Below are 113,875 nucleotides of genomic sequence, written 5' to 3'. Positions count from 1 at the left end.
CAGCGCAGGTCGAAGAGCTGGCCGATCGTGGCCGCGCTCATCGCCATGCGCAGCTGGATCGAATCGGTGAGCACATCGGTCACCAGCAGGCTGGCGGTGCGTTTGTCCCACAGCGGATGCGCGTGAACGAAACGCAGGAATTCGGCGCGGATCGGCTCGACTTCGGCGGCCGGATCGACATTCAGGAACACCGGGCCGGTCAGCATTTCGTTGCGGCGCGACCAGTTTTCAAACGGCTGATCGAGAAACAGGTTGGTGGGTACGATAATCGCCCGCTCGTCCCAGGTGCGCACGATGACATAGCTCATGCGGATTTCCTCCACGCGGCCGGTATGTCCCTGCACCACCACCAGATCGCCGATGCGTAAGGGTTCGGTAATCGCCATTTGCAGCCCCGCGATCAGCGAGCGCAAGGCCGGCTGCGCGGCGGCACCCACAGCCAGCGCGGCCAACCCGGCAGAGGCAAGCAGCGTGGTGCCGATATCGCGCACGCCGGGTATGCCCATCAGCATCAGACCCACGGTGATGAAGATGATGACGAAGGTGGCCGTGCGCGACAGGATCGACAGCCGCGTCCGGCGGCTGCGCACCGCGACAGGATCGTCGCTGATCTCCAGCCGGTATTCAAGCGCGGCGGTGAGCGCCTTTACCAGCGTGTAGACGATCCAGCCGAGTAAAGCGGGCCGCACGAACCGGGCAATCGGTTCCCATATCAGCGCCAGATCCTTGTCCGCCTGCGCCGCCAGCGTCACCGCGATGGCCAGCATGGCCCAGCGCACCGGCCGTTCGACATGGGCGAGCACCAGATCGTCCACCTGCGTATCCGACAGGCGCGCGATCTTGCCGACAATGGCAAAAATGATCCAATGCAGCAGGAGCGCGCCGCCAATCGCCACAATCAGCAGCAGCCCGGCCTCGGCCAGCGCGGCCCATTCAATGCGCCAGTTGGCGGGGTTGAAACGCTCCATGGTCACGCTCTCAATGCGCCTCGTCCCAGCTGGTTCCGGTGCCGGTTTCCACGCCCAGCGGCACATCGAGCTTGACCGAAGGCAGCGCCGCCTCGGCCATCACGCGTTCGATCACCGGCTTTGCGGCGGCGACATCGCCTTGCGGCAATTCAAACACCAGTTCGTCATGCACCTGCAGCAGCATCCGGACATCCTTCAGCCCCGCATCGCGCAGCGCGGGCAGCATCCGGGCCATCGCCCGCTTGATGATGTCGGCGCTGGTGCCCTGAATAGGGGCGTTGATCGCGGCGCGTTCGCTGCCCTGCCGCTCGGTCTGGTTGGCGCTGGCGATGCGCGGGAACCAGGTCTTGCGGCCGAACAGCGTTTCGGAATAGCCGCGCTCCCGCACGCTTTCGAGCGTGGTGGCGATATAGCGCTGGATGCCGGGGAAGCGCTGGAAATAACGGTCGATCATGGCCTGCGCCTCGTCCGCCTCCACGCCCAGACGCCCCGCCAGCCCCCAGCGCGAAATGCCGTAGAGGATGGCGAAGTTGATCGTCTTGGCGGCGGCGCGCGTGTCGCGCGTCACTTCGCCATACATTTCGCGCGCGGTGGCGGCGTGAATATCCTCGCCCTTGGCAAAAGCCTGCTTCAGCGTATCGACATCGGCCATATGCGCGGCGAGGCGCAATTCGATCTGCGAATAATCCGCCGCCAGCAGCACGCAGCCGTCCTCCGCCACGAAAGCCTTGCGGATTTCGCGGCCGATTTCGGTGCGGATGGGGATGTTCTGCAAATTGGGATCGGTCGACGAAAGGCGGCCCGTCTGCGCGCCGACCAGCGAATAGGAAGTGTGCACGCGCCCCGTCAGCGGATTGATCGCGGCCTGCAGCGCATCGGTGTAGGTGCTCTTGAGCTTGGCAAGCTGCCGGTATTCGAGCACCTTGTTGGCGATAGGGGCACCTTGCGCGGCCAGTCCTTCGAGCACCGCCTGATCGGTGGAATATTGCCCGCTCTTGCCCTTGCGCCCACCCTTGTAGCCCAGTTTCTCGAACAGCACCTCGCCCAATTGCTTGGGGCTGCCGATGGTAAAGGGTGCACCTGCGATTTCGTGAATCTCGCTTTCGACTGCGGCCATGCGGGTGGCGAACTGTTCGGACAGGCGGGCCAGCGCGGCGCGGTCCACCTTGATGCCTTCGCGTTCCATCGCGGCCACGACCGGCACCAGCGGGCGGTCGACCTGCTCATACACGCGGGTGCCGCCCTCGATCGCAAGCCTGGGCTTGAGCAGCTTCCACAGCCGCCAGGTGACTTCGGCATCCTCCGCCGCATAGGCGGTGGCGCGGTCGAGCGGGACTTCGGCAAAGGAAATCTGCTTTTGCCCGGTGCCGCACACATCCTTGAAGGCAATACATTCGTGGCCGAGATGCCGCCGGGCCAGCTCGTCCATGCCGTGCCCGCCGCCAATCCCTTCCTCGCCCCGCCCGGCATCAAGCGCGAAGCTGATGACCATCGTGTCGTCAATCGGCGCGACGGTAATGCCGTGCCGGGCCAGCACGTTGATATCGTATTTGATATTCTGCCCGATTTTCAGCACCGCATCGTTTTCGAGCAGCGGCTTGAGCGCGGCCAAGGCGACATCCATCGGCACCATGGCGGGTTTTTCGGCAAACATATCCGTCCCGCCATGGGCCAGCGGGATATAGCACGCCTCGCCCGGTCCGACGCACAGGCTGACCCCCACCAGATCGCCGGTGACGGCATCGAGTGTGCGCGTCTCGGTATCCACCGCCACCACGCGCGCGGCCAGGGCACGCGCGATCCACGCGTCGAGCTGCTCCGCGCTCTGCACGCATTCGTAAGCCGCATGGTCGATGGCGGGCCATTCGGGCATGGGCTGGCGGTTGCCTTCGCTGCCCTGCGCGGCGGGTGCGCCGGCGGTATCCTGCTTGGCAGGGTTGAGATCGGTTGTGCGCGACGGGCTGCCCGCACCTGCATCCAGCCGCCGCAGCAGGCTGGTGAAGCCGTGCTTTTCGAGGAAGGCGGCCAGCGGCTCTTTCGGCACACCGTCGAGTTTGAATTCGTCGAGCGGCTGGGGCAGCGGGGCATCCTCCTTCAGCGTCACCAGCACGCGGCTGATCGCGGCGGCCTCGCGCCCTTCCAGCAGGCGGTCGCGCAGCTTGGAGGGCTTCATGCCTTCTGCCGCATCAAGCGCGGCATCGAGCGAGCCGTAATCCTGGATCAGCTTGGTCGCGGTCTTGGGGCCGATGCCGAAAATGCCCGGCACATTGTCGACCGAATCGCCCATCAGCGCCAGCACATCGCCCACCAGTTCGGGCGGGACGCCGAATTTCTCGACGACTTCGGGGATGCCGATGCGCTGGTTCTTCATGGTGTCGAGCATGTCGATCGAGCCGACCCCCTCGCTGCCCTCGGATACGAGCTGCATCAGGTCCTTGTCGGACGAGACAATGGTCACGTCCCACCCCTGGCGCGCGGCGGCGCGGGCGTAGGAGGCGATCAGGTCGTCGGCTTCCAGCCCCTGCTCCTCGATACAGGGCAGCGAGAAGGCGCGCGTCGCATCGCGGATCAGCGGGAATTGCGGCACCAGATCTTCGGGCGGGGGCGGGCGGTTGGCCTTGTACTGGTCGTAGATTTCGTTGCGGAACGATGTCCCGTCCTTGTCGAGGATCACCGCCAGATGCGTGGGACCTGTCGCCTTGTCGAGATCCTCGGCCAGCTTCCACAGCATCGTGGTGTAGCCATAGACCGCGCCCACGGGCGTGCCTTCCGGATTGGTCAGCGGCGGCAGACGGTGATAGGCGCGGAAGATATAGGACGACCCGTCGACGAGATAGAGATGCTGCTTTGCGCTCATGCCGGCAGTTGCTAGCAGCCTTCGGCGCGGCGGTCATGGGGCAAACTGCCCAAAGAGGCTTGCCGCATTCTCGCCACATTTTGCTTGCGCGGCCGCAATTGTGGCTATATTTGGGCAGCAGGCGGGCCGAGTGGCCTGCTTTGGATCGGCGGATTTTGATGTCCGTTGGTTCCATCACTTTGATGTGTAAGGATATTCTCATGCGCAAGATCGTTCTCGCTGCTGCTGCCGCTCTGACCCTCGCTGCTTGCTCGCAGGGCACCGAAGAAGCCGCCACCGAAACCGCCGAAGGCGCGATGGTTGACGCCGAAGCCAATGCTGACGCTGCTGTCGACGCTGCCGTCGAAGGCGCCGAAGCTGCTGCTGACGCCGCGACCGACGCTGCTGACGCTGCTGGCGAAGCTGCCGACGCCGCTGTGGAATCGGCTGACGCCGCCGTGGAAGCTGCTGCTCAGTAAGCTTCTTCGCGCAAGCGAAAATGAAAGGGCGTGGCCGCAGGGCCGCGCCCTTTTCTTATGCGCTGGGCAGTAATGCCAGGCCGCACCTGCCGGCTGGTCTCAGGATTCGGGCGCCGGCTCAGCTTGCGGATATTGGGCAGAGGCATAGACCCGGCCAGAGGAATTGCCCGCCGCCGAAAAGCCATCCACGACCGCGCGCGCAATCGCTGCGATTCGCCGGTCGCGCGTCGGGCCATCACCTTGCCCCGTCACATAAACCGCCAGCGCGATCGTCCGTCCATCGGGAAGGGTGAGCAGGCCGACATCGCTCGACGTGTTGTGCAGCGTTCCGGTCTTGTGCATCACCAGCACATCGGAAGGCATCTGCCCGCGGATGCGGTTGGCACCCGTGCGGGTGCGTTCCATCGTGCGGATGATCAGGTCGGAACTCGCCTGGCTGAGGTAGCGGCCCTGGTATATCCCTGCCAGAAAGCGAGCCATGGCGAGCGGCGATACGCTGTCGCGCGTGTCGATATAGGTTGCCGGGTTGAATTCGCGGTTGTCGCGCACAAGCGTGGCGATGTTGCGGGTCAGCTCGAAATCGGTGATTCCTGTGCGCTCGCGCACCCAGGCGGTCACGGCTTGCGGCCCGCCGACCACTTCCAGCAGCGCATCGGTGGCGGGGTTGGAACTGCGCGTGATCATGATGTCGATCAGGTCCGCCGCGCTCATCAATTCGCCCCGGCGGGTCGGCGCAGTGGGGGAGGAGAGGGCAGGAGAGCTTACGGGCAGGATCAGCGGATAGCGGTCGGTCAGGCTCCAGCGGCCGCGATCCACCCCGTCGAGGAACATGGCGGCAATCGCGATCTTGCTGGTGCTCGCCATGGGGAAACGCTGGTCGCCCAGAATGGCGACTTCGCGGCCTGTGGCCAGATCAATTGCGGCCACGCCAATGCGTCCCTGCGTCCCGTCGGCCAGCATCGCCACCTGCCGCACGAGCGGATCGGTATAACCGGAATAGTAATCGCGCGGTTGGCGGACCTGTGTGCCGAAAACCGAATCAAAGGCGATTTCCAGCTGGTCATCATTCGCCAGAGCCGGGCTGGCGACCCCCGCCAGCGGGCTTGCGAGCAGCGCGGCGGCCAGCGCCAGCGTCTTGAACAGTCCCGTCTTCATGACCCCCGATTACCTATCTTATGGTTGTGGAAAACTTAACGGACGACCTGTTGCAGGCAAATCCCTGCGCGGTGAACGGACTCCGTGGGGCGATGGCCTGAGCAGTTGCGCGTATCATTGCGCGCTCTCCGGCTTGCGCAAGCGCCAGGCGAACTGGTCTGTCCGCCCGCGAATCGCCGCATCAAAGACATTGGCGCTGCGCGGGTCGTCGGGCCGCGCGTAGAGATCGCTTTCGGCTTCCAGCACGAGGCCCGCCCTTTCCAGCGCGGCGCGGGCGAGCGCCTCATCCATGCGGTGCAGGCTGTCGGCTGCTGCCGCGCCGCTCCCAGGCACAGCGCGGTGATCGACCACGATCAGCCGCCCGCCGGGCTTGAGTGCAGCATAGAGCGCAGCCAGCGCGGCATCGGCGGTGCCTTCGGGCATAGCAGGCAGATACAGATCGTGCAGGTTCATTACCGAGATGATCGCGTCAAGCGGTTCGGGAAAGGCGGGGGCGGCGATTGGCCCGCGCAAGGGAAAGACGCGCACCGGATTGCCCTCGTTATCGGCATAAGGGGCGATTGCCGCATCCTGCTCCGCCGCATATTCGGGGCGGAAGGCGATGAATTCGTCCGGCTGGAAGGCATATACGCGCCCGCTTGCCCCGGTGGCCTGCGCCAGCAACCGCGTCATATAGCCGCCGCCCATGATGTAATCGCCCACCACTTCGCCGCTGCGAATCTGCGCAAAGGCGAGGAGTTCCCCCGGCTTGCGCAGCGCATCGGCTTCCTTGTCGGCGGCGGGCCGCGCAATGTCATTGATCGCGGCGGCATAGCGCGATGGGGAAAATGCCTCCTCCTGCGCGGGTGCCGTATCCCCCCCGCTGCTGCAGCCAGCCAGCAGGCCCAGGGCCAGAGTGCCCGCCAGCGCCAGTCCCAAACCCTTGCGCATCATTCTCTCCCTCTCCGCCGGCTATTCTTTTCCCGCAATGTGGCCGGAATGCGGCACAAGTCGTGGCGCGCGTGTCCGGGCCTTTGGGCGGGGCTTGACCGCAGGAGCGCGGCGGGGAATGGTCCCGGCTGAAACCAGTTTTGCCGGAGATTTGCATGACCCCCGCCGCTTCCTTTCGCCGCCTCTCCGGCATGGCTCTGCTGCTTGCAGGCGCAGCCCTGCTGCCGGGCGGGGCGCTGGCGCAGGTCGTCATCGTGCAGCCGGGTGCGCCGGGGCAGCCGGTGCGCATTCTGAGCGAGGCCGAGGCGGTGGCGCTGGCGCGCAGTTCCTATGCGCCCGCCGATGTCACCTTCATGCAGGAGATGATCGTCCACCACGCGCAGGCGGTGGAAATGGCCGCGCTGGTGGAGGCGCGTACCAATAACGAGGCAATCATCGCCATTGCCGGGCGCATCACCGCTTCGCAGGCGGACGAGATGAACCAGATGCGCGAATGGCTGGCCGAGCGCGGCGAGCCGGTGGAAATGGCGGGCATGGGCCATGCGCATCATGCGGGCATGGCGGGCATGGCGACACCAGACCAGATGGCGCAGCTGGCCGCCGCACGCGCAACCGCCTTTGACCGGCTGTTCCTTGAACTGATGATCGCGCACCACCGGGGCGCGGTGAAGATGGTGGAGGATCTGCTAAATCTGCCCGGCACGGCGGCCGACCCTGCGCTGTATGCCTTCACCACCGATGTCACGAACGACCAGCAGACCGAGATCGAGCGGATGAACGCAGTGCTGGCGCGTCTGTCAGACGATCCGCGCGCCGGCCTTGCCGCAGGCTTCCTCGATGCGGGCGAGGCGATCCGGAACCTGCGCCATGTGGCGTTTCTGCCCAAGCCGGCAGGATTCTTCGATCCGGAAAACCCGGCGGAATTGCTGCCGGAAATCCCGGCCGAGGAGCCGGCGGAGGTTGCGGAAGGGGCTGCCGATCATGCCGACTATGCGCACCACGCCGCGCATATGGCCGCAGCCGGTCCTGCCGCGCCGGAGACGGCGGAGGACGCGCCCGAACCCCGCTTTGCCGAACGCAGCGGTCTGCTCTCCTTCGCCAACACCGATATGGCCTTTGCGGGCGACCTGATGGTGGCAGGCAGCTATCACGGCTTCAACGCCTACCGCCTTGGCACCGATGGCGTGCCTCAATTGATATCGTCCGTCGTGTGTCCCGGCGGGCAGGGCGACGTGTCGATTGCGGGCAATCTCCTCATCATGAGTGTCGAGGAGACGCGCGGCCGCGTCGATTGCGGGCTGCAAGGCGTGCGCGAGCGGGTGAGTGCCGAGCGGTTCCGGGGCCTGCGCATCTTCGACATTTCGGACATCACCCGGCCCGTGCAGGTGGGGCAGGTGCAGACCTGCCGCGGATCGCACACGCATTCGGTGGTGACGCAGACGCCCACCAGCCTCATCGTCTACAATTCGGGCACTGCGCGCGTGCGGCGCGAGGAGGAGTTGCCGGGCTGCGTGGGCGATGTGCCGGGCGACAGCCGCACCGCGCTGTTCCGCATCGATGTGGTGGAAATCCCCCTCGCCAATCCGGCGGCGGCGCGCATCGTATCCAGCCCGGCCGTTTTTGCCGATCCCGAAACCGGCCAGCTTGCGGGCCTGTGGCGCGGCGGCGATCACGGCGAGGATACGCAGGACACCAACCGCACCGACCAGTGCCACGATATTACCGTGTTCCCCTCGCTCAATATCGCGGCGGGTGCCTGTTCGGGCAATGGCATCCTGTTCGACATTTCCGATCCGCTCAATCCGGTGCGGATGGATGCGGTGATCGATACCGGCTTTGCCTATTGGCATTCGGCCACCTTCACCAACGAAGGCACGCGCGTGCTGTTCACCGATGAGTGGGGTGGCGGGGTGCGGCCGCGCTGCCAGGCGAGCGATCCCAGAACATGGGGCGCCAATGCGATCTATGACATCGTCGAGGGCAAGTTGGTGTTCCGTGGCTATTACAAGCTGCCCGCGCCGCAGAGCCAGTGGGAGAATTGCGTCGCGCATAACGGCTCGATCATTCCGGTGCCGGGGCGCGATATCTTCGTGCAGGCATGGTATCAGGGCGGCGTGTCGGTGATCGACTTCACCGATCCCGCCAATCCGTTCGAGATCGCCTATTTCGACCGCGGCCCGATTGACGAGCGGCAGATCGTGGTCGGCGGTTACTGGTCGGCCTATTGGTATAACGGACGCATCTACGCGACCGAGATCACGCGCGGGATCGACGTCTTCGCGCTGGAGCCGAGCGAGTTCCTTTCGGCCGAGGAAATCGCTGCTGCTGAGGCCGCCGACATGGGTGCGGTCTTCAATCCGCAGACGCAGCTTCCCGTCACATGGAGCCCGGATGTGCTGCGCCGTCTGGAGGTGTCGCGCCAGGGAGGCTGATCCTCCCGGCGCGCCGCGAGGCGTTTCCCTGCCTCGCCTTACTGGCCCTGCCCCAGCGAGTAGCCCGGCGCGCCGTCAAAGGCGATCAGGTGTTCGGTCTTCACAAAGTCGATGCCAGCCGCCGCCAGCCGCCGTTGCAGTTCCACCAGCATCGCCTTGTTCACCGCCTGGTTGGCTTTTGCTTCGAAGCGGCAGCGCCAGTGATCGGTGCAGAAGGTCGCTTCATGCCCGCCCGGCCACACCTTTACGCCGCGATTGGTGAGCATCTGCAGCGGCAGCAGGCCGTCTGCGGCTTCCGCCAGCCGCGCCGCCAGCGCGTCGGCGCTTTCGCGGGAGCAGACAAACACGTCGATCCCGCGCAGTTCGCGCGCAGGGGCATTGCGAGGGCTGGTCGCCGCACGACCTTCGTCCGCAGCCGGCGCGGCGCTGGCGATGCTGCCCTCCGCTGCATAGCTGATCGGGGCGAGCGTCTGCGGCAATTGCCCCAGCCGCGCGATCACGGCATCGGCAAATCCTTCCGTGCCCAGACGCGCGGCGGACTGGCCTTCGCGGTAGATGTCAGCGGTATGTTGCCCGTCCTCGATCGCGCGCAGCCATGCGTTGTGGATGCGTGCGGCTGCCTCGCTTTGCCCCAGATGCACCAGCATCATCACGCCTGCGAGCAGCAAGCCTGAAGGGTTGGCGATGCCCTGCCCGGCAATATCGGGGGCAGAGCCGTGGATCGCCTCGAACATCGCGTGATCGCGGCCGATATTGGCCGAGGCGCCAAGGCCGACCGAGCCCGTCAATTCGGCGGCAATGTCCGAGATGATGTCGCCATACAGATTGCCGGTGACGATCACGTCGAAATCCTGCGGACGGCAGGCAAGGCGCGCCGCGCCGATATCGATGATCATGTGCTGCTGCGCAATATCGGGATATTCCGCGCCGATTTCGGCAAAGACGCGCTGGAACAGCCCGTCGGTCAACTTCATGATGTTGCTTTTGGTGAGGCAGGTCACCTTCTTGCGGCCATTGGTGCGGGCATATGCGAAAGCGTGGCGCACGATCCGCTCGCAACCGGGCCGGCTGACCAGCTTGAGGCACTGGTAAACATCCTCTGTCTGCCGGTGTTCGATCCCGGCATAAAGGTCCTCCTCGTTCTCGCGCACCACCACCACGTCCATCGCCGGGTGCAGCGTGGGGACAAAGGGCGCATAGGCGCGCGAGGGGCGGATATTGGCATAAAGGCCCAGCGTCTTGCGCAGGGTAACATTGAGGCTCTTGTATCCACCGCCCAGCGGGGTGGTGATGGGTGCCTTCAGGATGGCTTGCGCTTTTTCGATCGTGTCCCAGCCTTCTGCCGTGATCCCGGCGCTGTGCCCGGCCAGATAGACCGCCTCGCCCAGTTCCAGCGGCAGGCAGTGCAGGCGTGCGCCCGCCGCCTCCATCACGCGCAAGGTGGCGTCCATGATTTCGGGGCCGATGCCGTCGCCGTGCGCCACGGCGATGGTGGCGGGTGCCGGCGCAGTGCCGGGGGTAAGCGGCTTGGGGGAGGGGGCGGTGGTGGCCATCGGGTCAATCTCCTGCGTGGGTTCGGGGCGCAGGTGACGCTTCACAATGAATTGTGCAAATTGATTACTGGCGTATCTAACATTAAGAAAGTCAATAATGCAAGACAATCTCGACCCCGCCTGCTTGCGCGCCTTCCTGACCGTGGCGGAAACCGGCAGCTTTACCGTGGCCGCGCGCCGCCTGCTGCGCGGCCAGTCGGCCGTTTCGTTGCAGGTGCAGCGGCTGGAGGAGCAAGTGGGCCTGCGGCTGCTTGATCGTTCGCCCCGGCGGGTAATGCTGACCCCGGCGGGGGAAAGGTTGCTCGAACCCGCTCGGCGGTTGCTTGCGCTGAATGACGCCCTGCTGGCGGAAGTGCGCCAGCCAGGCCTGAGCGGCCCCGTCCGGCTGGGTGTGCCGGAAGATTTCGCCACCACGCATTTGCCCGGCATCCTTGCCCATTTCGTGCGCCAGCATCCGCGCGTCTCGCTGGAGGTAACGTGCGAATTGACCCTGCCGTTGATGGATCGCTTTGCTGCAGGAGCGTTTGATCTGGTGCTGGTCAAGCATGGGGACACCGCGCCGATTGAAGGCGAAACCATCCTGCGCGAGCGGCTGGTCTGGGCCGGTGCCCCGACGCACACCGGCGCCTTGGACCCGGCCCGCACGGTGGCGCTTGTGTGTTCCCCGCGCCCCTGCGTGCTGCGCGAGATTGCCACGCGTGCGCTGGATGCCGCGGGCCTTGACTGGCGCGTTGCGTACAGCTGCGGGTCGCTGGCGGGCAATCTGGCGGCCGTGCGCGCCGGCCTTGGGATTGCGCCCCTGCCGCTTGAGATGGTGCCGGATGATCTGGCGGTGCTGACCGATGCAGGCCTGCCGCAGCTCCCGGAAATTGCCACCGTCCTGCTCAGTTCGCCCACATTGGCGCCGGCGGCAGAGGAATTGCGCGATGTGCTGCGCGGCGCGCGGCTGCCCTCATTGCGCCCGCGTTGAGCGGGGCGGAACTCCTCTTTTGCGGCAAGGAAAACCCCGGCGGATTGCTCCGCCGGGGTTTCCCATTTCGGTTCGTTTGGCTCGACTGTATCGGGCCAAGCCCGACTGACCTTTCGCAGCGATACTGCGTTGGACAGTCCCTTTCGGGATCAGAAGTCCATGCCGCCCATGCCGCCCGGCATTGCCGGGGCCGGCTTGTCTTCGGGCAGCTCGCAGATAGCCGCTTCGGTGGTGATCAGCAGGCCGGCAACCGATGCCGCATCCTGCAGCGCGGTGCGCACCACCTTGGTCGGGTCGATCACGCCGGCCGCCACCAGGTTTTCATAGGTATCGGTCGCGGCGTTGAAGCCCTGGTTCTCGTCATTCTCGCGCAGCAGGTTGCCGGCAACCACCGCGCCATCATGGCCGGCATTGGTGGCAATCTGCTTGATCGGGGCGGTGATTGCCCGACGGATGATGTCGATGCCCTTGGTCTGGTCGTCGTTCGCGCCCTTGAGGCCTTCAAGCGCCTTGGTGGCATAGAGCAGCGCGGTGCCGCCGCCCGGAACGATGCCTTCTTCCACGGCAGCGCGGGTGGCGTGCAGCGCATCGTCCACGCGGTCCTTGCGCTCCTTCACTTCGACTTCCGACGCGCCGCCGACCTTGATCACGGCCACGCCGCCAGCGAGCTTGGCCAGCCGCTCCTGCAGCTTCTCGCGGTCGTAGTCGGACGTGGTGGTTTCGATCTGCGCGCGGATCTGTTCGACGCGGGCCTTGATGTCCTCGGCATTGCCGGCGCCATCGACAATCGTGGTGTTGTCCTTGTCGATGGTGACCTTCTTGGCCTGACCGAGCATCGAGATCGTCACGTTTTCCAGCTTGATGCCCAGATCTTCGCTGATCATCTCGCCCTTGGTCAGGATGGCGATATCCTGCAGCATGGCCTTGCGGCGATCGCCAAAACCAGGTGCCTTGACAGCAGCCACCTTCAGGCCGCCGCGCAGCTTGTTGACCACCAGCGTTGCCAGCGCTTCGCCTTCGATGTCCTCGGCAATGATCAGCAGCGGACGGCCCGACTGCACCACGGCTTCGAGGATCGGCAGCATGGCCTGCAGCGAAGACAGCTTCTTCTCGTGGATCAGGATATAGGGGTTATCCAGTTCCACCGTCATCTTTTCGGGATTGGTGATGAAGTAGGGCGACAGATAGCCGCGGTCGAACTGCATGCCTTCCACGACATCGAGTTCGAATTCGAGGCCCTTGGCCTCTTCCACGGTGATCACGCCTTCCTTGCCGACCTTTTCCATGGCTTCGGCAATCTTCTCGCCCACTTCACGGTCGCCATTGGCCGAGATGATGCCGACCTGCGCGATTTCGGCCGAGCCAGCAACGGGCTTGGAGCGGGCCTTGAGGTTTTCGACAACCTTCGAGACGGCCAGATCGATGCCACGCTTCAGGTCCATCGGGTTCATGCCCGCGGCAACCGCGGTCATGCCTTCGCGCACGATCGCCTGCGCCAGCACGGTGGCGGTGGTGGTGCCGTCACCGGCGGCATCGTTCGCCTTGGAAGCCACTTCGCGCAGCATCTGCGCGCCCATGTTCTCGAACTTGTCCTTCAGTTCGATTTCCTTGGCAACGGTCACGCCGTCCTTGGTGATGCGGGGCGCGCCGAAGCTCTTGTCGATCACCACGTTGCGGCCCTTGGGGCCCAGCGTCACCTTCACGGCGTTGGCGAGGGTGTCCACGCCCTTGAGGATGCGTTCACGCGCATCGCGCGAAAACTTCACGTCCTTGGCAGCCATTGTTCAATTCCTCTTTGCGAAAATGCGAATTGGTTATCGGGTCAGCGTTGTCATCAACGGGTGGCGGGCAATCAGCCCAGCACGCCCATGATGTCGCTTTCCTTCATGATGATCAGGTCTTCGCCGTTGATCTTCACCTCGGTGCCGGACCACTTGCCGAACAGCACGCGGTCACCCACCTTGACGTCGAGCGGGATGCGGTCGCCGTCATCGTCGCGGGCGCCATCGCCCACGGCGATCACTTCGCCTTCGCTGGGCTTTTCCTTGGCGCTGTCGGGGATGATGATGCCGCCGGCGGTCTTTTCCTCGGCTTCGATGCGACGGACCAGAACGCGGTCGTGCAGCGGACGGAATGCCATGATAATGACCTCTTCCTGATTGATGTGATATGTTCTGGCACTCCCCCCATGAGAGTGCCAACGCGGCGGCATATGGTTGGGGGGCGCGGCGGCGTCAAGGATTCCTGCAACAAAATTTTTCAGGGCCGGATTGCGGGCTCGGATAGGAGGCGGGCCTAGCCCTGAAAGGTGGTAAGTCCCAGCCGTTCGCGCGCGTGCCAGCGCCACAGAAGCAGGCTTGCGGCGATCACGAGCCCCGCGGCAAGGCCAAGCCACACGCCAAGCCCCCCCATGTCCACGCCGAACACCAGCCCCAGTCCCAAGGTGGAGGCGAGGCCAAAGCCCGGCACCCAATAGGCGAACACCGCGATCCACATCGGCACGCGCGTATCCTGCAAGCCGCGCAGAGCCCCCGCCGCCACCACCTGCGCCCCGTCAAACAATTGGAACGCGGCGGCGACCAGCAGGAAGCTCGTGGCAAGGCTGGCAAGCGCCACATTGCCTGCGGCGAAGGGATCAATATAAATCGCCAGCAGCCATTCGGGCACCACCAGCATGGCAATGCCGGTCAGCGCGGTGAAGCCCACGCCCATCATCAGCCCGCACCAGCCCGCACGGGCAATGCCCACCCGCTCGCCCGCGCCAAAGTAATAGCCGACCCGGATCGAGGTTGCCTGCGCCACGCCGTAAGGCACCTGAAAGGCCATGCTGGCAATGTTGAGCGCCAGCGTGTGCGCTGCCAGTTCCGCCGCGCCGATCCGCCCCATCAGGAAGGCGGCAGCCCCAAACACGCCCGCTTCGGCCAGAATGGTGAGCGAGATGGGCAGGCCCACCCGCAGCAACTGCACCAGCCGCGCCCAATCGGGGCGCCAGAACCGCCCGAACACGCGGTAACGGTGGAGCCGTTTGTCGAGCCGGATCGCCACAATATACGCGGTCATCACGAACAGCGAGGAGATGATCGTGGCATAGGCGGCGCCTTGCAGGCCCAGTTCGGGCGCGCCCCAATTGCCGAAGATCAGCATGTAATTGCCCGCCGCATTCACACCGATGGCGAGCGCGGTGATGACGGTGGCGAAGATTGGCCGGCCCAGCGCCGAGACAAAATTGCGCAGCACGCTCGCCATCACCATCGGGATCGCGCACCACAGCAGGATCGCCATATAGGTATCGGCCAAGGCGGCAATTGCCGGGTCCTGCCCGGTGATGCGCATGATCCACGGCGTCTGCGCGCATACCAGCATGGCGAGCAGTCCGCTGCCCACCGCGATCCAAAGGGCCATGCGCACCGATCGGCGCACCGCGCGCAAGGCCGGGCCGCGTGCGCCCAGTTCGGCGGCGATAATCGGCCCCACCGCTCCGGCAAGGCCGAACAGCGCCCACACCAGCATCCCGAACAGCGATATCGCCAGCGAGGAGGCGGCCAGTTCCTGCGTGCCAAGCCGCGCAATAAAGATCACGTCGATCGCATAGGTCAGCATCTGGAGCAGATTGGCGAGCGCCAGCGGCCCCGCCAGCCGCAGGGTTTCCAGGCTTTCGGCTTTCCAGCCGAGCGGTTGAGGGTGGGCAACAGGTTGCATGGGAAACAACAGGGCAGGATGCGCCCCTAGCGGGCCGGTCGCCATACGCCAAGCACCGCATGCGCATTGCGGCGATTTGGTCACATGGTTGCGGCGCAAGGGTGACAGGGCCACGCCTTGGCTCTTTCCCTTGTGCGGCGGGAAAGCTAGGAACGCAGCCGCACTTCACGCTTGCCGGAGAGATTCAAGCATCATGCGCCACACCCTTTCATTTGCCACCGCTTCCGCCCTTGCCCTCGCTTTGACCGCTTGCGGCCCGGCGGAGGAGCCCGCTGTTGACGAGAGCGCCGCCGTGCCTGAAGCGCCGGCTGATGTTGCGCCGGTGGAGGGCGAAGCGGCTGCGCCAGAAGCGGGTGAAACCCCCGCAGCGGAGGAATCGGCCGCCCCCGCCGCCTCGCCCACGCCTGCCGCATCGGCCAGCGCGGCCGCGGTTCCGTCTCCTGCTGCTACGCCTACCGCGCAGCCGACCGCCGCGCCGGTGGCCATGGCGCCTCCCGCAGCCTTCACCCAGTGCCGGGTGTGCCACTCGGTCGAGCCGGGGCAGAACGGCATCGGTCCCTCGCTCGCCGGCATTCATGGCAACCGCGCCGGGCAGGTGGCCGGTTTCAGCTATACGCCGGGAATGCGGTCTTCGGGCCTGACTTGGAACGATGCGACGCTGAACCGGTACCTCACCGATCCGCAGGGCACGGTGCCGGGCACCACCATGGCGATCGGCCCTCTCGACGCCGCACAGCGCGCCGCAATCATCGCCTATCTCAAAACGATCTGAGCGGACTTTCGAACCGCCGGACAGAAAAAGGGCGGCGCCTCGGTGGAGGTGCCGCCCTTTTGCTTTGCCGCGAACGCAGCGAACCGAATTACTTCAGTTCGACGGTGCCGCCGGCTTCTTCGATCTTCTTCTTGATTTCTTCGGCTTCGGCCTTGTTCACGCCTTCCTTCAGCGCCTTGGGAGCCGATTCCACCAGGGTCTTGGCTTCGGTCAGGCCCAGGCCGGTGATGGCGCGGACTTCCTTGATGACCTGGATCTTCTTGCCGCCGTCGCCGGTCAGGATGACGTCGAATTCGGTCTTTTCTTCGGCAGCGGCGCCGGCGTCACCGCCACCGGCAGCCGGAGCAGCCACGGCAACAGCAGCAGCGGCGGACACGCCCCATGCTTCTTCCAGAGCCTTGGCGAGGTCGGCGGCTTCGAGGACGGTCAGCTTCGAAAGTTCTTCAACGAGCTTGGCAATATCGGCCATGATAATTCACTCCATTCAATATGTGGGCACCCGTTGCGGCATCTGCGCGCATCCGGGCCGGAACGATAAACAGTCTTACGCGGCTTCCTTGGCGTAGGCGCCAAAGACGCGGGCCAGCTTCCCCGCCGGGGCGACAACCACCTGCGCGACCTTGGTCGCCGGGGCCTGCACCAGGCCGATAAGCTTGGCGCGCAGTTCGTCGAGCGAAGGCATCGAGGCGAGCGCCTTGATCCCGTTGGCGTCGAGCACCTGCGAACCCATCGCGCCGCCGACCACTTCGAGCTTGTCGTTGGTCTTGGCGAATTCGATGATCACCTTGGCTGCGGCCACCGGATCAACCGATGTGCCCAGCGCGACCGGACCGGTGAGCATGTCACCGATCGCGGCATAGTCGGTGCCCGCGATGGCCAGCTTGGCAAGGCTGTTCTTGGAAACCTTGAACGAGGCCCCTGCTTCCCGCATCTTCGTGCGCAAGGCAGTGGACTGCTCCACGCTCATGCCGAGGTTGCGGGTGACAACCACCACGCCCACCTCTTTGAAGGTTGCGTTCAGAGCGGCGACGGCATCGGCTTTCTGCGAACGATCCATGCGTACTCCTTACTTCTATGTCCGCGGCGAAAAACTCGCTGCGAACGGCTGCGTTGTCCGCATCCCGGCAGGGACACGGGCGAGTCCGTTGTGACAAGGGAAGGAGGTGCGCCCACATGATCGGGAGCGCCACGGCCCCCACGCCTTGAGCATGAAAGAGGCCGAAATCTCTGTTTCCCCGCCTAGGCTGCAAATTAAGGGGTTGCCCCCGGCAGCTGTCTCGGACGGATGATCCCTAGGGATCGGGTTGCGCCATTAGCGGATCGGGTGCGTGAGTCAAGCAAAGGCGGGGTTGCGGTAGTGGTCCTGGCAAGGCAGGACAGAGCCAATGCCGCGTCCACCCCAATATTCCGGCCACCCCTTTGGTGCGATTCTGGCGCTGTGGGCGGCGGCCTTGATGCTGGCGGGATGCGCAAGCCATCCGCGGCTTGATCCGCCACCTTTGCCCGCCGCATTTTCCCTGCCGGTGGATCATGATCCCGTCACGGGGCAGCCTTTCCTCCACCTCTCGGTGCTCAGTTACAATGTCGCGGGCCTGCCGTGGCCGCGCCGCGCCAATGCGGGCGAGGCGATGGCGCGGATCGCCGCTGCGTGGCCGGAGGAATTTGCCTATGGCTCGCCCGATGTGGTGGTGCTTCAGGAAGCCTTCGTCCCCAGTGCTACGCGGATGATGGGCGAAGTGGGCTATACCAATCTGGTGCGCGGGCCGCAGCGCGGCACCCGCGCCGATCCGCTGGTCGGCCCGGCTGACCGCGCATTTCGCAAGGGCCGCCGTCTGCTGCGCGGTGAAAGGCTGGGGCGGCGCGCCAATTCGGGCTTGCTGGCGGCAACCGATCTTGCCGTGGCGAATGTGCGCGTCCATCCCTTTGGTGGGCACAGCTGTGCGGGGTATGACTGTCTGGCGAACAAGGGAGTGCAATTGGTGGAGATTGATCTGCCCGGCATGCCCGAACCGCTCTTCATCCTGAACACGCATCTCAACAGCCGCGATTCCTCGGGCGCGAGTGAGGAACGTTCGCTCTATGCCTATCGCCGCCAGCTTACCCAGATCGAGGCATTTCTCGACCGGGCCTGGCGCGGACGCGGCCCGCTTATCTGGACGGGCGATTTCAACGCCCGGCACGATCCGGACCGCTTTGCCGCCAAGGAAGAGCATATTCGTGGCGAACTGGCGCACCGCCACTGCATCAGGCACCCCGATCTGTGCGTGGTGACGGCCAGCTGGGACAATGACGAGCCGTGGATGGACACACAGGATCTGCAGGGCTTCGTGCAGGGACAGCGCGTCAATATCGAGCCGGTGGCCATACGCGCGCGGTTCGATGCGCCGATAAACGGGCGAATGCTGTCCGATCACGACGGGCTGGAGGTGGTCTGGCGGCTGTACTGGAGCGAAGGGGAGGCGGAATCGCACGCGGGTCTTTGACTTTGCCGGCGACCCTGCCTATATCGCGCCTCAGCCGATTGCTTCGAGCAAGGCACGCCTTATCGCGGGGGCGGGCCACAGGATGGAAGCACGGTTTGCCGTGAGATGTGGGATAAGGCTACGGTCCGGTGCCTATGCGCCGAGACATCCGTGGCCTTTTGCGCGTCTCCACCGGCCCTATCCGCCAGCACATTTTTCCGCCTGCCGCGGCCGATTGCGAATCGGATGCGGCCGGCCCAGGCAAGAGGCACACGACCTTCTCATGGCGACCAAATATCAGGCTCCCGAAACCGTCGGCACCAAGAGCAAGCGCATCCGCAAGATCTTCGGCGACATCCACGAAGTGGTGCAGATGCCGAACCTGATCGAGGTTCAGCGCGAAAGCTATGAGCAGTTCCTGCGGTCCGACAAGGCAACCGGTTATGTTTCGGGCCTCGAAAAGACGCTGCGCAGCGTGTTCCCGATCCGCGATTTCGCCGGCACGGCGGAGCTCGATTTCGTCCATTACGAGCTGGAAGACCCGAAATACGACGTGACCGAATGCCGCCAGCGCGGAATCACCTATGCCGCCCCGATGAAGGTGACGCTGCGCCTGATCGTGTTCGAAGTGGACAGCGAGACCGAAACCCGTTCCGTGCTCGATATCAAGGAGCAGGACGTCTATATGGGCGATATGCCCCTGATGACGGAGAACGGCACCTTCATCATCAACGGCACCGAGCGCGTGATCGTGTCGCAGATGCACCGCTCGCCCGGCGTATTGTTCGACCATGACCGCGGCAAGACCCATTCCAGCGGCAAGTTCCTGTTTGCCGCGCGCGTCATTCCCTATCGCGGCAGCTGGCTGGATTTCGAATTCGACGCCAAGGACATCGTGAACGTCCGCATCGACCGCAAGCGCAAGCTGCCGGTGACTGCGCTGCTGTTCGCGCTCGGCCTCAATGCCGAAGATATCCTGCACCACTTCTATGAAACGGTGACATGGAAGCGCGCGCCGGGCGGCTGGCAGATCCCCTATCAGGCCGAATCCTGGCGCGGTGCCAAGCCCAGCTTCGCGCTGGTGAACGCTGAAACCGGTGAGGAAGTGTTCCCCGCCGGGCAGAAGGTCAGCCCCCGCGCCGCCAACAAGGCGGAAAAGGACGGCCTCAAGACGCTGCTGATCCCGACCGAGGAAATCTTTGGCCGCTATGCCGCCAATGACCTGATCGACGAGGCGACCGGCCGCATCTACATCGAAGCGGGCGATGAAGTGTCGCCCGACAATCTCGAAAAGCTCGACGCCGCCGGGATCGATCAGCTCGACCTGCTCGATATCGACCACGTCAACACCGGTCCCTGGATCCGCAACACGCTGGAAGCCGACAAGGCCGAAAACCGTGACGAGGGTCTGGAAGCGATCTACAAGGTCATGCGTCCGGGCGAACCGCCGACCAAGGAAACCGCCGAAGCGCTGTTCGAAGGCCTGTTCTTCGATCCGGAACGCTATGACCTGTCCGCCGTGGGCCGCGTAAAGCTCAACATGCGCCTCGGCCTCGATGCCGAGGACACCGTCACCACGCTGCGCAAGGAAGATATCCTCGCCGTGGTGAAGGAACTGGTGAACCTGAAGGACGGCAAGGGCGAGGTCGACGATATCGACAACCTCGGCAACCGCCGCGTGCGTTCGGTGGGCGAGCTGCTGGAAAACCAGTACCGCGTCGGCCTGCTGCGCATGGAGCGCGCGGTGAAGGAGCGGATGTCGTCGGTGGATGTGTCCACTGTGATGCCGAACGACCTGATCAACGCCAAGCCGGCCGTGGCCGCGGTGCGCGAATTCTTCGGCTCGTCGCAGCTCTCGCAGTTCATGGACCAGACCAACCCGCTCTCTGAAGTGACGCACAAGCGCCGCGTCTCGGCGCTGGGGCCGGGCGGTCTGACGCGTGAGCGCGCGGGCTTTGAAGTGCGCGACGTTCACCCCACGCATTACGGCCGCATCTGCCCGATTGAAACGCCTGAAGGTCCGAACATCGGCCTGATCAACTCGCTGAGCACCTTCGCCCGCGTCAACAAATACGGCTTCATCGAAACGCCATACCGCAAGGTGATCGACGGCAAGGTGACCGGCGAGGTGCAGTATCTTTCCGCCATGGAGGAGCAGAAGCACACCGTGGCGCAGGCGTCGGCCGAACTCGACGCCGATGGCCGTTTTGTGGAAGATCTGATCTCGGCCCGCCAGAACGGCGAATTCGTGATGGCCCCGCGCGACCAGATCACGCTGATGAATGTCAGCCCCAAGCAGCTTGTTTCGGTTGCCGCCTCGCTCATTCCGTTCCTGGAAAACGACGACGCCAACCGCGCGCTGATGGGCTCGAACATGCAGCGCCAGGCCGTGCCGCTGGTGAAGGCGGAAGCGCCGTTTGTCGGCACCGGCATGGAAGAAACCGTGGCGCGCGATTCGGGCGCCGCGATCGGCGCGACCCGCGCCGGCGTGGTCGACCAGGTGGACGCCACCCGTATCGTGATCCGCGCCAGCGGCGATATCGAGCCGGGCCAGTCGGGCGTCGACATCTACACGCTGCAGAAGTTCCAGCGGTCGAACCAGAACACCTGCATCAACCAGCGCCCGCTGGTAAAGGTGGGCGATGTGGTGGAAGCCGGCGATATCATTGCCGACGGCCCCTCCACTGACCTTGGCGAACTGGCGCTGGGCAAGAACAGCCTCGTCGCCTTCATGCCGTGGAACGGCTACAACTACGAAGACTCGATCCTGATCTCCGAGCGCATCGTGAAGGACGATGTGTTCACCTCGATCCATATCGAGGAATTCGAAGTGATGGCCCGCGACACCAAGCTGGGGCCGGAAGACATCACCCGCGACATTCCCAATGTGGGCGAGGAAGCGCTGCGCAACCTCGACGAGGCGGGCATCGTCTATATCGGCGCCGAAGTGCACCCCGGCGACATTCTGGTGGGCAAGATCACGCCGAAGGGCGAAAGCCCGATGACGCCGGAAGAAAAGCTGCTGCGCGCGATCTTCGGCGAAAAGGCGTCCGATGTGCGCGACACCTCGCTGCGCCTGCCGCCGGGCGTGGCCGGCACGGTGGTGGAAGTGCGCGTGTTCAACCGCCACGGTATCGAGATCGATGACCGCACCCGCGCGATCCAGAACGAGGAAATCGAACGCCTCAAGAAGGACAGCGAGGACGAGCGCAACATCCTCAACCGCGCCACCTATAACCGCTTGCGCGACATGCTGGTGGGCCAGACTGCTTCGGCCGCTCCCAAGGGCGTGAAGAAGGGCGAGGTCATCACCGAAGCCATGCTGGAGGAAGTGGACCGCCACGAATGGTTCAAGTTCGCCGTGGCGGATGACCGGATGCAGGCGCAGCTGGAAGCCGTGAAGGCCCAGTATGACGAAGCGATCAAGGCCATCAAGGACAAGTTCGAGGACCGCAAGGAAAAGCTCGAACGCGGGGATGAACTCGCCCCCGGCGTGCTCAAGATGGTCAAGGTCTTCGTCGCGGTGAAGCGCAAGCTGCAGCCGGGCGACAAGATGGCCGGCCGCCACGGCAACAAGGGCGTGATTTCGCGCATCCTGCCGATCGAGGACATGCCGTTCCTGGAAGATGGCACGCCGGTCGATCTGGTGCTCAACCCGCTGGGCGTGCCTTCGCGCATGAATGTGGGCCAGATCTTCGAAACGCATCTGGGCTTTGCCGCCCGTGCGCTGGGCCATCAGGTTGCCGCCGCGCTGGACGAATGGCGCGCCGCCAACCCCAACCCCGAAGCCGGCCCGCCGCCGGCCGCTGTGGTGGAGAAGCTGAAGGATATCTATGGCGAGCAATACCACGCCGATATCGACAGCCGCTCGACCGAGGAAGTGGTGGAACTGGCCGAGAACCTGCGCGCGGGCGTCCCGATGGGCACGCCGGTGTTCGACGGGGCGCGCGAGGCGGACGTGTCGAACATGCTGGTGAAGGCCGGGCTCGATCCCTCCGGCCAGAGCGTCCTTTATGACGGCCGCACGGGCGAAGCGTTCGACCGCAAGGTGACCGTGGGCATTATCTACATGCTCAAGCTGCACCACCTGGTGGACGACAAGATCCACGCGCGTTCGATCGGCCCCTACAGCCTCGTCACCCAGCAGCCGCTGGGCGGCAAGGCGCAGTTTGGCGGCCAGCGCTTCGGCGAAATGGAAGTGTGGGCGCTGCAGGCCTACGGCGCGGCCTATACCTTGCAGGAAATGCTGACGGTGAAGTCCGACGACGTGGTCGGCCGCACCAAGGTCTACGAAGCGATCGTCAAGGGTGACGACACCTTCGAAGCCGGCATTCCCGAAAGCTTCAATGTGCTGGTCAAGGAAATGCGTTCGCTCGGCCTCAATGTCGACCTGTCCTCGCTGGGCGATGACGATGCAGACGGCGACGGCCTGCAGATCGCTGCCGAATAACAGGGGCGCGGGCGGCGCTGCGGTGCCGCCCTCACCCCCGCCCCCCTGTTGAACCCTACCCAAGGGACCTGAAAAATGAACGAACTTTCGAAATTCACCAACCAGATCGCGAAGCCGGAAACCTTCGACCAGATCCAGATCGGCATCGCCAGCCCGGAGCGTATCCGTTCGTGGTCGTTCGGCGAGATCAAGAAGCCCGAAACGATCAATTACCGCACCTTCAAGCCGGAGCGTGACGGGCTGTTCTGCGCGCGCATCTTCGGCCCGGTGAAGGATTACGAGTGCCTGTGCGGCAAGTACAAGCGCATGAAGTACAAGGGCGTCGTGTGCGAAAAGTGCGGCGTCGAAGTGACCGTGACCAAGGTCCGCCGCGAACGCATGGGTCATATCGAACTGGCCGCGCCGGTCGCGCATATCTGGTTCCTGAAGTCGCTGCCGAGCCGCATCGGCCTGCTGCTCGACATGCAATTGAAGCAGCTCGAGCGCATCCTGTATTTCGAAAGCTACGTAGTGATCGAGCCGGGCCTGACCCCGCTTGAGAAATATCAGCTGCTGAGCGAGGACGAGCTGCTCGATTACCAGGACGAGTATGGCGAAGACGCGTTCAGCGCCGGGATCGGTGCCGAAGCCGTCAAGCAGATGCTGATGGACCTCGATCTGGAGCAGGAGCGCCAGGACCTGATGGAGGAACTGGCGACGACCAAGTCGGCGCTCAAGCCCAAGAAGATCATCAAGCGCCTGAAGGTGGTCGAAAGCTTCATCGAAAGCGGCAACAGGCCTGAATGGATGATCCTTGATGTCGTGCCAGTCATTCCGCCCGAACTGCGCCCGCTGGTGCCGCTCGATGGCGGCCGCTTTGCGACTTCGGATCTTAACGACCTGTATCGCCGCGTGATCAACCGCAACAACCGCCTGAAGCGGCTGATGGAACTGCGCGCGCCCGATATCATCGTGCGCAACGAGAAGCGCATGCTGCAGGAAGCGGTGGACGCATTGTTCGACAACGGCCGCCGCGGCCGCGTGATCACGGGTGCCAACAAGCGCCCGCTCAAATCGCTGTCCGACATGCTCAAGGGCAAGCAGGGGCGCTTCCGTCAGAACCTGCTCGGCAAGCGTGTCGACTATTCGGGCCGTTCGGTGATCGTGACCGGTCCGGAATTGAAGCTGCACCAGTGCGGCCTGCCCAAGAAGATGGCGCTCGAACTGTTCAAGCCGTTCATCTATGCGCGCCTCGACGCCAAGGGTCTGTCGATGACCCTGAAGCAGGCGAAGAAGTGGGTCGAGAAGGAGCGCAAGGAAGTCTGGGACATCCTGGACGAGGTGATCCGCGAACACCCCGTGCTGCTCAACCGCGCGCCCACGCTGCACCGCCTTGGCATTCAGGCGTTCGAGCCTGTGCTGATCGAAGGCAAGGCGATCCAGCTGCACCCGCTGGTCTGCTCGGCCTTCAACGCCGACTTCGACGGGGACCAGATGGCCGTGCACGTGCCGCTTTCGCTGGAAGCCCAGCTCGAAGCGCGCGTGCTGATGATGTCGACCAACAACATCCTCAGCCCCGCCAACGGCAAGCCGATCATCGTGCCTTCGCAGGATATGGTGCTGGGCCTCTATTACCTGTCGATGGACCGCGAGGGTGAGCCGGGCGAAGGCAAGATCCTGGCCGATATCAACGAAGTGCATCAGGCGCTGCATGTCGGCGCGGTGACGCTGCATTCGAAGATCACCACCCGCGTTCCGCAGACCGACGAGGCCGGCAACACCTATATGAAGCGGGTGGAAACCACGCCGGGCCGGATGCTGATCGGCGAATGCCTGCCCAAGAACTTCAAGGTGCCGTTCGAAACGATCAACCGCCTTTTGACCAAGAAGGACATCGGCGATGTGATCGACGAGGTCTACCGCCACACCGGCCAGAAGGACACCGTGCTGTTTGCCGACGCCATCATGGCGCTGGGCTTCCGCCATGCGTTCAAGGCGGGCATTTCCTTCGGCAAGGATGACATGATCATCCCGGAAGAGAAGGATGCGCTGATTGCCGAAACGAAGGCGCTGGTTGCCGATTACGAGCAGCAGTACCAGGACGGCTTCATCACCCAGCAGGAAAAGTACAACAAGGTTATCGACGCGTGGAGCCGTTGCGGCGACCAGGTGGCGAACGCCATGATGGACAAGATCCGCGCCACGCCCAAGGATGAGAACGGACGGCAGAAGCCGATCAATTCGATCTACATGATGTCCCACTCAGGGGCCCGTGGTTCGCCGGCACAGATGAAGCAGTTGGCGGGGATGCGCGGCCTGATGGCCAAGCCGAGCGGCGAGATCATCGAAACGCCGATCATCTCGAACTTCAAGGAAGGTCTGACCGTTCTTGAATACTTCAACTCCACCCACGGCGCGCGCAAGGGTCTGGCCGATACCGCGCTCAAGACGGCGAATTCGGGCTACCTGACCCGCCGCCTTGTCGACGTGTCGCAGGATTGCGTCGTGATCGAGGAGGATTGCGGCACCCAGCGGGCGCTCGAAATGCGCGCCATCGTGCAGGGCGGCAGCGTGATTGCCTCGCTGGGCGAGCGTATTCTGGGCCGCACCGTGGCCGAGGATATCCTCAATGCCTCCACGGGCGAAGTGATCGTGAAGGCCGGCACCATGGTTGACGAAAACATGGTCAAGGCGATCGAAGAGGCCGAAGTCGTGGTCGCCAAGATCCGTTCGCCGCTCGTCTGCGAAGCCGAACAGGGCGTGTGCGCGACCTGCTATGGCCGCGACCTGGCGCGCGGCACGCCGGTGAATATCGGCGAGGCCGTGGGCGTCATCGCGGCACAGTCGATCGGTGAACCGGGCACGCAGCTGACCATGCGCACCTTCCACATCGGCGGGGCGGCGCAGGTCAACGAAACCAGCCATCTCGAAGCGATTTCGGATGGCAAGGTGGTTTACCGCGACATGCCCACCATCGTGGACAAGCGCGGCCGGCGCCTGTCGCTCGCCCGCACGGGCGAAATGGTGCTGGTGGATGCCGAGGGCCGCGAACGCGCGATCCACCGCGTGCCTTACGGCACCATGCTGATGTTCGAGGATGGCGCATCGGTGAAGGAAGGTGATCGCCTGGCCGAATGGGACCCGTTCACCCTGCCAATCATCACCGAAACCGCCGGCATCGTGCGGTATCAGGACCTGGTCGAAGGCAAGACGCTGGAAGAGCGGGTGGATGATGCCACCGGTATCGCCCAGCGCGTGGTGATCGAATACCGCGCCGCAGGCCGTTCCAAGAAGGAAGACCTGCGTCCGCGGCTAACCTTGCTGGGTGAAGCGGGCGGCGAGACCGAGGCGGCGCGCTACATGCTCGCCCCCGGCACCACGCTGTCGGTCGAGGACGGGCAGGAAGTGGCCGCGGGCGACATCCTCGCCCGTGCCAGCCGCGAAGCTGCCAAGACGCGCGACATCACCGGCGGTCTGCCGCGTGTGGCCGAACTGTTCGAAGCCCGCGTGCCCAAGGACAATGCGGTGATCGCCAAGATCAGCGGCCGCATCGAATTTGTCCGCGACTACAAGGCCAAGCGCAAGATCGCGATCATCCCGGAAGAGGGGGATCCGGTGGAATATCTGGTTCCCAAGACCAAGGTGATCGACGTGCAGGAAGGCGACTTCGTGAAGAAGGGGGACACCCTGATTTCCGGTTCGCCCAACCCGCACGACATCCTCGACGTGCTGGGCGTGGAAGCGCTGGCCGAATATCTCGTGTCGGAAATCCAGGAAGTCTATCGCCTGCAGGGCGTGAAGATCAACGACAAGCACATCGAGGTGATCGTTCGCCAGATGCTGCAAAAGGTCGAGATCACCGACGGTGGTGACACCACACTGCTGCCGGGCGAGCAGGTCGATCGCCAGGAAATGGACGAAATGAATGCCAAGGTGCCCAAGGGTGGCCGCCATGCTACGGGCACTCCGGTGCTGCTGGGCATCACCAAGGCGAGCCTGCAAACGCGCAGCTTTATTTCGGCCGCGTCCTTCCAGGAAACCACCCGCGTGCTCACGCAGGCGGCGGTTGAAGGCAAGAAGGACTCGCTGACCGGCCTGAAGGAAAACGTCATCGTGGGCCGCCTGATCCCGGCGGGCACGGGTGCGGCCATGAACCGGCTGCGCGTGGCGGCGAACAGCCGCGATGCAGCGCTGCGTGCGCAGTATCGCAAGATGGCGGAAGCCTCGCTGCCGGTGGTGGAAGCGGAGGAACCCGCCGACGCTGTGCCGAGCGAGGAAGCGATGAAGGCCGCAATGGCCGCCATGGGCGGTGCCGCGGTGGCAGAAGCCGATGTGGATACCGCTGCCGAGGATGTGGGCGAGGAGTAAGTTTCTCTCCCCGTGCCAAGGGCCAGCCAGAACAGGCCCCGCCGGAGCGATCTGGCGGGGCTTTTTCATGTCCGCTCTTGCGGAACCGAAAGTGGTATGCCGAGTATGATGACCATGCCTGCACGCCCCGCCTTCGCCGCCCTCCTCTTTCTTCTGACCGCCTGTTCGCAGGATGCGCCTCCCGCGCCGCTTGCTAGTGAGAGCACAGAAAGGCCCACGGCCGCGCCGCTTGCCGAAATCGCCTCGCTCGAAGGCGAATGGCGCGTGGCAGGGATTGATGGCGAGCCGCTCAACGAAACCTATGGCATCGCGCTCAGCGCCAGCATGGCGGAAATTTGGGCGGAGCCGCGCTGCGCCGGGATGGTGCTTGGCTACCGCATCGATGGCCAATGGTTCACCAGCGCGCCGCCCATGCCCGAAAATCCGCAGCCTGTCCCAGACGCACCAACCCCACCCGTCTGCGCAGGTGCCGTGCCGCCCCGCATGGCAGACGTGTTCACGGCGCTCCGCCATGCAGACACGATCGGCCGCACGCCCGCGAACGGGGTCGAACTTTCAGGTGGCGGATACAGCGTGCTGCTGTTCAGCCAATAGGCTTTCTTTCCCTTGCAAAAGCCTCCTTGAGCGCGCGCTGCCAGTTCCCACATGCGCGTGGCAATTCACAACGAAAGCATCGCCCCGATGACCGACACCTCCATCCTGTTCCAACCTTTCACTTCGCCCAAACTGGCCCTCAAGAACCGCATCGTCATGGCGCCGATGACGCGCAATATGGCGCCCGATGGCGTGCCGGGGCCGGCCAATGCGGCCTATTACCGCCGCCGGGCCGAGGGCGAAGTGGGCCTGATCCTGTCCGAAGGGACGGTGGTGGATCGTCCGGCCAGCCGCAATCTGCCGCATATCCCCTTTTTCCATGGCGATGCCGCGCTGGCCGGATGGAAGGGCGTGATCGATGCGGTGCACGAAGCAGGCGGCAAGATGGGCCCGCAGATCTGGCACACAGGGGGCACTACGGCTGATCCGTCCTTTGCGCGCCCGCCGCTCGATACGCCGAGTGGGCTGAACAAGCCCGATGAAAAGGTGGGCGAACCGATGAGCGAGGAGGCGATTGCCGATACCGTCCACGCCTTTGCCAAATCGGCCAAGGCGGCGCAGGCGCTTGGGTTCGACACGGTCGAGATTCACGGGGCGCACGGTTACCTGATCGACCAGTTCTTCTGGGCGGGCACCAACCAGCGCAGTGACCGCTGGGGCGGGGCGGGCATTGGCGAACGCAGCCGCTTTGCCGCCGAAATTGTCGCCGCGATTCGCGGCGAAGTGGGCGCGGTTTACCCGATCATCCTGCGTCTCAGTCAATGGAAGCAGCAGGATTACACCGCGCGGCTGGCCCGGACGCCTGCGGAAATGGAACAATGGCTGGCTCCGCTTGCCGCTGCCGGGGTGGACATCTTCCATTGCTCGCAGCGCCGATTCTGGGAGCCGGAGTTTCCGGAGGTCGATGGCGAGAACGGCCTGAACTTTGCAGGCTGGGCCAAGACAATCACCGGCCTGCCCACGATCAGCGTGGGTTCGGTGGGCCTTTCGAGCGACTTTTTCGGCGCCTTTGCCGGGGAAACCTCCGCCGCGTCAGGGCTCGACCCGCTGATCGCGCGGATGGAACGCGGCGAGTTTGACCTGATCGCGGTGGGCCGCGCGCTGCTGTCCGATGCGTATTGGGCGCGCAAGGTGCGCGAGGGGCGTATTGGCGAGCTGGAGGACTTCAATCCGGCGGCGATGGCGGAACTGGCATAGCCCATAAACGCTATTGCGAATTATTCGCATTGTAATCCGGGTGAGCGGCGGTAATATTTCTGCGAATCATTCGCAAGAAAGGTCTGCCATGCCCGCTCCCCGCCCGTGCCGCCCGTCATCCGCAGCTAGCCAACCGGCGCGCAGCGCGCTGGTGGAACGGTTGGCGCAGCCGCCGCGTCTGGAGGATTGCGGGCCGCTGGGGCGCGACACGGTGCGGGCTATTCGCATGCTTGCTGCACATAGCAGCCGGGGCAGCGATCCCCTGCCCGATCTGCTGCGGCATTTGCACGGCGTCGATGCGGTGCGTTGCCTGATCGGGTTTGCCGATGCCGTTGGCAATGCCTGGCCCGAACGGGTGCAGGTGCTCCGCCCGTGTTGCGGCCTTGCCTCTCCGGACGAGGTGACGCTTGCGGCCATGGTTTCAGCGGCGGCCAAGGGCGATCGGCGTGATTTCGGCCACCAGATCGCCGGCTTCGTCTCGTCTGCGCATCACGATGTGCTGTTCGATCTGGCAGTGCGGCTGGCGGCAAGCTGGCGCGGCTCGCCGGGCTGAGCGCGTTGAGCCACGGGTATTGAGATACTGGTATTGGATAGGCGCTGCGCTATAGCGGCGCGACCATGAACACCGTCACCCGATTTGCCCCTTCGCCCACCGGCACGCTGCATGTCGGCAATATCCGCACGGCCGTGCACAATTGGCTGCTGGCACAGAAGAACGGCGGGCGGTTCCTGCTGCGCATTGACGATACCGATTCGGCGCGCAGCCGCGAGGAATATGTCGAGGCCATTCGCGCCGATCTCGCCTGGCTGGGCCTTCATCCCGATGGCGAGGAGCGGCAATCCGCCCGGCTGGCGCTGTATGAGGAGGCGTTTGAACGCCTGCGCGCCGCAGGGCGGGTTTACCGCTGCTATGAAACCGCGCAGGAACTCGATCTGAAGCGCAAGGTCGCATTGGGGCGCGGCCTGCCGCCGGTTTACGACCGCGCCGCGCTGAAGCTGACCGAGGCCGATCACGCCGCCAAGGCCGCAGCGGGCGAGGCGCCGCACTGGCGTTTCCTGCTCGATCATGATGAGCCGATCCGCTGGGACGATGGCGTGCGGGGGCCGCAAAAGTTTGACCCGGCGCAGATGTCCGATCCGGTGATCCGCCGCGCCGATGGCAGCTGGCTTTATATGCTGCCTTCGGTGATCGACGATATCGCGATGGGCGTCACCGATGTGCTGCGCGGCGAAGATCATGTGTCGAACACCGCCACGCAGATCCAGATGTTCACCGCGCTGGATACCGCGCCGCCGCATTTTGCGCATGAGGCGCTGCTGGTGGGGAGTGAAGGGAAGCTGTCCAAGCGGCTCGGCTCTCTGGGCGTTGCCGCCTTTCGGGAACGCGGAATCGAGCCGCAGGCGCTGGTTGCTCTGCTGGCGCGGCTGGGCACATCGCAGCCGGTCGAAGCAATTGCTGACCGCGCGGTCCTGGCGGAGACATTCAACCTGTCCACCTTTGGCCGCGCTCCCGCCCGATTTGACGAGGAGGAGCTGGCGCGCCTCAACACCGCGTTGATCCACGCCATGCCCTATGCCGATGTGGCCGGACGCCTGCCACCGGGCATGGACGAGGCCGCATGGCTGACGATCCGCCCCAATGTGGCGGTGCTGGCCGATGCGGCGGATTGGTGGCGCATTGTCACCGGCCCTGTTGCCGCACCGGTTCTGGGTGAGGACGACCGCGCCTTTCTGGCGCAGGCGGCCGCGACGCTTTCCGATAGCGGGGCAGACTGGGCGGCGCTGACCGGCGCGCTGAAAGAGGCGACAGGCCGCAAGGGCAAGGCGCTGTTCCTGCCGCTGCGTCTGGCGCTGACCGGCCGCGATCACGGGCCGGACATGGCAAGCCTGCTGCCGCTCATCGGTGCGGATGAGGCGCGAGCAAGGCTGGAACAGGCGGCGCGCGCGGGCTGAACGGGCAGCGTCGCCCGCATGCCAATGGTGCATTGCAAAAAGGGACTTGGCATCGCGGCCGCTTCGTGCAAATGGGCATGATATACCATTACATGACCGCAATGCGAGTTTGTCCTATCATGATGTCGTTTTCCCGTTCGCTTGCCCTGTCCGCATCACTGCTGGCCATGACCGCGCCTCTCAGCCTGATGGCGCAGGATGTGCAGTTTCCCTCACCGCACACACACGATCCGCACGGGGGCGATGTGCAGGATACCATTGTGGTGACGGCAGGCGGGCTGGAGCGGCTCGACATGCTCGCGGGCACATCGGTGGTGAGCGAGGCCGAATTGCAGCGCAACATGGCGGGGCAATTGGGCGATGTGCTGGCGCAGTTGCCCGGCGTGTCCGCCACCGGTTTTGCACCGGGTTCCAGCCGCCCGGTTCTGCGCGGTTTCCAGGGCGAACGAGTGCGCGTTCTGGTGGACGGGATCGGCAATATCGATGCCTCGAACACCAGCGTCGATCACGCCGTATCGATCGACCCGCTGACCGCCGAATCGATCGAGGTGCTGCGCGGCCCTGCCGTGCTGATTTACGGTTCCTCCGCGATTGGCGGCGCGGTGAATGTGATCGACCGGCGCATCCCGCATGAAAAGCCCGATGGCGGCTACCGCTTCGACGGGGTGCTTTCGGCCGACACCGCCAGCAATCTGCGTGAAGCGGGCGCTTCGCTCGATCTGGCGCTGGGCGATTATGTCGTGTGGCACGCCGATGGCTCCTACCGCGAGACAGATGACCTCCGCATTGCGGGCTTTGCCCTGTCGCCGCGCCTGCGCGCCGAAGTGCTGGAGGAAGCCGAGGAGGAGGCCGAGGAGGGCCATCTCGAAGAAGCTGAAGAACTGATCGAAGCGGCCAATATACGCGGCCGCCTGCCCAGCAGCGCCACGCGCACCTATTCGCTTGGCACGGGCCTCACGTGGTTTTCGGGCCTTAACAGTTTCGGCATGTCGGTTGGCTATTACAACAGCCTCTACGGCGTGCCGCTCGCCCCCGGCGCGCACCACCATCATGAAGACGAGCATGAAGACGATCACGATCATGACGACGATCACGATCATGACGACGACCACGATCATGGCGATGAACACGAGCACGGCGACGAGGCAGTATCTATCTCGCTGAAACAGTTTCGTGCCGATTTGCGCGGGCAATTCCACCTCAGCGACGGGTTCTTCCACGATCTGGTCACCCGCGTGGGCTATTCCAATTACACGCATACCGAGCTGGAAGGCGACGAAGTGGGCACCGTGTTCGATGTTCAAGGCATCGAGGGCCGGATCGAGATGATCCAGGGCGAACAGAATCTGGGCGGCAATGCCACCTTGCGCGGATCGGTGGGGTTGCAGTTCTTCCACCGCGATTTCCAGGCGATCGGGGCTGAGGCTTTCGTGCAGCCCAACACAACCGACCAGTTCGCGCTGTTCACCCTGCAAGAGGTGCGCAGCGGGCCGTTCGAGGTGGAAATGGGCGCGCGGTACGAAAACACGCACCAGGCGCTTTCGTCCACCAATACAAGGCGCCGGTTCGACACGGTGTCGGGCGCGGTGGGCCTGTCGTGGACCTTCGATTCCGGCATTCGTACCGGTCTCAATATCAGCCGCTCGGAACGCGCGCCTTCTGCCGAGGAGCTGTTTGCCGATGGCCCGCATATCGCCACCAGCCAGTACGAACTGGGCGATCCGAACCTCTCCAAGGAAACCGCGTGGGGGCTGGAAGCCTATGCCCGCGCCACGCTGGGCGGCGCGGATCTGAGCCTGGCGGTGTATCGCAACTGGTTCGGCAACTTCATCTACCTGTCCGATACCGGCTTTGAGGAAGACGAACTGCCGCTGTTCCAGTTCCTGCAACAGGATGCCACATGGTTCGGCGTGGAAGGCGAGGCGAGCTTCCCGCTGGCGCGTCTGGGTGGCGGCACTCTGGTGTCCGATCTGCGCGGCAGCTATATCCGCGCCACGCTCGACGACGGGTCACCCGTGCCGCGCATCCCGCCGCTCAGCCTGATGGGCGCGCTGGAATGGCAGGGCAGCGCGGTCGATCTGCGCGGCGAAGTCGAATGGAACGATGCGCAGAACCGCGTCTCGCCCGAAGAAAGCGCTACCGACAGCTTTGCCCATGTAAACCTGTCCGCCGCGATCCGTCCCTTTGCCGATCAGCGCATCACCGTGCTGCTGCAGGCGAACAACATTTTCGACACCGAAGGCCGCCGCCACGCCAGCTACACCAAGGAATTCGTGCCGCTGGCGGGGCGCAATTTCCGCATCAGCCTGCGCACGCGGCTGTAAGCGCGATTGTTTGGAGGCGGCGGCCGTTATGGCCCCGCTGCCGCCTCCATCACACCTCCCCTTACACCTCGTCGTAATGGAACGGGGCGATCACCGGTTCGGGATAGGCTTCGTAGTCGATCGTCGGCGGCAGGTCGGGCGCCAGCCCGCTGATCGAGCGCAGCAGCTTCACTCCGCCGCGGTGCCAGCCCTCGTCATACTCGCAATAGAAATTGATGATTCCGTGCAGCGAAGCGATGCGCCACTTGCCATTCTCGCGCTTGTAACTGTTTTCGTAGGTCGCCTCGCCCCAGCGGCCTTCCTTGCCCAGCCAGCCCACCATCATCAGCGTGCGCCAGCGGCCCTTGGCGGTGCCCGCCGCGCTGTCGATATGAATTACCGGCTGCAATTGCATATGGTTGTAGAGCGTGCCGTGTTCGTAAGGCGGCAAATGGTGCAGATAGGCGCGCACCCGCTCGCGCCCCACAAACACCCCGCGCCCGGCGATTTCCAGTGTGCCATCGGCGGCGAAAAGATCGGCCGCCTTGTCCCACAGCCCCTTGTCGACATAATAGCCATAGGCCGCCTGCAGGTTCAGCAGGTCGCGGTAATCCTCTGCCGCCTGCGCGCGGGCTTCCAGCGCCTCGATCCGGGCCAAAAGCGCGGAAACGAGCAATTCGTCCGTTGTTGGCATGGTCCTTCCTCTCCCGTCAGACCGTCATAATCAGAGCCGGGGCAGCGTGACCCCCTGCTGGCCCATATATTTGCCCGCCCGGTCGGCATAGCTGACCTCGCACGGCTCGTTCCCTTGCAGGAACAGGAACTGGCACGCGCCTTCATTGGCGTAGATCTTGGCGGGCAGCGGCGTGGTGTTGGAAAATTCCAGCGTCACATGCCCTTCCCAGCCGGGTTCCAGCGGGGTGACATTCACGATGATGCCGCAGCGGGCATAGGTGCTCTTGCCAAGGCAGATCACCAGCACATCGCGCGGCACGCGGAAATATTCGACCGTGCGCGCAAGCGCGAAGGAATTGGGCGGGATGATGCAGACATCGGTTTCCCGGTCGACAAAACTCTTGGGATCGAACTGCTTGGGATCGACCACGCTGGAATCGACATTGGTGAAGATCTTGAATTCGGGCGCTACCCGCGCGTCATAGCCATAGCTGGAGAGGCCATAGGAAATGCAGCCATCGCGCCGCTGCGCCTCCACAAACGGCTCGATCATGCCGTGGGTGAGTGCTTGCTCGCGAATCCATTTGTCGGAAAGAATTGCCATGCGCGATGGATTCCCGACGCAGGGGCGCGGCGCAAGGGCAGGGGGCGGGGCGCGCGGGGTTTTATCCCCTATTCCGGCACCCATTCGTAGCGGTAGGCATCGCCATCCACCTTCACCCGGCCCGCGCTGGTCTTGCGGAAATGCGCGGGGAAGCACAGCAGGTCCTCCTCGGCCGCCTTGGCCATCACCCGCTGACGGGTGCGGCCGGCCTGCGGGGCGTCGGCATCAAACGCGAATGGCAGATCAAACCGGATCATCTGCAAGGGGTGGTGGATCACATCGCCCCAGAAGATCGCCGCCTCCCCGCCCGCCTGCGCGTGCACGGTGCAGCAGCCGGGCGAATGGCCAAAGGCAGGTTCCAGCCACACGCCATCGCCAATCTCGCGGTGGGCGACATGATCCTCGTCCACCAGAATGCCTTGTCCTGCCTCCATCACCGGCAGGATCGAATCGCGGAAGGCTTCGTAATGCAGCGCCTCGCCTTTGGGGTTCTCCACGAAATAGGCGTAATCGCGCCGCCCGAACAGGTAACGCGCATTGGGGAAGGTCGGCACCCATTTGCCGCCATCAAGGCGCGTGTTCCACCCGACGTGATCGAAATGCAGATGGGTGCACATGACAAGATCGATATCTTCGGGCGCAAAGCCTGCACGGGCCAGATTGCCGAGGTAATCGGTGTTGAGCTGGTGGACTTCGGGCAGGCTGCGGTCCTTGTGGTTGCCGCAGCAGGTGTCGATCAGGATGGTCTGCCCGTCCACCTCGATCACGAAGCTGTGCACGCCGAATGTCATGCGGCTGGTTTCGGGATCGTCGGTCAATTCACCGTCGCCGGGATCGTACCAGCGCTTGAGCCGCGCCAGATCGGCCGCCGTCACCCCCGGCAGCTGCATCAGCAGCGGCGTGGGCGAATCCATTTCGTGCACCTTGTGGACGGTGATCCGCCCCAGTTTGATTGGCTGCATGTGTCTCTCCCGCCGGTGATCCTAGTGCGCGGAGTGGTTAAGCGCTAGAGCGGGCGGCGATGAAGATCGTGCTGAGCCGCAAGGGTTTTGATTCCACCGCTGGCGGCGGGCCTTCGCCTATTGTGGCAGGCGTGCCGGTCAGCCTGCCGATCCCGGCGGGGAAGGGGCGGCCGGGCATAAGCTATGCCGCGCTGGGCCTTGCCGGCCATGCGGCACGCGCCAGCCGGGGCCGGGTGAGCGGCGAGGATCTGGCGCATCACGATCCGCTGTTCACGCCCGATGGGCGCTGCGCGCTGGGCCAATGCGGCGCGGCGCAGGCGCATCTGGAAAATTGCGGCGTGGGGCCGGGCGACCTGTTCCTGTTCTTTGGCCTGTTCTGCGAGGATGGTGCATCACCGCATCACCGCATTTTCGGCTGGATGTTTGTCGAGGAGGTGGCGCGGGTGGGCGATCCGGCAATGCGCAGGCTGGCGGCGCTGGGCCATCCGCATGCGCTGGCCGCGCATGGCACCAATGACGCCATCTGGTGCGGGCCGGGCGGGCGGGCAACATCGGCACATCCCGAATTGCAATTGTCCATCAGCGACAGCCGCCCCAGCCTGTGGCGCGTGCCCGGATGGATAGAACGGGCGGGGCTGACCTATCACCCACCGGGCGGCCGCTGGCAGGGCGGCGGTGTGCTGCAAAGCGCGTCGCGAGGGCAGGAATTCGTTGCCGTGGCTGGCGATGATGCCGACGCGCACGAATGGGCGCACCGGATGCTGGCGCTGATGGCCTAGGCGAGAGGCGGGGCGGGCGCGTTGAGCTGGTTGATCGCATCGAGCACCAGCGCTTCGGCCTCCTCGCGCGGCAGGCCTGCGGGGATCGGCTGGCCGATGCGATAGGTGATCGTGCCGGGCACTTTCCAGCGCCGGTGATAGAGCGGCCCGCTGTTCACCGCCACCGGCACCACCGGAACGCCCAGCATCTTGTACAGCGCGGCAAAGCCCGATTTCAGCGGCGGGCGCGTGCCGTGGGGAACACGCGTGCCTTCGGGGAACAGCACCATGGGGCGCCCTTCCGCAATCCGTTCCCGCGCCTGTTTCAACATCTTGCGCAAGGTTTTGGCGCCTTCGTCGCGCGCCACTTCAATCCCGCCATAGATCTCTGCCGCGCGGCCCCATCCGGGGATGGCGAACAGCTCCTTCTTGCCGAAAGGGGCAGGGAAATCGAACAGATGCGGCATATCGATCGCTTCGAAAAAACTTTCGTGCTTCATCACATAGAGCGCCGCGCCGGGCAGCATCTGGCCTTCGACCGCCACGCGGATGCCCAGCAGGCGGCCCGCGCAGCGCCGGTGCCAGCGCGACCACGCATCGCACGTCCGGCGCAGCCGAGCGCGGTTGTGCTGGCTGAGCACGGCCTTGATGACGAAAAAGACCGATCCGCCGTAAAATGCGATGTAGAACAGGATGTTGCGAATGACGAGCACGGGAGGGTTTTGTCCTGTCTTGCGCTATATCATGGCCAGAAACCACGCGGCCAGAAACTTGTGATATTCACGAAACAGCGTGGCAAAGCTGGGGCGCGTGGGTACCCCGTCGCGCAGCACGCTGACGCCCGGCGGCAACCGCTCGCCCAGTTCGATCGCGGCGCGGCGCATATGCCAATCCGCCGTCACCAGCCGCAGCGAAGTGACCTTGCGCGCCGCCACCCACTCGGCCGCCTCGCGCGCATTGCCGCGCGTGTCCAGCGCGGAAAAGCCCAGCGTGATGCAGCATTCCATCAGCGCCGGTTCCACCCGGTATTCGGCCATGAATTCGGCCGGGCGGACATCGGGATCGACGCCGGTGACGAGCATTTGCGGGGATGCATCCTGCCGCAGCAGGGCAAGGCCGCGCTCGATCCGCCCGCCGCTGCCGGTGGGCACCACGATTGCCGCCGTGCGCTCATCCCCCGCAGGGCGGGGCAGCGCCACGCCGAACCAGACGAAACCCAGCGCCCACACAAGTACAGCAAAGGCCAGAATGCGCCCGATCACAGGCTGCGCCTCAAGGCGGCGAGCACGGTCAACCGCGCCGTCAGCATGGCCAGCGCCACGCCTGCCAGCGGGACGCAGGCGATCAGCACCCAATCGACCGGGCCAAGGCCGCCCCCCGCGACCAGACCTGAGCCGAGGCCGGCAAACTGCTCGCCCAGCAGCAGGATCGCGCCCAGCGCCAGCAGCAAGCCCGCCGCGCCGCCCGCCACGGCATCAAGGCCTATGGCGCGCTGAAAGATGGCGGCGATCTGGCTGTCGGTCCCGCCCAGGTGATGGATCACCTCGATCGTGTCGCGGTTGGTGCCCAGCGCGCTGCGCGCGGCCAGCCAGACCGCCGCGGCGCTGGTGGCGGCGAGCAGCAGGACAAGGCCCAGCGCCAGATATTGCAGCGACGCGATCGCACCAAAGACCGGCCGGAGCCATTCGGCCTGTGCGTCCACCCGTGCGGCGGGCGCCTGGGTGGCCAGCGTGCTGCGCAGATCGATCAGCCGGGCATCGGTCACCGCGCCGCGCAGCCGCACATCGATGAGGGCGGGCGTGGGGATTGCCGCCGCGCTGCCGCCCGCCGCCGCACCGCCCAGCCAGGGTTCGATCAGTTTCGCCAGTTCCTCCTCGGTCACGCGGCGCACGCTGGCCACATCGTCACGCGCGGACAGGATGGCGATGGCGGTTTCGGCCTGCCGGTCACGCTCGGCCCTATTGGCCTCCACCACCTGCACCGTCAGGCCGCCCGCGATCTCGCTGCGCGCCTGCTCCGCCAGGTTTGCCAGCGCGAGCCCGCCTGCCAGTGCGATCACGGTAAGCGATGTCATGATCGCGATCACCCAGGGCATCGGCCCGGCCAGCCGCGCCTGCGGCAATATGCGCGCGGCATCCCCGCCCAGCCGATCGGCATGGCGCCGCCAGCTCATGCCTCGAAACTCCCCCTGCGCGGCGGATAGCGCAGCGCGCCGGTAGGATCGGAGAGCCGCCCCTTGTCCAGCCGCATGATGAGCGATTCCGGCACCTTGCGCAGCAAATGCACATCGTGCGTGGCGACCACCACGGTGGTGCCGAGGCGATTGAGCGAATCGAATAGGCGCAGCAATTTCAGCGCCATGTCGGGGTCCACATTGCCGGTCGGCTCGTCCGCCACCAGCAATTGCGGGCGTGTGATCACGGCGCGGGCAATCGCCACGCGCTGTTGCTCCCCGCCCGAAAGCGTTTCGGGCCGGGCTTCGGCGCGGTGATCCAGGCCCACCCATTCGAGCATGTCGGCCACGGGCTTGCGCACGGATGCCTCGTCCATGCCCGCAATGCGCAGCGGCAAAGCCACATTGTCGAAAGCGGAGAGGTGCGGCACCAGCCGGAAATCCTGGAACACCGTGCCGATGCGGCGGCGAAAGGCGGGCAGGCGGCTGCGCGGCAGGGTAATGACATCCTGCCCGAACATCCGGATCATGCCCCGCCCCGGCCTTTGCGCCAGATAGAGCAGCTTGAGCAGGCTGGTTTTCCCTGCCCCGCTGGCCCCGGTAAGGAAATAGAAGCAGCCCGGAAACAGCGTGAAGGACACATCGCTGAGCACTTCGCGATCCGCGCCGTAGCGCAGCCCGACATTGTCGAACTGGACAATGCCCGCCTCACCCGCGGTCATGCGCGGGTGTTCCGGAATGGGGGCAGGGCGGCAGGCAATCGCATTTGGGCGGGCTATAGCCGCTGTTCGATGTGGAAAAAAGCCACGGCATGCCGCAACAAAATTGCTCCACAGCTTGTTGCACCCGTTCCCGCTCTCTAGGGTCGTGCGTTACGATGCAAATCCAGTGTCCTGCCTGCGCCACACGCTATTTTGTCCCCGACAGCGCCATCGGGCACGAGGGGCGCCGGGTGCGCTGCGCGAAATGCCGGCATAACTGGTTCCAGGAAGGGCTTCCTGCACCCTCCGAAGGGCAGGATGTGCCTGCTGCCCTGCCAGCCAATGCCGATCTTGCGCAAGCGCGCGAAGCGGCCGTGCCAGTTTCGCCGCCGCCGCCGGCACCGCCGCCGCCCCCTCCTGCAAGCGTCGCGCCCGATCCCGATCTGCCGCCGGCGCTCCCGGTGATCGAGCGCATTCGCCCGGCCGAACCGCAATTGCCCGATGCCTCGCCATTCGATGCCGGGCCACCGTTCCGCCCCCGGCGCAACTGGTTGAAGATCTGGACATGGGCAGCCGGCATCTTCGCGCTGTTTGCCGTCGGCATCATCTTCGCGGTCAGCTATTGGGGATTGCCCGATTGGGTGCCGGTGACACGGCCCGATTTCGCCGCAGCGCAGCCGGACTTGCAGCTCGATTTCCCGATCGACCAGCAGGAAAAGCGCGAAATGCCCGGCGGGCAGGAATATTTCGCAATCAACGGCACGATCACCAATGTGGGCAGCACCACGCGCAAGGTGCCATCGATCCTGGTGATCCTGCGCGATGCGCGCGAACGCAAGGTGTTCGAACGCGAGATCGTGCCTGAAAAGACCACGCTGGCGCCGGGCGAAAGCGTGAATGTGACGCGCGCCGTGCTCGATGTGCCGCTTTCGGCGCGCTTCGCGGAAATCGGCTGGAAGGCGCAATAGCCCGCCCGCCGGGGCTTGCCCTCACAAAAAGAACGATCAGCGCGCTTGCAGCACCCCGGACCCTTTGCTAATGGCGCGCTCCTACCTGCCGGGGCCGTGCCATGTGCCGCCCTTGCGATGTGCGGTCGTGGCGGAACTGGTAGACGCGCAACGTTGAGGTCGTTGTGGGCGAAAGCCCGTGGAAGTTCGAGTCTTCTCGACCGCACCAATCCCACCTGTAGCAGGACGGCAATCCCCATACCTTCGGCCTGCGCCGAAGGCCGGCAATGCTGTCTTTCGTCCTAGGCTATCTGGCCAAGGCCGGATGCGGATTTGCGGGCGGCGCGGCAGTTCGGTTTTAGCATGGCACCTTGCCAAGGAGCCATGCCATGATCTTTCCGCGCCTTTTTCCTTCTGCTTTCGCCTTTGTGTTGCTGCTTGCCCCGCATCAGGCGCTGGCGAGTGACGAGGCGTTCGAATTCTGGCTCAATCCTTCCTTCAGCGCAGATCTGGACAGCGATACCGGGCTGGAACTGGAAACCGCGCAGCGGTTCCGATCGGCCAGTGACGGGCGGCCCGACACCTATTTCTTCCGCCTGTGGGTGAACCAGGATCTGGCCGACAATGTCACCTTGTCGGGCGCGGTGGAGCAGCGCTTCAACAACGGCGATGACGATGAACGGCGGCTGATCCAGCAATTGTCCACCCGCCACGGCGTCCTGCGCACCCGCCTGCGGCTGGAACAGCGTTTCGAGGGAGGGCAAGGAGGGCGCATGGGCCTGCGCCTGCGCCCGCGGCTGGGCGTGAATGTGCCGCTGGATGACGAAGGCAAGTGGGCGGCGAAAGGCGACGCGGAGCTGTTCTGGACGCTGCGTTCCACGGGCGCGGGCGGGGATACCGGCATAACCGGGCTGCGCACGCAGGTGGGTCTGGGCTATGATGTAAGCGACAATCTTTCGCTCAGCCTTATTTACCTGCGGCAGCAGGATTTCCGCGATGGCCGGCCTGACCGGATTGGCCATGCCCCGCTGATCGGGATCGAGTTCAGCCTCTAGGTCCGCCCGGCTGCGTCCGGCCAATTCAGACTGGGCAGAGCAGTGGCAAGCCCGTAAGGAGCGCCCATCCGGTCGCAGGGATAAAGGGGGACTAACCGATGGACCAGATTGCCGCATCCTTGATGTCGCCGCCGGTCCTGTTTTTCGTGCTGGGCGCACTGGCGGCGGCGGCGCGGTCCGACCTTGCCGTGCCTGAAACCGTTGCCAAGGGCCTGTCGCTTTACCTCATGGCCGCGATCGGCCTCAAAGGCGGGGTGGAAGTCTCGCGTGCCGGCATCGACGGGCAATTGGGCCTGGCGCTGCTGGCGGGCGTGGTGCTCAGCTTCTCCATTCCCTTCCTCGTGGCCCCCGTCCTGCGCCGCTTTGGCCGGCTTGACAGGGTGAATGCGGGCGCGGTGGCGGCGCATTACGGATCGGTCAGCGTGGTGACCTTCGTGACCGCGAACCAGATCTACGCCGGCTCCGGTTTTCTGGCAGCCGGCTTCATGGTGGCGGTGCTGGCAGCGATGGAAACGCCGGCGATCTTGTCCGGCCTGATCATCGCCCGGCGCGAAGGGGGCGGCCGCCTGTTCGAGCCGCGCTTGCTGCACGAAGTGGCGTTCAACGGGTCGGTGGTGCTGCTGCTGGGCAGCTTTGCCATCGGGATGTTGCTGGGAGAGGATGGCTATCAGCCGATCCTGCCGCTGTTCACCACCGGCTTTACCGGCGTTTTGTGCCTGTTCCTGCTCGACATGGGGCTGATCGCCATGCGCCGCCTGATGCAGACCCGTGCACTGACGGTGCGGCTGGCCATGCTGGGCGTGGTGTTTCCGCTGGTCAACGGCACGCTGGGCGTGGTGGCGGGCGTGCTGGTGGGGCTGGACGCGCCTTCGGTTGCGGTGCTGGGCGTGCTGGCGGCCAGCGCTTCCTATATCGCGGTGCCCGCGGCCATGCGCCTGTCATTGCCGCAGGCCGATGCCGGCCTGTATCTGGCGATGTCGCTGGGCGTGACCTTTCCGTTCAATATCGTGCTGGGCATCCCGCTGTTCCGCGGGTTGGCCGAGGCACTTACCCCCCTGATGGGAGCTGCGTGATGACCGAGATGACCCGCCGTGAACGCATAGAAGTGCTGGTGGATGCGCCGCTGGTGCGCAAGCTGGCAGAGCTGGCGCAGGAGGCGGGGATCACCGGCCACACGCTGTGGCGCGTGACCGGCGGATCGGGCACGGGCGGGGTGTGGAGCGAGGATCTGCTGTCCGGCGCCACCGCCAAATGCCTGTTCCTTGTCATCGCCAATGCGGAACGTGCTGATGCCTTCATGGCCGCACTCGAACCGCTGCTCGACAGCCACCAGTTGATCGTCATGCGCTCTGCCGTTGATGTGGTGCGCGCGGCGCGTTTCTGATCAGCCGCGCTTCTTCTTCTGCTCCACCGGGAAAGGCGGGATCGGCTGGAGCACGCCGAATTGCTCGGTCAGCGGGGGATGGCCCAGATCGGGCCAATCAATCGCCTCTTCCGGCACGACGGTATCGGGCAGCCGGTCGAGCAGATTGCGGATCAGCGTCAGCCGCCCCAGCTTCTGGTCGTTGAAATCCACGATTGTCCACGGCGCAAACGGCGTGTGCGTCGCCGCCAGCATCTCCTCGCGCGCGGCGGTGTAATCGGCATAGAGCGTGCGTGCCTTCGCATCGATGGGCGAGAGTTTCCAGCGCTTGAGCGGATCGGCCACGCGTTCGGCAAAACGCGCCTCCTGCTCTGCCTGGTCGCAGGACAGCCAGTATTTGAACAGGCGGATGCCGCTGTCCACCAGCAGTTTTTCGAACACCGGCGCATCGCGCAGGAAAGCGGCCACCTGTTCGGGCGTGGCAAAGCCCATCACCTTTTCCACGCCCGCGCGGTTATACCAGCTGCGGTCGAACAGCACGATTTCGCCGGCGGCGGGAAGGTGGGGGACATAGCGCTGGAAATACCACTGCGTCGCCTCTGTCTCGCTTGGCTTGGGCAGGGCGACCACGCGGCACTGGCGCGGATTGATCCGTTCGTGCACCGCGTGGATGACCCCGCTTTTGCCTGAGGTGTCGCGTCCTTCGAGGATGATGAGGATTTTCTCGCCCTTCGCCTTGGCCCAGCGCGCCATCGCCACCAGTTCCAGCTCCAGCGGCTCCAGCGCCTCTTCGTAATCACCGTTTTTCATGGGCCGCACTGTTTCACCGCCGGGGCTGGCGGGCAAGCGGCAATCACGCCCCTAGGCAGGCCTGCGCAAAGGCTTTATGGCGCAGGCCATGGACAAATCGAGCGATCCCCAGATGCTGGCCAAGGCGCAAACGCTGATCGAGGCCCTGCCCTATTTCCAGCGTTATGCGGGGCGCAGTTTCGTGGTGAAATATGGCGGCCACGCCATGGGCGATCCCGAAGCGGCACAGGATTTTGCCGAGGATATCGTGCTGCTCAAGGCCGTGGGCATCAATCCGGTGGTGGTGCATGGCGGCGGCCCGCAGATTGGCGCCATGCTGAAGAAGCTGGGCGTCGAATCGCAATTCGTCGATGGGTTGCGGGTGACCGACAAGGCCACGGCGGAAGTCGCCGAAATGGTGCTGTCGGGCGCGATCAACAAGGAACTGGTCGGCTGGATCAACGCCGCGGGCGGCAAGGCCATTGGCCTGTCGGGCAAGGATGCGCGCATGGTTACCGCCACCAAGGTGGCGCGCACGGTGAAAGACCCGGAAAGCAATATCGAACAGGCGGTGGATCTGGGTTTCGTGGGCGAACCCACTTCGGTCGATACCAGCGTGCTCAACACGATCAGCGCGGCGGGCATGATCCCCATCGTTGCCCCGATTGCCAGCGGCGAAGACGGGCAGACATATAATATCAACGCCGATACGATGGCCGGCGCGATTGCGGCGGCGCTGGGCGCGGCGCGGCTGTTTCTGCTGACCGATGTGCCGGGCGTGCTCGACAAAGAGGGCCATCTTCTGACCAACCTCAAGCCTGCCGATATTGCGGCCCTGCGCGAAGATGGCACCATTCGCGGCGGGATGATCCCCAAACTGGAAACCTGCGTCCACGCGGTGGAAGGCGGGTGCGAGGCGGCGGTGGTGCTGGACGGGCGCGTGCCGCATGCCATGCTGCTGGAGTTTTTTACCAGCCAGGGCGCGGGCACGCTTGTTTCCGCCTAAGGCGTTGCCGCCGGTATGGCGTATTAGCCGGTTGATACACTCACGCCATCTCGGCTAGGATGCCGGTGTGGGGACACAAGACGAACGAAAGGCTTTACTCGCGTGCTGCTCATCACCCTGTCCCAGATCATCGGCTATTTGATTTCCATCGTCATCGTGCTGGTGATCGCGCAATTCGTGCTCAGCCTTTTGATCAGCTTCAACGTGGTCAATATGCAGAACGATTTCGTCGCCGCCATCTGGCGCGCGGTGAACGCCCTGCTTGATCCGATCCTGAACCCGGTGCGCAAGATCATGCCCAATACGGGGGCGATCGATTTTTCGCCGCTGGTGCTGATCATCGGCCTCAACATCATTGATATCGTGGTGCGCAACCTCGCTTATTCAGCGATGTGACAGGCGCGGTGGGCCAGCGGATGCAGCCTATGGCCACGCGCAATGTCTCTCTCTTCGCTACAGGCTGCGCTCTGCTCGCCCTGTCCGCCTGCGCCAGCAACCCGAACCGCCCGCCGCCATCGCGCGTGCCGGGTGGCGAGGCCGCACAGGCCATGCTCGAACGCGCGCCAGTACGCCGCCCGGCACTTGGCCAGCGGGGGGAGCCGGGGATTGTCGCCACGGCGGACCGCGCCTTTGCCCGCGCCGCGCAGGAGATCGGGCTGTGGAGCGCATATCGCAGTTTTGCTGCCAGTGATGCGCAGCTGCATCTGCCCGATGGCGTCACTCCCGCCGCCGCGTGGCTGGCAGGCCGCACCGATCCGGAAACAGCGCCGCAATGGTCACCCACCGCGGTGTGGAGCAGCTGCGACGGCTCGCTCGCGGTCAGTTTTGGCCGCTATACCGATCCCGATGGCACGGTGGGCAGCTATGCCGCCACCTGGGCGCGGCAGGATCTGGGCCGGAATGCGCTCGATGCCATGCCCAGCGATTCCTATCGCTTCACCTACAAGCTGCGCGGGCCGGACAATCCGCAGCCCCCGCCGCCTGCGCCGCGTGTGGATGCGCAAGCGGCTGGCCCGGATGCCATCGTGGTGGCCGCCATCGGTGTGATCGATGGGAAAGTGGCGGATTGCGCGCGCGGCGCGATGCCTGCACCCCCCGGCGCGGAAGCTGGCGGCACCACCGGCCCGATGACCCTGTCGGATGACCGCACCTTGCAATGGCACTGGGTGCAGGACGCGGATGGCACAAGGCGTTTGCTGGTCGATTACTTCCGCGAAGGACGCTGGCAGCGCGCGCTCGATTTCGTCATGCCGCCAGGTGGTGCAAGGCGGTAAACGCGCTGCTATGGCCGGGGGATGGTTGAACTCTTTCTCTCCGCCTTCGTCACGCTGTTCGTGGTGATCGATCCGCCCGGTTGCGCGCCGATCTATGCCGGGTTGACGGCCAATGCCACGCCCGCCGCGCGCCGGTCCATGGCGGTGCGGGCCTGCCTGATCGCGGGGCTGATCCTGCTCGGCTTTGCCCTGTTCGGCGCAGATCTGCTGGCGGCGATGCATATCGAGATCGACGCGTTCCGCATCGCGGGCGGCATCATGCTGTTCCTGATCGCGCTCGACATGGTGTTTGAAAAGCGTACCCAGCGCCGCGAGGACCGTGCGGAGAAGGTGAAGGACGATCCCCTGCACGAGGATGTGGCCGTCTTCCCCATGGCCATGCCGATGCTGGCAGGGCCGGGCGCGATCGCCTCGATCATGTTGCTCGAAGGCAGCGCGACCGGCATCGAAGGCACGCTGGTGGTGCTGGCTGCGCTCGCTGCCGTGCTGCTCCTCACCATGCTGGCGCTGATCGCGGCCAGCCCGCTGATGAAACTGTTCGGGGCAAAGGTGGAAGCGGTGATCACCCGCCTGCTCGGCGTGCTGCTGGCAGCGCTGGCAGCGCAATATGTGATCGACGGAGTGCGGAACAGTTTCCTGTAAGGGCGCTGGTCAAGCCCTGTTGTCCAAACCTCGTGTCGCCCTGGGGCAAGCCCAGGGTGACGACAGGGATTATTGCAGCGTCACCCGCACTTCATCGGGATCGCCGCGGCCGAAGAATTCCATGAGCTGGATCATCAGTTCGCACCGCTGTTTCAGCGTATCGGCTTCCAGCAGCGCCTGTTTCGATGCCGCGTCAAAGGGGGCGATCTGGCTCATCCCGTTTATCAGCGACGTGTCATCCAGCCGCGCAACCGAATCCCAATCGACCGAATAACCCTGCGCATCGGCGAATTTCATCGCCTCCGCCTCGAAGGCGGCGCGTTCGCCAAGGCTCAACGTTTCCTGCAGCGGATCGGCCAGAAATTCGGCCTCCACCTGCCGGAACGGGGTGGTCACCTCCAGCTCGCGCAGCACGCGGAAGCGCGCCTCACCGTGGAGCACGATATTGTAGCGGCCGTCCTCGCTCGCCTCGACATCCTCGATCTTGCCCACGCAGCCGATCTGATACAGCGGCGCGCCCTCGCGCATATCCTGCGGCTGGATCATGCCGATCAGCCGGTCGCGCGCCAGCGCCTCGCCCACCATGGCGCGGTAACGCGACTCGAAGATATGCAATGGCAATTGCAGTCCGGGAAACAGCAGTGCGCCCGTCAGCGGGAAAATCGGGATGCGTTTCGTTTTCATCCGAACAGCAACAGCGACAGGCGACGGCGCTGGCTGGACACCCACGGATCTTCCAGCCCCACCGCTTCGAACATCTTGAGCAGGCGGGCCTTGGCCGCGCCCTCGTTCCAGCCTGCATCGCGGCGGATCATGTCGAGCAGCGTATCGGCCGCCTCGTCGCGCGATCCTGCGGCAAAGGCGGCCTCGGCAAAGGCCAGCTGCGCCTCCATATCGGTGGGGCGTTCGGCGGCGGCGGCGCGCAGGGCCTGCAATTCGCTGTCGTCCACCTGATTGGCCGCCAGTTCCAGCGCAACCTTCACCTGCGCCAGTGCGGGATCGGCCTGCATTTCAGGCGGCAGCGCGGCAAACACGGCCTGCGCCTCGGCCGCCTCTCCACCGGCCAGCAGCGCGCGGACATGGCCGCTCGCCACTTCGGCATTGCCGGGGGCCATCTCGGCGATTTGGGCAAAGATACCCGCCGCGCGCGCCGCATCGCCCTCGGCCAGCACGGCCTCGCCCATGGCGACAAGCTGGGCAATATCCGCCGCGCCATCATCGGTTCGCGATGCGGAAGGCTGCACCGGGATCTGCGCCAGGATCTGGTCAAGCGCGCCCTTCAGCTGGCTTTCGCTGCGCGCGGGCGTCAGGTCAGCCACCGGCTGGCCCTGAAACATGGCATAGACTGTGGGGATGGATCGCACCTGGAACTGGCTGGCGATAAAGCCTTCCTCGTCCACATTGATCTTGGCCAGCACCACGCCCTTGTCGGCATATTCGGCGCAGACCTTTTCCAGCACCGGTGCCAGTGCCTTGCACGGCCCGCACCATTCGGCCCAGAAATCCACGATCACGAGTTGCGTCATGCTGGGTTCGACCACATTCTTGCGGAAACGGTCGACGGCTTTCTGTTCGTCGAGGCTGAGGCCCATGCTTGCCACGTGGCTGCTCCTGCTTGCTGGCGCTGCGGTGTTTCGGTGTGCCACCCCTATGTGGCGCATTATCGGCATTTGTGAAGGGCGAAGGTGGCGCGGAGGGACGGTTGTGGGCCTGTGCGTTTTGCCTCTTGCGCGAGTCAAGAGCCGGTGTTAGTGGCGCGCCTCCCACCCGGACCATGTGCCGGGAACGCCAGTGAGCGGGCGTAGCTCAGGGGTAGAGCACAACCTTGCCAAGGTTGGGGTCGAGGGTTCGAATCCCTTCGCCCGCTCCAGATTTCATATAAAAATCATGTGGTTATGGCGAACCGCAAGGGGCGCTTCTTTCCATTTTTGGGCCGGGCTACAACCGGGCTACAACGCCTAGGATGGTTCGGTCATCGCCACACTCCTAGACCGCCGATCTGGCCGAACACTGCAAGGAGCAGTGGCACAAGGTAAGGCGCCAGCCGGACAGGCGCAGATTATGCGGTGGAAGCCGAAGCAGGCTCCGCGCTAAAGCCTCGACATGACGACACCATCAGACGAGACGAGAATTGACACAGCTTCGCGGGCAATTCTGGCTCCCGCGCGGGCGATCTTCCGTGCCATGACCGACGCCGAATCCGTCGCATCGTGGCGGCCGCCCAAGGGCATGAGCGCGCGCATCGAGGCGTTCGATCCGCGTCCGGGCGGCACCTATCGGATGGCTTTCATCTATGACAATCCCGCGCCCGGCGTGGTCGGCAAGACCTCCGAGCGAGAGGATTGCTTCACCGGCCGCTTCGTCGAGCTGCTCCCGTATGAACGGATCGTCGAGGAGGTCGAGTTCCAATCGAACGATCCGGCCTTTGCCGGCACAATGCGGGTGACGACGACATTGGCCGAGGTGGCTGATGGCACCCGCGTTACCATCGCCTGCGAAAATGTGCCGTCGGGCATCAGCGGGGAAGACCATGAGCCCGGGATAGGTTCGACGCTCCGTAATCTCGCCGCCTTCATCGAATAATACGGCGGCGAAATCAGGTTGTTTCGCACCCCGCAGATTCAGCCTGGCTCGTTTCCGATTCGGGTCGGCCCGAAAATGCCGATAGCACGTTACAGCGCACGAATTTTTCGTTACGCTGCGACCGTCGCCATTTATGGCGATGGGGGATTTCAACTTTCAGAGGGCTATGGCGCGCGCAGATCATCTTGTCTCACTTGTCCGCGCCAGCGTCTCCGGCGACCGTGAGACGCTGCGCGCGGCGGCCGAGGCGATTGTCGCTGACGAACGCGCCAAGAAGCACCATATCCTCGCCGATCGCATCGAACGCGCTTTATCGACCGTTCCGGTCACGCCGCCGCCGCTCACTACATCGCAGCCCCAAATCGGGCCGGGACGCGACGCGATCATTGAGGTCGAACCCCGAATCCGCTTTGATGATCTCCTCCTCCCCCTCCCGGCACGCGAGAACGGACGGCAGCTCATTGAGGAGCATGTGCGTGCCGATGTGCTGCGCGCCCACAGCTACGAGCCGCGGCATCGTGTCCTGCTTTCGGGACCGCCCGGCAACGGTAAGACTTCTTTTGCTGAAGCCATCGCCGAAGCCCTTGCGCTGCCCTTCTTCGTCGTTCGCTACGATGCACTAATCGGCAGCTATCTCGGTGAAACCAACGCGCGCTTGCGTAAGCTGTTCGACTATGTGCGCACCCAGCCCAGCGTGCTGTTCTTCGATGAGTTCGATGCCATCGGCAAGGAGCGCGGCGACACGCACGAGACGGGCGAGATCAAGCGTGTCGTGTCGTTCCTGCTCATGCAGCTCGACCAGCTCCCGCCCTATGTGATCGTCATCGCGGCGACCAATCACGCCGAGCTGCTCGACCGCGCCGTTTGGCGTCGCTTTCAGATGCGGCTTGGTTTCCCGGCACCCGATCGCAAGCTGATCGAAGTCTTCCTAGATCGTATCATCTCGGGATGGCCCGAAGCGCCGCGCTTGTCGCTCCAGAAGATCGCTGCCAAGCTTGGCCCGGTCAGCTATGCCGAGATTCTTGATTTCTGCCAGAATGTTCGACGCAGACAAATATTGGGCTTGGGGGAGATCGGGATTGATGACGCGCTCGCAAAGGAACTTGAACTCTGGGCGTCGCGAGTGCGGCCTGACCTGATAGATGCCGAGCGATCCGAACAAGCCCCTACTGAGGCTGATGCCCGACCGGCCCAAGCAGCGTCCCGCCGGCGCGCAAAGGTTTCCCCGACCGCCTGAGCCTTTCCCGCGCGATCGGCAAACCGGCACCTTCAGCCCCAAGTTCGACCGGCTTGCGCAAGCACTTGCGCGTGATCCCGGCGGCCTGGAACTGCGAGCCGATGCGACGGCTCTTGCGCCTGAGCGACTGCTGGTTTTCGAGGTGCGCGGCTCGGTCAGCAACTTCGCCGCAGCCGTCCAGCGCGTGCCTGGCCTCGAACTGGTGGACGAGGAGGAAATCGGCGGCGATGATGACAAGGCACCCGTCGCTTATCTCATGGTCCCCGATGCCCGTGCCCTCGCGGAACTTGTGTCATTGTGGCGACGCTGGAACGACGGCAGGCTCGATCGCGGCGAGACACCCTGGCGCGGCGTGTTCGAGTTGCTCCGTGATTTGCGGCCTTGGGGACCGCAGGACCGGGTTCAGGCCGTTGACGCCGATTTCCTGGCCGAAGAAATAGAAGGCCGTGCCGACGACGAACTCGTGCCCCTCGAAATCGAGCTGATCTTCCGGGCGAACGATGCTCAGGCCGAAGGGCAAGAACAGGAGGTCCGCGCGGCAGTGATCGCGCGCGGCGGTATCATCGTATCCCGCGCGCGCCTGCCTGACATCGCCTATCATGCGCTACTCATCGACCTGCCGGTGCGCGCCGTGCGCGAGATCCTCGACCGATCGGCTGGCGGCATTGCCGGCCTCGATCCGGTCATGCACATCCGGCCTCAAAGCCTGGCGACCTCAATCGAAATCGAAGATGCGGGTGAGGCCGGTGTCCCTCAGCCACAACCGGACCTTCGTGAGCCCATCCTGGCGCTGCTCGACGGTGTGCCGGTCGCCGCGCACCCTCTCCTTGCGCAGCATGTGGTCGTGGACGACCAGTTCGGATTGGAGCCGGACGCGCCAGTTGATCAGCGTGTTCACGGAACCGCGATGGCATCGCTCATCGTTCATGGCGATCGCAACAATCCAGCCCCGTCGCTGCCACGGCGTATCCATGTAGTGCCTGTCCTCGGTGCCGGGGATCAGTTCCCGCCCCGCCGCCTCGTAATCGACGTTATATATCTGGCTGTTCGTGCAATGCGCGAAGGCCCGGACGCCACCGCGCCAGGGGTGTTAATCGTCAACCTTTCGCTCGGAAACGCCCGCCGACCTTTTCATCTGAGCTTGTCACCTTGGGCACGGTTGCTTGACAGGCTTGCCTATCGGTTCGGCATCCTGTTCCTGGTGAGCGCGGGCAATGTAAAGGATGCCATCGGTATTCCGGCCTTCGCGACGCACATGGCGTTCGAGGATGCCGATGGGACCGCGCGCACCGACGGCACGCTTGCTGCCCTCGGCAATGTGATGGCAGACCGGAGGTTGTTCTCTCCGTCCGAGGCGATCAACAGCGTCACCGTCGGAGCTTCTAACGATGATTGGGTGAACGAGGCGGATCGACGGCTCGCGCGTGGCAATGTTGATCCCTTTCCCGAACTGCGCATCGCGAATCCGACAAGTGCTCTAGGTCCGGGCTTTGCACAGGCCGTCAAACCAGACATCCTCATGCCCGGCGGCCGCGAACATCTACGGCTCGCCCGCACAGGCGATCACATCTTCGTCCAGCCAATGAGACCCGCCAGGCCAGCCGGCCTCAAAGTCGCGGCTCCCCGCACCGGCGCGATCGAAAATGCTGAAGGATATACCGGCGGCACCAGCGGGGCGACGGCGCTCGCTTCCCGAACCTGCCATCGTATCCATGACGCGCTCGAAGCCGCCTATCCAGGGTTCAGTGCTTTGCCGCACATCCAGCGCGCCGTATTGTTGAAGGCGCTGCTTGTGCATCCGGCACGTTGGCCGGAACAAGCGGCTGACAGGATCAAGACGATCATCGGCCCGCCCGGCGGCCATCATACGCATATCAAGGACAACATCCGGCGTTTCCTCGGCTTTGGCTATGTCGATGCCGAAGATGCCGTTGCGTGTGCGGACGATCGCGCAACCTTCTGGGCGGTCGGCGAGCTGCCGCCCGAACGCATCGTCACCGTCCGCGTGCCGGTCCCGGCTCTCATGGGTGGGCAGGCACGTCCGCACAGCCTAGCCGCGACCCTAGCTTGGTTCACGCCGGTCGCGCCTGGACGCAAGAGCTATCGGTCCGTGCGGTTGAAACTTCTCGACCCGGAAGACCTTACAGCACTGAGCGTCACTCCGCGCAAATTGCAGCCCGATGCAAATCAGACCAATCGCGGCACAATCTTCATGCGCTGTTGGGAAGGCGCTCGCGCTCCGGCTGTCGGCGCTGACATGACTATCGACCTAGTTATTCAGCGTGACCCGGACCCCGGCGCCCCAATCGACGAGCCGGTGCCGTTTGGACTTGCCGTGACGCTCGCCATGCCCGGCTTGGTCGGAATCTACGAGCAGGTTGCCCAGCGCCTCGGCATCGCTCCACGTCAAACCATCTGAAAAGCTCGTCGATCATCCACCCAATTTGTTGAACAGGTCAGGGAAGACAGGCAGGGGATCACTCGCCTCCGCTGAACGGGCTGCGCTTCCCGCCGCCGCCACCGCGACCCATTCCACCCGCCAGTCCAGGCGCAGCACATCGTTTGCGCCATCGCGCTGAATCCGCGTGATGCCGGCGCCTTCCTCGCTGACCTTGAAGCGGCAGGCATCGCCCTCGCCATAGGCCGCCTCGATCAAGGTGCCGTCCGAAACGCTGATCCAGCAGCGCCCATCGGAATCCTCGGGCACCGCCAGCTCGGCCTCAATGTCGCCCATGATTTTCAACCTCGCGCGGTCCTCGCCGCAGATCGTCACGCTCATATCCGTTCCTCGATTCGCAAAGCTGCATTGTGGAACACATTAAGAACATTGGGCAAGAGCCGAGAAGGCTGAGGGGAAAGCCTTCCCCTGACCGGGAGCCCTTGCGGTCTCCCGCTACCCCTTCTGCGGGGGCCGCAGCCCCCGCAACGCCCCCGCTGAGAGTGAGAGCCCGGCCCGGCCGCCGTGACGGGCTCACGAGGCAGAGGGAGCGGCCCCTGCCGGCCCGTCGCGGAGAAACGCGATGGCGCTTACCACCACCGCCGCCCGCACCGGCTACGATCCGGCGGGCCTTATCACCCTCGGCCAGAATCCATCCCGCGATCGGGTCCGATTGCGCGTGCTCAGCCTGGGCGCGGGCGTCCAATCGACCACCCTGGCGCTGATGGCTGCCCACGGCGAGGTCGGGCCGATGCCCGATTGCGCCATCTTCGCGGACACCGGCTGGGAGCCGCGCGCCGTGCGCGAGCATCTCGCCTGGCTCATGTCGCCCAACGTGCTGCCCTTCCCGGTGCATATCGTCTCGGCCGGCGACATCCGGGCCGACCTGCTGCGGGCCGGCGGCGGCGAACGCTGGGCCTCGATCCCTGCCTTCACCCGCACGGTGAAACGCGGCCGCATCGAGGTCGGCATGATCCGGCGCCAATGCACCAAGGACTACAAGATCGTCCCCATTCGCCGGAAGGTCCGCGAGCTGGTCGGCCTGACCCGCCGCCGCTCGCCCGACCATCCCGTCGTCGAGCAATGGATCGGCATTTCGCTCGACGAGCTGATCCGCATGAAGCCGTCCTTCGAGGCGTGGCAGGTCAACCGCTGGCCGCTCATCGAGCAACGCATGTCGCGGCACGACTGCCTGCGCTGGCTCGAACGGCATGACTATCCGATCCCGCCCAAGAGCGCCTGCGTCGGCTGTCCCTTCCATTCCGACATGCGCTGGCGCGAGATCCGCGACCGTGATCCCGAAGCCTGGGCCGAGGCGGTGGAAGTCGATCAGGCGATCCGCACCGGCCTGCGCGGCATCCGGGGCGAGGTCTATCTGCACCGTTCGGCGGTGCCGCTCGACCAGGCGGACCTCAGCACGCCGGCCGATCGCGGCCAGCTCGATCTCTGGGGCAACGAGTGCGAGGGCATGTGCGGCGTGTAACGGCCGCCATGCACATCGAGAGAGTGAGAGGGGGGCCTTCGGTTTCGTGACGGGCTGGGTAGCCGAGAGAGTGTCTCCCGGCGGCCCGTCATGGAGTAACCGACATGGCAAAAGCTGCCCCCAAGATCGTTCTCAGCCCGTCGCGGGATATTCCCTTCGACAAGCTGATCCTGTCCCAATCCAACGTCCGCCGCGTGAAGAACGGCGTGACCATCGAGAACCTCGCCGACAGCATCGCGCGCCGCACGCTTCTGAGCGGTCTCAGTGTCCGGCCCCAGCTCGACGCCGACGGTAACGAAACCGGCATGTTCGAGGTGCCGGCCGGCGGTCGGCGCTACAGCGCGCTGGCGATCCTCGTGAAGCGCAAGCGCATGGACAAGGACGCGCTGGTCCCCTGTGTCGTCAAGGCGGCGAACGATCCGGTCCTCGCCGAAGAAGATTCGCTCGCTGAGAACACCGAACGCGAGCCGCTTCACCCGCTCGACGAGTTCCGCGGCATGAAGGTGCTTCACGACAAGGGCGAGCGCGAGCAGGCCATCGCCGCGCACTTCCGCGTGACGCCGGCCGTCGTCAGTCAGCGTCTCAAGCTCGCTTCGGTCTCGCCCAAGCTGCACGAAGTTTATGCCGCGGGCGACATGACGCTCGATCAGCTCATGGCGTTCACCGTCAGCGAAGACCATAAGCGCCAGGAGCAACTCTGGAAGCAGCTCGACCACAGCGTCAACAAGTCACCGGGCTTCATCCGCGACAGGCTGACCGAAGACATGGTGCCCGTTTCGGACAGGCGCGTGCGGTTCGTCGGTCTCGACGCTTATACCGCGGCGGGCGGCATCACGCCGACGCGCGACCTGTTCGAGCCCGACGACGGCGGCTGGGTGTCCGATCCCGCCTTGCTCGACCGCCTGGTCGCCGAGAAGCTCGACGCCGAAGCGGAGACGATCAAGGCCGAGGGCTGGAAATGGGTCGAGGCGCTGATCGACCTGCCCTATGGCTATGACGAGGACTGCCGGGAGATCGACGCTATCCGCGAGCCGCCGACCGAGGCGGACGAGGCACGCATCGCCGAGCTTCATGCCGAGGCGGACGCGCTGGAGGATCAGTGGTCGGGCAAGAGCGATGTCCCGTCCGAGGTCGAAGCCCGCCTCAACGCGATCGACGTGGAAATGGGCGTTCTGTCCAGGGGCCGCTTCACCTACGATTCCGGGGAGCAGGCCCGCGCGGGCGTGTTCGTCGGCATCGAGCAGGACGGCTCGCTCTATATCGACCGGGGCTGGGTGCTGCCCGAGGATGAGCCCGAAGACGAGACCGACGACGCAACCGGGGAGGAAGCCGATGCGGTGTCGCAGGCGTCCGGCGACGAGCCGGCGGAAGCCGAAGCGCAGCCCGCTGTGGCGAGCGTCGATGGCGAATCCGTCTCGGTGGCCGTTGCGACCGACAGCGACGAGGATGATGACGAGATCATCAAGCCGCTGCCGGACAGGCTGGTGGCCGAGCTGACCGCTTCCCGGACGGTCGCCTTGCAGGACGCCTTCGCGCAGAACCCGGCGGTGGCCTTCGCCGCCGTGCTGCACGCGATGGTGCTCACCACCTTCTATCAGGTGCGCACGGAGAGCTGCCTGGAGCTGTCGGTCGGCCGCGTCTATTTCCCGTTCCAGGCTCCGGGCCTGAGGGAAAGCCCGGCGGCGAAGGCGATGGACGAGCGCCATGCGGCCTGGAAAGCGCGCCTGCCCAAGTCCGACAAGGATGCCTGGGATGCGATCCAGCAGCTCGACGGCGCCGATCAGGCGGCGTTGTTCGCCCATTGCGCGGCCTATTCGGTGAACGCGCTGTGGGAGCCGGTCCCCAAGCATGGCGGCGGCCGCGTCTCTGCGCATGGCGTCGCGCGCCGAATCGAGCACGCCAATGTGCTGGCCCGCGCCATCGGGTTCGACATGGCGGCGACGGGCTGGCGGCCGACGGTCGAGAATTATCTCGGCCGCGTCACCAAGCCGCGCATCCTCGAAGCGGTCTCCGAAGGCACCGAGCCGCAGAAGGCTGGCCTGATCGACCACCTCAAGAAGGGCGACATGGCCCGCGAAGCCGAACGGCTGCTCGCCGATGCCGGCTGGCTCCCCGAGCCGCTGCGGATGCCGGACCTCGAACCCGTCCTGCCGATCGCCGATGCTTCGGCGGACGGCGAGGCGCTCCCGGCGTTCCTCGGTGAGGACGGCGAGGAGGACGAGCAGGACTCGGCTTACGCCATCGCGGCGGAATAGCGGCAATTCGGGGCGGAGCGGTTTCGGCCGCTCCGCCCCTTTTTCTTGGCACCGATCACCGGCCCGGCCGAGCGCCGGGCCTTTTCGCATGGCCGACGGGCCACTTCCGACCGGACGGCTTTCACCCTCAACATAGGAGAATCCCATGAAGATCGACGACATCGCACTGGCGGACGCCGACACGCTCGCGCCCGTTCTGCTCGCCGCCATCCAGCGTCTCGGACAGCTCGGCCGCTCGGGCGCCGTCGCGCTGGCGCGGCAGGTCGAAGACGGCGACGCCGATTTCGACGAGGCCGCCTCCTGGATCGCCGACATCGCGGCCGGGTCGCTCACCGACTGAGCCGCGCGCCGCCGGTCCCGTCATGGGGCCGGCGGCCAGAGCGCGAGGAAGGCCGGGGTCGGGTGAGCCGGCCGGATTGAGAGAGAGCGCCGGACGGCTCGCTCCTTTCCCGCTCTCCCGGAGACACACCATGTCCGACAACATCCACGATCCCTCGCGCGCGGCCGTATCGTCGGTCCTCGACGGTCACGCTGTCGTGGACGCCGTTCCGCTCGGCACCACGCTGCGCTTTTTCGATGGCACGCCGCGACCGCCCGAACGCTTCCGGCGCAAGCTGTCCGCCTGGAAGAACCGCAACGACACGGGCCGTCTGGTCGAGAAGTCGGCCGCTTGCACGCTCGGCGACAGGCCGTTTCCCGCCACCTTCACGCTGCACCTCGGCAACTACGGCTCGAACGGCACGATCGTCATGGTCGTGAACCGGGGTTTCCAGGCCACGACCGATCTTCGCTTCGAGATTCTCGAACGTCCCGCGCCCGGCATGGTCCGCGTGCTTTCGCGGCGCGGCGGCCGGGTCGAGCTGCACCGCCTCGCGTCCGACATGGCCGAGGCCGAGGCATGGATGGCGAAGAACCGCTATTGTGACCCTATTGCCGAGATCGTCGGCGAGGACGAAGCCGTGACCCTCGGGAGGGCGGCATGAGCGGCGCGGCTGCCATTGAGGCCGTCTATGGTCGCACCGCCGATGGTCATCTGGCGGCGCGGCTCGGTGATAACGCCTATCTCGCCGTTCCGGTCTCCGAGGGCTTGCGCATCAAGAATGCGTGGCGCCTCGGCCAGCCTATCGCCGAATGGACGCAAGCCCAATTCTACGGCGGCATGGGCACGGTCCCGGACGAGGCGGCGTTTCGCGCCCATGTCGAGGAGCTGGTCCAGCATCGGCGCGAGGTCCATGCGCTCGGCCGCACCCACGAACCCGGCAACGGCGTCTGGACGCCGTGGGAATGGTCGCAGGGCGCCGAAGTCTATGCCGAGGGCGTGGTCTTCCACTCCACGGCCGGCCACGGCGGCTTCAATCTCGACGACACCCGCAACGCCACCATGCCCGCCATACTGCGCATCGAGAGCGGCTGGTATGAGGAGGATTGCGATTGGGCGCTGGTCGCGTTCGGCTTCCCTGAGCTGTTCACGGCCTATGAGCGGCGCATCGCCGAGAAGACCTTGCGCGACACCTTCCCCGAACGCTGGGAAGCCATCCACGGCCGCGCCCTTGCGCCCGGCGAATCCTTCATGAACGATCGTCGCCTATTCGAGGTGGCCCACGCTCAGGACTGGATCGTCGTATCCGCGATCCGCTCCGATGTGCGGCCGGGGTTCGTGGAGTGCATCGCCACGCTCGGCGGCGACCGGGCGGGATCGCGGCGTTGCTATCTGGTTCCCGCCGGCGAGTATCGCTGCGAACCGCATGGCTTCGTGATCGACGAGGCCAGGCACGACATCTGGGACGGTCCCACCGCCTTCGCGGCCTGACCCGTCCATTTCAGGCCCGCTGCCGAACGAGACCGGCGGCGGGCCATTTTTTTGTCGGCCTTCGAGAGCCGGTCTCTCGGCACGATTGCGCCTGATCTCGGAGGATTTCGGCATCTCCCGAGAGTGAGAGGGGGGCCGGAAGCGGGCGGGTCGGCCGGATCGAGAGAGAGCGTCCGGCGGCCCGTTCCCTTCCGGCTCTCCAAGGACATTCGCCATGACTCTTGCTGCTCCCGTCGCCCGTCCGGCGGCGCCGCTTCCCGTCGCGCCTGCTTTCGCCGCGACCGCGCGGTCGATCCTCTCCGCCGCTGCGCTCATCCTTCCCGACCTCGAACGGGGCCGCGCCATCGACGCGCGCGCCTTGCGCACCGCGATGGAGACCGCGTTCGGCGGCTCCGACGCCGACGGCGCCTGGGACTGGAAAACCGCCTATGACGCCTGCGAGGCGGCGCAGGTTCTGTTCCTGCGCAAATACGGCAGCGTCATCCTCCGCCAGTCCGCGTCGCCCGTCGCCGCGCTGGCGATGATCGAGAAGGTGGCGGCGTTGCTCCCCACCCATACCCGCCGGTCGGAAACGTCCCAGGCGTTCCAGCAGTTCTCGACGCCGGCCGGACTCGGCTTCGTCGCTACTGTCGCGGCCGCGATCCGGCCCGGCGACGTGGTGCTCGAACCGTCCGCCGGCACCGGCCTGCTCGCCATCCAGGCCGAGACGCGCGGCGCGGCCCTCATTCTCAACGAGCTGGCCGAGATCCGCGCCGAGATGCTCGCTGGCCTGTTCGGCGATTGCCCCGTCACCCGCCACGATGCCGCGCATATCCATGATTATCTGCGCGCGGACATCGTGCCGAGCGTGGTGGCGATGAACCCGCCCTTCTCGGCCGTTGCGCATGTCGATCGGACCATGAAGGACGCAGCCCTGCGCCATATCGGCTCGGCGCTGGCCCGTCTCGCGGAGGGCGGCCGCCTGGTCGCGATCACCGGGGCGAGCTGCGCGCCCGACAATCCCGCCTGGACCGAATCCTTCGCCCAGCTTCAGGAACGGGGCCGCGTCTTGTTCTCGGCGGCGATCGACGGCCGGGTCTATGCCAAGCACGGCACGACGATCGACACGCGCCTGACCGTCATCGAGCGCGTTCCGGCTGACGAACCTTCCGTCTTCCCGGCCTCGCCCGGCGTTGCGCCGGATACCGCGACTCTGCTCGGTTGGGTGCTCGATCATGTTCCGCCGCGCGGGTCCGGTCCCGACACGCCGCCGCCCGCCCTGTCCGTTGCGGTGCCGGTCGCCATGCGGGCGATGTCGGCAAAGCCCGCGCGCCGTCGTCATGCCGCGCCGGTTCCGGCCGCTGCGCCGGCCAAGCTGCCCGAAGCGGCGGAGCTGGCCTATGACGCGATCGACTGGACGCCCGCCGAAGCCGGCCGCCTGACCGACGCCATCTACGAGCCCTATGCGCTCCAATCGCTACGCATCGACGGCGCCAGGGCGCATCCGACGCCGCTGGTCCAGTCCGCGGCAATGGCCTCGGTCCCGCCGCCCCGGCCGAGCTATCGGCCGATCCTGCCGGCGAACCTAGTTGCCGATGGCGTCCTGTCCGACGCGCAGCTCGAATCCGTCATCCTCGCGGGCGAAGCGCACAGCGGACACCTCGCCGGGGCCTGGACGGTCGATGATAGCTGGGATGTCGTCACCGCCGCGCCCGATGATGCACAGGACGCCGTGCGCTTCCGCCGGGGCTGGTTTCTCGGCGATGGCACCGGCGCGGGCAAGGGCCGCCAGGTCGCGGGCATCATCCTCGACAACTGGCTGAAGGGCCGCCGCCGCGCGGTGTGGGTCAGCCGTTCCGAAACCCTGCATCAGGACGCGATGCGCGATTGGGAGGCGCTCGGCCAGGAGCGCCTGCTGGTGACGCCGCTCTCGCGCTTCCGGCAGGGCACCGCGATCACGCTCGACGAGGGCGTGCTGTTCGCCACCTACGCCACGCTCCGTTCGCAGGAGCGCGGCGAGAAGGCGAGCCGCGTGCAGCAGATCGTCGATTGGCTCGGCGCCGACTTCGACGGCGTGATCGTGTTCGACGAGGCGCACGCGATGGCGAACGCGGCCGGCGGCACCAGCGACCGCGGCGAGCAGGCGCCCTCGCAGCAGGGCCGCGCGGGGCTTCGGCTCCAGCACGCTCTGCCCGATGCGCGCGTCGTCTATGTCTCCGCGACCGGCGCGACCACCGTGCAGAACCTCGCCTACGCCCAGCGCCTCGGCCTGTGGGGCGGCGAGGATTTCCCGTTCGCCACCCGCAGCGAGTTCATCGCGGCGATCGAAGACGGCGGTGTCGCGGCGATGGAGGTGCTGGCGCGCGACTTGAAGGCGCTCGGCCTCTATTCCGCCCGCTCGCTGTCCTTCGACGGCGTGGAATACGAGATGCTCGAACATGCGCTGACCCCGGCGCAGATCGGCATCTACGACGCCTACGCGGGCGCTTTCCAGATCATTCACAACAATCTGGATGCGGCGATGAAGGCCGCGAACATCACCAGCGCGACCGGCACACTCAACGCCCAGGCCAAGTCGGCGGCGCGCAGCGCGTTCGAGTCGGCGAAGCAGAGGTTCTTCAATCACCTCATCACGGCGATGCAGACGCCTTCGCTGATCGCCAGCATCGAGCGCGATCTGGAGGCCGCCCATAGCGCCGTCGTCCAGATCGTCTCGACCGGCGAGGCGTTGCAGGAACGCCGGCTGGCCGACATCCCGACCGAGGAATGGGACGATGTTCGCGTTGACGTGACGCCGCGCGAATATGTCCTGTCGTATCTCGAACACAGCTTCCCGGTGCAGCTCTACCAGCCGTTCACGGACAACGAGGGCAACCTGTCCTCGCGGCCCGTCACCGACGCGGACGGCAATCCCGTCGAATCCCGCGAAGCCGCCGCGCGCCGCGACCGGCTGATCGAGCGCCTGGCCTCGCTGGCCCCCGTGCCGGCCGCGCTCGATCAGATCATCCACCACTTCGGAACTGATCTTGTGGCCGAGGTGACGGGGCGCTCACGCCGGATCGTCAAGCGGCGCGGCTCGGACGGCATCGACCGCTATGTCGTCGAGAGCCGGCCGGGCTCGGCCAATGTCGGCGAGACCGACGCCTTCCAGAGCGACGCCAAGCGCATCCTCATCTTCTCCGACGCGGGCGGGACCGGCCGCAGCTATCACGCCGACCTCGGCGCGCGGAACCAGCGCCTGCGCGTCCACTATCTGCTGGAGGCGGGCTGGAAGGCCGACAACGCCATCCAGGGCTTCGGCCGCACCAACCGCACCAATCAGAAGCAGCCGCCGCTGTTCCGGCCGGTGACGACCGGCGTGAAGGCGCAGAAGCGGTTCATCTCAACCATCGCCCGCCGTCTCGACACGCTGGGCGCGATCACCCGCGGCCAGCGGCAGACCGGCGGCCAGGGACTGTTCCGGCCGAAGGACAATCTGGAATCGCAATATGCGCGCGACGCGCTGCGCCAGCTCTATCGGCTACTGTTTGCGGGCAAGGTGGAGGGCTGCTCGCTGCTCGCTTTCGAGGAAGCGACGGGTCTCAGCCTGCGCGACGACACCGGCCTCAAGGACGAGTTGCCGCCGATCACCACCTTTCTCAACCGGATGCTGGCGCTCACCATCGACCTCCAGAACATCCTGTTCACGGCGTTCGAGGACTTGCTGACCGCCCGCATCGAGGGGGCCATCGCGTCGGGAACCTACGAGCTGGGTCTGGAGACGCTACAGGCCGAGAGCTTCACGATTGCCGACCGGAGCACCATCTATACGCATCCGGGCACCACGGCGGAGACGAGGTTGCTGACGATCGAACGCAAGGACCGCAATCGGCCGCTCGCGCTGGACGACGCGCTCGACCGGCTTTCGGACCCGCGTGCGGTCCTGCTGGTCAACGCCCAATCCGGCCGCGCGGCCGTGCAGATACCGACAAAGGGCGTCATGCTCGACGACGGTAGCATCGAAAGCCGCGTGCGGCTGGTCCGGCCGATGGAATCGTTGCCGATGCCGCTGGAGGCGATGGGGCAGACGCAATGGCGCGAAGCGAGCCGCGCCGACTTCGCCCGCGCCTGGGAGGCGGAATTGGCCGAGGTGCCGGAGTTCGCCACCAGCACCATGCACATCGTTACCGGCCTGCTGCTCCCGATCTGGAAGCGCCTGCCCAACGAATCCACGCGCGTCTATCGGCTCCAGACCGATGACGGCGAGCGGATCGTCGGCCGCCGTGTGTCGCCAGCCTGGGTGGCGACGGCAACCGCCAACGACAATGCTCCGACCCTCGACCCGCAGGCCGCCTTTGCCGCGCTGATGGACGGCAACACCATCCTCGACCTGGCCGAGGGCCTTCAGCTTCGCCGTGTGCGCGTCATGAACGCCTACCGGATCGAGCTGACCGGCTTTACCGACCCCATGCGCGAGCGGCTGACCGCATACGGCCTGTTCCACGAAATCATCTCGTGGAAGCTGCGCATGTTCGTGCCGGTCAATGCCAGTGGCGTCGCGGTGCTGGAACGGATCATGAAGCGATGGCCGCTCCAGCGCATCGCCGACCGGACGGCCGCGTGATGGGCCGGCTGTCGGATCAGGCAGGCGAGTTGGCGCACCGTCTCGGCGATCGGGCCGAGGCGGTGTGCCGCCACTACCTGTCGAAGGGGCATCGCGAAGGCCGCTATTGGCTGGTCGGCGATGCCCACAACACGCCGGGGCGCAGCCTCTATGTGCGACTCTGGGGCACGGAGGACGGACGGGGCGCAGCCGGAAAATGGACCGATGCCGCGACAGGCGAGCATGGCGACCTGCTCGACATCATCGCGCTCGCCTGCGGCCATGCGCATCTCCGCGACACACTGGACGAGGCCCGGAACTTCCTCAGCCTGCCGCATCCCGAGCCTTGCGCAGATGGTCCGCATCCCGCGCGAGAGCCGAAGGCGCCCACGGGCTCGCCCCAAGCCGCCAGGCGCTTGTTCGCCGCCTCCCTGCCTGTCCGTGGATCGGTCGTTCAAGCCTATCTGCATCGCCGTGCGATCACCGGCTTGCGGACCGACGATCCCCTGCGCTTCCATCCGCGCTGCTACTACACCCCGTCGCGGAAGGACTTGCCCGGAACTCGTCGGGCATGGCCCGCCATGATTGCCGCCGTCACCGATCTCGACGGCGCGATCACCGGCGTTCATCGCACCTGGATCGACCCTGCTGCATCGACGAAGGCCCCGGTGGCGACGCCTCGGCGCGCAATGGGTTTCCTTCTCGGGCACGGCGTCCGTTTCGGGCGAGCGGACAGGGTGATGACCGCTGGCGAAGGCATCGAAACCATCCTGTCCCTGCGTTCGATCATGCCCGCAATGCCCATGATCGCCGCTCTATCCTCGTCCCACCTCGCGGCCATCCTGTTCCCGCCTGCGCTTCGGCGCCTCTATGTCGCTCGCGACGACGATCCATCCGGCGACGCGGCGTTGGCGAGGTTGACCGAGCGGGCTTCGCCGGCCGGGATCGAGGTCGTGCCGCTCTCGCCCATGCTCGGCGATTTCAACGAGGATCTGCGCCTGATCGGGGCCGAGCGGTTGCGATCGCACCTCGGCACGCAGCTCGTCCCCGAGGATGCGGGCCGGTTCCTGGCCATCTCGGGTTGAAGCCGGAAAGGCGGCGGGGGGTTCGGCTCGGGGTTCGGGAAGGTGCGGCCTGTCGGTTGCGATAACGCTGCTGGTCATCGGAGAGACCACGCCCTTGCTGCCTTCTTGAGAGGCGTTCGGGACGACAGCCGCCCCGGCCCGGCAACGGCGTTCGGCGGCTAATTTCCGCCGCGGCCGCGAGCGGCCGCTTTGCATCGCGAAGCAAATTAGCCGCCGCCCTGCCGTCCAGCGCGATGCTTGGCCCCCACCCGCGCGGAGGCGCGGGATGGGGGTGCAGGCCCGGTTCGCCCGCCGTCTTTCGACGCCTGCGAAGGCCGCGAAGGGCGCGGTCAACCGATGAAAGGCGTCATTATGACAACCGACAATCCGCTTCCCGAACATGAACCCGAGCACGAGGAATCCCCCACCGCCTACCTGCTTCAGGAGATGGCCCTTTACGGATACCGGCCCTTCGAGGACGAGCCCGACCAGCGGCCGCTTCCCGACGCTCGCTCGGCCGAAGGCGCAGTCGCTGACATCTTCGACGCGATGGTCTCGTGCCTGATCGACACTCGGCTCGAACCCGACCTTGAAGACCTGCTCTGGCACCTCACCAACGTCTTCCAGCGCGCCGGCGAACGGATCGGGCGCGAGCTGGACGACAACGAGTTCGCCCAGAAGCGCAGCCAGCGCGAACAGGATGGCTCCGAGGTGAAGTCGGTCGAGCTGGAGCGGCTGCTGCGCGAGGGCGCGACCATGATCGAACGCAGGGACGCGATGGAGTTCTTCCGCGATGCCTGCGCCGAGCAGTTCCGCACCCATATCCGCAAGCCCTGGACGCCGCGCTCCGGCTCGAAGGTCAACCGCAAGGCGCTGACCTCGGCCGTGGTCGCCAGCAAGGACTTCATCAATGCGCGCAAATGGGCCGACAAGCAGGTGCTCGTGCCGCCCGGCACCCGCATCGCGGTCTCGTCGGGCATCGGCTTCAACGATGTCGGGTTCATCTACGCCATGCTCGACAAGCTCAAGGCGAAGTTCCCCGACATGGTGCTGTTGCATGGCGCGACCAGAACAGGCGGCGAACGCATCGCGGTCCTGTGGGCCGACAATCGCGGCGTGCCGTCCGTTCCTTTCGAGCCCGATTGGGACAAACACGGCAGGGCCGCGCCGTTCAAGCGCAATGACGAAGTGCTGGAGACCATGCCCAAGGGCGTCATCGTCCTTCCCGGCACCGGCATTCAGGACAATCTGCGCGACAAGGCCAAGGCGATGGGCATCAACGTCTGGGATTTCCGGCACCTCGGCGGCGCGTAAGCGCCGCCTTGTGCTATCATATCTATGTTTCGGGAACGCCGCGCGGGCGATAGTCCAAGTCAGACGCCGGTATAGGGGAGCATTTGTGGCGACATTCACCTTGGAGATTGTGCAGGCTGTCAGCGATTGGCAGCGCGGTGGTGACCACAACACCAAGGTCAAGCGAGGCGCGGCGCTGAAAAAGGCATGTGCGGGACTGCCATCGTCATTCTGCACCTGGGACGGTCCCTGCTATCGCCAGGAAGCCCATAAGAAAGACCGTGTGTGGCAGCTCCTCGCGGACAACCGCCTCCCCGAAACAACCGCGGCGTGGACGACCGACCTCGGCATCGCCAAGACCTTCAAAGGCGGGGTGCCCCCCGAGGGGCTTCGCGGCGTGATCTTCAAGCTGCATCCACCGGCAGCTTCCGTCGTCGTCAATCTATCCGCGCTCTATACCGACGCTGACTTCCATGACGCCTGCGAACGCCACCGGGGTCAGATCCCCTATTACGGCGACGGCATCGGACGATATGGAGACAGTCAGAAGGAAGTCGTCCTCGAAATCGCCTCGTTGGATCAAGCGTCGATCCATGCCTATGGCGGCTATTCAAGTTCGCGCGAAGACCTCGCCGAGCTGTATTTCGGGCGCGTCCCTTCAGATGACGATCTGGCGGCCTTCGACCAACTTTGCGTTCAGGCGAATGTCGGCGCCGGCGCTTGGTGGTTGACCGAGACCGGCACGCAAGCCGTCCTCAAACGAATGGAGCCCCATGTGGCGCGGCTGAGGACGCAACGGCAGGCGACGACAGCCGCCCCAGCGCGATGACCCACAGTCCAGGCTCGCGGCCATCCCGGCCCAAGGCGTTTGACCTCCTCGCGTCGGTCGCCGCCTTCGCGCGCGACCAGCGGCTTGCCCTCAACGATCCCTCCCTGATTGAACGGTTTACCCACGATGCAGCGCAAAGGCTGCAAGAGGCTTTGGCCGACCCTGCGTTGATTCACGGATCGCGCACAGAGCGGCTGTTCGAGGCCACGGTCCTGAGCCTGGGCAAGTTCCACCTGCTCAAATCGGAGGATGCGGGTCGCGTTCATCCCCCTGGGGCCTACCGCGCGCCGGACTTCCGCATCGTTCTGAACGATGGCGACCAGTGGCTGGTCGAGGTGAAGAACGTGCGGTGCAAAGACCCTTTGCGTCAGCAGACGACCATGACCGCCGCCTATCTCGCCTCGCTCGAAGCCTATGCGGGCGCCGTGGGCTCGCCTTTGAAGATCGCGATATTCTGGTCGCTCTGGAGTATCTGGACCGTGATCTCGCCAGAGCGTTTCCGGCGTCCCGATGGCGGGCTTCGGATTGAGATGCAGGAGGCGCTAGTCGCAAACGAGTTCGGCCGGATCGGTGAAGTCATCATCATGACCAGGCCACCGCTGCGGCTCGTTCTCGGCGCGGCGACCGACATGCCCCGCACACTCAACGATGACGGCCTGGCCAATTTCGTCATTGGCTCCGCCAAGCTATTCAGCGGCGACACCGAGTTGGTCGATCCGAAGGACCGCAAACTCGCCGAGGTGCTGTTCCTTTATGGCGACTGGTCGGTCGAGGGGCCGTTCGCGATCATGGACGATGGGGGCATCGCGGGTGTCGAGTTCGTCTCGAATCCGGTTGAGCCATCGGACCAGGGATTTGACGGCATCGGCTGGGCGAGCCGAATCTTCACGCGCTTCTTTGCGCAGCAAACCGTCGATGGCGATCACGTCATCCAGCTCAACGGCGAAGCCGCGCCCGAGTGGTTCGCGCCCCTGGCCGAATGGGATTTCCCTAACAGCAAGCTGCCTCTTTGGCTCGGCAAGATCGAGCCATCCGCTTTGAAAACCGACGAGAGCGCCGGCGAATAGGCGCACCGGGCATCCGGTCTGAGATGGGCTGAAGCGATTTGGCGAAAGGCGACATCCAGCTCCAATCTCCGCGCGCACCATCCCCGCTCTTTGAGGCGTTACCCTTGGTCTGACGGATGGCCTGACGCCATCAACCCTGAAGGGTCCGCTACGCAAGCGTGCGGCCGCCAGGCTTCGCCTGTGCGGTGACTGCGGCCGTCCGCCCGACACTTCGGGCGCCTGTCGAGCGGGGATGGTCCCCACTCCGAAAGACAGGAGCCGGATCAATGTCCCTGAAAATCGCTCAGTCCCACGCATGGAACCTCGCCCGGACACTGATGACCTCCATCGTCGTCATCAGAATCGGCGACCGCCTGTTCGGTGTCGTCGAGGCGCGTGAGTTCGACGGCGACACCAGCAGCATCGTTCACGAATACGATCCCTTCGCGCGGTGATCGCCGCGCTCCGTCCGCCTTCGGCGCCGACGAACGCGCCGAAGGCGTTCCCCGTCAATTGGCAAGACGATACACCGGGCCGAGCGCCCCGCGAGCCTTCCTTATATAGCGCGGCAGGATCGCGGTCGGCGGGCGGGACCGATGCCGCCGTCTCGCGCGCCATTCCCTGATCGACAACCCGGCGGAAGACCAATCGAAGGAAAGGCCGCCGCTTCGCCGGCCTCCCGCGCCCCGGTTCGGAGATGGCGACGATAGTGGTCATGGTCGTCGCCGCCCGTCTGTGCGGACTTGCCCCGGCAGGCGGTCCACCCGTCGATGATCCCTTCGCCGCGGTCGTCGCCCTGCCGGTCCCTTGGGTAGTGAAACAGCGCGACCAGCACTTTCCCTTCCCGGCTCCTGACCGGCGAGCCTCGGCCTTGGCGGAGACGCTCGATCGGAGATCCCGGACACGGCCGTCCACGCCCGTCGAACACCCCCGCCGGCATGGCCGCATGGCAGCGAGGGTGAAGGGGACGGCGACGCCCAGGCGGCTTTCCGGGTTGATCGTGCCTCTGTCCCGCGAGGAACGCCATGTTCCGCACATCGCTCCGTGGCGCTTCGCCCGAGTGACTGCCCCTCCGACTGACTGATCCCCTAAGCCCGTTCGGTTTGCGCCAACAACCCCCGCGGCTCCGAACCGTGTTGGCGCTGAAGCGCCTGCCCGCACCACTTCGGGCCTTGGGGGCGAGTCTCCGCTGCGCGTCGATTGCAAGCGCCTCCCGCCGGTCTTGGCCGGGTCTCGTCGGAGGGACGGTCCCTCGGACTTGAAGCAACGGAGACTTAAAATGCAGAACATCGTCATCCTCGCCGGCAACATCGGCCAGAACCCGGAAAGCCGTTCCACCCAGGGCGGCACCCATATCACCCACTTCACCCTCGCCACCTCGCGCCCCCGCTATTCGGAGGGCAAGGTTCTCCGGGACGAGAACGGCTATCGCGTCCAGGACACCGAATGGCACCGCGTCACCGCCTTCAACGGCCTCGGCAAGACCATTCAGGAGCATTGCGAGAAGGGAATGAAGGTGCTGGTTCGCGGCCGCATCCACTACACCAAGTGGACCGACCAGCAGGGCATCGACCGCTACGGCTGCGAGATCATCGCCGAGACGGTGGACTTCCTCAGCCGGGGCAAGTCCGCACAGACGGGCGGCGACGCCTACAACGACATCGACGACGACGACATCCCGTTCTGAACCGAGGCGCGGAAGGCCCGGCGGCGCAAGCCGCCGGGCCTTCTTTCGTTGGTGTTTCCGCCCAAGTTGCGCTTATACCAAGACGACTATAATAGTCGTTTTCATGGCGAATGGCGCGTGGGTTGTGGAGGTGATCGTGCATGATCACTTCCCGCCAGGTGCGGGCCGCTCGCGCACTTCTTGGTTGGACGCAGGAGATGCTTGCAGACAAGGCCCTCGTAGCTCTGACCGCGCTCAAGCGGCTCGAATCAGAGAACGAACTGCCTGTGCGCGAAGATACCCGGCATCAGGTGGCCAAGGCGCTGGAGGCGGCGGGGATCGTGTTTCTCGATTCGGATCGGGGCCAGGGCGTGCTGCTGGTGAGCAATGCTCAGGGCGAATCGCGTAAGTAACACGCCGCTGCGCTTGCCGGATTATCCTGTCGTCATCATGGCGTCATAGCGAGCATGGTGTGATTACTTCCCTCCATTATGGTGTATGTTCCGTAAATTGGCGCGTGCAGGGGGCAATAGTCGAAGGCGGGACGAGGCGATGGCGATAGGCGCTTTCGAGGATCGCGCGCCCGACGCGCTGCATGTCACCGACTATGACGAGCGCCACCATCAGACCTATTGGCGCTTGCTCGACGCGGCGGCTGAGAACGCCGATTGGCGCGAGGCCGTCTGGATCATCTTCGGGATCGACCCGGCGGCCGAGCCGGAACGCGCGCGCATGGTCTATGACTCCCATCTCGCCCGCGCCCGATGGATGACCGAGACCGGCTACCGTCATTTCCTGCGTCCGTCCGGGTCGTAGAAGCCGATCCCGGCGACCCCGCGACGGCGCGGAAAAACCATCCAGAACGCTGACTTGAATCCGCTATGCGCCGGCCCGCTCGGCAGGGCTTCTCCGCAGTCTCGGGCTTGAGAACATCTCCTGACGCGCTCCGCAGAGGGCCATGCTTGGGAGGATTTCGATGCCGCCTGAGAAGGACTGGCGCGCGCCCCCGGACGAGGCCGGGAACGACGCGCTTGCTTATTCCGACATCGCCATCGGCTATCTCCGCCGCAACCCCCGCTATCGCGCCGACTATTCCCGCGCGCTCGGCCGCGTGAAGCGCGGCGCGATCACCGCCGACGAGGCGACCGCCGCCCTGGTCCGGCGCTGGGGCATCAGCTTCCACGCCGCGCCAGCTTCCGCTTTCGATCCCAGGCTCGCGGTCGCGCGACCCGACCTGTCGCCGGCCAGTATCGTCCTGGCGCCCGCGCTCGCAGGCATCGGCGCCGAATGTCTCGACATGAAGGCGCTGGGCGACGTTCGCGCGCGGATCAGGATCGGCGACTTCCTGCACGTCATTCTCGCCGACAGCGATGGCGACGAACATCTGTGCATGTGCGGTTCGTGCCAGGGACCGATGGCCGTGATGCTGCCGATCGGCCCCGATCCCTTCGCGCGCCTCGCAGCCGCCGAGCGCCTGTGCCGTCGCCTGAACGGCATGGCAGCAGGCCCGCCGGCGCTGCGCCCACCACCCTTCCGGCGCCGGCACCTTCTCACCCTCCTGCAAGTGCTCGACGGCCACCGTGCTGGCGCCACCCGCCGCGAGCTGGCCGCCGCGCTCATCGACGACGATGTGCGCGACTACAGCGCCGCCGAATGGGCCGACAGCCGCGAGCGCAAGCGCATCAACCGATGGATCGCCGAGGCCGTCGAGCTGCGCGACGGTGGCTACATCCGGCTGCTGCGCGGCGGCTGAGGGGGACATTTCCGACCCCCTTGCCGGTGTCCCTTCTTCGGCTGGGGGTGGTTTCGCCACCATCGCCTCCTGTCCGCCGGTCCCACTTTTCGGGGGCCGGCCATCATCAGGAGGATCATCATGGCCGAGCCTGTTGCCGCTGCCACGCCACGCTATCTCAAGACGCCCGATGCGGCGATCCATCTCGGTTTGTCGGCCCGGACGCTGGAAAAGCATCGCTGTTTCGGCACCGGCCCGGTGTTCCGCAGGCTCGGCGGCCGCATCGTCTATGCGATCGACGACCTTGACGCCTGGGCTGCGCTAGGCACGCGCCGCTCGACTTCCGATCCCGGCAACGGCGTGGTTCATCCGGCCAAGCGCCTGCCCGGCGATTGCGTGCGCCGCTGATCGTCACATGCGCACCGCACGCTCCCATTCCAGCCGGTCCAGCGTCGAGCGGACGCAGCTAGAGCTGTTCCGTTCCGTGCCCGGCGATCTTGCGCCGCGGGACGCGCAAGACTTGATGGCCTGGCCGTTCTTCAGCCTCGCCAAGACCAGGCGCGTCACACCCATCGACTTCCGCATGGGCGCGACATGGATCTCGGTCGAGGCCGTGCCCGAGCATGGCATGGCGACTATTTGGGACGCCGACGTGCTGATCTGGGCGGCGAGCCAGCTCATCGAGGCGCGTGACGCCGGGCGGCCGACCTCGCGCCTCATGGTGACGACGCCGCACGAGATTCTGGCGTTCACGCGGCGCGGGACCGGCAAGGCCAGCTACGAGCGGCTGAAGGCTGCGCTCGACCGGCTGCAATCCACCACCGTCGCCACCTCGATCCGGCAGGAGCATCAGCGCCGCCGCCATCGCTTCTCGTGGATCAACGAGTGGCGCGAGCTGGCGGACGCCAAAGGCCGGGCGCTCGGCATCGAGCTGATCTTGCCGGACTGGTTCTATGCCGGCGTGCTGGACCGCGCGCTCGTGTTGACGATCGACCGCGCCTATTTCGACCTGACCGGCGGGCTCGAACGCTGGCTCTATCGCATCGTGCGCAAGCATGGCGGCCGGCAGGAAGGCGGCTGGAGCTTCGACGTTCCGCACCTTCACGTCAAATCCGGCGTGCTCTCGCCGCTCCGCCGTTTCGCGTTCGAGCTGCGCGCCATCGTCGCGCGCCAACCGCTCCCCGGCTACGTCCTCACGCTCGAACACGCGCTCGGCCGCGACCGGCTGAACTTCGTTCCGATCCCCGTCGATCCGTTCGACGCCGCCATGCGCCGCGTCGGCCTCAAGCCTGTGGAGAACTGGCCATGAGGTTCGGACTATCGGGAACGGCCGGATTCGGACCATCAGGAACGCCGGACACGGACTATCGGGAACGCGCGGGCTTCGCAAACCCGCAGAAATCCTCGCGGAATCGTCCCCCCTCTAACGGTGCTAATAGAAAAGAATCCTTCGGATTCTTGCTAACGGCGCGCGCGGCTGTGGACAGCGCGGCCCCGTTCGAGGGCTCGGCGCTCGCTCGGCGGACGAGCCGCCGGCCTCGCACCGCACCCATCGCGACCCCCATCCCCGGAGACCTCCCATGATCGACGACCGGCCCCCGGCCGTGCGCGGCGGCGGCGCGTTCAGCGCGCTCGCCCGCGACGGCCTCACCCATGTCGAGCTGACCTGGATCGAGAAGAAGCTGGAGCACTGGATACGCTTCGGCCGCGTCGCCCAGGATCGCATCCTGACGCGCCGAACGCGCGTCGTCGGCTTCCGTCCGGGCGCCGTCTTCGCGTTCGTCCGCTGGGCGTCGAACGATTTCGGCACGATCGTCTCGCGCATCGACGTGGTGCGCGCGGTCGCGGCGAACGAGCCCTATACGACGCTGCCGTTCGTGCGGCCGGGCGGCGACATACTGCTCAAGATCGAGGGCTGGCCCAAAGTCCAGCAGGTGCTCGCTGCCATCGACGCGGTGGAGGCGGCCGGCGTCGATCCCTGCGACGCCGCGCCCGATCACTGGCGGCACGTCCACAACCGCATCGCCGCCGGCCATCAGCCGCGCCTCTACACGGTCGAGCGTCATAGCGCCTGGCTCAAGCGCCGGGAGATCGAAGGATGACGCGCCGCCGCTATGTCATGGCGACGGCCTTCGTCGCCTCGGCCTTCGCCGTGTCGTTCGTCGCCATCGCCATCGCCGATCCGCTCCCGCGCGTCATCTGGAACGCCAGCGCCAGCGCCCCGATCGGGCTCTACCGCATCCATCCCGACCGCGATCCGCCTACCGGCGCGCTGGTCGCTGTCGCGCCGCCCGAACGGCTGGCGCGCTGGCTCTCGGCGCGCGGCTATCTGCCCGAGGGCCTGCCGCTGCTGAAGCATGTCGCGGCGAAAGCCGGACAGCGCGTGTGCCGCAGCGGCGACGTAGTGAGCGTCGATGGCCGGCCCGTCGCCAGCGCCCGCGAGCGTGACGGCCGAGGCCGTCCGCTGCCGGTCTGGCAGGGCTGCCGGACGCTCGGTGCGGGCGAACTGTTGCTGCTCAATCCCGACCATCCCGACAGCCTGGACGGCCGCTATTTCGGCCCGCTTCCGGCCTCCGCCGTCATCGGCCGGGCGACGCCGCTGCACCTGCGCGCGCCTGCCGCACCGCCTTCACCCCCCAGCGAAAAGGAGATCGGCCATGCCGACCAATATCTTTGAACCTACCGGCGACGGCTATGCCGGGCGCATCCGGCTGTTCGGAATCAACGAGGCGATCGTGCTTGTCGCGCTCGATCCGACCGACACCGAAAACGCGCCCGACTATCGCATTCATCTCGACGACGAGGACGGCCCCGAAGTCGGCGGCGCGTGGAAACGGGTCGGCGAGCGCGCCGGCAACTACATCGCGCTGGAGATCGACAGCCCGCTCTTTTCGGCGGTGTTCCGGCCCGTCCTGTTCCGCGCCGACGACGATGGGCGGACGTTCAGGCTGTCGTGGAAACGGCCCCGGCCGCGCGAAGACCGGAGCTGATCGGTGGCTGCGCCTGTCCGATCATCACGCCATCCGGCGGTCGCGCTGGCGCTGCTCGCACTCACGGCGAGCGCGCCGGCGACGGTCTTCTCGACACCCGCCCAGGCGCAGACCGCCACATCGTCCGCTGGCGCTGCGATCGGTCGGCATGTCGCCGACGCGGCGCAGCGGTTCGGTCTCCCGGAGGCATGGATATGGGCCGTCATGCGCGTCGAGAGCAACGGCGACGTGCGCGCCGTTTCGTCTGCTGGCGCGCGGGGTCTCATGCAGATCATGCCCGCCACATGGACCGGGCTGCGCGCTCGCTATCGCCTCGGGCGCGATCCCTTCGACCCCCGCGACAACATCATGGCGGGCACGGCTTACCTGCGCGAAATGCACGACCGCTACGGCAACGTGACGGCGATGCTGGCCGCCTACAACGCGGGGCCGGGCCGCTATGACGAGCACCTGTCGCGCGGCCGTCCGCTGCCCGCCGAGACGCGCGCCTATCTCGCAAAGCTGGCGTCGATCACCGGCGGGGCGGGCGACACCCAGCTTGCCGCCGCGCCACCGTCCGATCCCCACGCCTGGCGTCGTGCGGCGCTGTTCCCGGTGCGCTCGGACGCCGCTTCGGATCGCGGTGCAGGCGCCGAAAGCGGGGCCGCGCCCACGCCGTCCGAACGTCTGCCGGCCGACCGCTCCTCCGTCGCGATGGCCGCCGTCGCCTCGCCTTCGCTCGGCCTGTTCGTCCCTCTGTCCGGCGAGCGGCCCCGATGAGCGGCCCCGGCGCGCTGTGGCGGGTTCCCTCGCAGCCTTTCGCAGCGTCGGAAGGGGGCAAGGCTTTGATTTTGAAGGGGGAAGGCCGAGGGCAAGATAAAGGGCGGCAATGTGCGAAGCCATTTTGCCCCGGTCGTAGCCTTGTTTCCCAAGGCTTTTGGGCATTGCTGCGCAATGTGCGCGCGAACCGCGCAATGTGCGGCGACCGCCGAAAGCCAGCAAGCATCGGGCTTTGCCGCACATTGCGGAGCGTCGCGCCATGATGCGCGACGACGATTTCCGCATCCGGCCTGGCCGCGTCCGCTCACGGGGAAGCCAGCGCGCGCTGCCGATCATCGTCCAGGCGCTTGCCGCCGCCCAGCGCGCCGGAGGCCATGTCTCACGCCGGGGCCGGATCATCGCGCCGGGGCGCTCGACCTTCGGGCGCGGCCGGGTCGCCAGCCTCCGCGCGACCCATCGGCTTGGCCACCGCTCGCGCCAGGTCGTCGTCAAGGCGCGTGTCGTCCGGCATGGCGGCCGCGCCTCGCTCGCGGCCCACCTCAACTATCTGCAACGCGATGGCGTCACCCGCGACGGCGAGCGGGGCGTGCTGTTCGGCGCCGATGCAGACGCGCTCGACCGCAACGAGTTTGCGGCGCGCTGCGAAGACGACCGCCATCATTTTCGTTTCATCGTCTCCCCCGAGGACGCCGAGCAGATGCGCGACCTCAAGGGGTTCACCCGCGATCTGATGACGCGGATGGAAGCGGACCTCGGCACCCACCTCGACTGGCGGGCCGTCGAGCACTGGAACACCGACAATCCCCACGTCCACATCATCGTGCGCGGCGTCGCCGAGGACGGGCAGAACCTCGTTATCTCCCGCGACTATATCCGCGAAGGGATGCGGGCGCAGGCGCGCGAGATCGTCACGCGCGAGCTGGGCCTGCGCAGCGACCTCGAAATTCGGCAGTCGCTGGAGCGGCAGGTCGAGGCCGAACGCTGGACCGAGATTGACCGCGACCTGTCGCGCACCATGCAGCGCGACGGCCTTATCGACATGGCGCCCGAACCGGGCGTGCGGCCGGACGGCGACCATGTGCTGAGAATGGGGCGGCTGCGCAAGCTGGAGCGGCTCGGCCTCGCCAGCCAGATCGGCCCCGGCCAGTGGACCCTTGCGGGCGATGCGCAGACGGCCTTGCGCGAGCTGGGCGAGCGCGGTGACATCATCAAGCGGATGCACCAAGCCATGACCGATCGTGGCATCGACCGGGGCGCCGCCAGCTATGTGCTCGAACCCGATCCCGCCCAGCCCGTCATTGGCAGGCTGGTCGATCGCGGACTCCATGACGAGTTGACCGGCAAAGCCTATGCGATCGTGGACGGGATCGACGGGCGCACCCACCACGTCCAGCTTCCCGACATCGAGGCGACCGGCGATTGCAAGCCCGGCGCGATCGTCGAGCTGCGCCGCTTCGAGGACCGAAGGGGCCGGCAGCGGGTGGCATTGGCCGTGCGCTCGGACGTGGACCTTGATGCACAGGTCCGCGCGCCGGGGGCCACTTGGCTCGACCGCCGCAACCTGTCGAGCGACGGCCGCGACCTGGGCGGCGGCTTCGGAACCGAGGTGCGCGCCGCGATGGAGGCCCGCGCCGAGCATCTGGCCGACGAAGGGCTGGCGCGACGGCAGGGCCAGCGCATCATCTTCGCGCGCAACCTCCTCGACACGCTGAGGCGACGCGAACTGGACGCGGCCGCCAGCGAACTGTCGGCCGAGATCGGCCTGCCGCACACACCTTCCAAGGCCGGCGAATATGTCGCGGGCACCGTGCGCCAGCGCCTGACGCTCGCCTCGGGCCGCTTCGCCATGATCGACGACGGCCTGGGCTTCCAGCTCGTGCCCTGGTCCCCCTCGCTCGACCGCCAGATCGGCAAGCACATCTCCGGCGTCATGCGCGGCGATGGCGGCGTGGACTGGTCGTTCGGGCGCGGCCGGGGGCTGGGGCTGTAGTGGAGGGTTTTGGGCCGAAAGGTGAATGTTCAGTCGCAATTATCAAGCCGTGCCAAGCAGCTTTTGGCACCGGCATGCGCGCCTTTCGCGGCCGATTTGGTCATCTGTCGCGATCGTTAGCGGCGGGAGTAGCGGTGCGGAAGCGCCGGGCCGCTGCTCTTTGAGTTCGAGCTGATATTCAAGTCGCCGCTCCAAGCCTGAAATCATGTAGAGCGTTTCCGCGACGATCGACATCAGCTACTAGTTGCGGATGCTAAACGATGCGCCACAACATGCGGGCGACGCACCGCATATTCGCCTTCTGTCTATTCGAAGGTTCAGGGGGATTAAGGAGCTTGTTTGGCGACCCGGTCGTGGTGTCAACGTGCTGCTTGGCGGCGGCGATGTCGGCAAGACCACCATTCTTGAGGCCATCGCGCTTCTCCTGAATCCAACCAACGCCAGCACCTTGTCGGATGCCGACTATTGGCAGCGCCGTTATGAAGAAGGGTTTGAGATCGGCGCGATCATGTCGCTGCCGCTGTCATGCGGGATTGCTGAACAGCGCAAGACCGTCTGGCCGTGGGAATGGAATGGCAAGACCGCCAAGGTGCCGGACCTTGAGCAAAACGACGGCCATCCGGCAGAGCCTGTCTTTTGCCTGCGCGTGACCGGCACCGCCGACTTTGAGCTGCAACATGAAATCTTCCAGCCCGACGAAACCGCCGATCATTTCCCGGTGTCGGTGCGCCGGAACATTGGCCTTGTCCGGTTGAGCGGCGACGACCGCAACGACCGTGACCTCCGGTTGATCCAAGGCTCTGCCCTCGAACGATTGTTGAGCGACAAGACGCTTCGCTCGCGGCTCGGCAATGAAATCGCCAAGACCGATGTGAAAGGCGTTCTCCAGGACAATGCCAAAGATGCCTTGGGCAATTTGGACGAGCGGTTCAGTAAGCGCGCACTTCCGACTGATCTGAGTCTCGGTCTGGTCGGTGGGCCGGGTTTCTCTCTCAATGCGCTGATCGGCCTGACCGCGACGAAGGATGGCACGATGCTGCCGCTATCGAGCTGGGGCGCTGGAACGCGGCGTCTTGCGGCCTTGGAAGTCGCAGCCGCCCATCATGCCGAGCATCCAATCATGGTCGTCGATGAAATCGAGCGAGGCCTGGAATCTTATCGTCAGCGATTGTTGATGGAGGAGCTGGTCGCGCGGCCATCGCAGGTTTTCGTGACAACGCACAGTGCGCCCGCCGTGAACGCGGCGGTCGGCGCGAGCCTTTGGTATGTCGACGCGGGTGGCGCGGTCGGCGAGTTGCCAGCCTCAGTTGGTCCGCAGCAGAAGCGCGACCCTGAAACCTTCTTGGCGCGCGTCGCCGTCATTGCCGAAGGTGCTACAGAAGTTGGCTTTGTCACCACGCTCATAAATCGGAGCCTTGGCGAGGACATGCGCCGCTATGGGATTTGGGTCAGCGACGGCGGCAGCAATTCCGAAGCGCTGACCGTCCTAAGGGGTTTGGCGAATAGCGGCCTGAAGGTCGCAGGCTTTGCCGATAACGAGGGCACACAGACCGGGCTTTGGCAGGAAGTGAAGGACAAGCTTGGCGATCTTTTGATGCGATGGCCGAACGGTTGCTTAGAGACGAACTTCATACCCTTGCTGGAGGACAATCAGATCGAGGCGTTCATCCGCGATCCGGACGGCGACTATGGCGAGCGGATGCGGACCTTGGCGGATCGGGCGGGCACGCAGGAAAAAACACTTGCCGTGATCCAGGCGGCCACGGACAACCTCCGGCAGCTTATGATGGATGCCGCCTGCGGTTGCGTGACCGCTGACTTGGCCCCCGAGATCAAGAAGGCGTGGCGGAACCACGGGCAACGGTGGTTCAAATCCTACGCTGGTGGGGTCGAACTTGCCGACAAGATGTTTGCGCTCGGCCTTTGGCCCAAGTTGCAAGATCAGCTTCTGCCCTTCGTGAATGCCGTTCGGACGGCCATCGGCCTGCCAACAGTGCAAACGGTGGATTGATGAGCGACGAGTCCGTTGCCGAAGCACTCCGGTCCACCGCTGCCCTGATCGTCGTCGAAGCGCCCGGCGGCTGCGGTAAGACCTTCCAGGGCGCGAGCTACGCGCGGGACGTGGCCCCAACGCTTGGCAATGGACGGCTCCTCATTCTGACCCACACCAATGCGGCTTGCGATGTATTTGCCGCGCGAACGCGCGGCCTAGATCGCGGAGTCGAAATCCGCACGATCGACGGCCTGATCGGTGAAATCGCCGGAGCCTATCACAAGGCCCTCGACTTGCCCGCCGATGTTGGCGCTTGGGCGAGGCGGGAGGCTAACGGCTACGCCGTCCTTGGCGCCAAAACAGCTACACTTCTTGCCGGCCATCCGATGATCTCCACGATCCTAGCGCACAGGTATCCGGTGATCGTCTGTGACGAACATCAGGACGCCAGCGCCGATCAGCACGCCGTTGTCATGGCGCTTCATTCGGCCGGTGCCTTGCTCCGTGTCTTTGCCGATCCGATGCAACAGATATTCAACGGCACTCAAGCCGAAGCCGCCGCCGCCGAGCAAAGATGGACGGACCTCAAGAATGCCGCCGATCGCTTGGAAGAGCTGGACCAGCCGCACCGTTGGGCAAACACACAGCCTGCGCTTGGCGCATGGATTTTGGCTGCGCGTGCGACATTACGCGACGGCGGCCAGATCGACCTGACTGGCAACCTTCCGGCAGGCCTGACCGTCCACTATGCCGATAACACCGCTCCCGTGCATGGTGGGTTCAATGTTGCGAACAATCTTCGGCAACCGATCTACGCCCGCGCTAACGGGGCGGCCGGGCTACTTGTCCTGACATCGCAAAACGCGACTGTCACCGCGCTTCGCGCATTCTTCGGGAGAAGGCTGCCGATATGGGAAGGTCATGTCCGGGAAGGCCTTGCGGGCCTCGTTTCCAATGCGAACGCAAACGCCGGAAATCCTGCCGAGCTGGCGGCGGGGATCGTGACCTTCATGAAAGCAGTGGCAACCGGATTTTCACCTACGGCGTTTGGCAACCGCTTCGTGACCGAAGCCCAAAACGGCTGCACTGCGAATTGCATCGGCAAGCCGTTCCACCTCCAATCAATGGCGAGGCATATCGTCGATAGCCCAGATCATAGGGGCGTCAGCCGGGCGCTGGCGCATTTACGAAATTTGGTAGCGAACGAACAGGTGTTCGCCGATGTGCGCGTCCATCACGCACGCGAGTTTGCCGAGGCGATCCAGCTCTCGAAATTCGACGACGCAGACGAGGGGTTTGCCGAAATTGCCCGGCGCCGCACCCACTCCAGACCCCAGCTTCCACGTAAGGCAATCAGCACGATTCACAAGGCGAAGGGGCTGGAATTTGAAAACGTCATGCTGCTGCCATGCGATGCCGGGAACTTCAGTCATACCCGCGCTGCCAGGGCTAAGCTCTATGTTGCCCTAAGTCGGGCCACGCAAAACCTCATGCTAGTTGTGTCACAAGGGCAGCCCAGCCCACTATTCATAATATAACGCCATTGCTTGTTCGGGTGTGCCAATCAAACGGCCGCTTCGGAGATTGACAAAGTTACCGCAGAGCGTCCGGAGTTGGGGCGCTTACGCCATTCCCTGTATCTCTTCGCTAGACTTTCCACCATACTGATTTCGCCTTGCTTGGATGGCCAATTGCCTTCCAGTCCTGTCGTTATGTCCGCCACCAAAATCCTGTGGGGCCAGGTCTTCACGGTCTTCCTGATCGTGCTCACCGCCATATGGGCCGCGACGCAATGGACGGCCGCGGCGCTCGCTTACCAGCCCGAGCTTGGGGCACCCTGGTTCATGCTCGGCGATTGGCCGATCTATCCGCCGCCGGCTTTCTTCTGGTGGTGGTTCTCCTTCGACGCCTATGCACCCGAGATATTCCAGACCGGGGCGTTCATCGCCACGTCGGGCGGGTTCGCCGCCATCGTCGTCGCCATCGCCATGTCGGTATGGCGCGCGCGTGAGCTGAAGAATGCCGCGACCTACGGCTCGGCGCGCTGGGCGGAGACAGCGGAGGTGCGCGCCGCCGGACTGCTTGGCGAAAATGGTGTCGTTCTCGGTCGCCTGGGGCGCGGCTACCTGCGCCACGATGGTCCCGAGCATGTGCTGTGTTTCGCGCCCACGCGGTCGGGCAAGGGCGTGGGGCTGGTGATTCCGACGCTTCTCACCTGGCCGGGCTCTGCGATCGTGCATGACATCAAGGGTGAGAACTGGCAGCTCACCGCCGGCTTTCGAGCCCAGCACGCGCGGGTGCTGCTGTTCGATCCGACCAACGGCGCGTCGGCCGCCTACAATCCCCTGCTCGAAATCCGCAAGGGCGCCTGGGAAGTGCGCGACGTGCAGAACGTCGCCGACGTGCTGGTGGACCCGGAGGGTTCGCTGGAAAAGCGCAATCACTGGGAAAAGACCTCCCACGCCTTGCTGGTCGGCACGATCCTCCATGTGCTTTACGCCGAGGCCGACAAGTCGCTCGCCGGTGTCGCCGCCTTCCTGTCCGATCCCCGCCGTCCGATCGAGAGCACGCTTTGGGCGATGATGACGACGCCGCATTTGGGCGAGGCGGGCGTGCATCCCGTCGTCGCTTCGGCCGCGCGCGAGCTGCTCAACAAATCGGCCAACGAACGATCGGGCGTGCTCTCGACGGCCATGTCGTTCCTGGGCCTCTATCGCGATCCCGTCGTCGCGCAGGTCACACGCACCTGCGAGTGGCGCATATCGGATCTGGTCGAGGGCGAACTGCCGGTGACGCTCTATCTCGTCGTGCCGCCGTCCGACATCTCGCGCACCAAACCGCTCGTTCGCCTCATCCTCAACCAGATCGGGCGCCGGCTGACCGAAGACCTGAAGGCGCGGCAGTCGCGCCACCGCCTGCTGTTGATGCTCGACGAGTTTCCGGCGCTGGGGCGGCTCGACTTCTTCGAGAGCGCGCTGGCGTTCATGGCGGGCTACGGCATCCAGAGCTTCCTCATCGCCCAAAGCCTCAACCAGATTGAGAAGGCTTACGGGCCGAACAACGCGATCCTCGACAATTGCCATGTTCGCGTCTCGTTCGCCACCAACGATGAGCGCACCGCCAAGCGCATATCGGACGCGCTCGGCACCGCGACCGAGATGCGGGCCATGAAGAATTACGCGGGGCATCGCCTCTCGCCCTGGCTCGGGCATTTGATGGTCTCGCGCTCCGAGACCGCCCGCCAGCTTCTCACCCCCGGCGAGATCATGCAGCTCCCGCCCGACGACGAGATCGTCATGGTCGCCGGCATCCCGCCGATCCGGGCGAAGAAGGTCCGCTACTTCAAGGATAGGCGGTTCACGGAGCGGGTGCTGTCGCCGCCGGATAGCAATGTCGGAAGAGGCCCGCCGCGCCCGGACGACTGGAGCGGTCTGCCGCCAGTCGAGGCCCCGCCGATGCCCGAACCGATCGAGCACGATGCGCCGAAGAAGCCGAAGAAGAAAAAGGCCGGCAAGAAAAAGGCGGACGATCAGGACGATGCCGATAACGCCGACCTGCGCCGCGAGCCGGCGTTGGAACGCCATATCGACATTGCGCCGACGCCCCGGCCCATGCCCGCCAACGAGTTCGAGCTGGACGAGTCCGATAGCGATACCGACGCGGCGCGGCAAGCGGCGATGCGCCGCCAGATGCAGCGTATCGCGCGGCAGGCGTCGCTCGATCCCGACGACGGCATCGAGCTATGAGCACCAAGACTCCGCTGTCGGTCTATCTCGACCCCGAGCTTATGCACGCGCTCGCCGCCTATGCCGATCGGCGCGGGAAGTCGCGTTCGTTGATCGCAGAGGCCGCCATCGCGTCCTTCCTCTCACCCGACGCCGACGAGCAGCGCGAGGCGGCCATCGCCAAGCGGCTCGATCGGATCGACCGCCGCATGACGCGGCTGGAGCGTGATACCGGCATCGGCGTCGAGATGATCGCGCTGTTCGTTCGTTTCTGGCTGTCCAATACCCCGGCGCCGCCCGAAGCGGAGCGGGCCGCCATGCGCCGCCAGGGCGGTGATCGCTACGATGCTTTCATCGAGGCGCTCGGCCGCCGACTCGCGAAGGGGCCGAAGGTCCGTCAGGAAATCGGCGAAGACTTTCCACCCCAAGAAGAATGAGCCGCCTACGCTGCTCCCTGTCTTTCTTCGCCAGACTACGACGCCCGCATTTACTTGTTGAAGCGCCCCCTTTTCTGTCTCTCTTGATGTGCCCCTGACGCCGGGCGGCGGTTCGCCCGGCCCAATTCAGGGGCCTTGTCTTGACCGTCCACCCGATCCGTTCCGAGGCGAAGACACGCGGCGCGCGGATGCTGCGCACGGCGCTGGGGCCGTCGATCGCGACCTGGCTGGATGATCCCGCGGTCATCGAGGTGATGCTGAACCCGGATGGCCGGCTGTGGATCGACCGGCTCGGCGAAGGCATCAGCGACACCGGCGAGTTGCTGACCGCTGCGGACGGCGAACGCATCGTGCGCCTGGTCGCGCATCATGTCGGCGTCGAGGTTCATGCCCGGTCCCCGCGCGTCTCGGCCGAGCTACCGGAGGGTGGCGAACGGTTCGAGGGGTTGCTGCCGCCCGTTGTCGCAGCGCCCGCCTTCGCGATCCGCAAGCCCGCCGTCGCCGTGTTCACGCTCGACGACTATGCGGCCGCCGGGATCATGTCGCCGGCCGAGGCCGAGGCGCTGCGCCAGGGCGTCGCGGCCCGCGCCAATATCATCGTCGCGGGCGGCACCGGCGCCGGCAAGACCACGCTGGTCAACGCGCTCCTGGCCGAGATCGCCAGAACCGCCGACCGCATCGTCCTGATCGAAGACACGCGCGAGCTGCAATGCGCCGCGCCCAACCTTGTCGCCATGCGGACCAAGGATGGCGTCGTCTCGCTGTCCGATCTTGTCCGGTCCTCGCTGCGCCTGCGGCCTGACCGCATCCCCATCGGCGAAGTCAGGGGAAGCGAGGCGCTCGATCTCATCAAGGCGTGGGGAACGGGGCACCCCGGCGGTGTCGGCACGATCCATGCCGGGACCGCGCTCGGGGCGCTGCGCCGCATGGAGCAGCTCATTCAGGAGGCCGTCGTCACGGTCCCGCGCGCGCTGATCGCCGAGACCATCGACCTGATCGCCGTGCTGGTCCGCGACGGACACGGCCGCCGCCTCGCCGAGCTGGCCCGCGTCGAAGGGCTCGACCCCGCCACCGGCGACTACCGCCTCGCGCCCCTTTCCACCACCCAACCGGGAGACCTCCCATGAAGAAGGACACCAAGCGCCGCCTGCTGGGCGGAACCATGCTCGACCGCCTCGGCCATGCCGGGATCACCGCTGTCGGCCTGCTCTACGCAATGCCCGCCCATGCGGGCGGATCGTCGATGCCGTGGGAAGCCCCGCTGCAATCCATCCTCGAAAGCATCGAGGGGCCGGTCGCCAAGATCATCGCGGTGATAATCATCATCGTGACCGGCCTCACCCTGGCGTTCGGCGACACGTCGGGCGGGGCGCGGCGGATGATCCAGATCGTCTTCGGCCTCAGCATCGCGTTCGCGGCCAGCTCGTTCTTTTTGTCCTTCTTCTCGTTCGGCGGGGGGCTGGTCGTCGCATGACGGGCGCGGCCGATCCTGTCGAGCCGATCGCGGGCTACTATGCCCCCGTTCACCGGGCGCTGATCGAGCCGATATTGCTCGGCGGCGCTCCGCGCTCGCTCGCCATCGTCAACGGCACCCTGGCCGGCGCGATCGGGCTGGGCCTGCGGCTCTGGCTCGCCGGTCTCGTGATCTGGGCCATCGGCCACGCGCTCTCGGTATGGGCCGCGCGGCGCGATCCGCAGTTCGTGGACGTGGCCCGGCGCCACCTCAAATATCCGGCCTGGATGCGGCCATGATGAGCTTGCGCGAATATCGCGGGCAAGCTGCGCATCTGGCCGACTTCCTGCCCTGGGCGGCGCTGGTCGGCGAAGGCGTCGTCCTCAACAAAGACGGGTCGCTCCAGCGCACGGCGCGGTTCCGTGGCCCCGATCTCGACAGCGCCACGCCCGCCGAGCTGGTGGCGACCACGGCGCGGCTCAACAATGCGCTGCGCCGCCTGGGCTCGGGCTGGGCGATCTTCGTCGAGGCGCAGCGGTCCCCCGCGCTCGACTACCCGGATTCGGAGTTTCCCGATCCGGTCTCGGCGCTGGTGGACATGGAGCGGCGCGAACAGTTCCGCGAGGAAGGCGCGCATTTCGAGAGCCGCTATTACCTGACGCTGCTGTGGATGCCGCCGGCCGAGGAAGCGGCCCGCGCCGAGGGCTGGCTTTACGAGGGCCGCTCGACCACCGGCGTCGATCCGTGGGAGTTGCTTAAGGGCTTCACCGATCGCAGCGACCGGGTGTTGAACCTGGTCGAAGGCTTCGTGCCCGAGGTTCGCTGGCTCGATGACGGCGAGACGCTGACCTACCTGCACAGCACCATCTCCACCCGTCGCCAGCGCGTGCGCGTTCCCGAGACGCCCATGCACCTCGACGCGCTGCTGGCCGACGAGCCGCTGACCGGCGGGCTGGAGCCGCGCCTGGGCGAGCATCATCTGCGCGCGCTGACCGTCGTGGGTTTCCCGAGCGTCACCTTTCCCGGCCTGCTCGACGAGCTGAACCGGCTCGCCTTCGAGTATCGCTGGTCCACCCGCGCGCTGATGCTCGACAAGACCGACGCGACCAAGCTGCTGAGCAAGATCAGGCGGCAATGGTTCGCCAAGCGTAAGTCGGTCGCGGCGATCCTCAAGGAGATCATGACCAACGAGGCATCGACGCTGCTTGACAGCGACGCCTCGAACAAGGCCGCCGACGCCGATACGGCGCTCCAAGAACTCGGCGCCGACTATGCCGGCATGGCCTATGTGACGGCGACCGTCACCGTATGGGACCGCGACCCGGCCATCGCCGCCGAGAAGCTGCGGCTGGTCGAGAAGATCATCCAGGGCCGGGACTTCACCGTCATCCCCGAGGGGATGAACGCGATCGAGGCATGGTTGGGGAGCCTGCCCGGCCACACCTACGCCAATGTCCGGCAACCGCCGATCTCCACCATCAATCTCGCCCACCTGATCCCCCTGTCAGCGGTATGGGCGGGGCCGGAACGGGACGAGCATTTCGATGCTCCCCCCTTGCTTTACGGCAAGACGGAAGGCTCGACCCCGTTCCGGTTTTCCCTTCACGTCGGCGATGTCGGCCATACGTTGATCGTCGGGCCGACCGGCGCCGGCAAGTCCGTCCTGCTCGCGCTGATGGCGATGCAGTTTCGCCGCTACGAGAACGGCCAGATCTTCGCCTTCGATTTCGGCGGCAGCATCCGCGCCGCCGCGCTCGGCATGGGCGGCGACTGGCAGGATCTCGGCGGCGGCCTTTCCGACGACAATGACGGCGGCGTCCAGTTGCAGCCGCTCGCGCGCATCGACGATCCCGCCGAACGTGCCTGGGCGGCCGAATGGCTGGCGGCGATCTTCGCGTCCGAAGGCGTCACGGTCGATCCGCAAGCGAAAGAGCATATCTGGTCGGCGCTGACCTCGCTCGCCAGCGCGCCGCAGGCCGAGCGCACGCTGACCGGGCTCGCGGTCCTGTTGCAGAGCCAGCAGCTCAAGCAGGCGCTCGCGCCCTATTGCATCGGCGGGCCGTGGGGGCGGCTGCTCGACGCCGAGGCCGAGCGCCTGGGCGAAGCCGACGTGCAGGCGTTCGAGACCGAGGGCCTGGTTGGTGCCGGATCGGCCGCCGCCGTGCTGTCCTATCTGTTCCACCGGATCGAAGGGCGGCTGGACGGCTCGCCGACGCTCATCATCATCGACGAGGGCTGGCTTGTCCTCGACAGCCCGGACTTCGCCGCGCAGCTTCGCGAGTGGCTGAAAACGCTCAGGAAGAAAAACGCTTCCGTCGTCTTCGCCACGCAGACCCTTGCCGACATCGAAACGTCGAGCATCGCGCCGGCCATCATCGAATCCTGCCCGACGCGCATCTTCCTCCCCAACGAGCGCGCCGCCGAGCCGCAGATCGCGGCCATCTACGAGCGGTTCGGGCTCAATGCCCGCCAGATCGAAATCCTCAGCCGGGCCACCCCGAAGCGGGATTATTACTGTCAGAGCCGGCGGGGGAACCGCCTGTTCGAGCTGGGGCTGGGCGAGGTGGCGATGGCTTTCGCCGCCGCCTCGGCCAAGTCCGACCAGCTCCGCATCTCCGAGATCATCGAAGCCTACGGGCAACCCGCGTTCGCCGCCGAATGGCTGCGGCATCGCGGCTGCGCCTGGGCCGTCGAGCTGCTGCCGGAACCGGCATCCGACCGCCAGCACCAGCTTCCCCTCACACCAGACATGGAGATTTCCTGATGAGACTGCCCCCTGTCCGCCGCGCCGTCGTGGCCGGCGTTCTCGCCGTATCGGCCATCGCCCCGATCGCCCTGCCCATGCCGGCGCACGCGCAGTTCGGCGGGATCGTCTATGACCCCACCAACTATGCGCAGAACGTGCTGACGGCCGCCCGGTCGCTCCAGCAGATCAACAACCAGATTCAGCAAATCCAGAACCAGGCGACGAGCCTCATCAACGAGGCGCGCAACCTGACCTCGCTGCCGTTCAGCTCGCTCCAGCAATTGCAGCAGCAGGTTCAGCGCACGCAGCAGCTTCTCTCCGAGGCGCAGCGCATCGCCTACGACGTGCAGGACATCCAGCAGGCGTTCAACGGCCGCTACAAGGGCGCGGCGCTGACCGGCGATCACGCGCAGATGGTCGCCAACGCCAATGCCCGCTGGGAGGATAGCGTCGGCGCGTTTCAGGACGCCTTGCAGGTGCAGGCCGGCGTCGTCGGCAACATCGAGGGCGCTCGCACGACGATGGACAGCCTGGTCTCGGCCAGCCAGTCCGCGACCGGCGCGCTCCAGGCGGCGCAGGCGGGCAACCAGCTCCTCGCCCTGCAATCGCAGCAGCTCGCCGACCTCACCGCCGCCGTTGCGGCGCAGGGCCGGGCGCAGGCGCTCGAATCCGCCCGCCAGGCCGCCGAGGAAGCCGAAGGCCGCGAGCGGTTCCGCCGCTTCATGGGCAACTGAGGCTTCCCATGTCGCGCACGGCGAAGATCGCGGGGGTGGCGGGGCTGGCCGGCCTGATGATGACGGTGGCGATCGTCGCCGTCGTCCGGCCCCAGCAGCCTGCGCCGCCTCCGCCGCTCGCCCTGCCGGCGGAAGAAGGCCGGGACCGGCTTGCGCGCGAGCTGGACCGCTGCGCCACGCTCACCATGCCCGACAGCGGTTGCGAGGCGGCCTGGGCCGCGAACCGCCGCCGCTTCTTCCGCCAGGATGATCCCGCGCCCCATGCCGAGCAAGGCGGCATGGCCCCGGATGCCGAGGACGCCGGGCCATGAACGACACCGGCATCATCGACAATTTTCTGGGCGTCTTCACCGGCTACATCGACAGCGGATTCGGGCTGCTCGGCGGTGAGGTCGCGTTCCTCTCGACCACCCTCATTGCCATCGACGTGACGCTCGCCGGCCTGTTCTGGGCCTGGGGCGCCGACGAGGACGTGCTTCAGCGTCTCGTGAAGAAGACGCTCTATATCGGCACCTTCGCCTTCATCATCGGCAACTTCTCGCTCCTCGCCACCATCGTCTTCGAGAGCTTCGCCGGGCTCGGCCTTCAGGCGAGCGGCGGGGCCATGACGATCGACGATTTCATGAAGCCCGGCACGATCGCCGCGACCGGACTCCAGGCCGGCAAGCCGCTGCTCGATGCGGCGGGTCAGTTCTCAAGCCTGTGGGCCTTCTTCGCCAATGCGGCGCTGATCCTCGTGCTCCTGATCGCGTGGCTGATCGTCGTCCTCGCCTTCTTCATCATCGCCGTGCAGGTCTTCATCACGCTGATCGAGTTCAAGCTGGTGACGTTGGCGGGCTTCGTCCTGCTGCCGTTCGCCTTCTTCAACAAGACCGCCTTCATGGCCGAGAAGGTGCTGGGCCATGTCGTCTCGACCGGCATCAAGGTCTTGGTCCTGGCCGTCATCACCGGCATCGGCACGACGCTGTTCAGCCAGTTCACGACCGCCGGTCTTGGCGCCGAACCCGACATCAATCAGGTCATGGCGATTGCGCTTGCGGCCTTGTCTCTCCTGGGCCTCGCGATCTTCGCCCCCGGCATCGCCAACGGCATCGTGTCGGGCGGCCCGCAACTCGGCGCGGGCGCGGCGGCCGGGACCGCGCTGGCGGCAGGCGGTGCGCTGGTCGGAGGCGCGGCCGCCGCACGGCTCGGCCTGGGCGCGGCAGGTTCGGCGGTTGGCGCGGCCGGCCGGATGACCGGCGCGGCTGCGCGTGGCGGTGCGCAGATGGCGGGCGGCGCCACCAGCGCCTACAGCCTTGGCTCGTTCGGCAAGAGCGGCGCTGGCGCTGTCGCGGGCGGCATGGCCGCCGTCGGCCAGGCGGCGGCGGGAAGCATGGCCGGTGCCGTCCTGTCGCCCTTGCGCAAGGCGGCCGCCAAGGGCGGCGAGGCGATCAAGGCCAACTTCCGCTCGGGCGCTCGCGCCGGATTCACCGCAACCGGCGGCACCATTTCCGGCGGGCCTTCGCCTGCCGCCCCGGCCGCTGGTGCTCCCGCACCGGCTGGCGCCTCCGCCCAGCCCGGATGGGCCGCCGCGATGAAACGCCGCCAGTCCATGACCCACGGCGCGACCGTCCTCGCCCACACGATGAAGGCCGGCGACAGCCGCGGCGGTGGCGGCGGTCCCGACATCAAGGAAAGGGACTGACCCATGTTTCGACGACCCACTATCCGTTACGGCCAAACCCCCGAAGCCACGACACCCTATCAACGCGCCGCGCAGGTCTGGGACGATCGCATCGGCTCCGCGCGCGTCCAGGCGAAGAACTGGCGCATGGCCTTCTTCGGCGCGCTCGCGCTGTCGGGCGGTCTCGCTGGCGGCCTGGTCTGGCAATCGGCGCGCGGCCATATCGTGCCCTGGGTAGTGCAGGTCGATCGGCTCGGCGAGGCACAGGCGGTCGCGCCGGCCGAGACCGGCTATCGGCCGACCGACCCGCAGATCGCGTTCCATCTCGCCCGGTTCGTCGAGCAGGTCAGGAGCGTTCCGGCCGATCCCGTCATCGTCCGCCAGAATTGGCTCAGGGCCTACGACTTCACCACCGATCGCGGGGCGATGGCGCTCAACGACTATGCGCGCGCCAACGATCCTTTCGCCAATGTGGGGCGGGTGCAGGTCGCGGTGGACGTGTCGAGCGTGATCCGGGCCTCGCCCGACAGCTTCCGCGTGGCCTGGACCGAGCGGCGCTATCAGGACGGCAGCCTCACCGCCACCGAACGCTGGTCCGCGATCCTCACCATCGTCGTGCAACCCCCGCGCACGCCCGACGCGCTGCGCAAGAACCCGCTCGGCGTCTTCGTCAACGCCCTCAATTGGTCAAAGGAGCTGTCGCAATGACGCCTTTCCATCGCTCCGCTTCGGCGGTCCTGCTTGTCTCCGCAACCGCGCTCGCCGGCTGCGCCACCACGTCGGCGAAGCCGCCGGCCATCACCTATGACGATCCGCCCGCCGGGATCGCGGCGACACCCGCGCCCGAACCGCCGCGCGCCGTCGAGGTGGTGACGATCCCCGAGCCGCTGCCGCTCCCCGGACAATTGAAGCCGGTCGCGGACAGCGCGGCGCCGGCCGAGCCCGCCGATCCGCGCAGGCGCGTCGGCGCGGCAAACGCCGCCGCTCGCGTGCAGCCGGTGCGCGACGGTTTCCTCAACGCGATCCAGCAATATCCCTGGACCGAAGGCGCGCTCTATCAGGTCTATACCGCGCCCGGCCAGGTGACGGACATCGCCTTGCAGGAAGGCGAGCAGCTCGTGGGACCGGGGCCGGTGGCGGCCGGCGACACCGTGCGCTGGATCATCGGCGACACGGTGAGCGGCAGCGGCCCCACCGCGCGCGTGCATATCCTCGTGAAGCCGACCCGGCCCGACATCGCCACCAACCTTGTCATCAACACCAACCGGCGCACCTATCATCTGGAGCTGCGCGCGACGGCTTCGACCTACATGGCCTCGGTATCGTGGACCTATCCGCATGACGCGCTGATCGCCTTGGCGAACCGCAACGCAGCGGCCACGAACACCGCGCCAGTGGCGAGCGGCGTGGACCTGGCCGCGCTCAATTTCCGCTACCGGATCGAGGGCGACCGCGTGCCGTGGAAGCCCGTTCGCGCCTTCGACGATTCCGCGCAGGTGTTCATCGAGTTTCCGGCCGGGATCTCGCAGGGCGAGATGCCGCCGTTGTTCGTGACGGGCGCGGCCGGCGACGCCGAGCTGGTCAATTATCGCGTGCAGGGCCGCTACATGGTGGTTGACCGCCTGTTCGCGGCGGCCGAGCTGCGCCTGGGCGACCGGCGCAGCGAGCAGCGCGTGCGGATCGTGCGCGACGACGGACGCAGGGGGCGGCCGTGACCGATCCCGCCGATACCCCCGCCGCCGAACCGGCCGCGCCGCAGGCCGCGCGACCCGATCCGCGCGCCTTCCAGCTTCGGGGTAATCCCCCGCGCGTCATGCGGCTGTCGAGGAAGGCGCTCGCCGTGCTGGGCGTCGCCGCCGGTCTCGGGATCGGCGGCTCGCTGATCTATGCGCTCAAGCCCGCCGGCGATCGGGAGGCCAAGGAACTCTACAATACCGAAAGCCGGTCCGCGGCCGAGACCATCACCTCGGGGCCACGCGACTACAGCCAGGCCCCACGGCTTGGCCCGCCGCTTCCCGGCGATCTCGGCGGCCCGATCGTCTCGGCCCAGCAGCGCGGAGAGGATGTGCCGGTGCCGCCGGTCGGCGCACAACCCGATCCTCGCGCCCAGGCCGAGGAAGCCGCACGGCAACGGGCGCAGCAGGAGCGCGAGGCCGCCCGCATGAGCGGCGTGTTCCTCGGCGGTGGCGCGGGCGCGGCCATGCCGTCCCTTCCGGCCTTGCCCGACCTCACGGCGCAGGCGCCGGCCGATCCGGGCGAAGTCGCGCCGCAGGGCGATCAGGCCGCCAAGCGCGCCTTCATGGCGCAGGCGTCGAACCAGCGCACGGTGAGCGTCGAGCGGCTGGCTTCGCCGGCCTCGCCCAACATCGTCCAGGCCGGCAGCATCGTGCCCGCCGCGCTCATCACCGGCATCCGCTCCGACCTTCCGGGCCAGATCACCGCCCAGGTGACGGCCAACGTCTATGACAGCCCCACCGGGCGCATCCTGCTCATTCCGCAGGGCGCGCGCCTGATCGGCGAATATGACAGCGAGATCGCCGCCGGGCAGACCCGCGTGCTGCTCGCATGGGATCGGCTGATATTGCCGGACGGCCGCTCGATCGTTCTCGAGCGCCAGCCCGGCGCCGATGCGGCCGGATACGCCGGCTTGCAGGATCGCGTGAACCAGCATTGGGGCAATCTCCTGAAAGCCGCCGCCGTCTCGACGCTGCTCGGCGTGGGTGTGGAGCTGGGCGCGGACAGCGAGGATGACCTGACCCGCGCGCTGCGCCGCGGATCGCAGGACACCATCAACCAGACCGGCCAGCAGATCGTGCGGCGACAATTGAATGTGCAGCCCACGCTCACCATCCGGCCGGGCCACCCGCTCCGGGTCGTTCTGACGCGCGACCTCATATTGGAGCCGATCGGAGCCACTCGATGACGAAATTGAAGCTGGGGCCGCTGGCCGATGACAAGCCGGTCAAGCTCGCCGTGGAGCTGCCCGCGCCGGTCCATCGCGACTTGCAAGCCTATGCCGCCGCACTCGCGGCCGAAACCGGAGGATCGCCGGTCCCGCCCGAAAAGCTGGTCGCGCCGATGCTCGCCCGGTTCATGGAAACCGACCGGGCCTTTCGCCGGCACCGCGCGCAGGGGAATTGATCGCGCGGGTTCTGCCGTCAGTTGCCCATGAACCGCTTGAAGCGGTCCCGGCCCTCGGCCTCGACGACGGCTTGCTCGGCGTTGGCGCACTCCGCGCCCCGCACCGTGCCTTCCGCGCATTGCGCCACGACCTGCCGCGCTTCATCGAGATGCGCCGCGAAATATTGCGTGCCGCGCGGCTCGGCCGGCGCCGATATGGCGGCGGCGCTTGGCGCGGCCGGCGCGATGATCGGGCGCAGGGTGAAGCCCGCCCCGAATCCGATGACCAATGTGACCAGCACGATGATGAGTGTCTTTCCTTGCGTCATGACGGCTCCTTTCCCGGTTGCTGAGACGATGGCGGCCGCCCTGGGATCGGCGGCTGCGAATAGCGGGTGGCTACGAAGTCGAGAAAACGGCGCAGCACCGGATTGTCATTGTCCTCGCGCCAATAGCCCGAGAAGCCGATCCGCATATGCCCGTTGGTCTCGTGGACCTCACGGAAGACGACGCCTGGGACGTGGATGCCGAGCGCCGATTCCGCAACGATTGAAATGTGCCCGCCGAGCGCGATGACGCTCAACACGGTGTCTCGCCTGATGTCCTCCATGTCGATCTCTGGCGAATAGCCCGGCATCCCGAGCTTGCCCAGGAGCATGTTGCGCGTCTCGGGACCGGGATCTTGCTCCATGAGCAAGAACCGTTCGCCGATCAGATCGGTCCAGTGGATGCGGTCGCGCTGCGCAAGCGCATGGCCTTCGGGCATCGCCACTAGGATGCGCTCGCTCCAGAAAGAGCGGCTCATCAGTCCTTGATAGGGCGCCTCGCCGATCATGATGGCGATGTCGAGCAGCCCGTTCTCAATTCCGGCCAGCAGCATGTCGCGGTCGCGCTCGAACCCGCGCAGACGCACGTCGGGATGGTACTTGCCAAACTCGCTCAGGGTCGCACGCAGGTTGCCGGCCGAGAAGGAGGTGTAGAAACCCACGGCCAGCTTGCCGGCATGGCCATTGTTCGTGGCGCGGACCCAGGCGTTCAATTCCTCCCACTCTTTCATGATCCGCTGCGCGACGCGCAGATAGGTCGCGCCGTTCGCGGTCAGGGTCGCGCCGCGCGTCTTGCGGTCGAACAGCACCATGCCCAGCCGCTTCTCGGTTTCGAGGATATGCCGGCTCAAGGTCGCCTGCTTGATATTGAGACTGCGCGCCGCCCGACTGAAGCTGCCTGCCTCGGCCGCCGCGATTAGGTAGCGGAGCTGGCGCAGCTCGATCATTAGCCTGGTTCAATCGAGGAAGAGATCAGGGCAGGATCGAAACTCGGGTTTCGATCCTGATTGGCACGCCACGGCACGAAAACTTCGGAGATTAGGATGGCGGAGGTAGCGTGCCTAGGACGGCCACCAGCGCGAGCAGCGTGACACCGGCCGCGAGTTCCAGCCCGATGCTGAGGCGTAGCATCCGTAGCGGCGTGTCCGTTGCGTCCTTCCCAACAGCGGCAAGGGCCGGTGCCAGGCGGAACCGATTGGCCCCGGCCAGTGCGAGCATCATGGCAAACAGCGCCAATTTGGCGATAAGCGTCCGTCCATAGGGGGTTTCCGCAAGCATCAGCATATTCTCGAAACCGATCAGCATGACACCGTTGATGAGTCCGGTCCCGATCAGCAGTAGGACAGCGAATGTCCCAACCCGCGCGAAGCGTGCGAGCGCCGTGATGAGCGGCCAAAGGCGAGCGCTGGAATCGGCGGGTCGCCAAAACATGATGCCTGCGAAGGCCGCCAGCGCGCCGATCCAAATCGAGGCTGCGAGCAGATGAACGACGTCGGAAAGAAGGAGCGGCAGGAAGCCGGTGGCTCCCGCGTGGCTGGTCCAGACGAATGTTGCGTTGATCAAAGCCGCTATGACCGCCGCCGCCAGCCACAGCACGCGCTCCGGGCTGAACGCGGCGACAACGATCACCAGCAGCGCAGCACCGACGGCGCGGACCAGAATAGCCATTCCCAGCGGTAGGCTGATCACAGCGCGAAGTGCGTCCGGGCTGAGCGCCGCTTCGAGCGAGCCTGCCATCATCGCGGTCTGTGCAACGAGTGCCGCTGGCGCAGCGGCCAGCAGCACCAACGCCGCGGCCAGCACCATGCGGCGCGGCCATACCAGCGCCATCGCTCGGACCGCAGGGTTGTAGAGCATGAAGGCGGGCAGGCCCAACGCGATTGCGATGGCGACATATTGCACGCCGCGCAGGGCAATGACCCAAAGCTCTATCACCTCAGCGGACAGTGAAGGCGAACGATCCCGTCATCCGGTGCCCGTCGCCGGCGGCGATCCGCCAATTGATCGTATATCGACCCGCAGCAAGCTGCTGTGCAGGAACCCCGCTGATGGATTTACGATCCTCGCTGACGCTGGTGCGTATCGCGATGGCCGTCCCAGCGGAATTGATCAGGTCGAAGCCTGAGAAAGCGGGAACGATCGTGTCGCTGAAACTTAGCGTAAGCCGAGCCGGAGCCGCGACGGTCGCGTTCGCCACCGGGGTCGAACTGACGAGGTGAACATGGGCGTAAGCCGCTGTTGCAGAGAGAAGCAACGCTGCGGTGGCAGAGATGGAATAGAGAATGCGTTTCATCGGTTTCACTTTGATACATGGCTCCAAGGTGGCCAATCCTGAATACGCGGCCAAGTTGCCCGTCCCTCATTCACAAGCGACATTGACCAGGCGCATAGGGCACGCGAGGTCGCCCATTTCCTGAGCACGCGAGGAGAGCGCTCAATGGTGGTCATAGAAACCAACGTCTCGAATGTTATTCCAGCTATCTGTCGTGTGACATGCGCTGCATTGCTCGACTTCGGCGCGCTTGCCCGCCACGCGCCGCGAGACCATTTCGAAATGACCCATGTAATGGCTGGGTGGCGCCTGGTGGCATTGGGCGCATTGCGTCGAGCTGACGGAGGGATGGCGGAAGCTGGGGATGCTCCAGCTCTCGACGGTGTGGCACGAGCTGCACTCGCTGCCGAACCGGCCTTCATGGGGATCGCGATAGGAGTGGCAACTTGCGCAGTTGAGCAAGCCAAGAGGATCTTGGGCGCGCATACCGAGGAGGGGCGTGGAAATTCGTGCCGTAGGCTTAACGTCGTCCCTTCGTAGTAGAGTCTCGCTGTCCATGTTCACGAGAGCACTGAGCAGAGCTTGATGGTCCATTCTTACGATGCCGCGGTCGCCTTCATGCTCGACATGGCAGCTCGTGCATTGCGTTACCTCGGCGTGAAAGCGCGTCGATTGCTTGCTGCCGAAATCCGTATTCGCATGACAGGACATGCAGGTTGCCGCCTCGACGCCCTGATGGGGTGTGTGGCACGTCTCGCACTGATCCGCGAATTGCTGGTGGGCGCGAGAGATCGGACCCGGATTGACCATTCCGCGCCACCCGCCGACGGCGCTGCTGCCCCCTTTATGCACCATCAGCGGTATGACGACCGCCACAAGGACCAGCGCCGTTATGAAGCCGGCATAGAGGAGCGCGCCACGCTTCATAGCCAGCGCAGCCCATAATAGAACGCGGCCCAAATATGCAGGATCAGGAGCAGATAGAGGATCGCGGCCACGGTGACATGAATTCTCCGCCATTTCCGAAGCAGATCCCCAACCGCTGCCTCAGCGCGCACGGCATGTTCGACGTCAGCGATCGCGCCAGCCAATTGCTCGCGCCGGCCAACGAGTTTGTCAGTCTCGACCTCGTCCGGAACGAAGAAGAGTCGCATCAGGCGCACGCGCCACTTCGGCGGTGCGATCGTCGCGGCCTCGTCGGACGGAAGCCCCTCATAGGCCGACTTCAACGACGCCAACTCGGCATTGCGTCCGCGCACAGCCCTGGCGAGTTCACCAAGCAAGTAACGGCCGGTAAAGCCGGTGACGACGATCAGCAGCATCACGCCCGTCAGTGCGACGCCGAGCGGGCTGTTGAACTTGTGGGCGGCATGAACGAGGCCCAGGATCGGCGCGAGCACGCCGGCATAGATGTGAAGCGAGAGCAGCGTCCGTGTGCTGACGCGCGGCGTTATCCAGGCATTGACGGCGGGGATGCGCTTCGCGACTACATAAAGGAGCGGCGCCAGCATGAGCAGCGCAGCGCCGATCCCGATCAGGCTGCCCAGCAGGCTGCCGGGAAAGCGCGGCGAGGCATGGAAGATGAAGCCAAGCGGGAATAGAACCAGGAGCGCGACGAGGATGGCGACCAGCGCGCCGCTGCGCTCGCGCATCAGGCTTCTACAACCAGCGGGCCGCCGGTGCTCCTTGCTTGACAGGCGAGAACATAGCCATCAGCGGCATCGGCCGGATCAAGCCCGGTCTCGATCGCCATCGTCACCTCGCCTTCAAGGAGGCGCGTGACGCAGACCCCGCAGTCGCCGACCCGGCAGGCATAGGGAATCTCGATCCCTGCGTCTTCTGCCGCTTCCAGCACCGTCTGGTCAGCACGCAACGCGGCGGATACCCCCGAGAGTGCGAACGTGATGGTCGCCGCAGCTACATCCCCGCGCGCTTGCGCTGGCGAGGCTGGCGGAGCGTCAGTGCTGGTCACGGCCGCCGGCGCGTCCTCGATGGGGAGCGACGCGGGACCGAACGCCTCGCTGTGAATCTGCGCGTGGGGAACGCCGAGTTCGACCAACAACCCTCGCACGGCGTCCATCATTGGCGGCGGCCCACACAAATGGATGCGTCTTTGCGCAAGATTCGGCACCGCCGCCGTGAGTGCCTCCTTCGTGATCATGCCCGTCGGGCCTGCCCACTCGGCGCTGGCAGCGTCCTGCATCGTGGCGAAGACGCGCAGCCGTTCGTGCAGGCGCTCCAATCGCTCGATCTCGTCGCGAAACACGAACTCTTCGGGCGATCTCGCGCCATAGACAAAGAAGATGTCGCCTGGCCAGGCGATGTCCGTCAGATAGCGCAGCACGGACATCATAGGCGTTATGCCCACGCCGCCGGCGATGAGCACGATGCTATCGGCATCGGAGCCGGTGAAGGTAAACTTGCCGAACGGGCCGGTGAGCTTGAGGAAATCCCCGGCCTCCACATGGTCGTGCAGATAGCGCGAGACGGCACCGTGCTCCTCGCGCTTGACCGTCAGCTCGACATAGGCGCGCTGCGAGGGCGAGGATGCGATCGTGTAAGATCGCCGCGCTGTCTTTCCGGGCTCAAGCTCGACTTCGACCTGGAGGAATTGACCGGGCAGGAAATCGAAGGGCAACCGGCCGGTCAAGGGCTCAACCAGGCGATAGGTTTCGATCGTCGGCGTCTCGCGCACGATGTGCGCGACCTTGAGCTGTCCAGTCCAGGGAGGCGGACGTTGCGATGCGCGAGCGCCAGCCGGCGGCGCATTGGCGGCGCGTAGCGGCGGGGCGTCCCTGCTCCTCACGTCCGCTGCCTCACGCGGCGAAAGGCCCGCCACGACCGCGCCAGGGCGTTCGACCAACGCGCGCACCCGCCGCGCACGCGCGACCTGCAACATGAGCAGGCCGGCGGACATCAGCACGAGAATGGTCATGAACAGCAGATGGGCCGGGGATGCGCCGAACAGGCGTCGGCCCTCGTGGCCATGCAGCGGTAGGGCGGCCATGCCCATTTCCTCGCGAAACCAGTTCAGCGCTACACGCTGGGGCGGCACGCCGTCCGCAAGCGCGGCCCGAACCGTAGATCCGCTATGAAACAGATCGAGGCCCTCCCGCATCTGGTCGGCCGCCTGACGAGCCTCCTCGGCCGTGGCGGCGCGCTCGGCGCCGGCGACGCCGCGATGCAGCAAAGCGAGCCCCTGATGGATGCGCATATCGACTTCGCCGGCAAGCCGGTGGCGGCCATCGTCGGTAAGGGCGGGCAAGCCGATGAGGCGAGGATAGAATGGATCGACCTGGCGCCGATGATGTTCGCCTTCGCCCATCATCTGCGCCATCATCTCGGCCATCGCATCCGATGATGGGGTGGGCGTCTGCGATGGCGTCGGCATTGGCATCGCGGAGGCGGAGTTCGCGGCCGGGTGGTGAGCGCTATGATCCTCCTCCACCTGCGCGTGCGCGTTCGCCGGCGCGAGAGAGAGTGCGACGGCGGCCGCCAGAACAACAGGAAAAGGCTGCTGAATCACGGACGGAGCACCTGATTCCGTCCTATTCGTGCTTCATCCCCGGCATTGGCGGCGGCTGGGCCGGCGTGGCTGCCGGTGCCTGCGAGGTGGGCGACCCGCCCGGATGCGCCGCCCCCTTTTGCGCATTGTGTTCCTCCTCCATGCGCATGTGATCCATCCGCAGCCGATGATGTTCCTCCATCATCTGGTGGTTCGTCTGGCCACCGGCGGCGTCCATTGCATGAGGGTCGGCATCATGGTCGCGCCCGCCATGCGCCGCCGACGCCGCGTTCGCGTCTTGCGTTGCACTGGCCGCTGGCGCGACAGCGGTATTCTCGGGCGTCGTCGCCTGATCGTCGCCAGAGGCGTTGCAACCGGAAAGACCGAGTGCAACCAGAGCCGCCGCAGCCGCCATCCACGTTCCGCTCGGGCGCTTGCCTTTCACATCAGCCATTATCCCGTCTCCCTACCTCTGTCATTGCACTCGCCCTGCATTGGCCGCCGCGTTCACGACTGACGCGGAGAGCCAGGTCGTCAGACCGTCCGCACATCATTCGTTGTAGGAAGACGACGATTGCAGCCGATCCGACGAGTCCTATGGCCGGTCAGTTGTTCTCAGAACTGGTCCCGGCAGGCGCTGGCTGCGAAAGAATCTGACGACACCGGCGGTGGCTGAGGTTCATCGGGTTGGCGCCCCGGCCCTTCATCTCACCGTGATCGTGGCGATCCGCCACGCCCATGTCCTGTTCCATTGCCCGACAGGACGCATATTCCGCCGGGGTCGCTTGCGTCGTAGCGCACGCCCCCAGCAGAAGCATTGATCCCGCCACCGCTATTGTTATCCCGAGCTTCATGATCATCCCTTTCCGTAGTAAAAGCGTCTCGTCGCCGTTCGCGGCTCTCCCCCCGCAGTTCTCATTCTCGCTGGTCCGGGAACTTGGCCCCACGCACAGGAAACCATAGGCGGGCAGGAGGGCTGGTCTTTAACCGACATCAAATTGCCATGCGTTTTTTGGGGAGTTGGGCGACGTCGCTAGCGATGAAGCCCCGACTGGCCCTGCCTTTGCGATTTCACCCAATGACCGCGACGAGCTACAGGAAGCGTAATCAAAACCAGAGGCGGACACCGGCAACAAAGGTCGCGCCACCAACGTCCTCGCCATCCGCTCGTGCGTAGCGCGCCGTGCCGCCGAAGCGGCGCTCCCAGGCGACACCGATATAAGGTGCGAACTCGCGCACGATCTCATAGCGCAGCCTGAGCCCGAGTTCGACATTGGTGAGGCCCGAACCAAGCCGGTCGCGGGGCACGTCCTGCGCTGACAAATTCATTTCCGCGCGCGGTTGCAGGAGCAGTCGTTGGGTCAGGCGCATGTCGTGATACCCCTCGAAGCGCGCCAGGACGTCGCCCCGATCGGAGAGAAACACCGTGCCTTCCAGCTCGAACCAGTAAGGCGCCAGTCCCTCAACCCCGACCGCCGCATAGCTGCGCGAGCGTTTGAAGTCATAGCGAACGCCGGCCTGGAGGTTCCAGTAAGGGTCGATCGCACGGCTATAGAGCAATTGCAGGTCCGCGCGATCGGTGCCGCCGCGAAAAGCGCCTTCACCCTCGCTCTTGATGGTGAGCTGGTTGATGTCGCCACCGATCCAGGTTTCCATATCCCAATGGTAGCTGCCACCGTTGCCGGTCGCGCGATACTCCAGCAGATTGAACAGCACCTGGCTGTAGATTCCACCGCCATGCTCACGCCGCTCGCCCGCACGCGCACGGGCCATTTCCGAAGGCGAGAAGCTCCGATCGGCATAGAAGTCGGCCGGCACGGGAGGAGGAGGTGCGTCGCCCGCGGGAAGCGCCGTGCCCGCGACGCCGTGCGACGGGGTTTCGCCCGGCGCACCGTGGCCCGCGTGCGGGTCCGCGACCGTTGGCGAGGCGGGTTGCGCGCTATGCCCGGCATGCGGATCAGCAGCCGTTGACGGGGCTGGCTGCGCAGCATGTCCCGCGTGTGGGTCTGCGGTCGTAGGTGATGCAGGCGGAGCATCATGGCCCGCGTGGGGATCGGCTGACTCAGGGGGCCGCGCTTGCGGCTCGTCCTGCGCTGGCGCGCGGTGCCCGGCATGCGGATCTTGGGGCGCTTGCTCGCCTTGAGTGGGCATCGGCATGCCGTGCTGGCCATGATGGGCTTGCGCGAATGCGGCCGGAGTATGCGCGAGAGCTGCCGCCGTCGCGAGCGCGATGATCCGAACGCTCATCGGGCGTCTCCTTCGGGACGCACCGTGATCACCTGCATCATCCCGGCGTGCATGTGATACAGAAGATGGCAATGGAACGCCCAATCGCCGACGGCGTCCGTGGTCACGTCGAATGTGACCGAACCGCCCGGAGCGACATTGACGGTATGTTTGCGCGGCGCGAACTCGGCGTGGCCCGTCACCAACTCGAAGAAATGGCCGTGCAGGTGGATCGGGTGCGCCATCATCGTGTCGTTGACGAGCGTGATGCGCACGCGTTCGTCCTGCCGGAATGGGATCGGATCAGGGAAGTCGCTGAACTTCACGCCGTCGAACGCCCACATATAGCGTTCCATGTTGCCCGTCAGATGAAGCTGGAGGCTTCGGCTCGGCGCGCGGATGTCCGGGTTGCGATCCAGCGCCATCAGATCGCGATAGGTCAGCACCCGGTGTTCGACGCCGTCCAAGCCCTGGCCCGGCTCGCCGGTGCGATCCACCGGCATCGGCGCGATCGACTGCACCGTCGGCGTGCGTGCCACGCCAGGCGCATTGGAGAAATCACGCATCGAATGGCTCATCTCGCCGCCTGAACCCGCGCCTTGGACGGACGGGACGCCGTGACCCATTGCGCTGTGGTCCACGCCATCGCCTGCCTGGCCGTGGTCCCCGTCGCCATGATCCATGTCGCCCATGCCCATGTCGCGCATCGTAGCGAGCGGGCGTTCGCGCAGCGCCGGGACTGGCGCTGTCATGCCCGCCCGGGGTGCGAGCGTCGCACGTCCCATGCCTGAGCGATCGCTTGCCTCGGCGACCAGCGTGTAGGCGCGATCTTCCGGCTCGACGATCACGTCGTAGGTTTCCGCGACGGTGATCTGCAACTCCTCCACCGGGACCGGGCGGACGTTCAGCCCATCGGCCTGAACGACGGTCATCCGAAGGCCCGGAATACGCACGTTGAAGATCGTCATGGCGGCGGCGTTGATGAAGCGCAGGCGCACCCGCTCGCCCGCGCGGAACAGTCCGGTCCAATTGTCTTCCGGCCCATGACCGTTCACGAGGAAGCTGTAGGTCGATCCGGTCACGTCGGCGATGTCGGTCGGGTCCATCCGCATCCTGCCCCAGGCGAGACGCTCCCCAAGTGACTGATCGCGCCCGTCCAGAAGGCCGGCGACCGTCTGGCGCTGGTAGTTGAAATAGCCGCCTTGCTGCTTGAGCCGGCGAAAGACGAGGTGCGGGTGCATGGTGCTGTAATCTGACAGCACGATCACATGCTCGCGGTCGTAGCGAACCGGATCTTCGCCCGCCGGATCAATGATCATCGGCCCGTAATGGCCGAGCTGCTCCTGGAGTCCCGAGTGGCTGTGGAACCAGTAAGTGCCCGACTGGACGACCGGGAACTCATAGACGAAAGTTTCGCCGGGGCGGATGCCGGGAAAGCTGATGCCTGGCACACCGTCCATGTCTGCCGGCACCAGTAGTCCGTGCCAATGAATCGAGCTGTCCTCGTCGAGCGCGTTGGTGACGGCGATCCGCACATTCTGGCCTTCGCGCAGGCGGATGAGCGGTGCCGGGATAGTGCCGTTCATGGCGATGCCGTGGCTCGTGCGCCCGTCGATGGTGATCGGCTGATGCGCGATACGCATTGCGATCTCCTCGCCGCTGAGCATGGGCATGTCGGGCGCGATGCCGGCCGAGACCGGCTGCGCCCAGGCCGGGAACCAGCGCGCGAGCGCCAGGCTGCCGCCGGCCAGCGCCGCACCGCGCAGCAATGCGCGCCGGCCAATGGCAGATGAAGTCATGAGGATGGCCCTTCGTCGTTCGTCGTCCTGGAGGATACGCCGGACTCGCTTTGGCCCCTCAGAATCTCGTTCAATTTCTGGCGCGCTCGATAGACGCGGGTTTCCACCGTCTTCTCGGTAACGCCGAGCACGGCTGCGGTTTCGCTCTGCGAGAGGCCCTCCACCGTGTGCAGCAACAGCGCCTCTTTCAGTCTGGAGGGCAGTCCGGCAATCGCCAGCATGACGCCCTTGAGCCTCTGCCGATCGGCCAGCACGACATCTTGCGGGATGCTCTCGTCTGCCACCGCTTCCGCGGCGCCCAATGGTAGCGCGGCCGTCAGCAACCGTCGCACGGCGCGTCGACGCGCCCAATCGCGGCACTTGTTAAGCGCAATGCGCGCCAACCAGTGGCGAAACGGGCGCACGCGGTCGTAGCGGTCAAGCGCCGCAAACGCGGCGATGAAAGCCTGTTGCGTGACGTCGACCGCTTCGTCAGCGTCGCCGATATGGCCGCGGACGATGCGGTAGATCGGTTCCCGGTGCCGGGCCAGCAAGTCCGTATAGGCCGATTGGCGCCCGGCGAGAGCCATCGCCGCAAGCTCGCCGTCTGTCAGTGGCCCCTCGGCCACCCCTATCGTTCCGTTGCTGTCAGCGCCCTCGTGACCGCCTCGTCGAAGCGCTGCGCCTGGTCGGGGCGAAGCACAGCCCGCATCTCGAAGATATGTTCCAGTGTTGCCTTCTGGAGTTCGCCCATCACTTGGTGCGAGTGATCCACGGCCGAATCGACCCGAGGGCCATAGCCTTGCTCGGCCCGGATTGCGGCGGCGAGGCGCGCATTATCGGCGCGCATTTCAAGTTCGAGCGCACGGCGGCGCATGGCGAATCGCTCCTCGATGTTCTCGATCGCCGCGAGTTGCTGGGAATCCAGATCGAGCTGACGATGCAGGAGAGCATGGAGTTCAGTCTCGACCGGCTCTTTAACCGGGATCAATTGCCGTCCGACAAAAACCCCTCCGATCGCGCTTGCAAAGGCGACCAGCACTACCAGCAGGATGCGCGTCCGGTTGGTCATGGAGTGTCGGCCAAAAGCGTCGAGGGCGCCAGAGCGGATGGGGCGCCAAACGGGGCGAGCGGTGTGCGGGTTGGGTTTGGCTGGGTGATTCCCGAACCCAAGATGCCTACAAACAGTGCAGCGATGGCCACCAAGCCGAAGCTCGCGTTCGACACGGTGATGCCGCTGGGGGGACGGATGCTGATGGCGGCCAGAACTTCACCATCAATATCGGCTAGCCGATCCGGGGCCGGCGCGGCGCGCAGGTTCCCCAGCAATCTGTCCAGCTCGTTCATTGCGAATCTCCTTCCGATGTTCCCTGATACGCAATTGCGACCGTGCGCCCCTCGGTTTTGGCGTCCTCTTTATCGCGGTTAAAGGAAGGGGGTGCCCGACTCGTAACCTCGCCCGTCCTCCATGACCAACAGGATACTCACCATCAATCCTGCGAACGATGGTAGCCGGTGGTGGGACAATGCGACGCAATCCGCACGGCAGCCTGCCGATCGCACCGATTTTGATCTGGATTGAAGACACGCACCCGTTGGTCAAGCACACTCATCATCAGCGATTTGCATGAGCGGAGAGTAAGGTCTTGTAGAGCGATGACCAAATCGAGTGATAACACGGCGGCGCCCGAAGATGCGGCCAGGCCGCATGACGCGGCCGTCCAGCGCGCGCTGGTCGAAGCGCGGGACGAGATTCTCGTCTTCCTCCGTCAACGCCTGCGCAACCGGGACGAGGCGGAGGAGGTGTTGCAGCGCTTCTCACTGCGTGTGCTGGAGCGCTCTGGGCAACTCCGCGACGTCCAGACCGTGCGCGGTTGGCTTGGGCGTATTCTCGCCACCACCATCGTCGATCACCAGCGCGCCCAAGCGCGCAGGCATCGACGAGAAGCCACGATCGACAGCATCGACATCGATGCGCTGCCCGCCGACCCTGATGCGGAGATCGACGCCACCGTCTGCAATTGCCTCTACCGGCTCTTGCCGACGCTGAAGGCAGAATATGCCGACGTCATCTGGCGTGCCGACATCCTGGGCGAGCCGCGCGACCGGCTGGCGGCGAGCCTCGGCACCTCGCTGAACAATGTCACCGTCCGCCTGCATCGCGGCCGTAAGGCGCTGCGTAACCGGCTTGAGGAAATGTGCCGCACCTGCTCGACGCATGGTTTCCTCGACTGCCGCTGCGACGAGTTGCCGCTTGCCGCGGAAGGGGCGACCGCCACGGCCAAGTCCGTTCGCGCGCCGGCCAAGTCACGCCGTGCGCGAAAGGACCACCCATGAATCTTCGCGCTGCCGCCGCGATAGGCTGTGTGTCACAGCCACGCCATCGCGGCATTATGATCGACCCCGGCGACACCGACCAGACGATCCGGGTCGAGTATGCGCAGGCGGCGGTGATGAAATTCGACGACGCCTTCCTTGCGCAGCGCGCGTAAAACGCGGTTCACATGCACGAAGGTAAGACCTGTCGCGTCGCCGATATGCTCTTGCGTGAGCGGCAAATACATCTCCTCGATGCGATTCCCCGGCCATTGCGTCCGGCAGCGCACAAACAGTTCCAGTATCAGGCATGCGACGCGCTCGCGCGCATTGCGCCTGCCGACGCTGGTAAGGTGGTCGAAGGCGAGCGCCCGGTCGCGGCTCAGGGAGCGCACCAACCGCGCCGTAACGTCTGGGCTGTCACGCAGGCGCGCGGTTAGCACCGCGAGCGAAACGACGGATACCAGCGCCTCCGTTAGCGCCTGGGCGCCATAGGTCGTGCGCCCGCTCGATCCCCCGCACATGCCGAACACCCCACCCGGCAGCACGAACTGAACGATCTGCCGGCGCCCATCTTCCAACAAGGTGTATAACGCCACCCAGCCATCAATGAGATTGTAAACAGCGTCGAACGGGGCGCCGACGCCGAACAGCTCCTGGCCGGCTTCGACCTTGCGATCCGTGCTGCGCGAGCCGGGAAGGAGGCGAAGCTCGTCGGCAACCGGGCCATCGCCCGAGCCGGACCCGCCTAACCGATCGGCTGGCTGCGTCATCCACGCCACATTCGGCGCCGGCGTCGACCGTCCGACACTTTCTGGTTCTGGTCCATGTGCGCGCGCACCCCCTTTGCGATCAAGAGGACGCCATCCATCGCTCGTCTGCGCGCGCAGCGTCCTGAAGGATAAAGACGCTGGAGCTGCCCCCATATTACACCTCAAGCACACCACCGCCGCCGAACCTGCGTGGCGGTTGTGATGGATACGTGCGCGAGACGATCACCCCTTGGCCGAAATTTTACCGGGGTTAAGGACTGAGCATGCAGGCGCGGATACACGCATCGGCGGACCCGACCTTGCACCGGAGCCCTTATGGCCAAGCTCACTTCCAAGCCACTCGCACAGGAAGCCGCGCGCACTGGAGTTATGGTGGCAATGCGCGCGGAAGGACCGATTCTCTGTCCCTTCTTTGCGCGCTGCGATGGCGTCGTCGTCTTCTCGGCCGACGGCGCGATTGAGACTTTTCCCGCAGGCCCGGCTTCGGGAGAGCGCTCCATCTGCGACGTGATCACCGAAAGCGGTATCGAGCGCCTGGTCTGCGGCTTTATCGCCGAGCCCTACCGCGCCCTCCTGCGCGCGCGCGGCGTCGACGTCCGCTTGGGCTCATGCCGCGAGGCGATCGCGGCGCTGGCCGCCCGCTTCGATACGCTTCCTTCCGCCTGAACGCTTGAGCCAACCCACATCGTCGCCGGGAAACCACCGTGGCACGATTTAACGCTGATCAAAGACGCGGTTCCTCCCTCTGCTACCCTTGTTCCCCGATGAAGGGGTCTGGTTCAGGCGCCGACCGGGCCGAAACGGAGGCTGATGAATGGAAGCCGAGAACATCAAACGCGACTCAAACCGTCGCCAATTTCCCATCGCGAGTATCGTTCTGGTGGGCTTCCTCCTGATCGCAGGCTTCTTTCTGATCCTAGAACACCGAGCGCATCTGCTCGGCTGGCTCCCCTTCCTGATCATCCTCCTATGTCCGCTGATGCACATCTTCATGCACCGCGGTCACGCCGGGCATGGCGCCGCCCCGGAGACTCCTCAAGGCGAGCCGGCCCAGCGCCCCCATCGCCACTGATCGGACCATAAAGGGGGCGTTCTCTTGGAAAATAGCATTCCGGCCTATGGGCTTTGGTCTCTAGTGGTGCTGAACTCGGCCATCTTCATCCTGTTCGCGTTCAGCTTTTTCAAGCCGCAGACCAAGCGGGACTGGCGCTCGTTCGGCGCATTCAGCGCTTTCATCATCGCGCTCTTCACCGAGATGTATGGCTTTCCGCTTACCATCTACCTGCTCTCGGGATGGCTACAGAGCCGCTATCCCGGCGTCGACTGGTTCTCGCACGATGCCGGCCATCTTCTCGAAGAACTGTTCGGCTGGCGCGGTAATCCGCACTTCGGTCCATTCCATTTGCTCAGCTTCGCGTTCATCGGCGGCGGCTTCATCCTGATCGCATCCGCATGGAAGACGCTGTATGTGGCCCAGCGCGACGGCAGGCTGGCGACGAAAGGTGCTTACGCTTGGATTCGCCATCCGCAGTATCTTGGCTTCATCCTCGTGATGTTCGGCTTTCTGCTGCAATGGCCGACCCTGCTGACGCTGCTGATGTTTCCTGTGCTGGTCATCATGTATGTGCGCCTCGCTCGCGCCGAGGAACGCGATGCAATCGCGACTTTCGGCGCCGACTATGAGACCTACAAGCGCCGTGTTCCCCGTTTCATTCCGCGCCTGGGACGCACCCCTGCCTGATGGAACCGCTGTCTGAGGGGCGCTTCAGGGGCGTGCGTATTATGATTCCGACCACGGCGTCCGATCAGCGCGCCGACCGCCGCCACGCTCGAACAAGGACAGAGGGATGAACCAGGACGGTGCGCAGCACGCCCATCACAACCATCATCAGCAGGCGACGGCCAGCGCCGCCGGTGCTGGCGTCTTTGTCCAGGCGGGGGGCTCGACTCATGCCGAACATGCCGGTGGGCACGACCACGGCGCGATGATCGCCGACTTCCGCCGCCGTTTCTGGGTGGTGCTCGCGCTGACACCGCCGGTGCTGTTGCTGTCGCCGATGATCCAGCATTGGCTCGGTCTGGCGGAGAGGCTCGCCTTTCCAGGCGACGGGCTGCTCCTCTTCGCCCTGTCCACCATTGCCTATGTCTATGGCGGCTGGCCGTTCCTGACGGGCTTCGTGTCCGAGCTGCGCAAGAAGCAGCCCGGCATGATGACGCTGATCGCGCTGGCGATCTCGGCCGCCTATTTTTTCTCGGCTGCCGTCACGTTCGGATTCCCCGGCGAGGAGTTCTATTGGGAGTTGGTGACGCTGATCGGCATCATGCTGCTCGGCCACTGGATAGAGATGCGCTCCGTCATGGGCGCCTCGCGGGCGCTTGAGGAGCTGGTGCGCCTCCTGCCCGACACCGCGACGCGCATCGACGCCAACGGCGCAACGCAGGAAGTCCCGATCTCGGCCTTGATGCCGGGCGACCGCGTCCTGGTCCGTCCGGGCGCCAAGGTGCCCGTCGACGGCAGCATCCTGGAGGGTGCTTCGGGCTTCAACGAAGCTATGTTGACAGGGGAGTCACGCCCCGTCTCGAAAGGGGTGGGCGAGCCGGCGATCGGCGGCGCCATCAACGGCGCCAACGCCGTGACCATCGAAGTAACGGCGACCGGCGACAAGACCTATCTCGCCCAGGTCATCGACCTAGTGAAAAAGGCGCAGGCGACACGCTCACGCACCCAGGACATCGCCAACCGAGCGGCGGCCTGGCTCACCTATATCGCGCTCTTCGTCGGCTTCGGAACGCTGGCCGTCTGGCTCATGCTCGGCCAATCGACCAGCTTTGCCATCGAGCGGATGGTGACGGTGATGGTCGTCGCCTGTCCGCATGCGCTGGGCCTTGCGGTGCCGCTGGTGGTCGCGGTGAGCACTTCGCTCAGCGCCGGCAATGGCCTCCTCATCCGGGACCGCGCCGCCTTCGAGCGCGCGCGCAAGCTGAACGCGGTGGTGTTCGACAAGACCGGGACGCTGACCGAGGGCCGCTTCGGGGTCAGCGACATCGTGCTGCTCGATAAGGGCGACGAGAACGAGGAACTCGCTTTCGCCGCCGCCGCCGAGAGCCAGTCCGAGCATCCCATCGCCCACGGCATCGTCGCGGAGGCCAGGGATCGCGGGCTCGATGTCCCCAAAGCGAGCGAGGTGCGCAACATCACCGGCGAGGGGATCGTCGCCAATGTCGGCGGACAGGAGATCCGCATCGTGAGCCCCGGCCACCTCGCCCGCGCCGGCCAGGAGATTTCCGACCCGCGCCTCAAGCAGCTCGAAGGCCAGGGCAAAACCGTGGTGGCGCTGGTGCGCGAGAGCGCGCCGCGCGCCTTGTTCGCGCTTGCCGACATCGTGCGGCCGGAATCGAAGCAGGCGATCGCCGAACTCAAAATGCTCGGCATCGACTCCGTCATGCTCACGGGCGACGCCCACGGCGTCGCCCAGGCGGTATCGGAGGAATTGGGCATTGCGGAATATTTCGCCGAAGTGCTGCCAGACCAGAAATCGGACAAGATTGAGGAATTGCAGCGGCGCGGCCTGGCCGTGGCGATGGTCGGCGACGGCGTCAACGATGCCCCGGCCCTGGTGGTGGCCGATCTGGGCGTCGCCATCGGCGCGGGCACCGACGTTGCCGTGGAATCCGCCGACATAGTGCTCGTGCGCAGCGATCCACGCGACGTCGCCGCCATTCTCGGCCTTTCGCGGGCAACCTATCGCAAGATGGTCCAGAACCTGCTCTGGGCGACGGGCTACAATGCCGTCGCGATCCCGATGGCAGCGGGCATCACCTTCGGCACCGGCTTCCTGATGACGCCCGCGGTGGCGGCCGTCTTCATGTCGGTAAGCACCGTGATTGTCGCGATCAACGCGCAATTGCTGCGCTTCTACAAAGGGCGGCAATAAGCATGGCAGGGCCGCATCGGGAAGATGACATGCGCGTGATTGTTCCCCTGCCGGGCAACGAAGTCTTCGCGCGCGACCTGTCCGCAGCGGGGGGATGGGAGCTTGGCGCGATCGAGACGCGGCGCTTTCCCGATGGCGAAACCTATGTGCGTCTGCTTGATGACGTGACCGATAAACGCGTCGATCTCGTTTGCACCCTGGCGCTTCCTGACGATGGCTTTCTGCGCCTGATTTTCGCTGCCGATGCGGCCCGCGCGCTGGGCGCACGCGAGGTCACGCTGGTCGCTCCCTATCTTGCCTATATGCGTCAGGACCACCGCTTTCAGCCCGGCGAGGCTATCTCCTCGCGCAGCTTCGCGCGCCTTATCTCATCAAGTTTTGATCGGCTGATAACGGTCGATCCACATCTGCACCGCTATCCCGCGCTCTCCGCGCTCTACACCATTCCGGCGGACACGCTGCACGCCGCGCCTCTGCTGGCCGACTGGATTGCCGGCCATGTCGAGATGCCGTTGCTCATCGGACCTGATGAAGAAAGTGAGCAGTGGGTCTCGGTGATCGCAGAGCGGATTGGCGCACCGTTCACCGTGCTCAAGAAAATCCGGCATGGCGACCGCAGCGTCGACATCGACCTGCCCGACCTCGGCCCGTGGCGCGATCGTCAGCCGGTGCTGGCGGATGACATCGCCTCTTCCGGACGCACGCTGATCGACGCTGCCCGCAAACTCGCGCTACAAGGCTTTGCGAAGCCTGTCTGCGCCGTGGTGCATGGCGTCTTCGCCGAGGATTCTTACGAGCGGCTGCAAGCGTTCTCTGCGCGCATAGTTTCCTGCGACTCTATTCCCCATCCGAGCAATGCCATTGGCCTCGCGCCGCTGATCGCGTCAGCGTTGGCGTCGCGCCATGCAAGGGCGGAGGCGCTCGTGCGTCATCGCCGCCCACCCGAACCGCTCGATGAAGTCGAGCGCGCTGGCGTCGATTCCTTCCCTGCGAGCGATCCGCCGCCCTGGACCGGCGGATGAGCTGATCGGATCGAAACCTCCAAGAAATGACCGACACGACCTCGCCGCGACGTTGTCGTTGAATTGAAAGGCCGCTTTGATGCTTACCCTCACTTCGCTTGGCGCCGCCGGAACCGTCACCGGCTCCAAGCATCTGCTGCAATCGAACGGCACGCGCATCCTGGTCGATTGCGGGCTGTTCCAAGGCATGAAGAACCTGCGCGAACTCAATTGGGAGCCGCTCGCCGTCGAGCCTTCGAGCATCGACGCGGTTATTCTCACGCACGCCCACCTCGACCATTCAGGCTATCTGCCGCGCCTCGTGCGGGACGGGTTTCGAGGGCGCATCTTCTCGACCGCCGCCACGCGCGAGGTCGCGGCCCTGATCCTCAAGGACAGCGGCCACCTTAACGAGAAGGACGCGGATTTCTTAAACCGCATCGGCGCGACCCGCCACAAGCCAGCCCTCCCGCTATATACGGTGCGCGACGCCGAGCGCGCACTCGACGCCTTCGCCACGATCCCTTTCGGAAAGCCGATGGAGCTTCCTGGCGGGGCCATGCTCACCTTCCGCCATGCCGGCCATATCCTCGGCGCAGCAACCGCTGACCTCACATGGGCCGGACGCCGCATCGCCTTCTCGGGCGACCTTGGCCGCTATGGCGACCCCTTCATGCTCGACCCGGAGCCGATCCCGGAAGCGGATCATGTCGTGATCGAGTCCACCTACGGAAACCGTGTCCATGATGGCACCGATCCAGCCGAGGCGCTGGGTGCGATCGCAGAGCGCACCGTCCGGCGTGGCGGCACGCTCATCGTGCCGGCGTTCGCGGTCGGGCGCGCTCAGGCGTTGCTCTATTATCTTTGGAAGTTGCGCGAGATGGATCGGCTTACGAACGTCCCGATCTATCTCGACAGTCCGATGGCGATCAACGCCAGCGAGATGCTGTGCTCTTTTATGGACGATCACCGGCTCAGCGCCCAAGTTTGCCGTGATTCCTGCGCGATCGCCACTTACACGCGCGAGGTCGAAGAATCGAAAGCGATCACGTTCAGCCCCTATCCCAAGATCGTCATCTCGGCGAGCGGCATGGCGACGGGCGGACGCGTGCTGCATCACCTCAAGGCTTTCGCTCCCGACCACAAGAACACAATCCTCTTCACCGGCTTCCAAGCCGCCGGCACGCGCGGTCGCGCCATGCTCGAAGGCGCGCGCGAGGTGAAGATCCACGGCCAATGGATTCCCGTCCAAGCCGAAGTCGCGGACCTGCCGATGCTCTCAGCCCACGCCGACGCCAACGAACTCATGCGATGGCTGTCTGCCTTCAGGCGGCCGCCAAAGCGCGTCTTCATAGTGCATGGCGAAGCGCAGGCATCCGAGGCGTTGCGTTCGCGCATCGACCACGAGCTGAATTGGAACGCTGTCGTGCCGCGCCAGGATCAGGTGTTCGAGTTGTGACGCAAGGTGATGTCCCGGGAGGCGTCGCGCAGCAGCCTGTGCTCCGCGCCAAACGCCTCGGCTTGCACACCCAAAATCAGCCAGTCGTGATCATGCGAACCGACTGCCATGTGTGCCGCTCAGAAGGGCTTTCGAGCCGCTCGCAAGTGCTCGTCTCGACTGGTAATCGGAAGGTGCAGGCGGCGCTCTACCAGATCGAAGGTGGTGCTCTGCTCGCAATTGACGAGGCGGCGCTATCGGAGACCGCCTGGAAGTTACTCGGTGTCGCCGATGGCGAGGTCGTTCATGTCTCCCATGCGCCCGCGATCGAATCGCTCGCAAGTGTGCGCCATCGCATCTACGGCCATCGCCTCGATGCACCTGCGTTCGCCGAGATCGTCGGCGACGTCGTGGCCGGTCGCTATTCCGACGTCCATCTCGCCGCCTTCCTGACCGCGAGCGCGGCACTTCCCTTGGACGATGATGAAACCGTTGATCTCACCTCCGCTATGATTGCGGTGGGCGACAGCTTGCGATGGTCCGCGCCGCTCATCATCGACAAGCATTGCGTTGGCGGCTTACCCGGCAACCGCACGACGCCAATCATCGTTGCGATCGTCGCTGCAAACGGAATCGTCATGCCGAAGACTTCCTCGCGCGCGATAACGTCTCCGGCCGGCACCGCCGATACGATGGAGACGCTCGCTCCGGTCGATCTCGACATCGCGACGCTAAAGCGCGTCGTCGAACAGGAGGGCGGCTGCATCGCCTGGGGCGGCGCAGTGCATCTCAGCCCCGCCGATGATAGGTTCGTGCGCATCGAGCGCGAACTGGACGTCGATACCGAAGGCCAGCTCATCGCCTCTGTTCTCTCCAAGAAGGTCGCCGCCGGATCAACTCATGTCGTGATCGACATTCCGGTCGGTCCCACCGCGAAGGTGCGTAATTCCGAAGCGGCCGAACGACTGGCTGAGCGCATGCGCTTGGTGGCGTCTCGCTTCAACCTGACAACCCGCTGCCTGCTTACCGATGGCACTCAGCCCGTGGGTCGCGGCATCGGGCCTGCGCTCGAAGCGCTCGACGTGCTCGCCGTCTTGCGCAACGCATCTGACGCGCCCGACGACCTTCGCCGTCGCGCGGTCGTGCTTGCGGGCGCCGCGCTGGAGATCGGCGGCAAAGCGGAGGCCGGACAGGGCGCCGCACTGGCGCTCGAAACACTTGCCACCGGCAGAGCCTGGTCAAAGTTTGAGGCGATCTGCCAAGCACAAGGTGGTATGCGCACACCGCCAGTTGCCGCGCATGTGCAGCCGCTAACCGCCTCGCGTGCCGGACGCGTCGTGCATATAGACAATCGCAGGCTCGCGCGCCTCGCCAAACTCGCGGGCGCACCCGATGCGAAGGCGGCCGGAGTGAGCATGGACATCCGCATCGGGGATGAGGTCGGCCGGGGCGAACCCTTGATTCACCTCCATGCCGAAACCGCCGCCGAGCTTAGCTATGCGCTCGACTATGCCGAACGTAACCCGGACATGGTCACGCTGACGCTGTGACCTCCCGGCTCCAGGCCCGGGCGCATGATCAAGCGGCAACCGAAGCGATCCGTCACCGTGCCATAGAAGGGCGGCGGCTCTTCGGCGCCGGTTTACCGTCAGGCTGCACTTACGGCCGGAAATCCGGCCGTCGCCAGCGCACGCTCAAATTCGGCTTGCGGCTGGTCAGACGTCACGTGGACGATCCGGTTTGGCAGATCGGCGGTGACAGTCGCGGCGGGATCGACCAACTGGATGGCTTTGGTGACGCTCCTGGCGCAGCCGCCACAGGTCATGTTCTGGATACGAAACTGCATGGGACTCTCCTGTTCATGCCTCATGCTCACTCAGATAGGGTTTCCCATCGTTGGAAGGTCAAGGGGACTGCTCGAACTAAATGCGCGCCGGCTTTTGGCGGGGCATCAGGGGCGCGGCGGCGCATGAGTTGCATCCCCTTCCATCTGCCCGCGCACCGACCCGGCTGCATCGCGCGCCATATCCGAACAACAATCTCGCACCTTGCCGCCGAACTCGAACAGGTGTCGCGATTGCGCCGACGCACCTTCAAGCATCGCTGTCGCGAAATCAGCGCCCGCACTCATGAAGTCCTCCGGCTTGCGACAGCGGGTGAACGCTTGCGCTGAATCCACGAGGCGCAGGTTTGTGGTCGAGACGAGTTCCAATTGCTCACGGCAGCCATCGCCATAGGCCGTTTGCAGGCCCGTCGAGAAGGCGCGCAACCGTTCGACATGCGCGTGGAGCGCTTCACGCATGACACCATCCGCGCCCCACCATGCGAGGATCCCACTCCTCGCCTCCGCCTCGCCACCGGCCTTGTCCTTAGTCATTTCCGCGATCCTCGCATTAGCGTCCCGCCGCTGCGCGCCATGCCCGCGTGCGACCTCGGACGGAAATTCTCCCCCATGCGCACTCGGATTAAAGTCAGGGCGGCGCACGATCTTTAATCCAGGTCAAATGGAGAGGCCGGACTACTTGCGGTGTTTCGCGCACGGGTCTTGACCTTCCCATCGTTGGAAGCCCCATCTAGGCTTCGTGGACAAAGGGTATCCAGAGTTTGATTGAGGCCAGTGCGACGAAGCCGAGGTATGATTCTTTGGTTT

At 65.5% G+C, this 113,875-nt stretch carries 107 protein-coding genes and 2 tRNA genes (1 of these 109 cut by a window edge); 72 read left to right on the top strand and 37 right to left on the bottom strand.

The window, feature by feature from the left end; all coding sequences use genetic code 11:
* Both WFP39_RS09900 and polA read right to left on the bottom strand, forming a co-directional pair.
* Positions 1–968: the 5' portion of a mechanosensitive ion channel family protein gene (locus WFP39_RS09900; RefSeq protein WP_336919358.1), read on the bottom strand. It extends 106 nt beyond the left edge of the window; only the first 968 of its 1,074 coding nucleotides appear in the window; the start codon lies at positions 966–968; its stop codon lies off the left edge, out of view.
* A 10-nt stretch (positions 969–978) separates the two neighbouring features.
* Entirely contained in the window at positions 979–3,825 is a 2,847-nt protein-coding gene (polA, locus tag WFP39_RS09895; RefSeq protein WP_336919357.1) for a DNA polymerase I, read from the bottom strand.
* Positions 3,826–4,025: 200 nt separating this feature from the next.
* On the opposite strand from polA, the gene WFP39_RS09890 reads away from it, so the two are divergent.
* Positions 4,026–4,283 (top strand): hypothetical protein, encoded by a 258-nt coding sequence (locus WFP39_RS09890; protein WP_336919355.1) that lies wholly within the window; start codon positions 4,026–4,028, stop codon positions 4,281–4,283.
* 99 nt (positions 4,284–4,382) lie between these two features.
* Here the strand turns inward: WFP39_RS09890 and WFP39_RS09885 are convergent, their stop codons facing one another.
* Positions 4,383–5,438 carry a serine hydrolase gene (locus tag WFP39_RS09885; RefSeq protein WP_336919354.1) on the bottom strand — a complete coding sequence of 352 codons (1,056 nt, stop codon included), beginning with the start codon at positions 5,436–5,438 and terminating at the stop codon, positions 4,383–4,385.
* A gap of 114 nt (positions 5,439–5,552) precedes the next feature.
* On the bottom strand, positions 5,553–6,371 hold the full coding sequence (locus tag WFP39_RS09880; RefSeq protein WP_336919353.1) for a methyltransferase: 819 nt from the start codon (positions 6,369–6,371) through the stop codon (positions 5,553–5,555).
* Between the two features lie 188 nt (positions 6,372–6,559).
* On the opposite strand from WFP39_RS09880, the gene WFP39_RS09875 reads away from it, so the two are divergent.
* Positions 6,560–8,800 carry a DUF305 domain-containing protein gene (locus tag WFP39_RS09875; RefSeq protein WP_336919351.1) on the top strand — a complete coding sequence of 747 codons (2,241 nt, stop codon included), beginning with the start codon at positions 6,560–6,562 and terminating at the stop codon, positions 8,798–8,800.
* 38 nt (positions 8,801–8,838) lie between these two features.
* Here WFP39_RS09875 and WFP39_RS09870 read toward each other — a convergent pair whose 3' ends face one another.
* Positions 8,839–10,398 carry an NADP-dependent isocitrate dehydrogenase gene (locus WFP39_RS09870; protein ID WP_336919350.1) on the bottom strand — a complete coding sequence of 520 codons (1,560 nt, stop codon included), beginning with the start codon at positions 10,396–10,398 and terminating at the stop codon, positions 8,839–8,841.
* A 52-nt stretch (positions 10,399–10,450) separates the two neighbouring features.
* On the opposite strand from WFP39_RS09870, the gene WFP39_RS09865 reads away from it, so the two are divergent.
* Complete coding sequence (locus WFP39_RS09865) at positions 10,451–11,323, top strand: LysR family transcriptional regulator (protein WP_336919349.1); 873 nt, start codon at positions 10,451–10,453, stop codon at positions 11,321–11,323.
* A gap of 149 nt (positions 11,324–11,472) precedes the next feature.
* Here WFP39_RS09865 and groL read toward each other — a convergent pair whose 3' ends face one another.
* The 3 genes from groL to WFP39_RS09850 all read right to left on the bottom strand — a co-directional run bounded on the left by groL (position 11,473) and on the right by WFP39_RS09850 (position 15,022).
* Positions 11,473–13,104, bottom strand: coding sequence for a chaperonin GroEL (groL, locus tag WFP39_RS09860; protein ID WP_336919347.1), 1,632 nt, complete (start codon positions 13,102–13,104; stop codon positions 11,473–11,475).
* 71 nt (positions 13,105–13,175) lie between these two features.
* Entirely contained in the window at positions 13,176–13,463 is a 288-nt protein-coding gene (gene groES / locus WFP39_RS09855; protein WP_336919345.1) for a co-chaperone GroES, read from the bottom strand.
* 155 nt (positions 13,464–13,618) lie between these two features.
* Positions 13,619–15,022 carry an MATE family efflux transporter gene (locus WFP39_RS09850; protein ID WP_336919344.1) on the bottom strand — a complete coding sequence of 468 codons (1,404 nt, stop codon included), beginning with the start codon at positions 15,020–15,022 and terminating at the stop codon, positions 13,619–13,621.
* A gap of 193 nt (positions 15,023–15,215) precedes the next feature.
* On the opposite strand from WFP39_RS09850, the gene WFP39_RS09845 reads away from it, so the two are divergent.
* Complete coding sequence (locus tag WFP39_RS09845) at positions 15,216–15,794, top strand: c-type cytochrome (protein ID WP_336919343.1); 579 nt, start codon at positions 15,216–15,218, stop codon at positions 15,792–15,794.
* An 88-nt stretch (positions 15,795–15,882) separates the two neighbouring features.
* Here WFP39_RS09845 and rplL read toward each other — a convergent pair whose 3' ends face one another.
* A complete protein-coding gene (rplL, locus tag WFP39_RS09840; RefSeq protein WP_336919342.1) occupies positions 15,883–16,263 on the bottom strand; it encodes a 50S ribosomal protein L7/L12 in 381 nt (126 codons plus the stop codon).
* 75 nt (positions 16,264–16,338) lie between these two features.
* Positions 16,339–16,851: a 50S ribosomal protein L10 gene (gene rplJ / locus WFP39_RS09835; RefSeq protein ID WP_336919341.1), complete on the bottom strand. Its 513-nt coding sequence runs from the start codon at positions 16,849–16,851 to the stop codon at positions 16,339–16,341.
* A gap of 328 nt (positions 16,852–17,179) precedes the next feature.
* Here rplJ and WFP39_RS09830 point away from each other — a divergent pair, with 328 nt between their 5' ends.
* The 8 genes from WFP39_RS09830 (at position 17,180) to WFP39_RS09795 (ending at position 33,121) form a co-directional block, all read left to right on the top strand.
* Entirely contained in the window at positions 17,180–18,277 is a 1,098-nt protein-coding gene (locus WFP39_RS09830; RefSeq protein WP_336919339.1) for an endonuclease/exonuclease/phosphatase family protein, read from the top strand.
* Positions 18,278–18,539: 262 nt separating this feature from the next.
* The gene (rpoB, locus tag WFP39_RS09825) at positions 18,540–22,706 is read left to right on the top strand and encodes a DNA-directed RNA polymerase subunit beta (RefSeq protein ID WP_336919338.1); all 4,167 of its coding nucleotides are present in this window, start codon (positions 18,540–18,542) and stop codon (positions 22,704–22,706) included.
* Positions 22,707–22,781: 75 nt separating this feature from the next.
* Positions 22,782–27,053 carry a DNA-directed RNA polymerase subunit beta' gene (rpoC, locus tag WFP39_RS09820; RefSeq protein ID WP_336919337.1) on the top strand — a complete coding sequence of 1,424 codons (4,272 nt, stop codon included), beginning with the start codon at positions 22,782–22,784 and terminating at the stop codon, positions 27,051–27,053.
* A 114-nt stretch (positions 27,054–27,167) separates the two neighbouring features.
* Positions 27,168–27,647 (top strand): hypothetical protein, encoded by a 480-nt coding sequence (locus tag WFP39_RS09815; protein ID WP_336919336.1) that lies wholly within the window; start codon positions 27,168–27,170, stop codon positions 27,645–27,647.
* Positions 27,648–27,698: 51 nt separating this feature from the next.
* Positions 27,699–28,844, top strand: a complete 1,146-nt coding sequence (locus tag WFP39_RS09810; RefSeq protein WP_336919335.1) for an NADH:flavin oxidoreductase — start codon at positions 27,699–27,701, stop codon at positions 28,842–28,844.
* Between the two features lie 88 nt (positions 28,845–28,932).
* Positions 28,933–29,397: a hypothetical protein gene (locus WFP39_RS09805; RefSeq protein WP_336919334.1), complete on the top strand. Its 465-nt coding sequence runs from the start codon at positions 28,933–28,935 to the stop codon at positions 29,395–29,397.
* A 65-nt stretch (positions 29,398–29,462) separates the two neighbouring features.
* A complete protein-coding gene (gene gltX / locus WFP39_RS09800) occupies positions 29,463–30,797 on the top strand; it encodes a glutamate--tRNA ligase (protein WP_336919333.1) in 1,335 nt (444 codons plus the stop codon).
* 167 nt (positions 30,798–30,964) lie between these two features.
* Entirely contained in the window at positions 30,965–33,121 is a 2,157-nt protein-coding gene (locus tag WFP39_RS09795; RefSeq protein ID WP_419716204.1) for a TonB-dependent receptor, read from the top strand.
* Between the two features lie 61 nt (positions 33,122–33,182).
* Here the strand turns inward: WFP39_RS09795 and WFP39_RS09790 are convergent, their stop codons facing one another.
* The 3 genes from WFP39_RS09790 to WFP39_RS09780 form a co-directional block, all read right to left on the bottom strand.
* On the bottom strand, positions 33,183–33,794 hold the full coding sequence (locus WFP39_RS09790) for a nuclear transport factor 2 family protein (protein WP_336919331.1): 612 nt from the start codon (positions 33,792–33,794) through the stop codon (positions 33,183–33,185).
* A gap of 30 nt (positions 33,795–33,824) precedes the next feature.
* A complete protein-coding gene (gene dcd, locus WFP39_RS09785; RefSeq protein ID WP_336919330.1) occupies positions 33,825–34,379 on the bottom strand; it encodes a dCTP deaminase in 555 nt (184 codons plus the stop codon).
* Between the two features lie 68 nt (positions 34,380–34,447).
* A complete protein-coding gene (locus WFP39_RS09780; protein WP_336919329.1) occupies positions 34,448–35,341 on the bottom strand; it encodes an MBL fold metallo-hydrolase in 894 nt (297 codons plus the stop codon).
* A 59-nt stretch (positions 35,342–35,400) separates the two neighbouring features.
* Between WFP39_RS09780 and WFP39_RS09775 the strand changes: the two genes are divergently transcribed.
* Positions 35,401–36,120: an Nmad3 family putative nucleotide modification protein gene (locus WFP39_RS09775; protein ID WP_336919328.1), complete on the top strand. Its 720-nt coding sequence runs from the start codon at positions 35,401–35,403 to the stop codon at positions 36,118–36,120.
* Here WFP39_RS09775 and WFP39_RS09770 read toward each other — a convergent pair.
* Genes WFP39_RS09770 through ftsE form a run of 4 tightly spaced genes read right to left on the bottom strand, consistent with a single transcriptional unit; the run spans position 36,117 to position 38,994 of the window.
* The gene (locus tag WFP39_RS09770; protein WP_336919327.1) at positions 36,117–36,812 is read right to left on the bottom strand and encodes a lysophospholipid acyltransferase family protein; all 696 of its coding nucleotides are present in this window, start codon (positions 36,810–36,812) and stop codon (positions 36,117–36,119) included. The two genes, WFP39_RS09775 and WFP39_RS09770, sit on opposite strands and share 4 nt — an antisense overlap.
* A gap of 24 nt (positions 36,813–36,836) precedes the next feature.
* Positions 36,837–37,361 carry a YdcF family protein gene (locus WFP39_RS09765; protein ID WP_336919326.1) on the bottom strand — a complete coding sequence of 175 codons (525 nt, stop codon included), beginning with the start codon at positions 37,359–37,361 and terminating at the stop codon, positions 36,837–36,839.
* Entirely contained in the window at positions 37,358–38,272 is a 915-nt protein-coding gene (locus WFP39_RS09760; RefSeq protein ID WP_336919323.1) for a cell division protein FtsX, read from the bottom strand. The genes WFP39_RS09765 and WFP39_RS09760 overlap by 4 nt, the downstream gene beginning before the upstream one ends.
* Positions 38,269–38,994 carry a cell division ATP-binding protein FtsE gene (ftsE, locus tag WFP39_RS09755; protein ID WP_336919322.1) on the bottom strand — a complete coding sequence of 242 codons (726 nt, stop codon included), beginning with the start codon at positions 38,992–38,994 and terminating at the stop codon, positions 38,269–38,271. The genes WFP39_RS09760 and ftsE overlap by 4 nt, the downstream gene beginning before the upstream one ends.
* A 155-nt stretch (positions 38,995–39,149) precedes the next feature.
* Here ftsE and WFP39_RS09750 point away from each other — a divergent pair, with 155 nt between their 5' ends.
* The 5 genes from WFP39_RS09750 (at position 39,150) to WFP39_RS09730 (ending at position 42,359) form a co-directional block, all read left to right on the top strand.
* A complete protein-coding gene (locus WFP39_RS09750; RefSeq protein ID WP_336919321.1) occupies positions 39,150–39,941 on the top strand; it encodes an MJ0042-type zinc finger domain-containing protein in 792 nt (263 codons plus the stop codon).
* Between the two features lie 121 nt (positions 39,942–40,062).
* Positions 40,063–40,149, top strand: a tRNA-Leu gene (locus WFP39_RS09745).
* Positions 40,150–40,309: 160 nt separating this feature from the next.
* Positions 40,310–40,975 (top strand): DUF2490 domain-containing protein, encoded by a 666-nt coding sequence (locus WFP39_RS09740; protein ID WP_336919320.1) that lies wholly within the window; start codon positions 40,310–40,312, stop codon positions 40,973–40,975.
* 122 nt (positions 40,976–41,097) lie between these two features.
* The gene (locus tag WFP39_RS09735) at positions 41,098–42,048 is read left to right on the top strand and encodes a sodium-dependent bicarbonate transport family permease (protein ID WP_336919318.1); all 951 of its coding nucleotides are present in this window, start codon (positions 41,098–41,100) and stop codon (positions 42,046–42,048) included.
* Positions 42,048–42,359: a P-II family nitrogen regulator gene (locus tag WFP39_RS09730; RefSeq protein ID WP_336919316.1), complete on the top strand. Its 312-nt coding sequence runs from the start codon at positions 42,048–42,050 to the stop codon at positions 42,357–42,359. Before WFP39_RS09735 ends, WFP39_RS09730 begins: the two co-directional genes overlap by 1 nt.
* Here WFP39_RS09730 and ppk2 read toward each other — a convergent pair whose 3' ends face one another.
* Positions 42,360–43,148: a polyphosphate kinase 2 gene (gene ppk2 / locus WFP39_RS09725; RefSeq protein WP_336919315.1), complete on the bottom strand. Its 789-nt coding sequence runs from the start codon at positions 43,146–43,148 to the stop codon at positions 42,360–42,362.
* An 88-nt stretch (positions 43,149–43,236) separates the two neighbouring features.
* Here ppk2 and argB point away from each other — a divergent pair, with 88 nt between their 5' ends.
* The 4 genes from argB (at position 43,237) to WFP39_RS09705 (ending at position 46,049) form a co-directional block, all read left to right on the top strand.
* The gene (gene argB, locus WFP39_RS09720) at positions 43,237–44,133 is read left to right on the top strand and encodes an acetylglutamate kinase (RefSeq protein ID WP_336919389.1); all 897 of its coding nucleotides are present in this window, start codon (positions 43,237–43,239) and stop codon (positions 44,131–44,133) included.
* Between the two features lie 102 nt (positions 44,134–44,235).
* Positions 44,236–44,529 carry a YggT family protein gene (locus WFP39_RS09715; protein ID WP_336919314.1) on the top strand — a complete coding sequence of 98 codons (294 nt, stop codon included), beginning with the start codon at positions 44,236–44,238 and terminating at the stop codon, positions 44,527–44,529.
* Positions 44,526–45,407: a hypothetical protein gene (locus WFP39_RS09710; protein WP_336919312.1), complete on the top strand. Its 882-nt coding sequence runs from the start codon at positions 44,526–44,528 to the stop codon at positions 45,405–45,407. The genes WFP39_RS09715 and WFP39_RS09710 overlap by 4 nt, the downstream gene beginning before the upstream one ends.
* 21 nt (positions 45,408–45,428) lie before the next feature.
* Positions 45,429–46,049, top strand: coding sequence for a MarC family protein (locus WFP39_RS09705; RefSeq protein ID WP_336919310.1), 621 nt, complete (start codon positions 45,429–45,431; stop codon positions 46,047–46,049).
* A gap of 69 nt (positions 46,050–46,118) precedes the next feature.
* Here the strand turns inward: WFP39_RS09705 and WFP39_RS09700 are convergent, their stop codons facing one another.
* Positions 46,119–46,733: an LON peptidase substrate-binding domain-containing protein gene (locus WFP39_RS09700; RefSeq protein WP_336919309.1), complete on the bottom strand. Its 615-nt coding sequence runs from the start codon at positions 46,731–46,733 to the stop codon at positions 46,119–46,121.
* A complete protein-coding gene (locus tag WFP39_RS09695; protein WP_336919388.1) occupies positions 46,730–47,641 on the bottom strand; it encodes a tetratricopeptide repeat protein in 912 nt (303 codons plus the stop codon). The genes WFP39_RS09700 and WFP39_RS09695 overlap by 4 nt, the downstream gene beginning before the upstream one ends.
* A gap of 203 nt (positions 47,642–47,844) precedes the next feature.
* On the opposite strand from WFP39_RS09695, the gene WFP39_RS09690 reads away from it, so the two are divergent.
* The 4 genes from WFP39_RS09690 to WFP39_RS09675 all read left to right on the top strand — a co-directional run bounded on the left by WFP39_RS09690 (position 47,845) and on the right by WFP39_RS09675 (position 52,288).
* Positions 47,845–47,919 (top strand) — tRNA-Gly (locus WFP39_RS09690).
* 233 nt (positions 47,920–48,152) lie between these two features.
* A complete protein-coding gene (locus tag WFP39_RS09685) occupies positions 48,153–48,632 on the top strand; it encodes an SRPBCC domain-containing protein (RefSeq protein WP_336919308.1) in 480 nt (159 codons plus the stop codon).
* A 166-nt stretch (positions 48,633–48,798) separates the two neighbouring features.
* On the top strand, positions 48,799–49,869 hold the full coding sequence (locus tag WFP39_RS09680; RefSeq protein ID WP_336919307.1) for an AAA family ATPase: 1,071 nt from the start codon (positions 48,799–48,801) through the stop codon (positions 49,867–49,869).
* A complete protein-coding gene (locus WFP39_RS09675) occupies positions 49,811–52,288 on the top strand; it encodes a S8 family peptidase (RefSeq protein ID WP_336919305.1) in 2,478 nt (825 codons plus the stop codon). The genes WFP39_RS09680 and WFP39_RS09675 overlap by 59 nt, the downstream gene beginning before the upstream one ends.
* Positions 52,289–52,300: 12 nt before the next feature.
* Here the strand turns inward: WFP39_RS09675 and WFP39_RS09670 are convergent, their stop codons facing one another.
* Entirely contained in the window at positions 52,301–52,648 is a 348-nt protein-coding gene (locus WFP39_RS09670) for a hypothetical protein (RefSeq protein WP_336919303.1), read from the bottom strand.
* 241 nt (positions 52,649–52,889) lie between these two features.
* Here WFP39_RS09670 and WFP39_RS09665 point away from each other — a divergent pair, with 241 nt between their 5' ends.
* The 37 genes from WFP39_RS09665 (at position 52,890) to WFP39_RS09485 (ending at position 91,676) form a co-directional block, all read left to right on the top strand.
* On the top strand, positions 52,890–53,789 hold the full coding sequence (locus WFP39_RS09665) for a hypothetical protein (protein ID WP_336919301.1): 900 nt from the start codon (positions 52,890–52,892) through the stop codon (positions 53,787–53,789).
* A gap of 104 nt (positions 53,790–53,893) precedes the next feature.
* Positions 53,894–56,044 carry a ParB/RepB/Spo0J family partition protein gene (locus WFP39_RS09660; RefSeq protein WP_336919300.1) on the top strand — a complete coding sequence of 717 codons (2,151 nt, stop codon included), beginning with the start codon at positions 53,894–53,896 and terminating at the stop codon, positions 56,042–56,044.
* Positions 56,045–56,189: 145 nt separating this feature from the next.
* Entirely contained in the window at positions 56,190–56,384 is a 195-nt protein-coding gene (locus WFP39_RS09655; RefSeq protein ID WP_336919299.1) for a hypothetical protein, read from the top strand.
* A 130-nt stretch (positions 56,385–56,514) separates the two neighbouring features.
* Positions 56,515–57,027 (top strand): hypothetical protein, encoded by a 513-nt coding sequence (locus tag WFP39_RS09650; RefSeq protein ID WP_336919298.1) that lies wholly within the window; start codon positions 56,515–56,517, stop codon positions 57,025–57,027.
* A complete protein-coding gene (locus WFP39_RS09645; RefSeq protein WP_336919297.1) occupies positions 57,024–57,854 on the top strand; it encodes a DUF7007 domain-containing protein in 831 nt (276 codons plus the stop codon). The genes WFP39_RS09650 and WFP39_RS09645 overlap by 4 nt, the downstream gene beginning before the upstream one ends.
* A 214-nt stretch (positions 57,855–58,068) precedes the next feature.
* The gene (locus tag WFP39_RS09640) at positions 58,069–62,436 is read left to right on the top strand and encodes a strawberry notch-like NTP hydrolase domain-containing protein (RefSeq protein WP_336919296.1); all 4,368 of its coding nucleotides are present in this window, start codon (positions 58,069–58,071) and stop codon (positions 62,434–62,436) included.
* Entirely contained in the window at positions 62,436–63,500 is a 1,065-nt protein-coding gene (locus tag WFP39_RS09635; RefSeq protein WP_336919386.1) for a DUF7146 domain-containing protein, read from the top strand. The genes WFP39_RS09640 and WFP39_RS09635 overlap by 1 nt, the downstream gene beginning before the upstream one ends.
* 351 nt (positions 63,501–63,851) lie before the next feature.
* The gene (locus tag WFP39_RS09630) at positions 63,852–64,793 is read left to right on the top strand and encodes a DUF2493 domain-containing protein (protein WP_336919295.1); all 942 of its coding nucleotides are present in this window, start codon (positions 63,852–63,854) and stop codon (positions 64,791–64,793) included.
* A gap of 85 nt (positions 64,794–64,878) precedes the next feature.
* Positions 64,879–65,601: a hypothetical protein gene (locus WFP39_RS09625; protein ID WP_336919294.1), complete on the top strand. Its 723-nt coding sequence runs from the start codon at positions 64,879–64,881 to the stop codon at positions 65,599–65,601.
* On the top strand, positions 65,598–66,668 hold the full coding sequence (locus WFP39_RS09620) for a hypothetical protein (RefSeq protein ID WP_336919293.1): 1,071 nt from the start codon (positions 65,598–65,600) through the stop codon (positions 66,666–66,668). The genes WFP39_RS09625 and WFP39_RS09620 overlap by 4 nt, the downstream gene beginning before the upstream one ends.
* Positions 66,669–66,934: 266 nt before the next feature.
* A complete protein-coding gene (locus WFP39_RS09615) occupies positions 66,935–67,102 on the top strand; it encodes a hypothetical protein (RefSeq protein WP_336919292.1) in 168 nt (55 codons plus the stop codon).
* An 824-nt stretch (positions 67,103–67,926) separates the two neighbouring features.
* Entirely contained in the window at positions 67,927–68,334 is a 408-nt protein-coding gene (locus WFP39_RS09610) for a single-stranded DNA-binding protein (RefSeq protein WP_336919291.1), read from the top strand.
* A gap of 140 nt (positions 68,335–68,474) precedes the next feature.
* A complete protein-coding gene (locus tag WFP39_RS09605) occupies positions 68,475–68,726 on the top strand; it encodes a helix-turn-helix domain-containing protein (RefSeq protein ID WP_336919290.1) in 252 nt (83 codons plus the stop codon).
* 139 nt (positions 68,727–68,865) lie between these two features.
* The gene (locus tag WFP39_RS09600; protein ID WP_336919288.1) at positions 68,866–69,129 is read left to right on the top strand and encodes a DNA -binding domain-containing protein; all 264 of its coding nucleotides are present in this window, start codon (positions 68,866–68,868) and stop codon (positions 69,127–69,129) included.
* A gap of 142 nt (positions 69,130–69,271) precedes the next feature.
* Positions 69,272–70,066, top strand: coding sequence for a DUF2285 domain-containing protein (locus tag WFP39_RS09595; protein ID WP_336919287.1), 795 nt, complete (start codon positions 69,272–69,274; stop codon positions 70,064–70,066).
* Between the two features lie 120 nt (positions 70,067–70,186).
* The gene (locus WFP39_RS09590) at positions 70,187–70,453 is read left to right on the top strand and encodes a helix-turn-helix transcriptional regulator (protein WP_336919286.1); all 267 of its coding nucleotides are present in this window, start codon (positions 70,187–70,189) and stop codon (positions 70,451–70,453) included.
* A gap of 7 nt (positions 70,454–70,460) precedes the next feature.
* Entirely contained in the window at positions 70,461–71,354 is an 894-nt protein-coding gene (locus WFP39_RS09585) for a replication initiator protein A (protein ID WP_336919285.1), read from the top strand.
* A 271-nt stretch (positions 71,355–71,625) separates the two neighbouring features.
* Complete coding sequence (locus WFP39_RS09580) at positions 71,626–72,147, top strand: DUF2840 domain-containing protein (RefSeq protein ID WP_336919283.1); 522 nt, start codon at positions 71,626–71,628, stop codon at positions 72,145–72,147.
* Positions 72,144–72,722 (top strand): S26 family signal peptidase, encoded by a 579-nt coding sequence (locus tag WFP39_RS09575; RefSeq protein WP_336919282.1) that lies wholly within the window; start codon positions 72,144–72,146, stop codon positions 72,720–72,722. The genes WFP39_RS09580 and WFP39_RS09575 overlap by 4 nt, the downstream gene beginning before the upstream one ends.
* Positions 72,703–73,035, top strand: coding sequence for a DUF736 domain-containing protein (locus tag WFP39_RS09570; protein WP_336919280.1), 333 nt, complete (start codon positions 72,703–72,705; stop codon positions 73,033–73,035). Before WFP39_RS09575 ends, WFP39_RS09570 begins: the two co-directional genes overlap by 20 nt.
* A gap of 3 nt (positions 73,036–73,038) precedes the next feature.
* A complete protein-coding gene (locus WFP39_RS09565; RefSeq protein WP_336919279.1) occupies positions 73,039–73,794 on the top strand; it encodes a lytic transglycosylase domain-containing protein in 756 nt (251 codons plus the stop codon).
* Between the two features lie 259 nt (positions 73,795–74,053).
* Positions 74,054–75,784 carry a relaxase/mobilization nuclease domain-containing protein gene (locus tag WFP39_RS09560; RefSeq protein WP_336919278.1) on the top strand — a complete coding sequence of 577 codons (1,731 nt, stop codon included), beginning with the start codon at positions 74,054–74,056 and terminating at the stop codon, positions 75,782–75,784.
* A 250-nt stretch (positions 75,785–76,034) separates the two neighbouring features.
* Complete coding sequence (locus WFP39_RS09555; protein ID WP_336919277.1) at positions 76,035–77,795, top strand: ATP-dependent nuclease; 1,761 nt, start codon at positions 76,035–76,037, stop codon at positions 77,793–77,795.
* Positions 77,795–79,315, top strand: a complete 1,521-nt coding sequence (locus WFP39_RS09550; RefSeq protein WP_336919385.1) for an ATP-binding domain-containing protein — start codon at positions 77,795–77,797, stop codon at positions 79,313–79,315. Before WFP39_RS09555 ends, WFP39_RS09550 begins: the two co-directional genes overlap by 1 nt.
* Positions 79,316–79,489: 174 nt before the next feature.
* Complete coding sequence (locus WFP39_RS09545) at positions 79,490–81,523, top strand: conjugal transfer protein TraG (protein WP_336919275.1); 2,034 nt, start codon at positions 79,490–79,492, stop codon at positions 81,521–81,523.
* Complete coding sequence (locus WFP39_RS09540; protein ID WP_336919273.1) at positions 81,520–81,939, top strand: CopG family ribbon-helix-helix protein; 420 nt, start codon at positions 81,520–81,522, stop codon at positions 81,937–81,939. The genes WFP39_RS09545 and WFP39_RS09540 overlap by 4 nt, the downstream gene beginning before the upstream one ends.
* Positions 81,940–82,079: 140 nt before the next feature.
* Entirely contained in the window at positions 82,080–83,066 is a 987-nt protein-coding gene (trbB, locus tag WFP39_RS09535) for a P-type conjugative transfer ATPase TrbB (protein WP_336919271.1), read from the top strand.
* A gap of 35 nt (positions 83,067–83,101) precedes the next feature.
* Positions 83,102–83,413 carry a TrbC/VirB2 family type IV secretion system protein gene (locus WFP39_RS09530; protein ID WP_336919384.1) on the top strand — a complete coding sequence of 104 codons (312 nt, stop codon included), beginning with the start codon at positions 83,102–83,104 and terminating at the stop codon, positions 83,411–83,413.
* Positions 83,410–83,691: a VirB3 family type IV secretion system protein gene (locus WFP39_RS09525; RefSeq protein WP_336919269.1), complete on the top strand. Its 282-nt coding sequence runs from the start codon at positions 83,410–83,412 to the stop codon at positions 83,689–83,691. Before WFP39_RS09530 ends, WFP39_RS09525 begins: the two co-directional genes overlap by 4 nt.
* Positions 83,688–86,156, top strand: coding sequence for a conjugal transfer protein TrbE (gene trbE, locus WFP39_RS09520; protein WP_336919268.1), 2,469 nt, complete (start codon positions 83,688–83,690; stop codon positions 86,154–86,156). The genes WFP39_RS09525 and trbE overlap by 4 nt, the downstream gene beginning before the upstream one ends.
* Positions 86,156–86,872 carry a P-type conjugative transfer protein TrbJ gene (gene trbJ / locus WFP39_RS09515; protein ID WP_336919267.1) on the top strand — a complete coding sequence of 239 codons (717 nt, stop codon included), beginning with the start codon at positions 86,156–86,158 and terminating at the stop codon, positions 86,870–86,872. Before trbE ends, trbJ begins: the two co-directional genes overlap by 1 nt.
* An 8-nt stretch (positions 86,873–86,880) precedes the next feature.
* Entirely contained in the window at positions 86,881–87,183 is a 303-nt protein-coding gene (gene trbK-alt / locus WFP39_RS09510) for a putative entry exclusion protein TrbK-alt (protein WP_336919265.1), read from the top strand.
* Positions 87,180–88,556, top strand: coding sequence for a P-type conjugative transfer protein TrbL (trbL, locus tag WFP39_RS09505; RefSeq protein WP_336919264.1), 1,377 nt, complete (start codon positions 87,180–87,182; stop codon positions 88,554–88,556). Before trbK-alt ends, trbL begins: the two co-directional genes overlap by 4 nt.
* A 3-nt stretch (positions 88,557–88,559) precedes the next feature.
* The gene (gene trbF, locus WFP39_RS09500; RefSeq protein ID WP_336919263.1) at positions 88,560–89,243 is read left to right on the top strand and encodes a conjugal transfer protein TrbF; all 684 of its coding nucleotides are present in this window, start codon (positions 88,560–88,562) and stop codon (positions 89,241–89,243) included.
* A complete protein-coding gene (gene trbG / locus WFP39_RS09495) occupies positions 89,240–90,250 on the top strand; it encodes a P-type conjugative transfer protein TrbG (RefSeq protein WP_336919261.1) in 1,011 nt (336 codons plus the stop codon). The genes trbF and trbG overlap by 4 nt, the downstream gene beginning before the upstream one ends.
* Positions 90,247–91,458 (top strand): TraB/TrbI/VirB10 family type IV secretion system protein, encoded by a 1,212-nt coding sequence (locus WFP39_RS09490; protein ID WP_336919259.1) that lies wholly within the window; start codon positions 90,247–90,249, stop codon positions 91,456–91,458. Before trbG ends, WFP39_RS09490 begins: the two co-directional genes overlap by 4 nt.
* The gene (locus WFP39_RS09485) at positions 91,455–91,676 is read left to right on the top strand and encodes a DUF2274 domain-containing protein (RefSeq protein WP_336919258.1); all 222 of its coding nucleotides are present in this window, start codon (positions 91,455–91,457) and stop codon (positions 91,674–91,676) included. The genes WFP39_RS09490 and WFP39_RS09485 overlap by 4 nt, the downstream gene beginning before the upstream one ends.
* A gap of 17 nt (positions 91,677–91,693) precedes the next feature.
* On the opposite strand, the gene WFP39_RS09480 is transcribed toward WFP39_RS09485, so the two are convergent.
* The 4 genes from WFP39_RS09480 to copC all read right to left on the bottom strand — a co-directional run bounded on the left by WFP39_RS09480 (position 91,694) and on the right by copC (position 94,274).
* Complete coding sequence (locus tag WFP39_RS09480) at positions 91,694–91,984, bottom strand: hypothetical protein (protein WP_336919256.1); 291 nt, start codon at positions 91,982–91,984, stop codon at positions 91,694–91,696.
* Complete coding sequence (locus WFP39_RS09475; RefSeq protein ID WP_336919255.1) at positions 91,981–92,928, bottom strand: LysR family transcriptional regulator; 948 nt, start codon at positions 92,926–92,928, stop codon at positions 91,981–91,983. The genes WFP39_RS09480 and WFP39_RS09475 overlap by 4 nt, the downstream gene beginning before the upstream one ends.
* Positions 92,929–93,019: 91 nt before the next feature.
* On the bottom strand, positions 93,020–93,883 hold the full coding sequence (locus WFP39_RS09470; protein ID WP_336919254.1) for a CopD family protein: 864 nt from the start codon (positions 93,881–93,883) through the stop codon (positions 93,020–93,022).
* Between the two features lie 34 nt (positions 93,884–93,917).
* Complete coding sequence (copC, locus tag WFP39_RS09465) at positions 93,918–94,274, bottom strand: copper homeostasis periplasmic binding protein CopC (protein WP_336919253.1); 357 nt, start codon at positions 94,272–94,274, stop codon at positions 93,918–93,920.
* A gap of 597 nt (positions 94,275–94,871) precedes the next feature.
* Between copC and WFP39_RS09460 the strand changes: the two genes are divergently transcribed.
* Entirely contained in the window at positions 94,872–95,198 is a 327-nt protein-coding gene (locus WFP39_RS09460; RefSeq protein WP_336919251.1) for a hypothetical protein, read from the top strand.
* On the opposite strand, the gene WFP39_RS09455 is transcribed toward WFP39_RS09460, so the two are convergent.
* The 8 genes from WFP39_RS09455 to WFP39_RS09420 form a co-directional block, all read right to left on the bottom strand.
* A complete protein-coding gene (locus tag WFP39_RS09455; protein WP_336919250.1) occupies positions 95,177–95,905 on the bottom strand; it encodes a hypothetical protein in 729 nt (242 codons plus the stop codon). The genes WFP39_RS09460 and WFP39_RS09455 overlap by 22 nt on opposite strands.
* Positions 95,905–97,779, bottom strand: coding sequence for a 2Fe-2S iron-sulfur cluster-binding protein (locus WFP39_RS09450; protein WP_336919249.1), 1,875 nt, complete (start codon positions 97,777–97,779; stop codon positions 95,905–95,907). The genes WFP39_RS09455 and WFP39_RS09450 overlap by 1 nt, the downstream gene beginning before the upstream one ends.
* A gap of 22 nt (positions 97,780–97,801) precedes the next feature.
* Positions 97,802–98,212: a hypothetical protein gene (locus tag WFP39_RS09445; RefSeq protein ID WP_336919248.1), complete on the bottom strand. Its 411-nt coding sequence runs from the start codon at positions 98,210–98,212 to the stop codon at positions 97,802–97,804.
* Positions 98,213–98,865: 653 nt separating this feature from the next.
* Complete coding sequence (locus tag WFP39_RS09440) at positions 98,866–100,005, bottom strand: copper resistance protein B (RefSeq protein WP_336919247.1); 1,140 nt, start codon at positions 100,003–100,005, stop codon at positions 98,866–98,868.
* Positions 100,002–101,783 (bottom strand): copper resistance system multicopper oxidase, encoded by a 1,782-nt coding sequence (locus tag WFP39_RS09435; protein ID WP_336919246.1) that lies wholly within the window; start codon positions 101,781–101,783, stop codon positions 100,002–100,004. Before WFP39_RS09435 ends, WFP39_RS09440 begins: the two co-directional genes overlap by 4 nt.
* A complete protein-coding gene (locus tag WFP39_RS09430) occupies positions 101,780–102,352 on the bottom strand; it encodes an RNA polymerase sigma factor (RefSeq protein WP_336919383.1) in 573 nt (190 codons plus the stop codon). Before WFP39_RS09430 ends, WFP39_RS09435 begins: the two co-directional genes overlap by 4 nt.
* Before the next feature lie 41 nt (positions 102,353–102,393).
* The gene (locus tag WFP39_RS09425) at positions 102,394–102,834 is read right to left on the bottom strand and encodes a periplasmic heavy metal sensor (protein ID WP_336919245.1); all 441 of its coding nucleotides are present in this window, start codon (positions 102,832–102,834) and stop codon (positions 102,394–102,396) included.
* Complete coding sequence (locus WFP39_RS09420; protein WP_336919244.1) at positions 102,831–103,109, bottom strand: hypothetical protein; 279 nt, start codon at positions 103,107–103,109, stop codon at positions 102,831–102,833. The genes WFP39_RS09425 and WFP39_RS09420 overlap by 4 nt, the downstream gene beginning before the upstream one ends.
* A 309-nt stretch (positions 103,110–103,418) precedes the next feature.
* Here WFP39_RS09420 and WFP39_RS09415 point away from each other — a divergent pair, with 309 nt between their 5' ends.
* The gene (locus WFP39_RS09415; RefSeq protein WP_336919242.1) at positions 103,419–104,099 is read left to right on the top strand and encodes an RNA polymerase sigma factor; all 681 of its coding nucleotides are present in this window, start codon (positions 103,419–103,421) and stop codon (positions 104,097–104,099) included.
* Positions 104,100–104,131: 32 nt separating this feature from the next.
* On the opposite strand, the gene WFP39_RS09410 is transcribed toward WFP39_RS09415, so the two are convergent.
* The gene (locus WFP39_RS09410; RefSeq protein ID WP_336919241.1) at positions 104,132–104,851 is read right to left on the bottom strand and encodes a Crp/Fnr family transcriptional regulator; all 720 of its coding nucleotides are present in this window, start codon (positions 104,849–104,851) and stop codon (positions 104,132–104,134) included.
* Between the two features lie 315 nt (positions 104,852–105,166).
* Here WFP39_RS09410 and WFP39_RS09405 point away from each other — a divergent pair, with 315 nt between their 5' ends.
* The 6 genes from WFP39_RS09405 (at position 105,167) to WFP39_RS09380 (ending at position 111,246) form a co-directional block, all read left to right on the top strand.
* Positions 105,167–105,517, top strand: a complete 351-nt coding sequence (locus WFP39_RS09405) for a NifB/NifX family molybdenum-iron cluster-binding protein (protein ID WP_336919240.1) — start codon at positions 105,167–105,169, stop codon at positions 105,515–105,517.
* A gap of 148 nt (positions 105,518–105,665) precedes the next feature.
* Entirely contained in the window at positions 105,666–105,923 is a 258-nt protein-coding gene (locus WFP39_RS09400; protein WP_336919239.1) for a DUF2933 domain-containing protein, read from the top strand.
* Between the two features lie 24 nt (positions 105,924–105,947).
* The gene (locus tag WFP39_RS09395) at positions 105,948–106,592 is read left to right on the top strand and encodes a methyltransferase family protein (RefSeq protein ID WP_336919237.1); all 645 of its coding nucleotides are present in this window, start codon (positions 105,948–105,950) and stop codon (positions 106,590–106,592) included.
* Between the two features lie 106 nt (positions 106,593–106,698).
* Positions 106,699–108,786, top strand: a complete 2,088-nt coding sequence (locus WFP39_RS09390) for a heavy metal translocating P-type ATPase (protein ID WP_336919236.1) — start codon at positions 106,699–106,701, stop codon at positions 108,784–108,786.
* A gap of 29 nt (positions 108,787–108,815) precedes the next feature.
* Positions 108,816–109,808, top strand: a complete 993-nt coding sequence (locus WFP39_RS09385) for a ribose-phosphate pyrophosphokinase (protein WP_336919235.1) — start codon at positions 108,816–108,818, stop codon at positions 109,806–109,808.
* 79 nt (positions 109,809–109,887) lie between these two features.
* Positions 109,888–111,246: an MBL fold metallo-hydrolase gene (locus WFP39_RS09380; RefSeq protein ID WP_336919234.1), complete on the top strand. Its 1,359-nt coding sequence runs from the start codon at positions 109,888–109,890 to the stop codon at positions 111,244–111,246.
* Here WFP39_RS09380 and WFP39_RS09375 read toward each other — a convergent pair.
* Positions 111,228–111,356: a hypothetical protein gene (locus tag WFP39_RS09375; RefSeq protein WP_336919233.1), complete on the bottom strand. Its 129-nt coding sequence runs from the start codon at positions 111,354–111,356 to the stop codon at positions 111,228–111,230. The two genes, WFP39_RS09380 and WFP39_RS09375, sit on opposite strands and share 19 nt — an antisense overlap.
* On the opposite strand from WFP39_RS09375, the gene WFP39_RS09370 reads away from it, so the two are divergent.
* The gene (locus WFP39_RS09370; RefSeq protein ID WP_336919231.1) at positions 111,339–112,775 is read left to right on the top strand and encodes a thymidine phosphorylase family protein; all 1,437 of its coding nucleotides are present in this window, start codon (positions 111,339–111,341) and stop codon (positions 112,773–112,775) included. The two genes, WFP39_RS09375 and WFP39_RS09370, sit on opposite strands and share 18 nt — an antisense overlap.
* Before the next feature lie 98 nt (positions 112,776–112,873).
* On the opposite strand, the gene WFP39_RS09365 is transcribed toward WFP39_RS09370, so the two are convergent.
* Both WFP39_RS09365 and WFP39_RS09360 read right to left on the bottom strand, forming a co-directional pair.
* The gene (locus tag WFP39_RS09365; RefSeq protein WP_336919230.1) at positions 112,874–113,071 is read right to left on the bottom strand and encodes a heavy-metal-associated domain-containing protein; all 198 of its coding nucleotides are present in this window, start codon (positions 113,069–113,071) and stop codon (positions 112,874–112,876) included.
* Positions 113,072–113,176: 105 nt separating this feature from the next.
* Entirely contained in the window at positions 113,177–113,602 is a 426-nt protein-coding gene (locus WFP39_RS09360) for a phasin family protein (RefSeq protein WP_336919229.1), read from the bottom strand.
* Positions 113,603–113,875: the final 273 nt, after the last annotated feature.

Origin of the sequence: Alteraurantiacibacter lauratis (genome assembly GCF_037154155.1) — a bacterium.
In the GTDB taxonomy this organism is placed as follows: Bacteria; Pseudomonadota; Alphaproteobacteria; order Sphingomonadales; family Sphingomonadaceae; genus Alteraurantiacibacter; species Alteraurantiacibacter lauratis.
Note: the sequence above shows the minus strand (reverse complement) of the source record. Positions and strands in the feature narration are given on the sequence as shown.

Coding starts and splice junctions, on each gene's coding strand:
- polA (WP_336919357.1), bottom strand. CDS start 3,825: ATGAGCGCAAAGCAGCATCTCTATCTCGTCGACGGGTCGTCCTATATC.
- WFP39_RS09890 (WP_336919355.1), top strand. CDS start 4,026: ATGCGCAAGATCGTTCTCGCTGCTGCTGCCGCTCTGACCCTCGCTGCT.
- WFP39_RS09885 (WP_336919354.1), bottom strand. CDS start 5,438: ATGAAGACGGGACTGTTCAAGACGCTGGCGCTGGCCGCCGCGCTGCTC.
- WFP39_RS09880 (WP_336919353.1), bottom strand. CDS start 6,371: ATGATGCGCAAGGGTTTGGGACTGGCGCTGGCGGGCACTCTGGCCCTG.
- WFP39_RS09875 (WP_336919351.1), top strand. CDS start 6,560: ATGGCTCTGCTGCTTGCAGGCGCAGCCCTGCTGCCGGGCGGGGCGCTG.
- WFP39_RS09865 (WP_336919349.1), top strand. CDS start 10,451: ATGCAAGACAATCTCGACCCCGCCTGCTTGCGCGCCTTCCTGACCGTG.
- groL (WP_336919347.1), bottom strand. CDS start 13,104: ATGGCTGCCAAGGACGTGAAGTTTTCGCGCGATGCGCGTGAACGCATC.
- groES (WP_336919345.1), bottom strand. CDS start 13,463: ATGGCATTCCGTCCGCTGCACGACCGCGTTCTGGTCCGTCGCATCGAA.
- WFP39_RS09850 (WP_336919344.1), bottom strand. CDS start 15,022: ATGCAACCTGTTGCCCACCCTCAACCGCTCGGCTGGAAAGCCGAAAGC.
- WFP39_RS09845 (WP_336919343.1), top strand. CDS start 15,216: ATGCGCCACACCCTTTCATTTGCCACCGCTTCCGCCCTTGCCCTCGCT.
- rplL (WP_336919342.1), bottom strand. CDS start 16,263: ATGGCCGATATTGCCAAGCTCGTTGAAGAACTTTCGAAGCTGACCGTC.
- rplJ (WP_336919341.1), bottom strand. CDS start 16,851: ATGGATCGTTCGCAGAAAGCCGATGCCGTCGCCGCTCTGAACGCAACC.
- WFP39_RS09830 (WP_336919339.1), top strand. CDS start 17,180: ATGCCGCGTCCACCCCAATATTCCGGCCACCCCTTTGGTGCGATTCTG.
- rpoB (WP_336919338.1), top strand. CDS start 18,540: ATGGCGACCAAATATCAGGCTCCCGAAACCGTCGGCACCAAGAGCAAG.
- rpoC (WP_336919337.1), top strand. CDS start 22,782: ATGAACGAACTTTCGAAATTCACCAACCAGATCGCGAAGCCGGAAACC.
- WFP39_RS09815 (WP_336919336.1), top strand. CDS start 27,168: ATGCCTGCACGCCCCGCCTTCGCCGCCCTCCTCTTTCTTCTGACCGCC.
- WFP39_RS09810 (WP_336919335.1), top strand. CDS start 27,699: ATGCGCGTGGCAATTCACAACGAAAGCATCGCCCCGATGACCGACACC.
- WFP39_RS09805 (WP_336919334.1), top strand. CDS start 28,933: ATGCCCGCTCCCCGCCCGTGCCGCCCGTCATCCGCAGCTAGCCAACCG.
- gltX (WP_336919333.1), top strand. CDS start 29,463: ATGAACACCGTCACCCGATTTGCCCCTTCGCCCACCGGCACGCTGCAT.
- WFP39_RS09795 (WP_419716204.1), top strand. CDS start 30,965: ATGACCGCGCCTCTCAGCCTGATGGCGCAGGATGTGCAGTTTCCCTCA.
- WFP39_RS09790 (WP_336919331.1), bottom strand. CDS start 33,794: ATGCCAACAACGGACGAATTGCTCGTTTCCGCGCTTTTGGCCCGGATC.
- dcd (WP_336919330.1), bottom strand. CDS start 34,379: ATGGCAATTCTTTCCGACAAATGGATTCGCGAGCAAGCACTCACCCAC.
- WFP39_RS09780 (WP_336919329.1), bottom strand. CDS start 35,341: ATGCAGCCAATCAAACTGGGGCGGATCACCGTCCACAAGGTGCACGAA.
- WFP39_RS09775 (WP_336919328.1), top strand. CDS start 35,401: ATGAAGATCGTGCTGAGCCGCAAGGGTTTTGATTCCACCGCTGGCGGC.
- WFP39_RS09760 (WP_336919323.1), bottom strand. CDS start 38,272: ATGAGCTGGCGGCGCCATGCCGATCGGCTGGGCGGGGATGCCGCGCGC.
- ftsE (WP_336919322.1), bottom strand. CDS start 38,994: ATGACCGCGGGTGAGGCGGGCATTGTCCAGTTCGACAATGTCGGGCTG.
- WFP39_RS09750 (WP_336919321.1), top strand. CDS start 39,150: ATGCAAATCCAGTGTCCTGCCTGCGCCACACGCTATTTTGTCCCCGAC.
- WFP39_RS09740 (WP_336919320.1), top strand. CDS start 40,310: ATGATCTTTCCGCGCCTTTTTCCTTCTGCTTTCGCCTTTGTGTTGCTG.
- WFP39_RS09735 (WP_336919318.1), top strand. CDS start 41,098: ATGTCGCCGCCGGTCCTGTTTTTCGTGCTGGGCGCACTGGCGGCGGCG.
- WFP39_RS09730 (WP_336919316.1), top strand. CDS start 42,048: ATGACCGAGATGACCCGCCGTGAACGCATAGAAGTGCTGGTGGATGCG.
- ppk2 (WP_336919315.1), bottom strand. CDS start 43,148: ATGAAAAACGGTGATTACGAAGAGGCGCTGGAGCCGCTGGAGCTGGAA.
- argB (WP_336919389.1), top strand. CDS start 43,237: ATGGACAAATCGAGCGATCCCCAGATGCTGGCCAAGGCGCAAACGCTG.
- WFP39_RS09705 (WP_336919310.1), top strand. CDS start 45,429: ATGGTTGAACTCTTTCTCTCCGCCTTCGTCACGCTGTTCGTGGTGATC.
- WFP39_RS09700 (WP_336919309.1), bottom strand. CDS start 46,733: ATGAAAACGAAACGCATCCCGATTTTCCCGCTGACGGGCGCACTGCTG.
- WFP39_RS09695 (WP_336919388.1), bottom strand. CDS start 47,641: ATGGGCCTCAGCCTCGACGAACAGAAAGCCGTCGACCGTTTCCGCAAG.
- WFP39_RS09685 (WP_336919308.1), top strand. CDS start 48,153: ATGACGACACCATCAGACGAGACGAGAATTGACACAGCTTCGCGGGCA.
- WFP39_RS09680 (WP_336919307.1), top strand. CDS start 48,799: ATGGCGCGCGCAGATCATCTTGTCTCACTTGTCCGCGCCAGCGTCTCC.
- WFP39_RS09675 (WP_336919305.1), top strand. CDS start 49,811: ATGCCCGACCGGCCCAAGCAGCGTCCCGCCGGCGCGCAAAGGTTTCCC.
- WFP39_RS09670 (WP_336919303.1), bottom strand. CDS start 52,648: ATGAGCGTGACGATCTGCGGCGAGGACCGCGCGAGGTTGAAAATCATG.
- WFP39_RS09665 (WP_336919301.1), top strand. CDS start 52,890: ATGGCGCTTACCACCACCGCCGCCCGCACCGGCTACGATCCGGCGGGC.
- WFP39_RS09660 (WP_336919300.1), top strand. CDS start 53,894: ATGGCAAAAGCTGCCCCCAAGATCGTTCTCAGCCCGTCGCGGGATATT.
- WFP39_RS09655 (WP_336919299.1), top strand. CDS start 56,190: ATGAAGATCGACGACATCGCACTGGCGGACGCCGACACGCTCGCGCCC.
- WFP39_RS09650 (WP_336919298.1), top strand. CDS start 56,515: ATGTCCGACAACATCCACGATCCCTCGCGCGCGGCCGTATCGTCGGTC.
- WFP39_RS09645 (WP_336919297.1), top strand. CDS start 57,024: ATGAGCGGCGCGGCTGCCATTGAGGCCGTCTATGGTCGCACCGCCGAT.
- WFP39_RS09640 (WP_336919296.1), top strand. CDS start 58,069: ATGACTCTTGCTGCTCCCGTCGCCCGTCCGGCGGCGCCGCTTCCCGTC.
- WFP39_RS09635 (WP_336919386.1), top strand. CDS start 62,436: ATGGGCCGGCTGTCGGATCAGGCAGGCGAGTTGGCGCACCGTCTCGGC.
- WFP39_RS09630 (WP_336919295.1), top strand. CDS start 63,852: ATGACAACCGACAATCCGCTTCCCGAACATGAACCCGAGCACGAGGAA.
- WFP39_RS09620 (WP_336919293.1), top strand. CDS start 65,598: ATGACCCACAGTCCAGGCTCGCGGCCATCCCGGCCCAAGGCGTTTGAC.
- WFP39_RS09615 (WP_336919292.1), top strand. CDS start 66,935: ATGTCCCTGAAAATCGCTCAGTCCCACGCATGGAACCTCGCCCGGACA.
- WFP39_RS09610 (WP_336919291.1), top strand. CDS start 67,927: ATGCAGAACATCGTCATCCTCGCCGGCAACATCGGCCAGAACCCGGAA.
- WFP39_RS09605 (WP_336919290.1), top strand. CDS start 68,475: ATGATCACTTCCCGCCAGGTGCGGGCCGCTCGCGCACTTCTTGGTTGG.
- WFP39_RS09600 (WP_336919288.1), top strand. CDS start 68,866: ATGGCGATAGGCGCTTTCGAGGATCGCGCGCCCGACGCGCTGCATGTC.
- WFP39_RS09595 (WP_336919287.1), top strand. CDS start 69,272: ATGCTTGGGAGGATTTCGATGCCGCCTGAGAAGGACTGGCGCGCGCCC.
- WFP39_RS09590 (WP_336919286.1), top strand. CDS start 70,187: ATGGCCGAGCCTGTTGCCGCTGCCACGCCACGCTATCTCAAGACGCCC.
- WFP39_RS09585 (WP_336919285.1), top strand. CDS start 70,461: ATGCGCACCGCACGCTCCCATTCCAGCCGGTCCAGCGTCGAGCGGACG.
- WFP39_RS09580 (WP_336919283.1), top strand. CDS start 71,626: ATGATCGACGACCGGCCCCCGGCCGTGCGCGGCGGCGGCGCGTTCAGC.
- WFP39_RS09575 (WP_336919282.1), top strand. CDS start 72,144: ATGACGCGCCGCCGCTATGTCATGGCGACGGCCTTCGTCGCCTCGGCC.
- WFP39_RS09570 (WP_336919280.1), top strand. CDS start 72,703: ATGCCGACCAATATCTTTGAACCTACCGGCGACGGCTATGCCGGGCGC.
- WFP39_RS09560 (WP_336919278.1), top strand. CDS start 74,054: ATGATGCGCGACGACGATTTCCGCATCCGGCCTGGCCGCGTCCGCTCA.
- WFP39_RS09555 (WP_336919277.1), top strand. CDS start 76,035: ATGCTAAACGATGCGCCACAACATGCGGGCGACGCACCGCATATTCGC.
- WFP39_RS09550 (WP_336919385.1), top strand. CDS start 77,795: ATGAGCGACGAGTCCGTTGCCGAAGCACTCCGGTCCACCGCTGCCCTG.
- WFP39_RS09545 (WP_336919275.1), top strand. CDS start 79,490: ATGTCCGCCACCAAAATCCTGTGGGGCCAGGTCTTCACGGTCTTCCTG.
- WFP39_RS09540 (WP_336919273.1), top strand. CDS start 81,520: ATGAGCACCAAGACTCCGCTGTCGGTCTATCTCGACCCCGAGCTTATG.
- WFP39_RS09530 (WP_336919384.1), top strand. CDS start 83,102: ATGCTCGACCGCCTCGGCCATGCCGGGATCACCGCTGTCGGCCTGCTC.
- WFP39_RS09525 (WP_336919269.1), top strand. CDS start 83,410: ATGACGGGCGCGGCCGATCCTGTCGAGCCGATCGCGGGCTACTATGCC.
- trbE (WP_336919268.1), top strand. CDS start 83,688: ATGATGAGCTTGCGCGAATATCGCGGGCAAGCTGCGCATCTGGCCGAC.
- trbJ (WP_336919267.1), top strand. CDS start 86,156: ATGAGACTGCCCCCTGTCCGCCGCGCCGTCGTGGCCGGCGTTCTCGCC.
- trbK-alt (WP_336919265.1), top strand. CDS start 86,881: ATGTCGCGCACGGCGAAGATCGCGGGGGTGGCGGGGCTGGCCGGCCTG.
- trbL (WP_336919264.1), top strand. CDS start 87,180: ATGAACGACACCGGCATCATCGACAATTTTCTGGGCGTCTTCACCGGC.
- trbF (WP_336919263.1), top strand. CDS start 88,560: ATGTTTCGACGACCCACTATCCGTTACGGCCAAACCCCCGAAGCCACG.
- trbG (WP_336919261.1), top strand. CDS start 89,240: ATGACGCCTTTCCATCGCTCCGCTTCGGCGGTCCTGCTTGTCTCCGCA.
- WFP39_RS09485 (WP_336919258.1), top strand. CDS start 91,455: ATGACGAAATTGAAGCTGGGGCCGCTGGCCGATGACAAGCCGGTCAAG.
- WFP39_RS09480 (WP_336919256.1), bottom strand. CDS start 91,984: ATGACGCAAGGAAAGACACTCATCATCGTGCTGGTCACATTGGTCATC.
- WFP39_RS09475 (WP_336919255.1), bottom strand. CDS start 92,928: ATGATCGAGCTGCGCCAGCTCCGCTACCTAATCGCGGCGGCCGAGGCA.
- copC (WP_336919253.1), bottom strand. CDS start 94,274: ATGAAACGCATTCTCTATTCCATCTCTGCCACCGCAGCGTTGCTTCTC.
- WFP39_RS09460 (WP_336919251.1), top strand. CDS start 94,872: ATGCTCGACATGGCAGCTCGTGCATTGCGTTACCTCGGCGTGAAAGCG.
- WFP39_RS09455 (WP_336919250.1), bottom strand. CDS start 95,905: ATGCGCGAGCGCAGCGGCGCGCTGGTCGCCATCCTCGTCGCGCTCCTG.
- WFP39_RS09445 (WP_336919248.1), bottom strand. CDS start 98,212: ATGGCTGATGTGAAAGGCAAGCGCCCGAGCGGAACGTGGATGGCGGCT.
- WFP39_RS09440 (WP_336919247.1), bottom strand. CDS start 100,005: ATGAGCGTTCGGATCATCGCGCTCGCGACGGCGGCAGCTCTCGCGCAT.
- WFP39_RS09435 (WP_336919246.1), bottom strand. CDS start 101,783: ATGACTTCATCTGCCATTGGCCGGCGCGCATTGCTGCGCGGTGCGGCG.
- WFP39_RS09430 (WP_336919383.1), bottom strand. CDS start 102,352: ATGGCTCTCGCCGGGCGCCAATCGGCCTATACGGACTTGCTGGCCCGG.
- WFP39_RS09425 (WP_336919245.1), bottom strand. CDS start 102,834: ATGACCAACCGGACGCGCATCCTGCTGGTAGTGCTGGTCGCCTTTGCA.
- WFP39_RS09420 (WP_336919244.1), bottom strand. CDS start 103,109: ATGAACGAGCTGGACAGATTGCTGGGGAACCTGCGCGCCGCGCCGGCC.
- WFP39_RS09415 (WP_336919242.1), top strand. CDS start 103,419: ATGACCAAATCGAGTGATAACACGGCGGCGCCCGAAGATGCGGCCAGG.
- WFP39_RS09410 (WP_336919241.1), bottom strand. CDS start 104,851: ATGACGCAGCCAGCCGATCGGTTAGGCGGGTCCGGCTCGGGCGATGGC.
- WFP39_RS09405 (WP_336919240.1), top strand. CDS start 105,167: ATGGCCAAGCTCACTTCCAAGCCACTCGCACAGGAAGCCGCGCGCACT.
- WFP39_RS09400 (WP_336919239.1), top strand. CDS start 105,666: ATGGAAGCCGAGAACATCAAACGCGACTCAAACCGTCGCCAATTTCCC.
- WFP39_RS09390 (WP_336919236.1), top strand. CDS start 106,699: ATGAACCAGGACGGTGCGCAGCACGCCCATCACAACCATCATCAGCAG.
- WFP39_RS09385 (WP_336919235.1), top strand. CDS start 108,816: ATGCGCGTGATTGTTCCCCTGCCGGGCAACGAAGTCTTCGCGCGCGAC.
- WFP39_RS09380 (WP_336919234.1), top strand. CDS start 109,888: ATGCTTACCCTCACTTCGCTTGGCGCCGCCGGAACCGTCACCGGCTCC.
- WFP39_RS09370 (WP_336919231.1), top strand. CDS start 111,339: ATGCGAACCGACTGCCATGTGTGCCGCTCAGAAGGGCTTTCGAGCCGC.
- WFP39_RS09375 (WP_336919233.1), bottom strand. CDS start 111,356: ATGGCAGTCGGTTCGCATGATCACGACTGGCTGATTTTGGGTGTGCAA.
- WFP39_RS09365 (WP_336919230.1), bottom strand. CDS start 113,071: ATGCAGTTTCGTATCCAGAACATGACCTGTGGCGGCTGCGCCAGGAGC.
- WFP39_RS09360 (WP_336919229.1), bottom strand. CDS start 113,602: ATGACTAAGGACAAGGCCGGTGGCGAGGCGGAGGCGAGGAGTGGGATC.